Raw genomic sequence first — 115,343 nt, 5'->3', positions numbered from 1 at the left:
CAGACAACGTACTGTACAAGTATTCAAATGCAGGGGTTGTGGGTACTTTTACGTACGATTACAAGTCAAAATACCTTGCCGATTTTAGGTTCAGGTACGATGGTTCATCAAAATTTGCCAACGATAAACAATGGGGGTTCTTCCCCGCAGCATCGTTGGGATGGCGTGTTTCTGAAGAAGGCTTCTGGAAAAATGCTTCAGGGCTCTCATTTGTTAACAACTTAAAATTCAGGGCCTCGTATGGTAAAACCGGTGACGACTCCGCATCAAGCTACCAGTTTATTACCGGGTACACATACCCGGCAAGCGGATCCTCTACAGGGCAGCCAAAAGGATCTGTTTTTGATGGAACATTTATAAACGGTGTACAAAGCAAGGGTATCCCAAATCCTTATATAACATGGTATACTGCAAAAACACTCGATATCGGTTTCGACCTGGAAGCATGGAACGGGTTGTTAGGCGTTACATTTGATTACTATAAAAGAGATAGGTCTGGCCTATTGGCTACACAACTGTTAACCTTGCCCGATGTTGTTGGCGCAGCCTTACCACAACAAAACCTTAACGGCGACCGTACCCAGGGTTTTGATTTTGAAATATCGCACCGCAACCATATTGGCCAGTTTGGCTACAATGTTCGGGGTGTTTTTGGTATGACAAGAACCATGAATACAGTAAGGGTTCAGGCAATGGCAGGCAACTCTTATCTTAATTGGTTAAACAGTAGCAATACAACAAACCGTTACAATAATATCTATTGGGGATATGGCGCCAACGGCCAGTTTGAATCATTTGATGCACTGAAAAACAGCGCGATATATGTTAATAAAGGTACAGTTGTGGGCGATTACCGTTACCAGGACTGGAATGGCGACGGACAGGTAGGTTCTGACGACAGCCATCCGATAGCAACCACCGGTTTACCACTAATTACCTTTGGGCTAAGCCTGGGCGCATCATATAAAAACTTTGATGTTAACTTACAGCTACAGGGTGCTGCACAGGTAAACGCCAGCTACTTAGAGCAATTGAATACACCACTATGGGCCGGCGGCGGCGCCCTGTCTCAGTTCTTGGACAGGTACCACCCTGCAGATCCTAACGCTAACCCTTACGACCCAAACACGGTATGGATCCCTGGTCACTTTGCCTACACCGGTACGGTGCCTTACACCAATACCCTAGCAAATCTTCAGGATGCTTCTTACGTAAGGCTTAAGAGTGCCGAAATTGGTTACACGTTACCAAAAAAATGGGTATCAACCTTGGGGATCAAAGGCTTAAGAGTGTTTGCTAACGGTTACAACTTATTAACAATAACGGGCCTGCAATATATGGATCCTGAACACCCGTCGGCAACTTCAGCTATTGATAGTCAGTACGGTTACATATATCCGCTTGATAAAATATACCAGTTTGGCGTTAATGTCAAATTTTAAAATCTAAAATCATGAAAAGAAAGTTTTATATATTTCTGCTTCTTACCCTTGCCGGGCTTGCACCTGCGTGTAAGAAAAATCTTGATGTGCCGCCAATGAACGTGGTTCAGGATCCTGACGTTTTCACAACCTCAAATGGCATCACATCCTACATGGCGCGTATTTACAGCGAACTGCCTATCGAGGATTTTAAATGGGGGCCTAATACAGGCTTTAAAGCCTATTTCTATGGATCCCCAAGCGCTATTACAGGCGAAGCTATCAGCCGCGATCAGCAAAACAGTACCGAAACCTTTGGTTATTGGGCCGATGCTTACCTGTTGATCAGGGAGTGTAATTACTTTATGGAAACCTTGCCAGATTACGCAAGCAACTTTACACCCGCAGAGGTTAACGGCTGGCTTGGCGAGGCGCGCTTTATAAGAGCTGCTACCTATTTTGCATTAGTAAAACGTTACGGTGGTGTGCCAATTATAGATAAGGTGCTTACCAAACCAGGGGCAAATATTGATGATATCACACAAAGCATTGAAGAGCTTAAAGTGCCCCGCTCTTCTGAAGAAGCTGTGTACGATTTTATAGCTGCTGATTTTGACTTTGCGTATGCCAACCTGCCCGAAAGCAACCAGAAAGGCAGGGCAAACAAATACGCGGCCGCAGCATTTAAATCGCGCGCAATGCTGTTTGCCGGCAGTATAGCAAAATACAACAATATTACATTGGTAGCGGGTTCCGAACGTTTGTGCGGTATACCGGCAAGCAAAGCGGCCGATTACTTCAAAGCCAGTTATGATGCTGCTGTGTTGGTTCAGGGTAGATACAGCCTTTATAAAAACAATTGGATAGCAGGCAATAAGGATGCCCAGTACCAAAACTTCGTAAACTTGTTTTTGGATGCCAACAGCAGTGAAAATATATTTGTGAGGCAGTATAAATATCCCGACGCTGCCCATTGGTACGATGCCAACAACGTGCCTTATCAATTAACCGGTGGTGTTTCGTCAGAAACCTGCCCTACACTTGATTTTGTAGAGATGTTTGAAGGGCTGCCTAAAAACGCCGATGGCACCATTAAAACGGTTGATGCAAGCGGTCAATATATTTTATACGATCGCCCGCTTGACCTTTTTACCAATGCCGAGCCGCGCTTACGAGCAACCGTTATTTTCCCGGGCGATCTGTTCAAAAATCAAAATATCGAGATACGGCGTGGTATTTATACCCAAAATTCTGCAGGCGGTATTGACAAGCTTGTTCCGTTTGGATCAACCTCACCTTACCCATCTGGTAAATTTGTAGGGTCTGCAACAGTAGTTCAAGACGCTTATGTATTACCTGACAAATCAAAAATGAACCCGGCCGGCCTTAGCGGTGTTTTTACAAACTACAGCGGGCAGGCAGGTAACATTTCAGGCTTTTCTATCAGGAAGTATTTAGTGCCTGATAAGCCAACTTCTGAGGTGCAGACAAACCGTTCTGAGCAGGCTTGGATAGAACTGCGTTACGCCGAGGTATTATTGAACCGCGCGGAAGCCGCCTACGAATTATATAGCTTGGGGCAGGGTGGGAATTACCAGCAGGATGCCTTAACTGATATCAATGCTATACGCGAAAGGGCCGGCGCAAGTTTGCTGCCATCTATCACAAACATAGATGATATTAGAATGGAGCGGAGAAAAGAGCTTGCATTTGAAAACAAAACATGGTTTGACCTTAGAAGGTGGCGCATAATTGATAAAGAGCAAAACAATACTATTTACAGGATATTAATGCCGTTTTATGTGGCCGATGCCAATAAATACTTCTTTGACCCCCGCTTTGACGAAAGGAACAGCCGCTACACTTTTGATACCAAATGGTATTACGAGCAAATACCGCCGGCTGTAATTGGCCGGAGTACAAACTTAGTTCAAAATCCAGGCTATTAATTTTTTAACAATATGAAAAGTAAAATATATCACATAGCATTAGGGCTGGCCGTTATCACCGCCTCGTGCAAAAAAATTGATAATTACCCCGCCCCAACAGAAACTTTAAAGGGCACCATTACGGATGTTGCCACCGGTAAAAACGTTCAGAGCGAGGTATCGGGAGATAACGGTAACGGTACGCGCATAAAGTTGCTGGAAACCAGTTGGAGCAGCAATCCAACGCCGCTTTACCTGGCCACCATGCAGGATGGCACCTTTAACAATACCAAGATTTTTGCCGCTACTTATAACATAAGCGCCGAAGGTGCATTTGTACCCCTGGTGCAAACCGACGCTTCCGGGCATACTACGGTTGACCAAAGCCAAAACGTTGAAGTTAAAGGCGGTACTACAACGGTGAACTTTAAAGTAGAGCCATTTTTGAACATCGAATGGGTGGGAGACCCTGTTGTGGCTGCTGATGGCAGTATAACCGCACAGGTGAAAATTACCCGCGGAACAACAAACCCTGCTTTTCAGCAAAATATAACGGATGTTTTCTTGTATGTTAATAACACTAAATATATTGGCAACAATAATTATGATGACAAATACAGCCAGCAAACAGCTTATGCAGGTACAGCGGGTAACGATATTGTTGGTACAACGCTCACGCTTAAAACTAAAGGCGGCGCGCTGCCGGTGAAAAGGGATTATTACGTGCGCGTGGGGGCCAGAACAGATTATGGCCTTAAACGATATAACTACAACGAACCAAAAGTTGTAACAGTTCCGTAATTTGCAAACCGGGAGGCCGCGGCCTCCCGGTTTTTTAACTTTGGATATACCGATATCCTGTTCATCTACTAAAACCTACTTTGATGAGATACATAAGATCATTTGCTTTTTTACTCGCGGCGTTTGTTTTGCCTGGCAGCTTAATGGCCCAGGATGTTTTAAAATATGTGGATCCTAATATTGGGACGGCTCATAGCCGGTGGTTTTTTTATACCCCCGCTGCTGTGCCGGGCGGCATGGCTAAGCTGGCGCCCTCAACAAACGGGCATTACGGTAACGCAACAGGTTGGCAGGCGGTTGGCTATGATACCCGCCAAAACTCCATTGAGGGCTTTGTGCATTTTCATGAGTGGCAGGTTGGGGGTGTAAGCTTCATGCCAATCACCGGCCCATTAAAAATAAAGCCGGGCGCGTTGGATACCGCAGGCAGCGGCTATCGCTCGAACTTTAACCGCAAAAATGAAGTTGCTCAACCAGGCTATTACAAGGTTTTGCTGGATGATTATAACATCACCGCTGAGCTTACTGCCACCAAACGCGTAGGCTTTCACCGATACACCTTCCCGGAGAACAGCCAATCGCATATTATATTGGATATTGGTAACGTACAAGGCGAAAGTGGTGCGGTAACAGATGCCGAAATACACATGGTAGATGATACTCATTTTGAAGGCTTTGTTATTACTTATCCGAAATACCTGAAGATATACGACCCGGAAGGTAAGGTAGCCATGTTTTTTTACGGCGAGATCAGTAAAAAGCCTGGCAGCGTAGGGGCGTTTACAGCAAAGGGGATCAACCAGAATACTACTTCGGCTAAGGGTAAAGGCGCCGGCCTGTTCCTTAATTATAAAACAAGCAGAAACGAAGCTATAGAGTTGAAAGTTGGACTTTCTTACACGTCAGTAAACAATGCAAAAGAAAACCTGGCGGCCGAAGCTAAAGGCCTTTCGTTTAACCAGGCTAAGCTTGCAGCCCAAACCACCTGGCGCCAGCAGCTCGGAAAGCTTTATGTGGAAGGTAACAACGAGGCGGATAAAAAGAAGTTTTACACAGGTCTGTTCCACGCCTTATTGGGCCGGGGCACTGCCAGCGATGTAAACGGGGCATACCCTACACATGGCGGCCATATTGGCCAAATGGATTACTCCCAGGGTAAACCGAAACGCAATTTTATAAATACCGATGCCATTTGGGGCGCTTTCTGGAACCTTACGCAATTATGGTCGTTATCCTACCCCGAAAGCTACAGCGATTTTGTGCATACACAGCTGCAGTTATATCAAGACCGCGGCTGGTTTGGCGATGGCATTGCCAATAGTGAATATGAATCAGGCGTGGGAACGAATTTTGTAGGGTTGGCCATTGCGGCTGCTTATCAGGCCGGCATACGCGATTACGATATAAACTTTGCATATGAGGCAGTAAAAAATAATGAACTGGGTTGGAAGAACCGCGATGTTGGCGCCGGTAAAATGGATACCAAAGCGTTTTTAGAACACGGTTACTCGCCATTTATTGATGAAAACAAAACAGACTCTACAGGGGCCTATTTTTCGGCTTCGCATACGCTCGAGTATAGCTTTAGCGCTTTTGCCGCAGCGCAGATGGCAAAAAAGTTAGGTAAGATGGACGATTATAAAAAGTTTATCGATTACTCAAACGGATGGAAGCACCTTTACAATCCTGCCAATAAGCTGATACAGCCTAAACGCGCCGATGGAACATTTATAGATAAATTTAATCCGCTTGAGCCATGGCGCGGTTTCCAGGAAGGTAACGCGGTACAGTATACTTTTTATGTGCCGCAAAACCCTGCCGCGTTGATAAACGCGCTGGGTAAAGACTACTTTAATAAAAACCTGAACAATATCTTCGAGAAATCTGAAAAAGATGCCTTTGGGGGTGGTAAAACTATAGACGCTTTTGCCGGTATAACCGCAATTTACAATCATGGCAATCAGCCTAACCTTCATACCAGCTGGCTTTTTAATTTTTCGGGCAACCCATGGCTCACCCAAAAATGGACAAGGCGCATCTGCGATGAATTTTATGGTATAGAGCCTATTCACGGTTATGGATATGGCCAGGATGAAGATCAGGGCCAGCTGGGCTCTTGGTACGTAATGAGCGCGCTTGGCTTGTTTGATGTAAAAGGATTTACAGATGCCAAACCGATTGTTGAATTAGGCAGCCCTATGTTCAGCAAGGCTTCGGTTAAATTAGGCAACGGTAAAAAGCTTGTTATTGTGGCTAAAAACAACTCTAAGCAAAATTATTATGTTCAATCTGCCACGTTTAACGGTAAAAAGTTAAACAATTGCTGGCTATATCGCGATGACCTGATGAAGGGTGGCACATTAACCTTTGTTATGGGTAATAAGCCGAACAAGACCTGGGGCACTAAGGTACCGCCGCCATCGGTACAATAAATAAAACGTAAAAAAAGAGGCCGCTTATTGCAAGCGGCCTCTTTTTGTTTATATCAATAGCGGTTACTGGTGGTGATCAGCATCAACCGGGCTTGCGATAAGGGGCTGTGCCTGCTCCGTTCCATAGCGATTGGCCGCTGCAGCATCATATTTATTATTATGGGGTAGCAGTCTGTATCTGAATTTAACCACTCCTTCCTGGCTCAGTGGGAAATTGGTATGCCAATGGTTATTCATCACCCACGAGTATATAGTAGCGCTTGGCTGGAGCTTTGTTATCCATTTGGGTGAGTTTGCGCCGCTGCCGATGATATTGGCGGTGATGCCTCCGTCTTCAAAAACCGGAGCATCTAACGAGCACCATGTTACTCCCCTTTCGCTGTTCGAAATATCAAGCCAGCGCTGAAATGTTATCCAGTTACGGTTTGCCCCCGGTAACTGATCTTTTTCAAGTGCCATGATACCAAATGGTATATCTACCCGCGTTTCAGGGTTGGGGATGTTAAAAGCAAACCCGAAATGCACACCCTCTTTTTGAGTGACAGGCTGCTTATCTATATAATTGGTAATTTCCAGCGAGGGTGAGCCGGCGATGATGGTAACCTCCCGCAACAGGCTATTGCAGCCCTCTGCGGCAGACATTGCCACCAGCGTGGCCACAAGCGGGCCGTTTTCTTTGATACTTATTTTTACATTGCTTGTTCCGCTTGCTTTGGCCGCGTCATCATCGGCATGCAGGTAACGGTAGCTGTTGAGCGAGTGTTCGGTGTCTACAAATTCATAGCCTTCTTTTTTCAAACTGGAAATGTCACCTGTTTGCGTATTAATTACGGCTTGTAACAGGCCATTATCAAGGCTATTACCGTGTACCAGGGCCTTTGCGGGTTTTGGCTCGCCTTTTTTAAGGGTATATCTTTTGCAGCCTAAGGCCGGGACATCCGAACCGTAAAAAACAAGCTCACCTGTTGAAAGGCGCTGACTGATAACCGGTTTTCCATACTCGTCAACAACCCTGCCATATCCCTTGCTTTGTTCGGCCGGTACGTAAACCAATCCGCCCCGCGGCCACACAAGCGTGTTAAATACACCGATAACCTTGCTACCACCTTTTTTTACCGGGGCTAAGGCCGAGTCTATTAAATTGGCGCTCATGTCATGTGCGTTCTGGAAGAAACCGAACTTGGTTTTTAGGATGTTATTTGTAATAGGCTGTTTTGAAGGGTCGATAAAGCACCAGGTGTGTTCGTCGGCCATGATCACGTTTCGCCATGCCTCGTTAAATTGTTGTTGCGGCGCAGGCGCACCCGGATGCAGCATATCCCATAAAGTCTTGGCTTGTATCAAGCGTTCTTTCGATGAGCGGTTCATGGCGGTTTGCTTGGCGGCGCTGCCAAGCCCGTCGGTCCAGTACTCAGTGAAATCACCCTTCATAACAGGCAACTGGTCGCCATATTTCTTTTCAAATGTTTGCATCACCTGCGTGGCGCTTGCTATTACCAGGTGTGGGTAGGCGTAGTCTTCGTTCCAGCTTTTTACTGCATCAGGGAGGTCGGCATCAATAGGGGTGTTGTCGGCCATTGCCCACGACATAGCGAAAATATCGTAGGGGTAGGTGCCCGATGCTTCCAACTCGGGGAGTGCTTTGGCAAGATAAGTATCTACGAAGTTTTTACGCGGATGGTCGGTTTTAATGATCTTCAATAATTTGGAAGTATCGGTCTGGCCAGACATCAGCGGCCAGTAATCGTGACCTTTTGCTTCGGCCCCGGGCCTGTAACTGCCCGGCTGTAAAAACAATATCTTTGATTTCCCGTCAGGGCCAACCCACCAAAACGGTTTAAAGCTAAGGTCGGTTGAATTACCAACCCTGCCCCAGCCATTGTTTAAGGCGAAGCAATACTTTATACCAAACTTCGCGGCAGCCGGCACAACACCCCACGACATGCCAGGCACATCTGTCTGCACCAGGGTCTCTATTTTTTTGCCGGTAAGCTTTTCTATCTTTTTGCCATAGCTAAAGTATTGCAGCAACTCTTCATCTGCTGAAGCGCTGGTGTTCATGTTAACATATCCGGCATCAAGCTGTAGGTAACCTTTTTGTATGCCTTCTATCAGGTCCTGCTTCTCCTTTGCGCCGGCTGTTTTAAGGTAGCGTTCTACCGGCCATAACACCTCGGGGTTCCATTTAAACCGGGCATCTTCAGGATAACTAGCTGTTTGCTTACCAAGCTTTATAGCGTTAACCAGGTTTCGCTTATGGATAACTTCTACATTAGCCTGGGTATTGGTATAGCCGATATCAACATGGCTGTGTGGGTAAATGTAAACCGTCCAGTGCCGTTTTGCAGGTACATCAACTGTTTTGGTGTAATTTTTACCGGCCGCACGTAATGTTATGATGGCTTGGCATGCGTTATCTACGCCCGCGTTATCGGGCAGCAATACCGCCAGGCTATCCAGTCCGTTGCCTGCTTGTATGGTTGTGATTTCTTTTTGCCCAATACAATTTACTGTTATGGTTCCTTTGCCGGCAAACCTGCTTTTGAAGTGCAGCATGATCTCCCTGCCAGGCTTTCCGTCTGGACGATGACGATAAACAGGTTTTACGTCGCAATCAAAGGGAGCTGGCTGCGTTTTAGTGTAATTTGCTTTTGAAGCGGTATGCTTTAGGTGCGATGCCTTGCTTTGACCATATCCGGCATAGCCAATGCACAGTAAGCATAAACTTATATATTTAAACATACTAATTTGGTTAGGGTGGTAAATGTGAGTCTGCTGTTTAATAGCGGGCCGTTTAAAAAGCAAAGCCTGCAATATTATTGCAGGCTTTGTATATTAAAGATATTACTTCGCGTTCAAGAGCCCCCAGTTTTCGTTTGGCTTTGGCCCCATGGTTAGTACCAGCGAACCGCCTTTTAACAACTCGGAAGCCGGGAAGTTAAATGAATTTAATATACGCCCGTTTAACGTTGCCGACTGCACGTACATGTTATTGCGCGATGCCCCTTTAGCTACGATGGTAAACTTTTTGCCACGGCCAAATTTCTGTCCCAGGTCTATCTCTATTTTTTGATAAAGCGGGCTTCCTATTTCGTAAACCGGTTTTGCGCTGGTTCCGCCGTCAGTTTGGAAAAGTCCTATTGAAGCCATGATCAGCCAGGCGCTCATTTGTCCCTGGTCTTCATCGCCTAAATAGGCATTGGCAACACCATAACCATAAAAACGATCGATGATTGAACGGCTCCATTTTTGGGTAGACCATGGTTTACCTGCCCAGTTAAACAAAAATGCGAAATGCATAGACTGCTGGTTGCCCTGCACTACCGGGTAATCCCAGTACTGGTCGTTCATACCGTTATAGCGCCACGGCTCGCTTTCTTTAAAGCCCCACTCCAGGCGATCGATAAATTTCTTTTTGCCGATCTTACTGATCAAGGCCGGAACATCCTGCGGAACGAAAAAGGTAAGCTGCCAGGCATTGCCCTCAACATATTCCTCGTTAGCCCCACTACGGAAAGGGTCGAAATTTTTCACCCATTCGCCATTTGCCAGTTTCATGTGGCAGTAGCCTGCGGTATCAATAGCGTTTTGCCACCAGTAGCCACGGTCGTTAAATTTGTTGTAGATATCAGTTTTGCCTAACGACTTTGCTAACTGCCCGACGGTCCAGTCGTCGAAAGAATACTCCATTGTGTTCGAAAAACGGCCATTGTCAGACGGTACGTATTTATGCTTCATGTATTCAACCAGGTCGCGGTTACCGGCAAAGCCGGTATATACTTTCTGCGCCGGGGTGGTTTGCATTTTTACAGCAGCATCAAGCACCTTATTGGCATCAAAGTTCCGTATCCCCATTTGATAGGCCGATATCATTTGCGGTATCTCGTGTTCGCCAACCATCACCGGGATGTAGTTCATGGCGGCGGGGCCTTTTGCCAGCCAGCCGTAAGCATCGTACATGGCCAATTGCGAGTTAACCCAACGGTTACTCCATTCGGGCGTAACCAGGTTCCACATCTGGTTCAGGTTCCAGAAGGTGTTCCAAAACGCATCACAGCCTAAGGCTACATCATCCTTGTTTTTCAGCTTTTGTATCTTTCCGTCGGTGCCATGCCATTCGCCGTTAACATCGCTCCAGGTGTTGCGGCTGCATATTGATCTGTACATCGAGTTATAAAAGCGCACTTTCTCCAACCTGTTAGTAGTTGTAATTTTAACCCGGTGAAAAATGTCATTCCAGGTGTTAACCTGGTTTTGCCTTACCGCGTCAAAGTTCCATCCAAACCGGTCGGTTACCTCGGTTTTTAAATTTTGCCGCGCATTATCAACGCTTACCAGCGATATGCTTGACCTTACCTGCACTACCGGGGTTTGTTTGGCATCAAACTCCAGGAACAAACCGGCTTCTTTAGCGCCGTTGGCCTCAAATTCGTTACTGTATTTTACTGTTTTGTTTACCCAGCCACCCATATTTTTGATAGGCTTATCAAATTCAACAACAAAGTGCAGCGTATAATCCTGCTCGGCATCGTTGCTCCAAACGCCCGGCGAAACCTGGTGTGCCGATCCTTCTATCCGGTAATCGCTTACCTTTTTCAGTTTTATTTCTTTCAACTGGTAATTGTATTCGGCGGGCACGTGCAGGTCTACCAGTATACGGGCGCTATCCCTGTTTGCCGGGAAGGTGAAGCGTTCAAAGCCACATCGCGTTGTAGCGGTAACTTCAGCCTTAATGCCATAATTTTTTAAGTCAACCTTATAATAACCTATCGGCGCCTCTTCGGTGCGTTTGTCAATAAGCGAACGATAGCCCGAGCTTGGTTTCTGTTCGTCGCCCATAGTGGTCTTTAATTTGCCGTTGCTGGCAAAAATGCCCAGGCCGGCCATGGTCCACTCATGTATATGGCTAAATGTGCCCACGCTTTCGTAAGTAGGCTGATAGCCCGCCTGCCAGCCGGCGTTTTGGTTATCGGGGCTCATTTTTACCATGCTGAAAGGCATCCAGGGGCCGGGCGCTATCATCCAGCGGGAGTGAGCAGTACCCATGCGGGTATCGACGTAATTTGCGAGTGTCTGTATTTTTTGTTTAGAGCGGTTTACCACGCCGATTTGTATGATCTTACCATTTTCTAAAATGCTGTAGCGGCTCTGTCTCGCGGTAGCAACCGCGGGCATTAACGCCTCAAATTCGTAATCGCCTTTTTCTACAACATCGTTAAAAATGGTACGGCCATCTAATTTTACACTAATCCTGGGCGCACCCTTTAAATGTGTAGCGTTTATCAGCAATGGCTGCATCGGTTTGCCGTTTGATATCAATTGATATTGGGCCGGCTTTACAGTGCCGATATACATCTGGCCGGGAGTTTTTACACGCGCCTGCGCGGGACCCTCCAGGCTTACCTTATCGAACATTATCCACGAACCTTCTACAACTGTAATGGTAACGTTGTTGCCGCCCTTTTTAATGATGCCGGGGTTAATAGGTATCTCAATAGTTTTTGGTGTAGCAGCGGCCAGATTGCCCGTAAGCGATGCCGTATCAACCAGTTTTTCATCCAACCTGGGGCTGCGCTGCTTATTCACATCATATCCGGCGGCGGAAAGTTGTATCCTTTCGTCCTGATTGTTTATGCTGATCTTAAGCACAGGTAAAAAGTGCTTGGCATAATCTGCCAGCCGGATCACTAATTTATAATCGCCTTTGGCAGGCACGTTGTCTAAACCAAATAGTATGTTTACCTGGTTTGTACGCCAGCCGGCAGTAGGCCAGGTACCTCCCCATGTATCAACCGGGCCCGGAAGCACGTATGGAAAGTCTTTTTTCTCCTTAGAATAGCCTACTAAATAAAACTTGTCTTCGTAGCCAAAATCCTGCCCTACAAATTTTTTAAAACCGTTTGGCGCAAGCGCAAATTCCGATCCTGAATTATCAGTTTTACCAACATTCCAAATGGCTTTCTGTGTTTGCTGCGCATACGAATACGCTACAAAACCGATGGTAAGCTGGCAAAGCAGTAAAAATCTTTTTTTCATTTTGTGTATTAAAGGTGTAATAATTTGGTGCAAGATACCGATGAAATCAAAAGTAAGCCCCTGTAACCAAGGGCTTACTAATAAAACCAACTTAATCAACCCCTCAAAAGGAGCAATCTCTTTGACAAACATAAAAAAAAATTAATATGTTTGTACATACATACATTATAAAATTTATCTTTTATGATTTACAGCTCTGCCTCCCGCTGCAGCGTTAACCGCTCGCATGTAGGATTTTTGTTTTTTTTGCTGGTGATAGGATTGCATAGTTTGAAAGCTGCGGGTAGCGTGCCAGACATCAGGGAAAGCCCTTCAGAGGCAAATTTGACCGTTTACGTACAGCCTTATTACAAATACAGGAATGACGGCAAGCCGGGGCGTGAGATAATCCTATATTTTAAAGAAAGGATATTAAAGGGTGATGTAAAAGTAGCAGTAAAGTGCGATGACAAAGCCGAAGAATCAAAATTTCAGTTTGAGAATGCTACAAACGGAGTAGCCGTTTTGCTTCCCGAAGGCGTTGGTGTTAAGGTGGCATCATCTGCGCAGGTTAATGTATATTGTAGTGGAAAAGAATATAGTGCCACTGTAGCCATACCTGTAAAAAAACAGTGGACGGTTTATATATATCCGCATAGCCATGTAGATATAGGCTATACTAATCTGCAGGAAACGGTGAGGAAGCTGCATGTACGTAATATCGATGTAGGTATCGATCTGGCAGAAAAAACACAGAATTACCCCGAAGGCGCACGTTTTATATGGAACACTGAGGCCACCTGGGTAGTAGATGAGTACCTTGCGCAGGCTACCCCGCAGCAAAAGGCGAAATTTAATAACGCGGTGACGAAAGGCTGGCTTCAGATAGACGGCGGCCACTCTAACATCAATACCAGCACTTGCTCTGACGAGGAACTGCAAATGATGTTTAGCAATAAACTTAAAATAGAGCAGCAAACAAAAGTACCTATCCATACCATGGTGCAGATGGACCTGCCCGGCGCGGCATGGGGCTTGGTGCAAGCCGCCAAACAAAGCGGCATTGATGGCTTTATCAATTTCCCTAATTATTTCGATCTGCGCAGGGTGTGGGACCACAAACCCTTTTATTGGTTGGGCCCAGATGGTAAAAGCAAGATACTTTTTTTGCAGGGCAGCCCTTATGGCTACGGCTATACCGTTAAAGGCAGTAAGTACGGGCTCAAAATATTGCAATCCTATTCGGATACTATTGACAGGGTGAGTACCAAAAATCCAAGCGCTAATTTTATCGATCCGTTTATTTTCCATGAAACCGACAGGCTGGAACGGGAAGGTTCACCGTATGATATTTATGCCATGACCTGGTCAATGGCTGATAACTGCCTGATAGATGCCGACCTGCCCGAAGCAGTAAAACTATGGAACCAGAAATATGCCTACCCAAAGGTAATTATAGCCGGCAGCAGGGATATTCTGAATGCTTATAAAGAAAAGTATGCTGCCATTATACCCACGTACAGCGGCGATATAACCGAATTCTGGACGGAGGGGCTTGGCTCGGACGCGTTAAGGGTAGGTATGGGCCGCAGGGCAAAAGAAAACCTGGTTCAGGCTGAAACGTTGTGGCCAATGCTGAATGGTAATAAACGCCCGGCCCCTGTAAACCGGTTTAATGATTGCTGGGAACAGTTGTTGCTTTCGGCAGAGCACACCTGGGGTTACCAAAACCCTAAAGCCCCGCTTGCCAAACAGGTAGAGGCAAACAAAGCAGCATACTTTGAGAATGCCGAAAAACAAAGCAATGCACTCATCGCGGATGCCCTTAAAAATGTAAAAAAGATTAACGGCGGGTATATTTCTGTATTTAACACCCTATCATGGGCGCGTGGAGGAGTAGTTATACTGGATGCCAAAATGAGCCGTGCGGGTAATCGCGTGGTGGATAAAAACGGCACAGAAATGCCCGTGCAGCGTTTAAGTACAGGCGAATTGATCTTTTACGCGGATAACTTGCCCGCTTTGGGTTCTAAAGCTTATAAGGTGGTGCCGGGCACCTACAAAGGCAACCGGAGCCTTAAAGCCGGGATAGGTTTTTTAAGCAACAACCAGGTAAAGATAACGCTGGATAAAAAAACGGGCAATATCATAAGTCTGCTTAGGCTCAAGGATCAAAAGGAGTTTGTCAACGCCGCATCGGGTTTTGATTTAAATAGCTATAATTATGTAAAAGGCGTGCGCAACGGTAAGGATACGGTTACCGCGCCCACCCATGCCACTAACGCGAAGATCAGCATTAAGGAAATCGGGCCATTATTAGTTTCGGTAAGTGTACAAGCTGATGCAGAAGGCTGCAAAGGATTGAACCGCGAGATACGGCTCTATAAAAGCCAGCCTTTTGTAGAGATAATTAATACTGTTGATAAAATCTCAACCCGTCAAAAAGAGGGTATACATTTCGGGTTTGGTTTTAACGTGCCCGAGGGGGTTACCCATATGGATATCCCCCTGGGGGTTATGCAGCCCGAGCGGGACCAGCTAAAGGGAACCAACAAAAACTGGCTGGCTTTTCAACGGTGGATAGATGTTTCAAACCAAAACTCAGGAGTAACCTGGACGTCGGTAGAATCGCCAATAGTGGAGTTTGGGTCGATAACCGGGAATATTTTAGACGGTGCAAGACAAGGTGACCTGTGGGAAAAGCATGTCTCGCAACCTCAAACTATCATATCGTGGATGCTGAACAACCATTGGGATACTAATTTCCCACTGGAGCAAGGTGGTATAATAAAAAGCCGGTACGGGATACTGCTGCACGGGGCTTATGACGCGGTTACAGCCAATCATTTTGGGGTGGAGTTTAACAGGCCGCTTATCGCGGTAGAAACCACGGGCAAAACCAAGGTGAATGCTTTGGTTACGATTGATAACCCGGAGATAATGTTGTTATCTTACCAGAAAAATGGTGACAGTAAACATCCCGAGGTGAAGCTACGCTCGGTTTCTGACAAGCCGCAAAAGGTAAACTTGCAGTGGAAGGACGGATCTGAAAAGTTAATCAGTATAGCGCCTTACGGCTCAGTAAGCGTAACTAAATGATAAAATAAAAGAATATATGAGGTATTTCTTAACCACAACAGTTATTGGGGCGGCGTTTATTGCATTATTGCTGCCTTCAATTTCGCTGGCTCAAACCCATTTGATAAAAAATCTGGCCGCGGGCAAAAAGCAAACGCTGGTGGTATATGGCACAAGTTTATCGGCCGCGGAGGGGGGGCAGGCCTGGGTTAAAGCGGTAAGCGACGCTATTAACAATAAATATCAACAGAATTTAACGGTTTATAACGCGGCCAGGAGCGCCATGTGGTCTACCTGGGGTGTGCAGCACCTGGAAGATAGCGTAATAAGCAAAAAGCCCGATGCGGTTTTGATGGAATTCAGCATGAACGATGCCTTCCTGGATTATAAAACCAGCGTGGCATTGGCCCGGCTAAACCTGAATTATATGATAGACCGGATAAAATTATTTAACCCCAAATGCGAAGTAATATTGCAGGTAATGAACATCCCCATAAATGTACATGCGCAGCAGCGGCCACACCTGCTGCAATATTACAATATGTACCGGCAGGTAGCTAAACAAAGGGGGCTGTTGTTAATTGATCATTACAACAACTGGAAGAAAATATTAAACCGGGGGACGGCCGAATATCTTAAATACGTACCCGACGGGATACATCCTGATGAAAACGGGGCCCGGGAAATAGTAGCGCCGCTGGTTTTGAAAAAATTAACAGGGAAATAAGAAAGGCCCTCTATACAGGGGCCTCCTTATTAGCTGCTATACTAAAACTTATTTTATCTCTATTTGCCTGCGCACCGCTTTAGCCTCTTCGCGTTTGGCAATGTCTATCTTTAATATACCATCGCTGTAGCCAGCTTCGATGTTCTCATAATCGGCGGTTTCGGGCAGTGTGAACGAACGCACGAACGAACTATAGCTGTACTCGCGTTTGCTGTAATTCTTTTGCGTATTGTTGTTTTCATTTTGGGTTTCCACCGAAATGTTCAGCACATTGCGGTCAAGGTTTATTTTAAAATCCTCTTTTTTTAAGCCTGGCGCTGCCAGTTCCACATGAAAATGATCTTCCGTTTCGCTGATATTAGCCGCCGGCACGCGGGCTACCATGCGGTCGCTAAAAAATGTGTCGTTGAAGATCGAATCAAAAACATCGTTAAAGCCGGGCATTAACGAACCGTTGCTTCTTTTGTCGGAATTAAATTTAACCAGTGTCATCGGTTGTCCTCCTTAAATAATTTTAATGATTAAACTAATAAATAATTAAACTCATATTAAAGGTATCAACCTCAATGCCAAAGCAAAAAGAAGTAGGAATGACTGAAAAATTTGCACAGAAAGTGAAAATATTACAGCCGATAGCTGTCAATTTTTCAAGGTTGTGTCCAATAACACAAGCCTCATGTCAGTTCTTGTCCATTGATAGATACGCGCCGCTATTTCTGGTGTATTAGCATTATAAATAATACTTATATTCAACCAATCAAAACCACACACATGAAGCTGAGATACCTGTTCTCAATCGCCGTTTTATCAGGCACGTTAAGCGTAAACACCGTAAAAGCGCAAATGGCCCCGGAAAAAATTGATAGCCTGGTGCAGCTGGCACTGAAAACCTTTGATGTGCCGGGGATTGCCGTGGCTGTTGTTAAAGACGGTAAGCTGGTTTATTCAAACGGCTATGGTGTTGCATCGCTGCGCACTAAACAAAAGGTTGATGGCAACACGCTGTTTGGCATTGCATCAAACAGTAAAGCTTTTACAGCCGCAGCAATAGGCATGCTGGCAGACGAGCAAAAGCTTAAGCTTGATGACAAGGTTACCGACTACATCCCCGAATTTAAAATGTACGACCCATATGTTACGGCCGAATTTACCATACGCGATCTGCTTACCCACCGCAGCGGATTGAGGCTTGGAGCAGGAGACCTGATGATCTTCCCCGATTCGGCTGATTTTAAGGTAAAGGATATTATACACAACCTGCGCTACTTAAAACCCGCGAGCAGCTTTCGCAGTAAGTTTGATTACGATAACCAGATGTATATTGTAGCCGGAGAGATTATTGCCCGTGTAAGCGGTATGAGCTGGGAAGATTTCATTGAAACCCGCATCATGAAGCCGCTGCAAATGTCGGGGAGCTTCGCCTCGTACAGCCGGATCAAAAACACAAGAAATTATATTGACGCGCACGCCCCGGTAAATGGTAAAGTGGTGGTGATACCACGTAGCACCAGCGAGCCTACCAATGCCGCAGGTGGTATTTACAGTAGCGTAAACGACCTGAGCAAGTGGATTATTATGCAAATGAATGATGGTAAATATGGCGATAACCTAAGTAAGCGCTTATTTAGCAGCCGTATGCACCACGAAATGTGGACGGTGCAAACCGCGCTGCCCGTTAGCGTACCCGGGCCTTACAACACACATTTTAGCGGCTATGGTTTAGGCTGGTTTTTAAACGATGCTAAGGGCTATTTAAAAGCAAGCCATACCGGCGGGTTAGATGGTATGGTCACCCAGGTTACCCTGTTCCCCGAAATTAAACTGGGGGTTATTGTACTAACCAACCAGCAGTCGGGCGCGGCTTTTACCTCGGTAACTAACGAGATTGTTGACAGCTACATTGGCGATACCGGTAAGGACTGGGTAAAACTTTACAGCGATGTAGAAAAAATGAATGCCGGCGGCGCTACTGCAGTTGTTGATGCTGTTTGGAAACAGGTGGACGAGCAAAAGAAAGTCTGGGCAGATGGCAGCATATATGCAGGCACTTATCACGATAACTGGCTGGGCGATGCTACCATCAGCCAAAAGGACGGACAACTTTGGTTTGCCGCTAAACGCTCTCCGCTGCTGTTAGGGCAAATGTTTTACTATAAAGGCAATACTTACGTAGTAAAGTGGAACAAGCGCAGTATGGATGCCGATGCCTTTGTAATGTTTACCACCGACGAAAATGGTAAACCGCTGGGCTTTAAAATGAAACCTATTTCGCCTGCTACCGATTTCAGCTACGATTTTCAGGACCTGGATTTTGTAAGGGCAAAATAATGTCCTGATAAAAATAACAAGTGTGGTGCATAAAGGTTATAGGCTTGTTATTTACATTTTTACACCTTTTATCAGCATAACAGATTCTATGGACTGTTCTTTAAGGTGAAGGAACTTTTTCCGTTCCTCATCTTTCATAAAGTTATCAAGATCCTGCTCGCCTTTAAATTCTACCAGGTGAATTTCGTAAGGCGCATCTATATTGCTTTCTATCACAGCCTGCTCATCCGGCCGCACGCGCAGCATTAAAGTGCCGTTATATTTTTCAATTAGGGGGATGGCGATATCTTCAAACTGGTGAAAAACATTTTCTTGACCTGGTTTGACGTAAATAAGCTGGGTGATGTATAGCATAATATAAAGCTAATAAATTTTGCTCTATTGAACAGGTAGGTGTCCATTATATAATTCAATTTCATATATTTATCAATATAAACTATTTGATAATCAACCTTTAAACCATGAAACAAATACTTGCACTTGCCATATTAGCCTTTGCATTAATAAGCTGTAAGCAAACAAATACTACAGGGCAAACTAAAGCCGACACCGTTTCGACCCTCAATTACCCGTTTAAGCCCAAATATTCTATAAAATGGGAGAAGGGCGACGAAAAGAACGCGCAGATAGTACTTAACTGTTTAAAAAAGTATGTAGATGGCGACATTAAGGGGGCCGTGGCAAGCTTTGCAGATACCGTTACCTTTTTGGCAGATAATTTTGCGTTTACGGGTAAAAAGGACAGTCTGGCAAACATTATCGGCCAAATGCGCGGTGATTTGGTTTCGGTATCAAAGGAGTTTGAATCGTGGATGACAACCTATTACCCGGATAAAAAAGACACCTGGGTTACCCTGTGGTACATGGAAAAATGGACTGATAAAAAAGGCAAAACCGATTCGCTTTATTACACGGATGACGTTTTACTTAAAAACGGTAAAATAGTACTGTACGACGAGAAGATACGACACAACCCGGCGAAATAAAGCATGCGTACGATAGCCTATACCGCTGTTGTAAGCCAACAGCAGTTATAGTAAATGCAAGGCATAAGACGGTTTTTTTAAGATGAAGTTCGATACCTATACTCCGTGCGATGCATTAAAACCGTTTGTGAAGTCGTTTGTCATTTCAGAAAATGCTGCTGCAGATACTTATAAAGTTCTGCCCGATAGCGGCCTGGTGATTGGTTTTCAATACCGGGGAAAGCTGTCGTACCTTGAGTACGGCTCTGAAACACCCCTTGCAAGCGCCGGCATTACAGGGTTGAGGGATAGTTACCGGGTATTTAACAATTCGGCAAACATCGGTACGGTACTGGTCTTTTTTGCCGAAGGGGGCGCAGCGCCTTTTTTCAATATACCTATGCACGAGCTTTTTGGTGCAAGCCTTTCATTGGATCATTTTATGCTTGCTTCGGAGTTGATGGTCCTTGAGGAACAGCTTTGTGAGGCAAAAGCAGATGTAGGACGCATAAGGCTGGTTGAGCGTTTCCTGCTGCAACGGATGAAGCCGGTAAACCCGGACCCTTTAGTAGCAGCTGCCGTTACATTGATCAATCGGCATAAGGGTAATATCAGGATAGGGGAATTGTTAACAATATTAAACACCAGTCAGAGCCCACTTGAGAAAAGATTTAGGCGGGTAGTAGGCACCTCACCTAAAAAGTTTGCAAACATTGTGCGGCTAAAGCATACGCTGCAAGAGCACTACCAGGGGCAGCCCTTAACCGATCTGGGGTATCACTCAGGTTTTTACGATCAGGCGCACTTTATTAAAGCATTCAAAAATTTCACCGGCGAGTCTCCGGAAAATTTCTTCTCCGGCCGTTAATAAACGATTTTTTACAATTACAGCCATGGGTATAATGGCAATTTTGTATTACATCAATTTTAAAAGCCATGTCAAGTATCAGATCATTTGCAGCGCCGCATAAAGGGCTGCGTCACATTATCTCTAAATTTGCCATCCGTTTAGGGCATACAGATTTCGGCTCCCCGGCACAATTAGCAGCCTTAAAGCAATTAGGGCTGGAAATGTTTACCCTGCTGGACGACCATGTGCATACCGAAAATGAACACACGCTTAAACAACTGGAAGAAAGGGTTCCGGGCGCTTCCGGCCATGATGTGGCCGATCATGAAAAATTAGAAACTGTACAACATTCGCTCGCGCAAAAGCTCTCCAGGTTCACCGGTCAGGAAACAAGTGAAGAGATCCATCAATTTTACCTTGCCTTCTCTTTATTTCAAAGCCAGTATCTTGAACACATTTATGAAGAGGAAACCGTCACTGAAGTTTTGCTGCAGCAAAATTTCAGTGATGAAGAACTGACAGGGCAGCGCAATCAGATCATGCAAAGGCTTGCGTTCCCTACGTTACTGCTTTGGCTGAAATATATCGTGCCTGCGCAGCGTGAAGAAGAAAGCCTGGGCATGCTTTCGGGTTTTAAAGCGAACGCCCCTCAGGATGCCTTCGGGCAGGTGCTGGCCGCACTAAAAACCGAACTGGAAGATGAACGCTATGATAGCCTAATGTCAAAATTAGCCTGAACGTCATCATATCTCATCTAGATCGTTACAAAAAAAGAAACGGGTACAACACATTAAAATTTCACATTCTTTTGGGGGATGCGGCCCGGTATTGCATCTTATTATAATGGCGGGCGATAGCGCCCGGTACCTATGTAAACTTAACGGATTGGCTATGTATGGTTATATCCGAATACATCTTATATAATGATCAAAAGAATACTATTGGGGCTGCTTTTTACCTGCGCTATAGGTGCGGCCCGGGCACAGGATTGGGCAAATATCGGCAGATACCAGGATGCTAACAGCAAAGTACCCCCACCTGTAGCCGGCGAAAACCGTGTAGTTTACATGGGCGATTCGATAACCGATTTCTGGATAACCAACGATTCATTGTTTTTTGCAGGCAAACCCTATTATGACCGCGGCATAAGCGGCCAAACAACCGGGCAAATGCTGGTCCGTTTTCGCGAGGACGTGATCAACTTAAAACCGCGTGTAGTAGTAATATTGGCAGGCATAAATGATATTGCCGAAAACAATGGGCCGTCAAAACTCGAAGATGTGTTCGGGAACATCGTATCAATGGCGCAGCTTGCACAAGCCAACCATATTAAAGTTGTGCTGTCGTCGGTGCTGCCTGCTTTAAGTTTCCCCTGGCGGCCCGCCATACAACCCGGGGCAAAAGTTAAAGCGCTTAACCAAATGCTTAAAGCCTATTCCGCTAAGAACGGCATTGTTTACCTTGATTACTTCAGCGCTATGGCCGATGCTAAAGGCGGGCTGCCTGCCCGCCTGTCAAAGGATGGGGTGCACCCCAATTTACAAGGCTACAAAATAATGGAGCCGCTTGCCGAAAAAGCGATAAAGGCAGCACTGTCAAAAAAATAAAGCATTATCTAATATTATTATCATATCCGTAAAATGTTGCGGGTACCATACACTCCCATGAAAAGCATTACCAGTACCATCTCGTATTTAGTGTTAATTATTACCCTTGCTGCCGGCGTGCCCGCCATTGCCCAGCAAACGCACTATACCAAATATGTAAACACCTTTATTGGAACAGCGCCGCTTAACGACCCTAAAGTGCTTGGTTATAAACTGCCCGAGGGATGGCGCTCATGGGCCGGGCTGGTGTTTCCGGGCAGTTCGCTGCCCAACGCAATGGTACAGTTAAGCCCCATGACGGCATATGGCTCGGGTGCGGGGTATCAGTATGAAGATTCGGTGATACTGGGATTTACCCATACTAACAAAGGGCACTGGAATCTTTGCAACATTCCTGTATTACCGGTTTCAAATCCCGGCGAGAAGTTTGGCTCGAGGTTTTCACACAAAAGGGAAAGTTCTGCGCCGGGCTTTTATCAGGTATACCTTGATGATTACCAGGTGAACGTAAGCTTAACATCTACCTTGCGTGCGGGGTACCATAGGTACGAGTATAAAAATAACGCCAACAGGCAGATACTTTTTGATCTGGCAAAAGCCAATAACCGGATATCCAACTGGAGTATTGAGCAGGTGGGCACATCAGCGTTACAAGGTTACCAGCAAGGGGGCGAGAAAATTTACTTTTATGCGAGCCTTAACACCAATATAGAGAAACTGGATAAAAAGGAGGAGGGCAAACACACCGGTTATGCTTTGGTAACCCTGGCAAATGGCAGCAGGCCTGTAGAACTTAAAATAGGTTTGTCGTTTGTGAGCATAGCAAATGCGAAACAAAACCTTGAGGCAGAGATAGGTAGTAAATCATTTGAGACCGTTCGTAACGAGGCTACGCAAAAATGGGAAAAGCTGTTATCGGCTATACAGGTGAAGGGTGGCACGCCTAAACAAACACAGATGTTTTACTCATGCCTGTACCGCTCGTTTTTATGGCCTGCGCTGCGCAGCGATGTTAACGGAGAATTTACCGATGCGAAAAGAAATGTAGCCAACACCGGTATTACCTACTACACCGAGCCATCGTTGTGGGACACTTACCGCAATAAAGATGTGCTTTTAGGTTTAATAACGCCGCAGGTTACCCTTAACGTTATTAAATCAATGAAAGATGTGGGCGATAAAACCGGGTTTATCCCAACTTTTTTTCACGGCGACCACGCGGCATCCTCTATCGCAGGTGCATACCTGCGGGGTATTGATAACTTCGACATAAAAGGCACTTACCAACTGCTGTTACGAAATGCTAACATAGAGGGCGGCACACGGCCGTTCATCACCGAATATATTAAAAAAGGCTATATATCCACCCCTGACATTGCCCACCCCGATGTGGAAACCAAAGCTAAAGCGGGCGTTTCCAAAACCCTGGAGTATTCGTACGACGACTATTCGGTAGCACAGATCGCAAAAAAACTCGGCGATACCGCCAATTACAGGATACTGATGGCCAGGTCAAAGAATTACAAAAACGTTTTTGACCCATCTACCCGGTTTATGAGGGGGCGACTTGAGAATGGAGAATGGGTAAAAAATTTCAACCCGCAGTTTCCGTATTACGAATACATGTACCGGGAAGCAAATGCCTGGCAGGTGTCGTTTTTTGCGCCGCACGACATGCCTGGACTGATAGAACTGTATGGCGGGCCAAAAGGGTTCGAATCAAAATTAGATTCATTGTTCACCCTGCCCTGGAACCCCAATTACATCGCGCGAAATGTTGAAACTATGATTGGTCAGTATTGCCAGGGTAACCAGCCCGACCACGAGGCGCCGTTCTCTTATATCTTCATCAATAAGCCCGAAAAAACCCAGAAAATTCTTGATTTTATTATGGAAAATTTATACGGAATTGGTGAAGAAGGTCTGGAGCTTAGCGGCATGGACGACGCCGGCGAAATGTCGTCATGGTATGTTTTTAGCTCGCTTGGCTTATACCCCTTCTCGGCCACCGACCCTAAATATATTGTTACCGTACCGCTTTTTGATGAGGTAAAATGGCGCACAAGCAATGGTAAAACAATCACCATAACCAAGCCTGGAAAAGGAAGGCACATCATATCGGTAAAAGTGAACGGAAAAGAGAACAAGGGCTATTTTGTATCGCACGACCTTTTCAAAACCGGGGGAACGGTAACTATCGGTACTAAATAAGTGCTAAGAGGTACCAGCTTTAAGATATAGGTTTGTATGATGTTAATAGTCAAACAAAATATCTATTTTTAGCTTATACCTCAAATCCTTATAATGGCAAAATATATTGGTAAATTGTTTTTGGCATTTACCGTACTGGCAGCAGTTTTTTCAAGTGAATCTGTGACGGCTCAGACGGCACGTCCTGATACCGTTTACAGCGGCATTTATATCACCAGCATTCACGATATAAATTTTAAGGATAAAGAATACAGCATTAATCTGTGGCTGTGGCTTAAATATAAGAACAAAAAGTTCGATTTTTTGCACAACCTGGAAGTACCGCAAGCCAAATCAGTTACAACCTCTTACTCAACCGTAGATTCGAGCGACAACAGGATATATTTACTGATGAAGCTGCAATGTGTAATGAAGGATTCCTGGGCTATAAATAACTTTCCGTTCGACAGGCAGAAGCTGCGTTTCTCGATCGAAAATTCGCAATTTGATTCGAAGTCGCTGGTGTTTGCAGCCGATACACTGGGCAAGCATTTCGACCCTCGCTTCACCCTGCGCGGCTGGCACATTGATAGTTTGAATGTATCAACAGGTATCAAAGTTTACGAAACCGGTTTTGGCGACGAGAGCCTGGCCAAGCCCCATACCGAATACAGCAACTTTAAAGTTAGGGTGCAGCTGGACAGAAATGCTATGGGTTTGTTCTGGAAAATGTTCCTGGGGATGTATGTCGCATTCCTGATAGCTTATATGTGCTTTTACATCCACACGGATAGTATCGACTCACGCTTTGGTTTAAGCGTTGGCGCCCTTTTTGCCGTTATTGGTAACAAGTATATAGTCGATTCGTCGCTTCCCGAATCCACTACATTTACGCTGGTTGATACCCTTCATGGCGTTACCCTGATATTCATTTTGGCGGTGATTATCGGCACTTCACTTTCTCTGAAAATGGTAAAGCGCGAACAAATTGAAAAAGCCAAAAAGTTCGATTTCATATTTGCGCAGGTTGTGTTGGTGGCTTATATCATTTTAAACGCCTGGTTTATTTTCGAGGCTACGAGATACTAGCTGTATAACTGTTAAGCCTTTTTTCTTTTACGCTTAAAATCACCGTCCTTGTTTTTGCTGATAGCGGCAAGTATAAACGCGCTGCTGCTAAATGCCAATGCCTCTAAGGCGCTTACAATCTCGTTGCCATGTAAACCTCGCGGATCCGCAAGTGCCCGTGGAATGTGGAGTAGCAAAAACCATATGAATATCATTAAACCCAGTAAATTTGCTGCCAGGCGAAGTTTTATGTTCAGCATTATTCCTAAGCCCGCCGCGATGAGCGCTGCGCCTGTAAAATAAGTCCAGAAAACAGGGAAGACAGCCCATTGGGGTACAAGCCCCGGCACAAAGTCTATGTAAACAAAATGCTCTATGCCAAACACAAACATGGTTATAGCCAAAAAGAAGCGGCCGGCGGGTATGATGGCCTCAAACCCTGTTACATAGGCTCCGGATTTTGGCGCCGATGCAGCAACTATAAGCGCGCAGCCGCTCAAAGCGAATATTTTAAGTGCATTAGCCCAGCTTCCTAAAAAAGCAGGTGTGGTCCTGAACTGATTGGGTATATGAAATATAATCAGTAGTGTCAGGAATATCAGCCCTAAATAAACAGCGGCCGGCCGTGCTTTGTTATCAACAATTATCAGCCCACCCAAGGTAGCCAGTATAATGCTCCCTACCCAAACTGCCACGTGCGATGTTACAAGATCCTTGGGCCAGGGGACTATAACGGGCATATAAACTGAAAATACTACCTGCTGTATAGCAATAGCTATTATGGCGACAGCGAAAAATATCCGCCATATTTTGTTTGAATCTTTCATGGATTAAGGTTACATAGGGTTTACCTGTACAAGTTACAAACATCGTGTTAACTGCAAAGGGTAATTTGCTTTTTTGAGCATGTGCTTGTAACGTTTATCGCCTTGCAGACTCAAATTCTTACAGATGTGTATCAAATTACAGATGTCTAACAAAGCAATTTTTCATATACATTTGAATGCTATAATCCAATACAATGTCTAAACCTGAAGCTCAGCCGGCGCTTGTTCATCCCAAACAAAAGATAAATTATATCGATCATCTTAAAGTGATGCTTACCGTGCTGGTAATAATGCACCATTCCTTTATAGCATACGGAGCGCCGGGTGGCTGGTATTATACTCAAAAAACCACGCTTACAGCTGCCCTTATCCCCATGACGGCATTTGTAGCTGTTAACCAGGCTTTTTTTATGGGCTTTTTCTTTTTCCTGTCGGCATTGTTTGTACCATCTTCTTATGATAAAAAGGGCCCCGTTAAATTCATTACCGACCGCCTCATGAGGTTGGGCCTGCCTTTAGTTTTTTATTCGTTTATTCTTTCGCCGATACTTAGCTATATTCCATATAATTGGGTCGGGGAGCATCATATAACATACCTGCAATACTTAGGCGGCTTTAATAGCTGGATAGATTTCGGTGTTCTTTGGTTTGTTGCCGCGCTGCTTTTGTTCACTTTTATATATGTTTTATACCGTATAGTAATTAAGCAGACAAGCAAGACAGTTGCCATGCCAACCGTTACAACCATTTTAGTGTTTGCCTTAATTATCGGTGTTATCAGCTACGTTGTCCGCATCGTATTTCCGGTAGGATGGGTGTTAAAACCGGTAGGTTTTCAGTTAGGGCATTTTCCTCAGTATGTTAGTTTATTCATATTGGGGTTGATAGCTTCGAAAAGTAAATGGCTTAACCATGCCGAGTACAAAACTGGTAAACGTATGCGTACAATTGCCTTGTGCGTGGTGCTTATCGGCTTTCCTTTATTTTTTATTGTACGCAATTTGCTCAATTTTCCGGTAGCCTGGTTTACCGGCGGCATCCACTGGCAATCGTTATGGTATGCCGTATGGGAACAATTGGTGGGCTTTGCTATTATTAGTTCGCTGCTTGGCATTGGCAAATACAGGTGGAATAAGTCATCGGCTTTTCTGAGCAAATTATCGCGCAGCACATTCGCTGTTTATATTTTTCACCCGCTTATCATCATCTCCTTATCGGTTATGGCACGGAACTGGGGCATAGATCCCGCTATAAAACTATTGGTTGTTGCACCAACAGCGGTAGTACTTAGCTTTTTATTAGGATTGGCAATAGTGCGTATTCCTGGTGTGAATAAGGTAGTTTGATATTACCCAGGCACTTTTAATTTTATTTCATCAGCAGGCTTGTTTCAAATTCTCTATTTTTGCACCAGCATGAAAACAAAGCAGCCCACAATACTTGTAGTAAATGATGATGGTATAACCGCGCCGGGTATAAAAGCCCTTATGCACACCATGAAAGAGCTTGGCAGGGTGGTGGTAGTAGCGCCAGATAGCCCGCAATCGGGCATGGGCCATGCCATAACCATAGGCAAACCCCTGCGTTTAGATAAGGTTGATATTTACGAAGGTATTGAAATGTACAGCTGCAGCGGCACACCGGTGGATTGTGTGAAACTTGCTGTAAACACGGTATTAAAAGGTGTAAAGCCCGATCTGTGTGTATCTGGTATCAATCACGGTTTAAATAATTCTATAAACGTGTTATACTCGGGCACAATGTCGGCAGCAGTTGAAGGGGCTATTGAACGCATCCCTTCTATCGGATTTTCGCTGGACGATTATACTAACCAGGCTAATTTCGACCATTGCCAAAAGTTCGTAAAGGAACTTGCCACACAGGTTTTAAACAATGGCTTGCCTGTAGGGACAGTGCTAAATGTAAATTTCCCGGCCGGGCATAACATTAAGGGTGTAAAAATTTGTCGTCAGGCTAATGCCAAATGGGCTGAAGAGTTTGATGAACGCGTTGACCCGCATAAGCGGCCTTATTATTGGCTAACAGGTATTTTTACAAATGACGATAACGGCGAGGATACCGATGTTTGGGCGCTTGAGCACAATTATGCATCGGTTGTGCCGGTTCAGTTTGATATGACGGCCCACCACGCTATCCCTGTTTTAAACTCCTGGAATTTTAATGTTTAAAAAAAACAACCTTTTTTTGGGGATACTTTACGGCTTTGCGGCCCCTGTTTTGGCCTGGGTGATATTTGCGGTGGTATTAAATAACGGAAGCTTTTTTTTAGATAAGCCTGCCGCTCCGTACCTGATAGCCCTGGCTTTAAATTTAGTGATGTTAAGATTCTCGGCAAGGGCGCATCTTGATAAAACATCAAACGGGATAATGATCACTACATTTGTATGCACATTACTGATATTTGTGTTTAAAATGCATATCTAAAGATAAGTGTGCGGATTTACGATGTGCTGACGGGATTTTTGGTGCCGGGAGGCTTTAATCAATAAATGGTTAACTCAATAACTTTAGCATGAAGTACTACCTGGTAGCAGGCGAAGCATCGGGCGACCTGCACGGGGCCAACCTGATGAAGGCTTTGAAAGAGCTTGACGGGCAGGCCGAGTTTCGTTTTTTTGGCGGCGACCTGATGCAGGCCCAGGGTGGTACGCTGGTTAAACACTACGCCGATATGGCGTTTATGGGTTTCGTAGAAGTTATACTAAACCTGAACACGATTCTTAAAAACCTGAAGAAATGTAAACGGGATATTGCCTCCTTCCACCCCGACGTTTTGATATTGATAGATTTCCCGGGATTTAACTTAAAAATAGCCGAATTTGCTAAAGCTAATGGCTTGTTGGTTTGCTATTATATCTCGCCGAAGGTTTGGGCCTGGAACCAGAAACGGGTACTTAAAATAAAAAAGATAGTAGATCACCTGTTTTGTATCCTGCCTTTCGAGGTTGATTTTTACAAAAGCTGGGGCATGGATATAGATTATGTAGGAAACCCCTTGCTTGATGCTGTAGATGCATTTAAAGCGGATGCTAATTTCCTGACGAATAATAACCTGACCGGAAAAAAAGTCATTGCCTTATTACCCGGTAGCCGTAAGCAGGAAATAAGCAGGTTATTGCCGGAGATGCTGGGTGTTACCGATGACTTTCCAGACCACCAGTTTGTTATAGCGGGGGCGCCATCGTTTGATTTAGAGTATTACAAACAATATCTGAATGATAAGGATATCCCGGTAATATTTAATGCTACTTATGATGTCTTGGCCATTGCCCGGGCGGCGGTTGTAGCGTCGGGTACGGCCACTTTAGAAACTGCTCTTTTTAACGTACCACAGGTGGTTGTTTATAAAGGCAACGCGCTTACCATTGCCATAGGGCGTTTGCTTATCAAAATAAAATTTATATCGCTTGTAAACTTGATAATGAATACCGCGGTGGTTAAGGAACTGATACAACAGGACTGTACAAAGGAGGAAATAACCCGGGAGTTGGATAAGTTACTGAATGATCAAAATTATCGCAAAAAAATACTTGACGGGTATAATACACTTCATGAAAAAATGGGTTCGCCGGGGGCTTCGGAAAAAGCGGCAAAATTGATCGTAAAATATGCCTCAAAACAACAAAGCCCGGCTTAATAAGCAGGGCCTTGTTTGTCTCAAAAAGATGTTTTAAATAGAGCAGATATATGATTGATCAGGCAGCCGATAATTGTTGGTTCACAACGGCCTGTTTGTTGCTTGATGAAAATTGGTTCCTCTCCCTGAAAGATCTTAGGTCTTCCATTAATAAAGTCTTTAAGTCGTTATCAAAACGGGTAAGTAATTTACTTGCAGCAGGTTTTTTATAAGCTTTCATAGGTTAAGATAGTTAGTGTTGTGAGTTTTGGGATATGTTTAAACTACGCGGCTGTCAGGCGGCCCGGGTTTTTTGATTTTATTGCTTTTAGGTCGCTCATCAAAATGTTCATTAATTCTTTATCAAAGCGGTTAACTAATTTGCTGGTAGCAGGTTTTTGGTAAGTTTTCATAATTCAATATTTTAAGTTTTTTAGTTTATTGTTTAGTTTCTTTATCGTCTTCTTCCTGGTTTTCGCTAAGGTTATCATGTCTGCGTTTCGCTTCTTTGTATTGCCTCGCAATTTGTTCCTTATCCCTTTCGTCGGATGTTTTTTCAGGAGCTTGTGGGTTTTCCCACTCTTTCTCTTCGCCCGTGTTTTCAGTTTTCTTATCGATTACCATTTTAACTCCGTTTGATAAGTAGTATTCCAATTCGATGCCAAACTTTCAATTCGCGGATAAAAAAAGGACATTTAAGGAGGAATATTTCTTAAAAGAAAGCAAAAACGCCTTTAGAATGCATTATTGGGCTATTTTTTATTTTGGGGTGTACGTAATTGTGGATGAAAAAAAACTACATGTGTCGTATAGAATGGTCAGCACCGGGTTATAATCGTAACAAAGTGTACGGTTGTGAACAGTGAAGTGTTTGTTTTGCACCGGTCAGAAAACAAAAAAGCGGCTTATGGCCGCTTTAATATTGTTTAATGGTATTTATGCACTATGGCTGTGTTTGCATACCGCCGAACTTGGTACCGTAGTCTTTAAGCTGTGCGCTTATTTTTGCGCTTAAGGCATCCTGCTTAAAGTCTTTGGTAACGGTGGCCATACTGTTTAATAAAGACAGGGCCATCTGTACGTCGCGCGTATTTAATCCCGCGTCACCTTTTTGAAATAAGGTGTAATTGAATTTCAGCTGATCTATAACATAATCATCCACCTGGTTCACAAATTTAACAGCTAAGGCAGTGTCGCCTATTCTGAACAGGCTTTCAGACATCCAGTACTTCCTGACCGCCAATTCTGTCGAAATGATCGTTGAAGGCATTACGTCTTCATATTTCTTAAGTGTGTTTTTTGCAAGATCACGGTGCCCTTCTTTCAAAAGATTATCAGCAAGAGTTGCGTATAAACGTGTGATCAGCGGGTAAAACAAGTTTAACGATTCATGATCAAGGTATTTAGCAGTTTTAAAATTGCCGTATTTATACTTATTTATCATGTTATTATACATAATAAGCGTATTGCTGTATTCCTGCGGCTGTACAGTGCTATCCGGCTTATATGGCATAAGGCGGGAGGCAAAGCCTTCGCTGTAAAGGTATTTGTCGAGGCCGAGCATATTATCGCTCGGCACGGTGGTGGCAAAATATACCGGCCGTTTCCAGTTGTTAGTGGCCAGTATATCCATCATGGCCAGGTTATCTTTGGTTACATATTTACCCGGATAGGTCCAGTCCATTTCGGATACGATGCGGTCTTTTTGGTCGGCCGGTACCGAGCCCGCCTTAACGACCTCATCTGCATTTACCGTCATTTTAAAGTTTTTGGTGGGCAGATAGTTCGCATTCTCGCCATTTTGATACTGCACCATGTTATCTTTATTGTCCGACGTTATAAAATCAAACACCTCCTTTAACTCAATAGGGCCGGCCACCTTTGCGTCATTGTAATATATTACATCGCGTACGCCGGCTTTGAATTTATCGTTAGGCATACTGATAGGTAATGGCGCCGATTCGTTCATTTTTTGTTTCATCTGGCGTATGTACCAATCAGTACCCAGCAAGCTTAAATTTACGATACGCACATCCGGCCTTACCCCTTCCACTTCCTGTATATACCAAAGCGGGTAGGTGTCGTTATCAGCATAAGTAAACAAAATGGCATTTGGCGCGCAAGAGTTTAAATAATCATAAGCGATATCATGCGGCGTAAGTTTAGTGGAGCGGTCGTGGTCGTCCCATTCCTGGCTTGCCATTAAAACCGGCGCTGCCAGCAAGCAAACCACCGATGCTATGATAGCGCTGGTTTTGGCATTTATTTTCTTGCTCAAAAACTCGGCAATGAGCAATACACCCAGGCCTATCCATATGGCAAAGGCATAAAACGATCCGGCATAGGCGTAATCACGTTCGCGCGGCTGTAAAGGGTCCTGGTTAAGGTAAAGCACAATGGCTAATCCCGTAAAAAAGAATAATACGGTTACCACACCTGCATCGCGCTGATTGCGTTTAAAGTGATAAACTACCCCCAACAGGCCAATTATAAGCGGCAGGAAGAAAAGCCTGTTGTACGATTTGCTTTGTGTAACAGTGCTTGGGAGTTCCTTACCAAAGTTAAAACCGCTTAACCAGCTGCCGTCTATCCCTTGCGCCGTTTGGCCGTCCATTTCATTAGCACGGCCGGCAAAATTCCATAAAAAGTAACGGGTGTACATTTGTGTTACCTGCCAGGTGCTGAAGAAGCCAATATTAGTTGCCATTGTAGGCTGTTCTTCAGGGCCCAGGTTGCTCCACATCCTATAAAACTCGGCGTGCCCCGGTTTTTGGCTGAACATGCGTGGGAATAAGGTGTTGCGATCGTAAATGGTGTTTAATTTTTTACCCGCAATCTCATATTTCTTTTCGCCACGGCGATAAATATTAGCGCCCTCAGTTTGGTCGATAGCTTTCGAATCAAAGTATTCGCCATATAATAAAGGAGTATCGCCGTATTGGTCGCGGTTAAGATAACTATTCAATGCGAAGGCATCCTGGGGGTCGCTGTTGTTTAGGTTTGTACCCGCCTTTGCACGGATAACTATCATTACAAATGAGCTGTAACCAAAAAGGATAAATACCGTGCAAATTAAAATACGGTTTAACGCCACGCGTTTTTCGCGTACTTTTAAAACATATTCAAGCAAGGCAAGTATGGCAATTCCGGCTATCAGCCCAACAATGCCGGCGCTGAAGCCCAGCAGCAATACAAAACAGCTAACTGCCGCCCACATGTAACTGGCCCGGGCATTAATGGTATAAATAATCCCTAAAGCCAGCGCGGCCATAACAAGCAAGTAGAATATAATGGCACCGGTATTAAAGCCCATCCCCAGGGTGTTCACAAAAAACAGATCAGAGAAGGCTGCACCTTTAACTGTAAATTGTATTACGCCCCATAGGATCAGGGCAACAGTGATTATACCCAAAATAAACGACCATATAGTGCCCGGCGTAGTAACCTGTTTTGCCCTGCGGAAATATATAACCAACGCAATTGCCGGTATCACCAGCAGGTTTAGCAAGTGGATACCGATAGATAAACCCATTACATAAGCAATAAATATGATCCATTTATCGGCACGGGGCTCGTCGGCATGGGCTTCCCATTTCAGTATAGCCCAAAAAACTACGGCGGTGCAAAGTGATGATTGCGCATAAACTTCACTCTCTACAGCCGAGAACCAAAAGGTATCTGACCAGGTATAGGCCAGCGCGCCAACCAAACCGGCGCCCATTATCTGGATAATGTTTGTTTGGGTTATTTGTTCGCCGGCTTTAACAATCAGCTTTTTAGCCAGGGCGGTTATGGTCCAAAACAAAAATATAATTGTTGCGCCGCTTGATAAAGCCGAAGCCATATTGGTAAAATAGGCCACCTTCATGTTGTTACCGAACGATAGGAGCGAAAATACCTTGCCTATCATAGTAAACAGCGGTGCACCCGGCTGGTGCGCTACCTGCAGGCGGTATATACAGGCAATAAATTCACCGCAATCCCAAAAACTGGTAGAGGGCTCCAGCGTTAAAATGTATGTTATAGAAGCAATTATACCGACTGCCCAGCCAAAAATATTGTTTATCTTATTGTAGTTCATGCTGTAATTACGAGCTAAGTAAGGTTTAAGCTGACGAAATTAACAAAAACATTAAGATGTTTATGTTAAAACCAAAACCTTAACACTTTTTAACGGATGTTGTGATCTGAAAATAAATGCGGTTACTTTTTTAAATTTTACTTTTGACTATTGAAAAATCGTCCTATATTTGCATTCCTTTTTGGGAAGGCTTACAAACCAAAGGAGATTGCCTGATAGTATAATGGTAGTACGACGGTTTTTGGTACCGTTTGTCTAGGTTCGAATCCTGGTCGGGCAACATTGAAATTTCGGATTTCGGATTTTTAGTTTCGGATTTATATCCTGATGAAAATCGAAATCCGATTGTTGTTTAACACGGGGTTGATATTTAAGAAGGGTGGCGAGGGAGTAAATCTGATATCGTACATCTCAAATCTAAAATCAAAAGATGCCTTTACAGTTTAATACGGTTAAGCTATTTGCAGGTTCGGGTTCGCAGGAACTGTCAAAACACATTGCTGAATCATACGGCCAGGAACTTGGCGATGTGGTTTTATCGCGTTTCAGCGATGGCGAGTTTCAGCCGCATTTTAACGAGTCTATCCGCGGTTGCGATGTGTTTTTGATACAGAGCACGCACCAGCCAACCGATAACCTGATGGAGCTGTTAATGATGATAGATGCCGCCCGGCGTGCGTCTGCCCATTACATTATAGCGGTTATCCCTTATTTTGGATTGGCACGCCAGGACAGGAAAGATAAGCCCCGTGTTGCAATAGGTTCAAAACTGGTAGCTAATTTACTGGTAGCCGCAGGTATAAACCGTATCATGACGATGGACCTGCACGCTGCTCAGATACAGGCGTTTTTTGATGTGCCGGTAGATCACCTGGATGCATCTATCATATTTGTGCCCTATATAAAAAGCCTTGGTTTGGGTAACCTTACCATTGCATCGCCTGATATGGGCGGTTCGTACAGGGCGCGTAGCTTTGCCAAGTTCTTTAATGCCGAGGTAGTAATTTGCGATAAACGCCGCAAACGTGCAAATGAAATTGAAAGCATGACCATTATTGGCGATGTTACAGACCAGGACATTGTACTGATAGATGACATTTGTGATACGGCAGGTACGCTTGCAAAAGCTGCCGGTTTGATTATGGAGCGTGGGGCAAAAAGCGTTCGCGCGGTTTGTACACACCCGGTATTATCAGGTAAGGCTTACGAAACTATCGAGAATTCGGCGTTAACTGAACTGATAGTAACCGATACCATACCGTTAAAACACTCGAGCCCTAAAATAAAGGTGCTTACCACTGCCGATCTGTTTGCAAAGGCAATAAGCAACGTTAACGAGCATGGCTCAATAAGCCAGTTGTTCAGGGTAGATTAATAAAAGAGACTTAAAATATCCATACCGTGTTGGTATGGCTTTGAATAATAAATAAATAATGAAATCAATTGCTATTAGCGGTTCTCCAAGAGAGAACGTAGGGAAAAGAGACGCTAAAGAACTGCGTTACCAGGGCTTAGTGCCAGCAGTACTTTACGGTGGGTCAACCCAAACCCACTTTGCAGTGTCCGCAGCTGATTTGAGAGCCGTAGTTTATACTCCGGTTGTTCATTTCATCGACATTGACGTAGCCGGCGTAAAATCAAGGGCTATAATTAAAGATATGCAGTTCCACCCGTTAACGGAACAACTTATCCACATCGACTTTTTATTGCTCGATGAAAACAAACCGGTAACTATTGAGATCCCTGTTAAATTAACAGGAACTTCGCCGGGTGTTAAAGTAGGCGGTAAGTTAGTTCAAAAATTAAGGAAACTACGCGTAAAGGCTTTGCCTAAAGACCATTTAGATAACATCGAAGTGAGCATCGAAGCGCTTGAGGTTGGTAAATCAGTAAAAGTTAACGAGATCAAGATCCCTAACCTTACTATCACCAATGCGCAGGAAGATACTATCGTATCTGTTACTACTTCGCGTGCATTACGCCAGGCTGAACAAGAGGCAGGCAAAAAATAATTTAGTCGGTCACTGCACCAGCTTAAAATTTAAAGCGACGGAAAAACCGTCGCTTTTTTTATGCACCTGGTTTTTTAGCAGTTAAACCCTTATAAAAATTTAAAAAAAGTTTGCTAAATCGATTTACAATCGTAATATTTGTGATAATTAAACTTAAATCAAAGGCTTATCATGAGAAAATTACTCCTACTGCTAACGGCAATTATGCTTGTTGTGTCTTGTTCTAAAGATTATAAACGATTTCCAAGTCCCGGAAGAATGATCAAACAATTTTCGCTTGCAGAAGGGCAGATGGGCCCTGCGGTGTTTAATAATACTACACATACTATAGTGGTTACAGTGCAGAAAGGTGCTAACATGGCTGCACTAAAGGCTAATATGGTAATATCTGAAGGGGCAACCGTGTCGCCTGCATCCGGTGCGAGTTTTGATGCTACATCGTTGAAACAGGTATTTGTAGTCACGGCCGAATCGGGCGAGACGTACGACTGGAATGTGGAGTTTAAAGTTTTTGATATAAACGATATACAATACGGCGTATTTGCTATTGCCGGCAACAACGGCAAAATGCTACAGGTGGCAGGCAATTATACCTTTAATGAGAAATATAAGGATAACCAAAAAGTAGAAGCCGTTACAAGTGCTTCGGCGATGCCGCTTTGGCAAAAATGGCACCTCATATATAATAGCACAGCCGGAGGCGTAAGGTATTACCAGATCCGCAATCTGTTCACCGGGAAGTTTTTGAATGCCCCCGCTGGTGCACAGGCAGGTACAGTAGCTGAGCAATATCGGGAATCGGCCGCAGCAGCAGAATTGTGGGTAATTAAGCAATCATCAACCATAGGCGCATTTAATATTGTTAATAAGACTACGGGCCTGGTGCTTAATGTATCAGCCGCAGATAATAATGTAACCCTGCAGCAGGCTGATGATAATAGTAGCAGCCAGCGCTTCACCCTTACACCGCTTGCAGAGGAGGCTTACAGGGACGACTCGGCAATAGGGTTTTTTGAGAGAAATGACCCAAGCCAGGGTTCGGTAGCGTTTGACCAGGGTACCAGTGTACCGCTGAGCGATGGCCGCGTTCTATGGATAACACAAGATGCCTGGGATGGTTCCAGGTTACGCGATAATCATAAATTTTCATGTTCGGACTTTTTTAATTACAACAACTCGGTAATGATTCAACCAACAGCGACCGACTGGAACCCCGACCATACCACTAACATGACAATACCAAACAGCGCGCATGGAAGGCCGCGGCAGGTGTTTAATAACCAGCCTGGCACAGATTGGTCGTGGCCGGGCTTAGGTGTTCAAATAAACGGTAGCGTTTGGGTACAGTGCGGCGAGGGTAAAGGCCTCAGCAGCACTAACCAGTCGCTGTATAAGTTAACACCAAATGCAGGCAACGAATGGACGGCTGAGCGTTTTACACCCCAGGGTATGTCGGGCCAGGTAGATATCAGTTATTCTACGGGTATGGTAAAGGGTAACGATGGTTATGTGTATTCTTTCGGCTCCCAAGGCTTCAACTTCGGTTATGGCAATAATATTTTTGTAGCCCGGTTCGCACAAAGTGATCCGTTGAAATGGACGTTTTGGGACGGTGCTTCTTGGGTAAACATGCCTACCGCCAGCGATGCGGCAAAAATTGCTGTAGGGCCGGGTAATAACTCAATCTCTTATCTTAACGGTAAATACATTATGATGTCAATGGACCAGGGCTTCAACTGCGAGGATAAGCGTGATATATATATATCCACATCAAGCAGCCCAACAGGTCCGTTTACCACTCCAAAGTATATATATACAGTTAGCGAATATTTAGCCGGTAAGTACGCACGTTATTATACGCCGTCAATTCACCCCGAATCGGTTAACGGCCATAACGAACTGTTACTTACCTTTTGCCTTAATTTTTCGGGCTGCGGCGTTTCAGATTGTCAGGAAGGTTATCTCGACCCTTATTACTATCGTGTAAAAAACATCCGCGTGCCGTATTCGGTAGTGGGGTTATAAAGCAAAGCGACGTGTTTTTTAGCAAAGCCGCCTATACTTTAGGCGGCTTTGCTATTTAGAATAACCTAACCCTTGCGCTCATCTGACGAGTGCTTTGGAAGTTTTAGCATTCTTTCCGCGGTGATAAAAGAAGGCGGTTCGAAGAAGCAAAGGCCTGTTGACTTAAATAATGGGTAAACCGATGAGTTACTTATTGCCGTTTTTGTTTTACTTTGCTATTTCTTAATTTATGGCAATCAGGCCTTATTTTAGTAAGTTTTTAAAGAAAGCCCCGGTGGCTAAACCGGGTTTAGCGGGTATGAAATATCTTATCGTTGGTTTAGGGAATATCGGGCCGGAGTATGCCGATACGAGGCATAACATTGGTTTTATGGTGTTGGATGAAATGGCAAAGCAGGAGGGAGCGAAGTTTTACACCATGCGCCTTGCTTCCTACGCCGAAGTAAACCATAAGGGCCGCAGCCTGCACCTTATTAAGCCAACCACTTACATGAACCTTAGCGGTAAAGCGCTTAATCACTGGATGAAGGAACTGAAGATCCCGGTGCAGAATGTATTGGTAGTTGTGGACGATATAGCATTGCCATTAGGCACCCTGCGATTAAAACCTAAAGGCAGCGCCGCGGGGCATAACGGCTTAAAGAACATCGAAGCAATATTGGGTAACAATGAATACGCCAGGCTTAGGTTTGGTGTGGGCGATAATTTCCCAAAAGGGCGGCAGGTAGATTATGTATTAAGCGGCTTTGATGATGATGAAAAGCCCGAATTACCTGCCTTGATTGAGCGCTCGATAGAGATGATAAAAAGCTTTACTACCATTGGTACGGAGTTAACCATGACCAAATTCAATAAGTAGCGTTTTTGTTACAAATTACCCGTATTTATAACGGCGTAGGTTGCAACGAAGGCTTATCTTCGCGCGTCTTTTAGGCTAAACTATTGAATGAAAATATTTCTGCTGGCAGTGCTTGGTTTCTGCACTACCCTTACATTTGCACAATCACCAGTACAAAACATTACTATAAAGGGTCTGGTTATCGATTCGGCTATTAATAAACCCCTTAGTTTTGTAACCGTTGCCTTAACAGATGCCGCCAGCAACGCCCCTGTAAAAAGTATGCTCACCAAAGATGACGGTACTTTTGAACTTGGGGGTGTCCCTCAAAAGCGTTATAAACTTGCATTGGTCTACATGGGCTATGGTACCAAAGTGATCGATATACCGGGTGATAAAAAGATGGTCGACGTGGGTAGTGTGCTGCTTGCAGCTACGCATAATCAATTAAAAGAAGTATCGGTTGTTGCGGCCAGGCCGTTGATGAAACAGGAGGTTGACCGCCTGAGTTACGACGTGCAGGCAGACCCGGAAGCAAAAGCCGTCACCGCGCTTGATATGATCCGAAAAGTGCCGCTGCTGTCTGTTGATGGCAACGATAATATCAAACTGCGCGGAAGCGGCAATTACAAGATATTATTGAACGGTAAAGAGTCGGCACTGATGGCGCGTAACCCGTCAGATATATTAAAAGCCATGCCGGGTACCAACATTGTAAAGATAGAGGTAATAACCACACCACCTGCCAAGTACGACGCCGAGGGATTGGCAGGTATTATCAATATCATTACTCAAAAAAAGGGAGATGAAGGGTACAATGGCTCGGTAAACCTTAATTATAACAGTATATGGGGGCCGCGGGCTAATATAAACCTTACAGCAAAAAAAGGCAAGTTTGGAGTTAATGCCTACGCAGGTACGGGGCACAGGCCGAAGCGCCCTACAGATTTTTATAATCAAACAGATTTCCTGCTGCAGCCATCATCAGTGGTGCAAACGGGTAATCGTTTTGGTACCGGAAACAATAACTATGTAAGTACCGAGCTAAGTTTTGAGGCCGATAGTTTAAATCTGTTGACCGGTACTTTCAATTACTACCGCGGCACTAACTTAAACTTATCTACACAATTTACTACCGAAACTAATGCGGGTGTTGCCAACAGTTACACTACTACCAACAATGGTGATGGTGCATACCACGGTGCCGATTTTGGGCTTAACTACCAGTTAGGTTTTAAAGGCAATAAAGACCGGTTGCTTACCGCCTCTTATAAATACAGCGATTTTGGTAATAACGCCCTTAATCTTGTATCTCCGGGAAACAGTGCCGATTTTCGTCAGTTAAATAATTCCGGTGCAAAAGAGCATACCACGCAATTGGATTATGTGCACCCGCTTAAAAAACTGAACATAGAAGCCGGGGGTAAAATGATAAACCGTAATAACTACAGTACCTTTCATACCGACCTGAAGGACGCGACGGGTAATTACATGGATAACAGCGGACAGGCAAACGATTTTGACTACCATCAAAATGTATATAGCGCCTATAACTCTTATACACTTAAATTTACCAAATGGACATTCAAAGCGGGCGCGAGGTATGAGCGTACCGAGATCAACGCCAACTTTACATCAACCAGTACCAACCTCAATCAATCCTATACCAATGTTGTGCCATCGTTCTCGATGCAACGCTCGTTAAACAATAGCAGCCTTACGTTTGGTTTTACTCAACGTATACAGCGCCCCGGTATATGGCAACTTAACCCGTTTGTTGATAGTACCAATACCAAATACATTAGCAGGGGTAACCCTGCATTGCGCCCGGCCGTTAATAATAATTTCGAGCTTAGTTACGGCAACTTCGCAAAAGGATCGCTTAATATCAGCTTAAGCTATGCTTTTGCCAATAATACTATTCAAAATTTATCAAGCGTAAATGGCACCGTTACCACCAGCACTTATGCTAACGTAGGTAAAAACAAAAACCTGGGGTTAGATGTAAATTGGAACTACCCCATAACAACCAAATTTAATGTAAACGTAAATGCCGAGATAATGCGCGTGTGGTTAAAAGGCACGTTCAATAACGAGTTTTTTACTAACAGCGGTTACCAGGGGCATGTATTTACCAATAGCAGTTACAAATTTAGTGATGGTTACCGGGTAGGGGTTAATGTTGGGTTTGATAGCCGCTATGTGCTATTGCAGGGCATTGATAATTACTACCTTGGTTATGGTTTCAACGCATCTAAAGAGCTGTTTAATAAAAAAGCCACATTGTCATTATACGCCAACGGACCGTTTAGCAAGTTTATAAAGCTTGATTTTTATACGCATACCGATTCGTTTAACAACTTTTCCTATAACTACCAAAACTTCAGGTCTATCGGCATAGGCTTCAACTATAAGTTTGGCAGCTTAAGCGCAGCTATCAAAAAAAACCAGCGCGGAATTAATAATGATGATTCACTTGGCGGTGCTAAAAATTGATATTTTAGCCCCATGAAAGTTTACGGCATCACCAACTGCAACACGGTAAAAAAAGCGCTCGACTGGTTAAAAGCAAATAACGTAGCATACGAGTTTCATGATTTTAAGAAGCTGGGCGTAAGCGCCGAAAAACTGAACGAGTGGGATGAGAAAGCGGGTTACGAAAAGTTCTTGAACAAGCAGGGCCTAACCTGGAAACAGCTTGACCCGGCGGTTAAAGAAAGTATCAAAACAAACAAGGACGCCTTGCAATTATTGCAGCAAAAAACCAGTATGATCAAACGCCCCGTTATAGAAAATGGCGATTTATTGTTTTTTGGCTTTGATGAAGCCGTTTATAATAAGGCGTTTAAGTAATTTATCACAGACTGTTAATCCGTAACTTACTTATTACACTTTGTAATTTGATGACACACTCAAATGTATAATGTGTATTATTGTCTTTGTTTTTACCAAATCATTATAAAATTATGAAACTGAAACTAATTGCCGGTTGTACGCTGGCTATTATGGCCGTTAGCAGCGTTGTTGTACAGGCGCAGCAACAGGAGCAGCCGGCTGCCGGCAACTATAATTACCATGATCCGTTTGCACCTTTTTTTTACACGAAAAATGGGTCGGAGTTTCGCGCGGCGGATGGGCAGCCGGGGCCAAGGTATTGGCAAAACCGGGCCGATTACCAACTGAACGCACGGCTTAATGATCAAACCAACGAAGTTACCGGTTCTGAAGTTTTAACGTATACCAACAACAGCCCTCAAAAACTTGACTTTTTATGGATGCAGTTAGATCAGAACCTTTTTGCCGAAGGCTCACGTGGTTCGGCAATTATACCGCCAAGCGGTAGCCGTAACGGTGGCCGTGGCGATTTGAGCAAAGGCGGATATAAAATTAAGTCGGTTAAGGTTGGCGATACCCCTGTTAAGTATTTAATCGAAGATACCCGGATGCAGATATTTTTGCCTGCCGGTGTAAATGCTAATGGCGGCCAGGTAAAACTTAACATCGAGTACTCATTTATTGTGCCCGATTACGGATCTGACCGTACCGGTATCCAGGAAACAAAAAATGGTAAAATTTACACTGTAGCACAATGGTATCCCCGCATGTATGTGTACGATGATATAATGGGATGGAATGCTGTGCCTTACACTGGCCCGGGAGAGTTTTACCTGGAGTACGGCGATTTTGATCTGAATATTACTGCACCGGCCAATCATATAGTGGTTGCATCGGGCGAGTTGCAAAATCCGCAGGACGTTTACACGCCCGAGCAGTTAAAACGCTGGGCGCAGGCAGAAAAAAGCGAGCAGACCGTAATGATACGCTCAGCAAACGAAGTAACCAGCCCTGCATCGCGCCCGGCGGGCAAAAAAGAGCTTACCTGGCACTTCAAAATAAAGAATGCGCGCGACGCTTCATGGGGTTCATCGGCAGCGTTTATTGTTGATGCTGCTAAAATGGACCTGCCAAGCGGCAAAAAATCTATCGCTATATCGGCTTATCCGGTTGAAAGCGATGGCAACGATGCCTGGGGCCGATCAACCGAGTATGTAAAAAAATCTATTGAGTATAATTCGCAAAAATGGTTCGAATATCCTTATCCTGCCGCTACCGCAGTTGCCGGCAGGGTTGGTGGCATGGAATACCCTGGTATTGTGTTCTGTGGTTTCAAAGCAAAAAAATCACAGCTTTGGGGTGTTAACGATCACGAGTTTGGCCATACCTGGTTCCCGATGATCGTAGGCTCGAACGAACGTTTATACGGCTGGATGGATGAAGGCTTTAATACCTTTATAAATACTTTAAGCACCGCTGACTTTAATAAAGGCGAGTACGCAAGCAAAAAACAGGATATGCACAAAGCGGGGGCATTTGTAACAAGCGCACAGATGGAACCGATAATGAGTTATCCGGAAAACCTGAAAGAAGCCAACACCGGTTGGATGCTATACTTTAAACCCGGCATGGGCTTAACTATGCTGCGCGAAACTATCCTGGGCCCTGAGCGCTTCGATTATGCTTTCCGTACTTACATTGCACGCTGGGCATTTAAACACCCTACGCCTGATGATTTCTTCAGGACAATGGAAAACGCGAGCGGCGAGAATCTGAGCTGGTTTTGGAGAGGCTGGTTTGTAAACAACTGGCGATTGGATGTTGCTGTGCGCGATGTTAAATATGTAGGCGGCGATGCAAATAAGGGCGCATTGATCACCATCGAAAACCTTGATAAGCTGGTGATGCCGGTTATCCTGGATATTAAAACAGTAAGCGGTAAGGTTACCCGTCTTAAACTGCCTGTTGAAATATGGGAACGTAACAATAGCTTTGTTGTAAAATACCCATCTACAGAAGAAATACAATCAGTTACTTACGACCCAGACAAAGTATTACCCGATTATAACCCGGATAATAATGTTTGGCAAAAGTAATTTTCATAAAAACCCGGTTTAGGCCGGGTTTTTTATTGATTTTAGGCTGTTAATTTGAAACTTTTAAAGGAATAAACAGGTTTAATAATATAGCTAATATATGCGCCATGAAACAGGTATTTTGGGTTGCCGTTATATTGATATCAACCACCGCGTTTGCAAATGCACAGGGTGTTTTTAAAGGAACTGTTTATGAGCAGGGCACCAACATCCGCTTATCAGATGTTTTTATACGTGATATAAATAACCGCCAGGTAAGCATTACCGATAACAAAGGCAATTTTGCCATACGTGCTGCGGCAGGGCAAACCCTTATATTTAATTCGCCGGGGTATACTTCAGATACCCTGTACCTGATAGACCTTACCCCCAAAAAGATAATGCTTACCACGCAAACTATCTCGTTAAGGCAGGTAAACATTACTGCCAAACGCACGCCATTTAATCCCCGGGCCGAATACCCCGAGGTGTATGAAAAAAGTAAGGTGTATGTATTTTCGCCATCAACATGGTTTAGCAGCGAAGGTAAAAAGGCGCGGCGGTTAAAACGGTACTTTCAGCGTGAGGCCGAACAGCGCGGTATCGACGCTGCGTTTAGCCCCGCTTACGTTAGCAGTTTGGTGCCGTTGAGAGGTACCGACCTTGAAAACTTCATGACGATGTTTAGGCCTACCTATGCCTTTATACGCAGTAATAATGCCGAATCGATGGTGGCTTATGTAAATGACAGCTATAAAAAGTTTATGGCCCTGCCGCCTGACAAGCGGGCCCCACAGCCCCTTAAACCCTAAAAATGCCCAGGTTTAAATCGGCGGAAAAAATTATAAAATATTGTATTTCAGTTTTAAAAGTATTTCCATACCTTTGACGTCCCTGAAAGGAGGTATTTGGAATTATGATCATCATTAACGTAAAAGACGGCGAATCATTAGATAAGGCATTAAAACGCTTTAAAAAGAAATTTGAAAAAACGGGTGTTTTAAGAGAACTGCGCAGTCGCCAGGCTTTCGAGAAAAAATCAATTACCCGCAGGCATGAAATCAAACATGCTATCTATAAGCAGAATATGAACTTGGAAACTACTGTTTAATTCTCGTAGACGAATTTTACAGATTTTCTTGTCACTATAAAAAAACTATTTGTACATTCAATTTATTGGGTGTTCAAATAGTTTTTATGTTTTCAGAAAGGTTTATTCAATACATCAGGTTCGAGAAGCGATACTCACCCCATACGGTAGCGGCCTACCAGTCAGATCTTGATCAATTTCTGTTATTTTTAAATCCGCCTGATGGTACACCCCCCGTTTTACACCCCTCAGAGATAACTCATCACGATATCCGTAACTGGATGGCGCAGCAGATGGACGACGGCTTAACTGCCCGCTCAGTTAACCGCAAAATTGCCACCCTGCGCAAATACTTTAAATTTTTGATGCAGGAAGGCGTGATAGCGGGCAATCCAACTTCACGAATAAACGCCCCCAGGATACCCAGAAATTTACCTGCAGTAGTTGACGGCGACAAGTTAACACAGATGCTTGATGGCCGGCTCAACATCCGGGACGAGTACATATTTACGGATAACTTTGCCGGCTTGCGCGATAAACTCGTTATCGAGATGCTTTTCGGCACCGGCATGCGCCTTGCCGAAATTACCGGTGTAAAACACCCCGATATCGATTTATACGAGAACACCATCAAAGTTTTGGGTAAACGCAACAAACAGAGGATTATACCACTTAACAGCGAGTTGGTAAGTCTTATAAAGCGGTATGTAGAGGCAAAGAAAAGTGAAAATTTTAATAACAATTCCGTAACATTAATCGTTACAAATAAAGGCGCGGATGCATATCCGAAACTTATATATTTAATAGTGCATAAATATTTGTCTTACATATCAACCCAGGATAAAAAAAGCCCTCACGTGTTAAGGCACACGTTTGCAACAAGCCTGTTAAATAAAGGCGCCGATCTGAATGCTATAAAAGAATTGCTTGGCCACGCAAACCTTAGTGCCACACAAATTTATACGCACAATTCTGTTGAACGACTTAAATCTATTTATAAACAAGCCCATCCAAAGGCATAAAAAGGAGGAAAAATGAAAATTACCGTGCAATCTATTCATTTCAATGCAGATCAGAAGTTGTTGGATTTTATTCAAAAAAAGGTAGATAAGCTGGAAACTTTTTTTGATCACATTATAAGCGGCGAAGTGTATTTAAAACTGGAGAACGTAGAGGATGAGGCCAATAAGATATCCGAGATAAAGCTTATGCTGCCTGGTAATCAAATTTTTGCAAAAGAAAAGTGTAAAACGTTTGAAGAGGCAACGGACCTGGTGGTAGAAAGCCTTCGTAAACAGATAGAAAAACATAAAACAAAAAAAGCCATAGCTGCCGATGCTGCTAAAAAAGCAGCCCTGGTAACGGAAGAGGATGATTTTTAAGCATATAACAGGGTAAATTTTGTGCCCGGATCGGCAGGTTTAAAGCCTGCCGATTTTTTTTGGAAAAAAATTTTGTACAGCTTTAAATTTTTGTAGATTTGCAATCCCTTTCAGAGAGGGTTTAATCATCTCTGATTTATTAAAAGGGGTGGTTCTTTAAAAAGAAAAAAATAGCGCAATATTAATTTGCAGCCAAAATCCTGAAGGCCTTAAAAGGTAACAAGGTAATGGTAAACAATTTAAGCCTCCTTAGCTCAGCTGGTAGAGCGACTGACTTGTAATCAGTAGGTCATTGGTTCGATCCCGATAGGAGGCTCTGTTTATTTCGGAAATGTGATGCTTAGCTTCCAATTGAGCATCACCGATCCGAAATCAACAATGGGGGGATACCAGAGCGGTCAAATGGGACGGACTGTAAATCCGTTGCTTCGGCTACGAAGGTTCGAATCCTTCTCCCCCCACTTTAAATTCTAAAAGCTAAATTCTAAATTCTAAAAATTGTTTTAGGGTTTAGAGTTTAGTGTTTTAGGTTTTAAAAAAGCGGAAGTAGCTCAGTTGGTAGAGCGATAGCCTTCCAAGCTATAGGTCGCGAGTTCGAACCTCGTCTTCCGCTCGGATGGTTCACTGGTTGTTTGGTTCATTAGTTCATTTGTGCCAGGCGGCAAATACCAATGAACTATTAAACACGTGAACAAATGAACTAAAATATTAGCCGACGTAGCTCAGGGGTAGAGCACTTCCTTGGTAAGGAAGAGGTCATGGGTTCAAATCCCATTGTTGGCTCAGATACTTTAAATAGTACATTACGTTTAAATAAATTAACCTACAAACAAAATAAATCATGGCAAAAGAAAAGTTTGACCGCAGTAAGCCGCACTTAAACATCGGTACAATCGGTCACGTTGACCACGGTAAAACAACCCTTACCGCAGCTATCACTAAAGTATTAGCTGACGCTGGTTTAACAGAAGCACGTTCATTTGATTCAATTGACTCTGCTCCTGAAGAAAAAGAGCGTGGTATTACAATCAATACCGCTCACGTTGAATATTCAACAGCAAACCGTCACTATGCACACGTTGACTGTCCGGGCCACGCTGACTATGTAAAAAACATGGTTACAGGTGCTGCACAGATGGATGGTGCTATCATTGTGGTTGCTGCTACTGATGGTCCGATGCCTCAAACCCGCGAGCACATCCTGCTTGCACGTCAGGTAGGTGTACCTTCATTGGTTGTGTTCATGAACAAAGTGGACATGGTTGATGATCCGGAATTATTAGAATTAGTTGAAATGGAGATCCGCGAATTATTATCATTCTACGATTTCCCTGGCGATGATATCCCTGTTATCCAAGGTTCTGCATTAGGCGGTCTAAACGGCGATGCTAAATGGGTAGGTAAAATTATGGAGTTGATGGATGCTGTAGATAGCTACATTCCAATCCCTCCACGTTTAACTGATCTTCCTTTCTTGATGCCTGTTGAAGACGTATTCTCGATCACTGGTCGTGGTACTGTTGCAACCGGTCGTATCGAGCGTGGTGTTATCAACTCAGGCGAGCCTGTTGACATCTTAGGTATGGGTGCCGAGAACTTAAAATCAACCGTAACAGGTGTTGAGATGTTCCGCAAGATCCTTGACCGCGGCGAAGCTGGTGATAACGTAGGTTTATTGTTACGTGGTATTGAAAAAACTGATATCCGCAGGGGTATGGTTATTTGCAAACCAGGTTCAGTTAACCCGCACACTGACTTTAAAGCAGAAGTTTACGTATTATCAAAAGCAGAAGGTGGCCGTCACACTCCATTCTTCAACAAATACCGTCCGCAATTCTATTTCCGTACAACTGACGTAACCGGTGAAATTTCATTGGCCGAAGGTGTAGAAATGGTTATGCCTGGTGATAACGTTACCATCACTGTAAAGCTGATCAACGCTATCGCTATGGAAAAAGGTCTGCGTTTCGCTATCCGTGAAGGTGGCAGAACTGTAGGTGCTGGTCAGGTAACTGAAATATTAGCATAAATACTTACCCTTAAACAGGGTAGCAAACGGTTAATTTTGTGTAAAGTACCGGGGCTTTGGTCTCGGTACTTTATTCACAATAAGCAAACACAATACAAATCTTCAGCTTTTTGAAGATAGTATACACGGGAATAGTTCAATGGTAGAATAGAGGTCTCCAAAACCTTTGATCAGGGTTCGAATCCTTGTTCCCGTGCATAAGCAATAATAAAATGGCAGGCGTAGCTGAATACATTAAAGAATCGTACATAGAGTTGACCGAGAAAGTAACCTGGCCAACATGGAGAGAATTGCAAAACAGCGCGGTTTTAGTACTGATAGCTTCGATCATTATTGCGCTGATCATATTTGGTATGGACCAGATCATCGGCTACTTGCTTAATCAGTTTTATACTTCACTAGCCTAATTATAAATAGATGAGTGATCAATTAAAATGGTACGTGGTTAGGGCCATAAGTGGTAAAGAAAAAAAGGTAAAGCAATATATAGACGCTGAGATAAGCAGATTAGGTATAACGCATTTAGTGCCTCAGGTACTTATCCCTACCGAAAAATACTACCAGATGCGCGATGGAAAAAAAATTGCCAAAGAGCGCAATTATTTTCCGGGTTATGTACTGATGGAAGCCGCCCTTGATGGTGAACTGGAACACATTATAAAAAACGTAAACAGTGTGATTGGTTTCTTGGGCGATAAGCAAGGGAACGCTATCCCTTTACGCCAGGCCGAAGTTAACCGTATTTTAGGTAAGGTTGATGAAATGAGCACGCAGGGCGAAACCATGAACGTGCCGTATTACGTTGGCGAGAACGTTAAAGTAATGGACGGGCCATTCAACGGGTTTAGCGGTGTGATTGAAGAGGTGAACGAAGAGAAAAAGAAATTAAAAGTAATGGTAAAGATATTTGGGCGCCGTACGCCGCTTGAATTGAATTACATGCAGGTAGAGAAAGAATAGATTTGAGATATGAGATTTTAGATGTGAGAAACATCTAAAGGTCATGTTGAAAAAGCTAAACAATATATATAACAAAATAAAGGTTTGAATAAGCGAACATGAGTCTCATATCTCGTATCTAGCATCTCAAATCTAAAGATCTTAAATGTTACTTAGCTTCCACTTACTAACATTGAGTTATAATTAAAACAAATCAAAATGGCAAAAGAAGTCGGTGCGATGGTAAAGCTACAAGTGAAGGGCGGCGCTGCAAACCCATCTCCACCAATTGGCCCTGCATTGGGTGCAAAAGGGGTGAACATTATGGAGTTTTGCAAGCAGTTCAACGCACGTACCCAGGATAAACCTGGTAAAGTGCTACCTGTAGTAATTACTGTTTATGTCGACAAGTCTTTCGATTTTATCATTAAAACCCCTCCGGTGGCTATACAGCTTTTAGAAGCAACAGGCTTAAAGAGTGGTTCGGCAGAGCCCAACCGTAAAAAAGTTGCCAGTGTAAACTGGGAGCAGGTTGAGACCATAGCCAAAGATAAAATGACTGATTTGAATGCATTTACAGTAGAATCAGCCATGAGAATGGTGGCAGGTACTGCCCGCAGTATGGGGATAACCGTATCAGGTACGGCACCCTGGAATTAATTAATTTATACAAATCAGTTTAAGACAGTGGCTAGATTAACAAAAAATCAAAAAGCGGCACTCTCCAAAATTGAGGCTAACAAATCGTATACCCTACAAGATGCATCAGCATTGGTAAAGGAATTAACCAATACCAAGTTTGATTCGTCAGTTGATATTGATGTACGTTTAGGTGTTGACCCTCGCAAAGCCAATCAAATGGTGCGTGGTATAGCAACACTACCTCATGGAACCGGTAAAACTGTACGTGTATTAGTGCTTTGTACTCCTGATAAGGAACAAGAAGCTAAGGATGCAGGTGCAGATTACGTAGGTTTGGATGATTATATTGCCAAGATTGAAGGCGGATGGACTGATGTTGATATTATCATCACTATGCCAAGTGTTATGGCTAAGGTAGGACGTTTGGGCAGAATTTTAGGCCCGCGTAACCTAATGCCTAACCCTAAATCAGGAACAGTAACACCAGAAGTTGGTAAAGCTGTTGCTGACGTAAAAGGTGGTAAGATCGATTTCAAGGTTGATAAAACCGGTATCATCCACACTTCAATAGGAAAAGCATCTTTCACTGCTGATAAAATTTACGAGAACGCATTAGAAGTATTGCAAACCATCTCTAAATTAAAACCATCGGCAGCAAAAGGCACATATTTTAAGAGCATACATATCTCTTCAACCATGTCGCCGGGAATTACAATTGAAACTAAATCAGTAGCGGGGATCTAATCATGAATAAAGAAGAAAAACACGACCTTGTTCTGGCCCTTACTGATCAGATTAAAGAGTACGGTAACTTTTATATTACCGATACTGCTGATCTAACGGTTGCAAAAGTAAATTCGATCCGTCGTCAATGCTTTGAAAATGAGATCACCATGCAGGTTGCAAAAAACAGCTTAATTAAAAAAGCTATGGAAGCAGCAGGCGGTGATTTTGCTCCGATGTTTGACGTATTAAAAGGTTCATCATCTATTCTTTTCTCAAAGTCAGCAACTGCCCCGGCAAAGCTGATCAAGAAACTGAGAAAAACAGGCGACAAACCGCTTTTAAAAGCAGCGTACATTGATTCGGCGATCTTCATTGGCGACAATCAGTTAGATACTTTGATAAAACTAAAATCAAAAGAACAACTGATAGGCGAGATAGTTGGCTTATTGCAATCACCAGCCAAGAACGTTATTTCTGCATTACAATCAGGCGGAAATATACTAGCAGGTGTTGTAAAAACATTACAAGAAAGAGGTTAATCCAAACACCTATAAGTTTGGACATTAAAAACAAAAAGTATTAAAAGTAAAATTTAAATAAAATGGCAGATTTAAAAGCCTTTGCTGAACAGTTAGTTAACTTAACAGTAAAAGAAGTAAACGAATTAGCTCAAATCCTGAAAGATGAGTATGGCATTGAGCCAGCTGCTGCAGCTGTTGCTGTTGCAGGTCCTGCTGCCGGTGGCGGCGACGACGCTCCTGCAGCTGCAGCTGAGCAAACAGCATTTGACGTAATCCTGAAAGAAGCAGGTGGTTCAAAATTAGCTGTAGTTAAATTAGTGAAAGATTTAACCGGTCTGGGCTTGAAAGAAGCTAAAGATTTAGTTGACGGTGCACCTAAAGAGGTTAAAACCGGCGTAACTAAAGAAGAAGCTCAGTCTTTGAAAACTCAATTAGAGGAAGCCGGAGCGGTAGTTGAGGTTAAATAATTTAACCACACGCACAATAGCATCAGACTCCGACCATTTTTGGTCGGGGTCTATTGCTGTTTATATACTTTAGATTTGAGACGTAAGATATGAGATATGAGATTCTTGCGTCAAAACATAAAAGATTTCAACGTCTGTCTCAAATCTCACGTCCGATATCTCATATCTAAACACAGGTTTAATAAACTAAAATTATAATACCTTGGCAAACAATAATAACCAAAGAGTAAACTTTGCAACCAGCAGAAAGGTACTTGATTACCCGGATTTCCTGGATGTACAGTTACAATCTTTCCAGGAATTTTTTCAATTGGAAACCACCTCAGACAACCGCTATAAAGAAGGGTTGTTTAAAGTATTTGCCGAAAATTTTCCTATTTCAGATTCGAGGAACATCTTCGTTTTAGAGTTTCTTGATTATTTTATTGATCCGCCACGTTACGATATACGCGAGTGTATCGAGCGCGGGTTAACTTACAGTGTGCCATTAAAAGCAAAGCTTCGTTTATCATGTAATGATGCCGAACACGAAGACTTTGAAACGATTGTACAGGACGTGTACCTGGGAACCATCCCTTACATGACACCTAAAGGTACCTTTGTGATCAATGGCGCCGAGCGTGTAATTGTATCGCAGTTGCACCGTTCGCCAGGCGTATTCTTTGGCCAAAGCCGCCACACTAACGGTACAAAATTATACTCGGCCCGTGTTATACCTTTTAAAGGTTCGTGGATTGAGTTCGCTACAGACGTTAACAACGTGATGTATGCTTATATAGACCGTAAAAAGAAATTCCCGGTTACCACACTCCTTCGTGCGATTGGATACGATTCTGATAAAGATATATTAGAATTGTTTGAACTTGCAGACGAGGTAAAAGTAAGCAAAAGCGGTTTAAAGAAATTTATAGGCCGTAAACTTGCTGCAAGGGTGCTTAAAAAATGGGTTGAGGACTTTGTGGACGAAGATACCGGTGAAGTGGTATCTATTGACCGTAACGAGATCATCCTTGAGCGCGAAACCGTATTGGAAGACGACCATATCGATATGATCATTGATGCCGGTGTAAAAACCATCATCCTTAACAAGGAAGATGCGGCCACCAGCGGTGATTATACTATTATATATAATACTTTACAAAAAGATACTTCGAACTCGGAGAAAGAAGCGGTTGAGCACATTTACCGCCAGCTGCGTAACGCCGAACCACCTGATGAGGAAACAGCACGTGGTATCATCGATCGTTTATTCTTCTCTGATAAAAGATATGACCTGGGCGATGTGGGCCGTTACCGCATCAACCGTAAATTAAAGCTGAATACTTCTGACGAAACAAAAGTATTAACCAAGCAGGATATCATCGCGATTGTGAAATACCTGATCAAGCTCATCAACTCAAAAGCCGAGGTGGATGATATCGATCACTTGTCAAACCGTCGTGTTCGTACCGTTGGCGAGCAGCTTTATGCACAGTTTGGTGTTGGTTTAGCGCGTATGGCACGTACCATCCGCGAGCGTATGAACATTCGTGACAACGAGGTGTTCACACCAACTGATCTGATCAACGCGCGTACACTTTCGTCGGTTATCAATTCGTTCTTCGGTACCAACCAGCTATCGCAGTTCATGGACCAAACCAACCCACTGGCAGAGATAACGCACAAGCGTCGTCTGTCAGCCTTAGGGCCCGGCGGTTTATCACGCGAGCGTGCAGGTTTCGAGGTTCGTGACGTTCACTACACCCACTACGGTAGGTTGTGTACCATCGAAACCCCGGAAGGGCCGAACATTGGTTTGATATCATCGCTTTGCGTACATGCCAAGATCAACAATTTAGGCTTCATCGAAACACCATACAAACGCGTTGTTGAAGGTAAGGTACAGGTTGATGAGCCGGTTATCTATTTATCTGCTGAAGATGAAGACGGTAAAACCATTGGCCAGGCTAACGCTTACTACGATGATAAAGGGGTATTTGCCAACCCACGTGTAAAAGCACGTTTCGAAGGCGACTTCCCGATCATTGAGCCTGAAAGACTTGACCTGATGGATATTGCTCCAAACCAGATCACGTCAATAGCTGCATCATTAATTCCGTTCCTGGAGCATGATGATGCTAACCGTGCCCTGATGGGATCTAACATGCAGCGCCAGGCCGTACCATTGTTACGCCCCGAGGCGCCAATTGTAGGTACAGGTTTGGAAGGCCGCGTAGCAAAAGATTCTCGTACCCTTATCAACGCCGAAGGCGATGGTGTGGTTGAGTATGTTGATGCTAACGAGATCAAGATCAAATATGACCGCAACGAACTTGATCGTTTGGTTTCATTTGAAGGCGATACCAAGAGTTATATATTAACCAAATTTAAAAAGACCAACCAAAGCACCACCATCAACTTAAAGCCTATTGTTAAAAAAGGCCAGCGTGTTGAAAAAGGACAGGTGCTTTGCGAAGGCTACGCAACCCAGAATGGCGAGCTTGCTTTAGGTCGTAACCTTAAAGTGGCATTCATGCCTTGGCAGGGTTACAACTTTGAGGATGCGATCGTTATATCTGAGCGTGTAGTATCGCAGGATATATTCACATCGCTTCACGTTGAAGAATTTGAATTGGAAGTGCGTGATACAAAACGCGGCGAAGAAGAATTGACGCCGGATATCCCTAACGTATCAGAAGAAGCCACCAAAGACCTTGACGAAGACGGTATCATCCGTGTAGGCGCAGAGGTTAAAGAAGGCGACATCCTGATAGGTAAGATCACGCCAAAAGGCGAATCAGACCCTTCACCGGAAGAAAAACTGTTACGTGCCATATTTGGTGATAAAGCAGGCGACGTTAAGGACGCATCGTTAAAAACTCCGCCTTCTATCGCGGGTGTTGTTATTGATACAAAACTATTCAGCCGTGCTAAGAAAACCACTAAGGCAGAAGAAAAAGCACAAATTGAAAAACTTGACGCTAAACACGATAAAGCTGTAAAAGATCTTAAAAATACTTTGATCGAAAAGTTATTCGAGATAGTTAACGGCAAAACATCGCAAGGTGTTTACAATGTTTACAAAGAGCTGTTTGTTGCCAAAGGCGTTAAGTTCACCCAGAAGATTCTGACCGAGCTTAACTACGAAAACATCAACCCAACAAAATGGACCACTGATGAAGATAAGAACGAACAGATAAAAACGTTGCTTCACAACTATAACATTAAGGTAAACGAAGAGCTGGGCGCTTACCGCCGCGATAAGTTTGCCATTAGTGTTGGTGACGAGCTTCCATCGGGCATAGTTCAGATGGCTAAAGTTTATATCGCTAAAAAGCGTAAGCTTAAAGTGGGTGATAAAATGGCGGGCCGCCACGGTAACAAAGGTATTGTTGCGCGTATTGTACGCGACGAGGATATGCCTTTCTTAGAAGATGGTACCCCGGTTGATATTGTGTTGAACCCACTGGGTGTACCTTCACGTATGAACCTTGGCCAGATCTACGAAACCGTTTTAGGCTGGGCAGGTAAAGAGCTTGGTGTTAAATTCGCTACCCCTATTTTTGATGGTGCAAGCCATGAAGAGGTTGAGGAGTGGATTGCGAAGGCAAACTTACCGGCATCGGGCCGTACCTATTTATACAATGGCTTAACAGGCGACCGTTTTGACCAGCAAACAACTGTAGGTATCATCTACATGTTAAAACTGGGCCACATGGTTGACGATAAGATGCACGCGCGTTCTATCGGGCCATACTCATTAATTACACAACAGCCATTGGGTGGTAAAGCACAGTTTGGTGGTCAGCGTTTTGGTGAGATGGAGGTTTGGGCGTTAGAAGCATTTGGTGCTGCAAACATCCTGCAGGAAATATTGACCGTTAAATCGGATGATGTTATTGGCCGTGCCAAAACCTACGAAGCTATTGTTAAAGGTGAAAACCTGCCAACCCCATCTGTTCCTGAATCATTCAACGTATTGGTTCATGAGCTAAGAGGTTTAGGTTTGGATATCACTTTAGAATAAGTTGTAATGTTAAAGGTTGAAATGTTGTAAGGTTAACCGCCCGGAACATTTCAACCTTAAAACCTTTCAACATTTCAACAACTCAAAAAATCAAAGTAGACTATGTCTTACAAAAAGGATAACAAAATCAAGAGTAATTTCACCACAATTACCATCAGTTTAGCTTCTCCCGAATCTATACTTGAGCGTTCAAGCGGTGAGGTTTTAAAACCTGAGACCATTAACTACCGTACCTACAAGCCTGAACGTGATGGTTTGTTTTGCGAGCGTATTTTTGGCCCGGTTAAAGATTACGAATGCCATTGCGGTAAATACAAACGTATCCGTTACAAGGGTATAGTTTGCGACCGTTGCGGTGTTGAAGTAACTGAAAAGAAGGTACGCCGCGAGCGTATGGGCCACATCAACCTGGTGGTGCCTGTTGCGCATATCTGGTATTTCCGCTCGTTGCCAAATAAAATTGGTTACCTGCTGGGCTTACCTACCAAAAGGCTCGACCTGATCATTTATTATGAAAGATATGTAGTTATTCAGCCAGGTATTAAAGAAGCTGACGGGATCTCGAAAATGGATTTCCTGACAGAAGAAGAATACCTGGATATATTGGATACTTTACCAAAAGAAAACCAATACCTGGATGATAAAGATCCGCAAAAATTTGTGGCAAAAATGGGTGCCGAGGCGCTTGAAGAGTTATTGAAACGCATCGACCTTGATGAGCTTTCATACAACCTTCGCCACCAGGCAGCTAACGAAACCTCTCAGCAACGTAAAAACGAGGCGTTAAAACGCCTGCAGGTTGTTGAAGCTTTCCGTGGTGCGGCTACAAGGATCGAAAATAACCCATCGTGGATGATCGTTAAGATCGTTCCGGTTATACCTCCTGAATTGCGCCCGCTGGTACCGTTGGAAGGTGGCCGTTTCGCTACTTCCGATCTGAACGACTTATACCGCCGTGTAATTATCCGTAACAACCGTTTAAAACGTTTGATCGAGATAAAAGCGCCTGAGGTTATTTTACGTAACGAAAAACGTATGCTTCAGGAAGCTGTAGATTCGTTATTTGATAACTCACGTAAAGTTAACGCGGTAAAAACCGAAGGTAACCGTGCCTTAAAATCGCTTTCGGATATCCTGAAAGGTAAACAAGGCCGTTTCCGCCAAAACTTATTGGGTAAACGTGTGGATTACTCGGCACGTTCGGTAATTGTTGTAGGGCCAAACCTTAAATTACACGAGTGCGGTTTACCAAAAGATATGGCAGCCGAGCTGTTTAAACCATTTATCATCCGCAAAATGATTGAGCGTGGTGTGGTTAAAACGGTAAAATCTGCTAAAAAAATAGTTGACCGTAAAGACCCATTAGTTTGGGACATTTTGGAAAACGTATTAAAAGGCCACCCTGTATTATTAAACCGTGCGCCTACGCTGCACAGGTTGGGTATCCAGGCATTTCAGCCAAAACTGGTTGAAGGTAAGGCTATACAATTGCACCCGTTAACCTGTACCGCCTTTAACGCGGATTTTGACGGTGACCAGATGGCTGTGCACGTACCACTAGGTAACGCAGCAATTTTGGAAGCCCAGGTATTAATGCTTGCATCGCATAACATCCTTAACCCGGCAAACGGCACGCCTATTACTGTACCTTCGCAGGACATGGTGCTTGGTTTATATTACATAACCAAAGGCCGTAAAACTGATGAAACACGTGTGGTAAAAGGGCAGGGCTTAACTTTCTATTCGGCCGAAGAGGTGATCATCGCTTATAACGAAAGGAAAATTGACCTGCATGCCTTTATCAAGGTTAAAGGAAAGATCAGAGAACGCGATGGTAACATCGTTTCTAAAATAATTGAGACCACCGTAGGGCGTGTGTTGTTTAACCAGCACGTGCCTGAAGAACTTGGTTACATTAACGAGCTTTTAACAAAAAAATCGTTACGCGATATTATCGGCGAGGTTGTTAAAACCACCGGTATGGCGCGTGCGGCCCAGTTCCTTGATGATATTAAGGAGTTAGGCTTTAAGATGGCGTTCCAGGGTGGTTTATCATTTAACCTGATGGATATCAACATCCCTGAAGAAAAGGTTACTTTGATAGCACAGGCTTCAAAAGAAGTTGAGGATGTGATGAACAACTATAACATGGGTTTCATCACCAACAACGAGCGTTATAATCAGATCATCGATATCTGGACACGTATCAACAACCGCTTAACAGCCAATGTGATGAACATCCTGAGCAACGATAACCAGGGCTTTAACTCTGTTTACATGATGCTTGACTCGGGTGCGCGTGGTTCTAAAGAGCAGATCCGTCAGCTGGCAGGTATGCGTGGTTTGATGGCTAAACCTCAAAAATCAGGCTCGGGCGGCGAGATCATCGAAAACCCTATCCTTTCAAACTTTAAAGAAGGATTGTCGGTATTAGAGTACTTCATCTCAACCCACGGTGCACGTAAAGGTTTGGCGGATACAGCGTTGAAAACTGCGGATGCCGGTTACCTAACCCGTCGTTTACATGACGTTGCACAGGATATGATCGTAGGTGAGGTTGATTGCGGTACTTTACGTGGTATATACACAACTGCGCTAAAAGATAACGAGGATATTGTAGAGCCGTTATATGACCGTATTTTAGGCCGTACAGCGCTACATGATGTTCATGATCCTATTACCAGCGAGCTGATTGTTGCCGCAGGTGAAGATATTACTGAAGAAATTGCCAAAAAAGTAGAGAACTCTCCGCTTGAAGGTGTCGAAATACGTTCGGTATTAACTTGCGAAAGCAAACGTGGCGTATGTGCCTTATGTTATGGCCGTAACCTTGCAAGCGGTAAACGTGTGCAAATGGGCGAGGCTGTTGGGGTAATTGCTGCACAGTCAATCGGTGAGCCGGGTACCCAGTTAACACTGCGTACATTCCACGTGGGTGGTACCGCGTCAAACATCGCGGCCGAGTCGCAGATAAATGCAAGGTTTGATGGTATCATCGAATTTGAGAACGTACGTACCGTTGAGTACAATACCGAAGAAGGTATGGTTGATGTGGTATTAGGCCGTTCGGGCGAGTTCCGTATCATCGAGCCGGGTACAAATAAGGTTATTGTTACCAACAACATCCCGTATGGTTCATACCTGTATGTAAAAGATGGAAGCAAAATAACCAAAGGCGACCGTATCTGTTCATGGGATCCGTACAATGCGGTTATTATCTCTGAATTTGCTGGTACCACAACGTTCGAATCGGTGTTAGAAGGAATTACCTTCCGCGAAGAAAGCGACGAGCAAACCGGCCACCGCGAAAAGGTTATTATTGATACCAGGGATAAAACTAAAAACCCTGTTATACAAATAACCGATAATAAAGGCAACATTATAAAAGGATACAACATACCGGTAGGTGCCCACATTTCTGTTGAAGAAGGTGAAAAACTGCAAACCGGACAGGTTATCGCCAAAATCCCTCGTTCAACCGGTAAAACGCGAGATATTACAGGTGGTTTACCACGTGTAACAGAGTTATTTGAAGCACGTAACCCATCTAACCCGGCTGTAGTAACCGAAATTGATGGCGTGGTAACTTTAGGTGGTGTTAAACGTGGTAACCGCGAAATAACCATCGAAAGTAAAGATGGCCAGGTTAAAAAGTACCTGGTGCCATTATCAAAACACATCCTTGTACAGGACAACGACTTTGTTAAAGCAGGTATGCCATTGTCTGATGGTTCTATCTCGCCGGCAGATATCCTTGCAATTAAAGGCCCTGCTGCCGTACAGGAATATCTTGTTAACGGTATACAGGAAGTTTACCGTTTACAGGGTGTGAAGATTAATGATAAGCACTTTGAGGTGATTGTTCACCAAATGATGCAGAAGGTTGCCATTGAAGATGCCGGTGATACCCGTTTCCTTGAAAGGGAAGCAGTAGATAGCTGGGACTTCATGACAGAGAACGATGAGATATTCGACAAGAAAGTGGTTGTTGATCCGGGTGATTCAGCAACTTTAAAAGCCGGTCAGATCATCTCTCTGAGAAAACTAAGGGACGAAAACTCCATTTTAAAACGTAAAGATTTAAAACTGGTTGAAGTAAGGGATGCCATCGCAGCCACTTCGAGCCCTATGTTGCAAGGGATTACCAGGGCATCATTAGGTACAAAATCGTTCATTTCAGCCGCATCGTTCCAGGAAACTACCAAGGTACTGAACGAAGCAGCCATAGCAGGTAAAAAAGACCTGATGCTTGGCCTGAAAGAAAACGTTATTGTTGGTCACTTAATACCGTCAGGAACCGGTTTACGCGAATACGAAAATATCCGCGTAGGTTCTCAGGAAGAGTTTGACCGCCTGATGGCTTCAAAAACTGAGGAAGTGGAAGCTTAATCAGATTTTTTTAAATACTTTTGCAAAGCCTTCTGTGAAAACGGAAGGCTTTGCTATTTTTATACTATCATGGAAGAACAAAACGAAAACCAGATCAACATTGAGCTTTCTGAAGAGGTGGCCGAAGGGGTTTACGCCAACCTGGCTATCATAACACACTCCAGCTCGGAGTTTGTGCTCGATTTTATTCGCGTTATGCCGGGTGTTCCTAAGGCAAAAGTTAAATCGCGTGTTGTGCTTACACCCGAGCACGCTAAGCGCCTGTTAACGGCCTTGGAAGATAATTTAGAGAAATTTGAAGCTGTTAACGGCCGTATAAAAATTCAGAACGAGCCAACCGGCTTCCCCATGAATTTTGGCGGTACAATGGGGCAGGCGTAATAGTTTATTAGTTCACTTGTTCATTAGTTTGTTAGTGCAAAGCTTACTGAATTTGCCGCAGCCCGCCAATGAACTGATGAACCAATGAACAAATGAACCAACTTAATGAATAAAAACGCTAAAATATACATTGCCGGTCACCGGGGCATGGTGGGTTCGGCCATTATGCGTAAGCTGCAAGCCGAAGGTTTTACAAATTTTGTCGCCCGTACATCGGCCGAGCTTGACCTGCGCAACCAGCAGGCTGTGGCTGATTTTTTTAAGCAGGAAAAACCAGAATACGTTTTTTTAGCCGCCGCCAAAGTAGGGGGTATAGTAGCTAACAATACCTACCGTGCCGAGTTTTTGTATGATAACCTGCAGATACAAAACAACATAATCAATTCATCATATTTAAATGATGTGAAAAAATTGATGTTCCTGGGCTCCAGCTGTATCTACCCAAAACTGGCGCCACAACCCTTAAAGGAAGACGCGTTGCTGACAGGGTTGCTGGAACCTACTAACGAGCCCTACGCGATAGCTAAGATAGCCGGCATAAAAATGTGCGATGCTTACCGCGCGCAATATGGTTGCAATTATATATCTGTTATGCCTACAAACCTTTACGGGTATAACGATAACTATCACCCGCAAAACTCGCATGTGCTGCCCGCGCTGATCCGCCGTTTTCATGAGGCTAAAGTAAGTGCTACACCCGAAGTTGTTATCTGGGGGAGCGGGTCGCCCTTGCGCGAATTTTTGTTTGCCGATGACCTTGCCGAAGCCTGCTACTACCTGATGCAAAACTTTAACGATGCCGGTTTTATAAATATAGGCAGCGGTAAAGAGATCTCTATAAAAGATCTTGCCTTGCTTGTTAAAGATATAATTGGCTATAACGGCGAAATACGATTTGACGCCACTAAACCTGACGGCACACCACGCAAGTTAATGGATGTTTCTAAACTGACCGCATTAGGCTGGGCATACAAAACCGAATTGGAAGAAGGTATTCGGCTTGCTTATCAGGATTTCCTGGTGAAACATGTAGAGCGGTAAACAGTTATTATAAATACAGTTTGTAACCTATTGGATGATGAACAAAATAATTGTTTTTGGTGCTTCCGGTCAGTTAGGGCAATGCTTAAAAACCATTGCCGATGAGCAAAAGCTTGACAATTACATTTTCCCCGGTGAAACGGAGGGTAATATACTTGACACCGGAGCCATCAGTAAATTATTTGATATGTATAAACCGGCTTATTGCATCAATTGCGCTGCTTACACGGCGGTTGATAAAGCTGAGAGCGACGCTGATACCGCTTTCGCCGTAAATAAAACAGGAGTAGAGAATTTAGCCCGGTTATGCAATGCTTTTGACGTAACCCTGCTGCATATATCAACCGATTTTGTTTTCGGCGGCGGGGGACAAGCACCGCTTACCGAACAAAGCCCCACCAACCCTATAAGTGTATACGGGCAAAGCAAACTGGAGGGCGAGCAGGCTATACCCGGGGCGTTACAAAAATATTTCATTATCCGTACCGGCTGGCTTTACTCCGAATTCGGGAACAATTTTGTAAAAACCATTTTACGAATAGGCAGGGAAAAAGGCGAAATAAAGGTAATAAACGACCAAACCGGCACACCAACATACGCTATCGATCTTGCAAGGGTGCTCAACACCATCATCGTATCAAAAAGCGATAAATACGGCCTGTATCATTATAGCAATGCAGGCCAGGCTACCTGGTTTGATTTTGCGGTAGCCATACATAAGCTGGCAAATACGCAGGTAAATGTGCTGCCTATACCCACCACAGAATACCCAACGCCGGCCAAAAGGCCCGCATATGCTGTTATGGATAAATCAAAAATAAAGCGGACATTTAATATTAATATCCCCGAATGGCAGGATAGCCTTGCCATTTGTATTGACAGGTTAAATAGCGATCAAAATAACTAACTATCAATGAAAGGTATCATATTAGCAGGCGGATCAGGCACAAGGCTTTATCCCATAACAAAAGCCATAAGCAAGCAGTTGATGCCTATTTATGATAAGCCGATGATATACTATCCGTTATCGGTATTGATGCTGGCGGGGATAAACGAGATATTGATCATTACCACTGCTGAGGATAACCCGGGGTTTGTGCGCTTGTTAGGTACCGGCCAGGAAATTGGCTGCCGCTTTGAATATGCTATACAGGAGAAGCCGAACGGCCTTGCACAAGCATTTGTTATCGGCGCCGATTTTATTGGCAACGATAAGGTAGCACTTGTTTTAGGCGACAACATATTTTACGGTTCGGGGTTTAGCAAGCTGATACAAAGTTTTAATGACGTAAACGGCGCGGCCATATTTGCCTATCCGGTGGCCGACCCGGAACGTTATGGCGTTGTAGAATTTGATAAGGATTTGAAAGCGGTTTCGATAGAAGAGAAGCCTGCGCAGCCAAAGTCAAAGTTTGCCGTTCCGGGATTGTATTTTTACGATAACACCGTTGTAGAGATAGCTAAAAACATAGCACCATCTGCACGCGGCGAATACGAGATAACTGATGTTAACCGCGTTTACCTGGAGCAGGGCAACCTGCACGTGGGCGTAATGGACAGGGGCACAGCCTGGCTTGATACAGGCACTTTCGATTCATTGAGTGATGCAACCGAATTTGTTAGGGTGATAGAAAAGCGCCAGGCAAAAAAAATAGGCTGCATCGAAGAAGTGGCTTATCTGATGGGCTATATTGACGCCGGCCAATTGCAGGCTTTGGCTGATAAGTACGTTAAAAGCGGTTACGGGGCGTATATTCAGTCAGTATTGGACAACCGGTAGGCAATTTGCAGTTTTAGTTAGCGGTTTGCGTATATATTCACTAAGCATCTTTCCGGGAAGGCCTACGTTAAGCGTTCACGCTGGTGTTTTCACCTTTTTTATTTAATATGCTGATAATCAAGTGTTCACGACTGTTCACGCGTGGTCGTGCGCCGAACGTGAACACTATATATAGTTGAATATTAGCGATTTAGTGATTTTGCCATCACAATCATATTTTCCGCAAGCTTTTCATCGCGGGCGTCCATCCAGATGATCTCTTTATCCTTACGAAACCACGTAAGCTGCCTTTTGGCAAAGCGGCGGGTGTTTTGTTTTATCCGGTCGATGGCTGTATCAAGGTCTGTCTTCCCGTCAAAATAATCGAACAGTTCAGAATATCCCACCGTGTTTAATGCGTTGTATTGGCGAAATGGAGTTAACGCCGCCACTTCTTCTACCAAACCATCCTGCACCATGATGTCAACACGTTTATTGATCCTGTCGTAAAGTTCCTCGCGCGGCATGTTCAGACCAAACTTGATGGTATTAAACGGGCGGCCGTTAATAGTTTGTTTTTGATAAGATGATATGGGGTTGCCGGTAGCCTCATACACCTCTAATGCCCTTATAACACGCTGGGGGTTATTTATGTCAGCCGAAGCGTAATATGTGGGGTCGGCATTTTTCAATCGTTCCTGTAATGGAAATAGGCCGTTTGCGGCCAGTTCGGCATTTAGCCGCTCGCGTATAATAGCGTCTGCTGTCGGCAGCTCATCAAACCCTTCGGTAACTGCTTTAATGTAAAGGCCCGATCCGCCAACAAGTATCACCACGTCGTGTTGTTCAAAAAGTTTTTCGAGTAATCGGATACACTCGCGCTCAAAATCACCTACTGAAAAAGGCTGTGTTACGCTATGCGAATTAATGAAATAATGCGGGGCGGCAGCTAATTCTTCATCAGTGGGTTTTGCCGTACCTACAGACATTTCGCGAAAAAATTGTCTCGAATCGGCCGATACGATAACCGTATGGTAATGCTGTGCCAACTGTATAGCAGCAGCAGTTTTCCCGCTCGCCGTAGGCCCGGCAATTACAATAAGGGTTTTGTTTGTGAAGTCCATAGTCGAGGGTCGATAGTCCATAGATAACAAGTTAATAGGTTACCACAATAGCTATTGGCTATTGACTATCGGCTATGGTCTATGAACTGAAAATTAATAATCGTCGCGGCCCGGTTTGTCATCTTCTTCAAAGCCTTCATCATCGCCAAAGCCAAACTCATCTTCTTCTTCCACCTCGTCAGCTTTGGTTTCTTCCTCGTCATCCACTCCCGAGTCAGTTACTTCAGAAAAGTCGTCTGCATCATCATGATTGTAGGCCATCTCGTTCAAAAAGTCGAAATCTTCATCAGGGGTTTCGGCAGTTGCGGCAGCTGCCGGATTAAATACATTGCCGAATTGCTTTGGAGCCTCCCCGATTGAGCGTACAACAGCCGGATAGGTTACACCCGGCGCTTCGTCAAGTATAATTTTCATCAATTCCACATGAAAATCAAATGGCCTGTCGAAATTAAAGGTATAGTAGAATTTTTGATGCGGATCGTCGATAAAACTGCTCAGCTTTATTTTATCCATTAAAGGTATTTTGCGGTCTATCCTTTTTTGGTTTGGCATATAAGTGATCTCTTCGCCCTTCATCCATTGGTCGTTACTGATGTAGAACGAGGATGGATACTCATAGTTATAACCGGTAGACTGGTGTATAGCTTTATGAAGATCTTCGAATGTCTGGTTAGATTTTACATCGATATCCCGGGTAACGTCATCATAATCTTCAAAAGTAACCCTGAACCTGTATAGTGCCATTGTATAAGTAGTTTTTTGTCAAAAATAGTAATGTTTATATTAATTTGTGTTTGCAACAACTTTCAAGCCAATTTCTGCGCCTTTTTCAATTGTAAAATTTATCGCTGCCTCCCGTTCGTTGGGTATTTCGCCTTCCAGTATCGCCTCGCGTATTTTATTTTTTATAATACCTACCTCGCGGCCTTCGCCAATACCAAATAATTGCATAATATCCAGGCCGGTTACCGGCGGCTGCCAGTTACGTATGCTGTCGCGCTCTTCAACGTCTTTTAATTTTTGCTGAACTAATTCAAAATTATTGCGGTATTTTTTGATCTTATATTCGTTTTTTGTGGTTACGTCTGCTTTACATAATAACATCAGCGCCTCGATATCGTCGCCGGCCTCGAATAGCAGCCTGCGCACAGCCGAATCCGTAACTATAGACTGAGACAGCACTATAGGGCGTAAGTGAAGCTGCACCAGCTTTTGCACCAGCTTCATTTTTTCGTTAAGCGGCAGCTTGAGCTGTGCAAATATCTTAGGTACCATACGGGCGCCCTTATCCTCGTGGCCATGAAATGTCCATCCGTGGCCGGGTTCAAAACGTTTGGTAGGGGGTTTGGCAATATCATGCAAAATGGCCGCCCAGCGCAGCCATAGGTCGTCGGTGGTTTCGCAGATATTATCAAGCACGTGCAGGGTATGATAAAAATTGTCTTTGTGCCCTTTGCCATTTATGACTTCAACGCCGTACAAAGCAGCCATCTGCGGAAAAATAAGGTCGAGCAGGCCGGTATCGAACAGATAATTAAACCCTACTGACGGTTTTGGCGACAGGATGATCTTATTCAACTCGTCGGTGATGCGCTCCTGCGATACTATTTTGATGCGGTGAAGATTGCTTTTTATTGCCGCAATAGCTTCGTCATCAATCCTGAAATTAAGCTGCGAAGCGAATCTAATGGCGCGCATCATACGCAGCGGGTCGTCAGAAAAAGTTTCAACCGGGTTTAGCGGTGTGCGGATCAACCTGGCTTTTAGATCGGCAATACCATCAAACGGGTCTATCAGTTCGCCGAATTGCGAGGGATGAAGTGCGATGGCGAGTGCATTTAAAGTGAAATCGCGGCGTTTTTGGTCGTCTTCGAGCGTGCCATTTTCAACAATTGGTTTGCGCGAATCTGAACGGTAACTTTCTTTACGCGCACCTACAAATTCCACTTCTACATCCTGGTAACGCAGCATAGCGGTCCCAAAGTTCTTAAATACCGATACCTTAACGTTCAGCCTGGCGGCAACAGCTTCGGCAAAGGCAATGCCGTTGCCCAGTATTACAATATCAATATCTTTTGAGGGGCGGTTCAGAAAGATATCGCGCACGTAACCGCCTATTGCGTAAGCCTGTACATCTTGTTCGGCAGCAAGTTTTGAAATAACAGAAAATACCGGATGTTGCAGGTGTTTTTTCATATAAAGGCCGCAAACAGGATTGTATTGCAGCGCAAATTTAGCGATTATAAAAATTAACGGCGTATAAATTCGAAACCGCCATTTGGAGCAAGCCGCATAATGGTCGACGGTTTTTTAATCTCAGTGCTATACTGATCAATGTCAACTACATAATCAACCCCGTCAATAATTTCCTGCTCTATTTTACCAAAGTAACCTGGCGAGGGATGGCCGCTTATATTGGCTGAGGTGGATACCAGGGGCTTACGTAAACGCTGTATGAGTTGCTGGCAAAAAGGGTGGTTGGTTACCCTTATACCAACGCTGCCATCTTCGGCAATTAAAGCCGGGGATATGTTTTTAGCTCCCGGCATAACAAGTGTAAGCGGATTTTCGGCGTATTCTATCAGGTCGTATGCTATATCAGGCACCTCGCTTATATAGCTTTGCAGTTTATTATCAACGTCCAGCAAAATGATCATGCTTTTGCTTTCTTCGCGCTGTTTAAGGGCATAGATCTTTTTTACAGCATCAGTATTTGTTGCATCGCAGCCAATACCCCATATGGTATCGGTAGGGTAAAGGATTATACCGCCATCCTGTACAATTTTCAGCGCCTTGTTTACTTCGTCTTTAAGCATCATTCAAGTGCAAACTTAATGCATTTATTATTTTTATTTCATCTAACATTTCCATGCACTTTGGTAAACCGTATAATTTGCAGGTGTTACGCACACAGGGTTCGCATATCAGTTCGCCGTAACGTATAACGGTTAGCCGTTGTTTGTTATAAGGTGCAGTGTTGTTTTCGTTACCCGCTCCAAACAAAACTACGGTGGGTGCGCCTACCGCATTGGCCAGGTGCGCCGGGCCCGAATCGGTGGTTAATACTGCCCTGCTGTCCGCCATCTGTTTAACTAATCCTGCAAGATCGGTTTTGCCGGCCAGGTTTTGCAGCCTATGCGGGTGGGCTGCACCAATAAGCAGTTCATCTACAAATGCAGTCTCTTTTGGCGCGCCTATCAATACAAAAGTTATGTTCGTAAAAACTTCGGTTAGTCTGTTTATAATTGCGCGGCCTTTATATAAAGGCATCCGGCGGGATGATGCCTCTGAATTGAAGTTGACCATTACGATGTTTTTGGCAGTTGATGATTCGCCGGTACTTAATTTAACTTGCCTGTCGCCGGCGGGCCTGCCTGTATAATTTTCCAGCAGGGATAGGTATTCATCAACCCGGTGCAGGTTAGCAGGCTTTTTAAAAGAACTGGTCAGCATAAAAAAGCCGCCCTCCGCATTAAAACCAACACGTTGCCGCGCGCCGCTTGCCCAAGCCATCACAAACGACGATAGTGACTGAGGCAGATTAAAAAAGATATCATATTGCGCAGGCCGAAGCGTTCTACCAAAGCGGTACACGCCGTTTAGTCCGCTATATTCCTGTTTTGAAAAGAGATGGATATTGCTGATGCCGGGGATTAAAGAAGCGACCCCGCCCAGTTCCTTTTTGATAATAACGTCGATAAAAGCACCAGGGTAAAATTGCCTTACCGCATTGATGAAAGCGGTACTCATAACCACATCGCCAAGCCAGTTAGGTAACCTTATCAATATTTTCATATTGACAGATGTAAGATGTGAGACTTTAGATATGAGATCAGAGAAGCGCTTTTACGGATTATGCAAAATTTCATCTCAAATCTCAAATCTAACATCTCAAATCTGAATTATACAGCCACGTTATTATCCCTTAAAGCATCGTTCAACGATGTTTTTTTGTCGGTAGATTCTTTGCGCTTGCCAATGATAAGCGCACAAGGTACCTGGTACTCGCCTGCCGCGAACTTTTTGGCGTATGAGCCTGGTATCACTACCGAGCGGGCAGGGACGCGGCCCTTATATTCCACGGGCTCGGTGCCGGTTACATCAATAATTTTGGTAGATGCGGTTAAAACCACATTTGCGCCCAAAACGGCTTCACTTTCTACATGCACGCCTTCAACCACAATAGCACGAGACCCCAGGAAGCAGTTATCCTCGATAATAACAGGAGAGGCCTGAACAGGCTCTAACACGCCGCCAATACCAACGCCGCCGCTTAAGTGTACATGCTTGCCAATTTGCGCGCACGAGCCGACGGTTGCCCAGGTATCAACCATAGTGCCTTCGTCAACATAGGCGCCAATGTTGACATACGAGGGCATCATGATAACCCCTTTAGCAAGGTAAGCGCCATATCGGGCAATACCATGCGGCACAACACGTACGCCAAGCTCTTTATAATTGGTTTTAAGCTTCATTTTATCATTAAAAACAAACGGGCCTGTTTTTATCTCTTCCATGGCGCGGGTAGGGAAATATAATATAACAGCCTTTTTTATCCATTCGTTTGTATGCCAGCGACTGCCTATCAGTTCGGCAACACGCATTTCGCCTTGGTCTAAGCGCTCAATAACGGTGTTTATGGCGTTAATGTAGTCGTTTTCACTTAAAAGGGTGCGGTTATCCCAGGCATCCTCAATCATTTTTTTAAGGTCGATCATTACAGATATAAATTTTGTCAAATTAAAGCAATTTTAAGCAGATTTGTTTTATAGTAATGATTAGTTTATTGGCTGGATGGTCCATAGTGCTGCGTTAATAAGTATATATATAAAATACCATTTAACCCATGAAACCAATAAACACGTAACCTAATGAAAAAGTGTAATGGCTGAGAAGGAAAAATTAAGGATCGATAAGTATTTATGGTCTATCCGCGCGTTTAAAACCCGTACACTGGCATCTGATGCCTGCAAGGCGGGACGTGTTAAACTGGATGGTAATAATATTAAGCCATCGCACGAGGTAAAAATAGGCGAGGTATATACCATATCAAAAGGGCCAGAGAAGCGGGTATTAAAGGTAACCGGCCTATTGGAAAGCCGCACTGACGCCAAAACCGCCGTGATGTATTATGAAGACATAACCCCTGAAGAGGAGACGATGAAATTTAAATCTATGTTTCATGCCCCTGTTTTAACGCGCGACCGGGGGGCCGGCCGCCCCACCAAACGCGACCGCAGAGAAATTGACGACCTTAAAGATGATTTTTTTAAATAAGTAAAAACAATTATCTTGTAAAAGCGTTAAAACGTGGCATTGTTATGGTATTTGCATATTTTTAACGTAAAGGGGGTTTGCTTACGGTTTATGCAATAAATGCGTAATACATATGCATTATTTTAATATCAAAAAAGTCGTTAATAGCAAAACTGTTAATATACATTAGTTTATTAAATAAAATAGTCTATTTTTGCGCCCACTATTTATCGAATAACATATGAAAAAAAATATCTACCGTAATATTTTTTTATTTTCAATAGCTGCAATAGCGTTCTCTTCGTGTATAGGGCAAAAGGAAATTGTTTATTTTCAAAAAGATCTAAATCAATCTGATACTATCAATGTTGCAGATACATATGTTCCTAAAATACAGCCGGGAGATATTTTATCGATACCTGTTAACTCTTTAAATCCTGCGGCAAGTAGTTTCTTTAACCCCTACGCTCCTGCAACTTCAGCCACAGATATTACTACACCCAGTGCACAAAACGGTGCGGCGCCACTTTCTCAAACAGCTTCTAACGGATATTTAGTTGATGCAAATGGCGAGATAGAGATGCCATTAATAAGCACAATTAAAGTGGGCGGACTGACAACAGCGCAAGCCCGGGATATAATCAGGGAAAAACTTAAACAATACCTAAAGGAACCTACCGTAAATGTTAGGTTTTTAAATTATAAAATATCAGTAATGGGCGAGGTAGCACATCCTTCGGTTTATGTTATTCCGAACGAGAAGGTGACATTGCCCGAGGCACTAACCATGGCGGGCGACCTTACCATTTATGGCAAGCGTGATAATATACTTATTGTTAGGGATAACGGCGGAAAAAAAGAATTTGGCAGGGTTAATCTCACCACAAGAGAAGTATTTACATCTCCATATTATTATTTACACTCAGGCGATTTAATTTATGTAGAACAGGGTAAAGGTAAAGCTGCGCAGAGCGATCAGGCTTATCGAATCGTACCTATAATTCTCAGTGCTTTAACAGTTATTGGTCTGCTTATTTACAGGTTTAAATAACTACACCAATTACAACCCGATTTTAACTTATGAATGCAAATACGGATACTAATTTTGATAATGATAATATAGGTGAGCTTAACCTTAGAGAAATTATTTTCAAGTACCTTCATTACTCTAAATTAATTCTATTTTCCCTGGTGTTTTTCCTGGTGCTTGGATACGTATACATCAAGTTTCAGACCCCTCAATATCAAATAGAAACAGATTTATTAATAAAGGATAAAAGTTCTAACGGGCCACAAGATGATATTTTAAAAGGGTTGGATCTGTTTTCGTCAGACAAGATAATTGATAATGAGGTACAGATACTCAAATCAGCTACCTTAATGGAGAAAGTAGTTAGGGCTTTGAAATTAGATGTATCTTATTTTGAAAGCGAAGGGGTAAGGAAAAGTTCATTATATTCAAATAGCCTTCCTTTTCAGGCTCAGCTGATAAATCCTAACGAGCTATCTTATAAAGACGGGTATCCGGTTGTGCTAAATGAAAACGGTTTCGAGACTGGTGGAAAAACGTATCCTTATAACAAGCCAGTTCAGTGCGAGTTCGGTCAGATTATCATTACTTCAAAAGGAATAAGCCCCGAATTTTTACACAAAAAGATATATATAGTATTCCAAAAAATTGATGCGGTTGTTCAACGCTATCGCAATCAGTTGTCAATAAATCCGGTAAGTAAAGAAGGTACGGTATTAATTATAACGCTGCAGGACGCTGTACCAAAAAGGGGGAAAGACATTCTTAACCGCCTGATTTTTGAGTATAACAATGCGGCAATTCAGGATAAAAATAAGGTTACCTCGAGTACTTTAAATTTTATTACAGATCGTTTAAGAAATCTCTCTCAGGAACTGGGAACGGCAGAAAAAAATGTTGAGAATTACAAATCTCAAAACCGGATTACAGATATAAGCGCGCAATCGCAGGTGTTTATACAAAGCACGCAGCAAAACGATGCAGAACTTAGTAAAGTTAATATACAGTTAAGTGTTCTGAATAATCTACAGAATTATATAAACAGCTCAAAAGATCTTTCGGGTGTATTGCCATCAATGCTGGGTATTGAAGACCCTACTTTACTTGGTTTAGTTTCACAGTTGAGCGAATCGCAATTAAAGAAACAGAGCCTGTTGCAAACCATTCCTGAAACTAACCCTATTGTTACCTCGCTAAACGATCAAATACGATCTATCAAAGCTGGTATCGACCAGTCTGTGAAAAACCTTAAGGCGGGCCTGCTTATTACAAAACAACAGCTTCAGGAAAAAAACTCAAAATTCGAATCGGTTATTACACAGGTGCCGGGTAAAGAAAGAGGCTTGATTGATGTAATGCGTCAACAGGAAATAAAAAACAATTTATTTACTTTTCTGCTTCAGAAACGTGAGGAGCAAGAAATGGCCCTGGCCTCTACCATGGCTGATAGCCGCACCATCGATGAAGCGCGCAGCAGTCAGGCCCCGGTAAAGCCGGTGAAACCTTTAATCATGCTCATATTTTTCTTTTTGGGTTTGATTGTACCCGCGGGTTACATTTACCTTAAAGAGGTATTGAACAACAAGGTTAGCAAAAAGGCGGATATCGAAAAGATGACCAGAGTACCCGTTGTGGCCGAAATTGGCCACAGCGAGCAATCAACCCCGCTTATAGTTGTTGATAAGCCCCGTTCAATGGTGGCTGAGCAAATACGTGCGCTTCGTACAAACTTACAATTCATAAGTTCGGGCGTAGATCACAAAGTGCTGTTATTTACTTCAAGCATCAGTGGCGAGGGTAAGTCGTTTATTTCGTTAAACCTTGGTGCCAGTTTGGCAATGTCGGGTAAACGGGTTGTTATTCTTGAACTCGATCTTCGTAAGCCAAAGCTAAACGCCGTATTGGAAATTGATAATTCTAAAGGCCTTTCAAATTACCTGATCAGCACTTTTTCATATAAAGAAATTATTTCGAATATCCCGGGCCAGGAAAACTATTACATTATCACCAGCGGGCCCATCCCGCCAAACCCTGCCGAGCTGTTAACAAATGGCCGCATTCAAACACTTATTGAAGAGCTGAAGGCCGATTTTGATTATGTAATAATTGATGCGCCGCCTGTAGGCTTGGTAACAGATGCGCAAATTTTAGGCGAATATGCAAACGCCACCATGTTTATCATCCGTCATAACTATACGTTTAAGAGCCAGATCGGAATGATAGATCAGTTAAGCAAAACCGGCAAACTGCCACAGATAAATATCATTTTTAACTCCATAGATTATACCTCATCTGGTTATGGCTACGGTTACGGGTATGGCTACAGCTACGGCGGCGGTTATTACCAGGAGGACAAGCCTTCAAAAAAAAGTAAACTTAAGAACTTCTTTAGGTAACAATACAACTATAATTTTGGGCGGTAACAAGATAATTAATTCTCAAATTCTCATACAACATAACAATCACATCAACTATGTCATCTAATACACCTCAAATGGCTGCAACACTTAAAAATCTTGAGGAGGCTAAAATTGCCATCATTGGGTTAGGCTATGTGGGTTTGCCATTAGCAGCAGAATTCGCAAGGAAATATCCTGTAATAGGGTTTGATATTAACACCAAAAGGATTAATGAGTTAATGGCCGGCCATGATCGTACCCTTGAGATAGACGATGATAAACTAAAATCGGTTATCAACACCGATGGTAATATGTCAGCGGGTACTACAGGTTTATTTTGCACAAATGACCTTGCATATCTGCAAGACTGTAATGTTTACATTGTTACGGTGCCAACACCAACTGATAAACATAACCACCCCGACCTTACCCCACTATATAAGGCCAGCGAAACAGTTGGTAAAGTGCTTAAACCAAATGATGTGGTTATTTATGAATCAACTGTTTACCCTGGCGTAACAGAAGATGAATGCGTACCTGTTTTAGAAAGAGTATCGGGCCTTGTATTTAATACCGACTTTTTTGCAGGTTACTCGCCAGAGAGAATAAACCCTGGCGATAAAGAGCACACAGTAACCAAAATTTTGAAGGTAACGTCAGGTTCAACCCCTGAAGTTGCAGACTACGTTGATGACCTGTACCGCAGCATTATTGTAGCGGGAACACATAAGGCATCGTGCATTAAAGTTGCCGAAGCATCTAAAGTTATTGAGAATTCACAACGGGATATAAACATTGCGTTTGTTAACGAGCTTTCGAAAATATTTAGCCGTTTAGGTATAGATACCAACGATGTATTGGAAGCCGCCGGAACCAAGTGGAACTTCCTGAAATTTAAACCCGGTTTGGTAGGTGGGCATTGCATTGGGGTTGATCCTTACTATCTGGCACAAAAAGCGCAGGAGTTAGGCTATCACCCTGAGATTATTCTGGCTGGCCGCAGGCTTAATGATAGCATGGGCGCTTACGTGGCTGAAGAGGTTGTTAAACGTATGGTGAAGAAAGAGGTGCCTGTTATACAATCTAAATGTCTTGTTTTAGGATTTACTTTTAAAGAAAATTGCCCGGATGTACGAAACACCCGCGTTATAGATATAATTAAAGAATTAAAATCATACCATGTTGTACCGGTTGTTTACGACCCGTGGGCGAGCCCCGCAGAGGTTATGCACGAATATGGTTTGGAAATCGTGAATGAATTGCCTGAGGGCAAGTTTGAGGCGATAATTTTAGCCGTTGCACATGATGAGTTTGCCAAACTCGAGATAAACTCGCTGAAAGCAAACCCGGGCGTTGTTTTTGATGTGAAGTGCATTTTGCCGCAGGAATTGATTGACGGCCGCCTTTAATTGTCGGTTTAGCGATACTGATTAAGATACCCATCCATATGTACACACAGCCATATCATCAAGATAATTTAAGCGAATCATCATTTTTAATAACGGGAGGGGCTGGTTTTATCGGCTCCAACCTGGTAGAATACCTTTTAAAATACGGCGCAAAGAAAGTACGTGTATTAGATAACTTTTCTACTGGTTTAAGAGAAAACCTGGAGCCTTTCCTGTCAAATCCGGCTTTCGAGCTAATGGAAGGCGATATCAGGGAGTTTGCTGATTGCCAGAAAGCGTTAGCTGGTATACAATATGTCTCACATCAGGCGGCGTTAGGTTCGGTTCCCCGTTCAATAAACGACCCGATAACCACCAATAACGTAAACATCACCGGTTTTTTGAATATGCTTACAGCCGCGCGTGATGCCGGAGTTAAGCGGATGGTGTACGCCGCAAGTTCAAGCACGTATGGCGATCACCCGGGTTTGCCTAAAGTAGAAGACCAGATTGGTAACCCGTTATCGCCTTACGCGGTAACAAAATATGTTAACGAGTTATACGCTGCCGTATATTCAAAGGTTTATGATTTTCATGCCGTAGGATTGAGGTACTTTAACGTTTTTGGGCCGAGGCAAAATCCTAAAGGCGCATACGCGGCTGTTATACCATTGTTTATAGACGCTGCTTTAAAAGGCGAAGGGCCGGTAATTAACGGCGATGGCGAAACCAGCCGCGACTTTACGTTTGTAGAAAATGCGGTGCAAGCCAATATAAAAGCATTAACACAACCCGGCATTGAAAAGCACGAAGTGATAAATATAGCTTTTGGGCAAAAGATAACCCTAAATGAGTTATGGGCCGAAATAAGCAAGATTGCAGATCTGGATATTGAACCGACTTATAAACCCGAGCGTAAGGGTGATGTAAAGCATAGCCTGGCTAACATTAGCAAGGCGGGCCATTTAATAGGATACAAGCCTTTGTTTTCCGTTTTTGAGGGATTGAACATAGCTTATAACTGGTATAAAAGCAACAAACAGTAACTATTAGCAAGGCTGGTACTAACATTGATAAAACCATGAAATATATTAAAGTAAGAAAATCCACCCTGCGTGGAAAAGTTACTGTTAGCGGTGCAAAGAACAGTGCACTTAAATTGTTAAGTGCAAGTATATTGTCTGCTAAAGACATCTTCTTGCCTAATTTCCCCGTGGGGCTGCTTGATGTTGATGTCCACCTGGAAATGCTTAAGCACTTAGGGAAAGAAATAGTTATATCCGGCAGTAATGTTACTATAAAGGAGCTTAAAGCTGTTGACGAATTAAAATGGGAAGAGCGATCTATCCGTAACACCTTGTTAATGCTGGGTTGCTTGCTTACGCGCCACGGAAAAGGTCGTGTACCTTTGCCGGGCGGCTGTAAATTAGGAGAAAGAAAATACGATATTCACGTAATGATATTTGAAAGCCTTGGCGCACGTGTATGGGAAGAGGAAAACTACCTGTGCGTAGCGTCTGAAGGCCGTTTAAAAGGTACTGATATCAATTTGCCTATGCGCTCTACAGGCGCGACCGAGAACGCGATACTTTGCGGCACTTTGGCAGAAGGCACCACTACTATCTGGAATCCCCATATCAGACCGGAAATAATTGATCTTATTGATATGCTTTCAAAAATGGGGGCGGATATCACCGTACACGGGCAGCAAAAAATTGTGGTAAATGGTGTGGCCGAGTTAAAAGGCTGCGAACACCAGGTGATTCCGGATAATATGGAAGCGCTTACCTGGTTGGTTGCTTCTGTAGTTACCAACGGCGATTTGGAAATAATGAATTTTCCGTTTGAGCACCTGGAAGTTCCCCTGATATTCTTGCGCGAAAGCGGTGCGAAATTTTTTACCGGTCAAAATTCGTTGATTGTAAGGGGCGGGACCCCTTATCCTATAGAGATCAGCACAGGCCCATATCCCGGCATAAACTCGGATATGCAGCCTTTATTCGCGGTATTTGGTGCCATGTCTCAGGGAGTGTCAAAAATTATAGATCTAAGGTTCCCCGGCCGTTACGGTTATGCCGAAGAACTGCATAAAATGGGAATGAGCTATGAAGAGAACGGCGACATATTATTAATTAACGGAGGTAACAAATTAACGGGTGCCGAAGTACGGGCTGTTGACTTAAGGGCAGGTATTGCATTGTTAATTGCCGGCTTAACGGCGGAGGGCGACACCCAAATTAGCGATGCGTGGCAAATAACCCGTGGTTATGAAAACATTATTGAAAAGGTAACCAACCTGGGAGGAATTATAGAAGAAGTAAATTAACTGATTATAATGGTAACGCTTAAAGCTACAATAGCACATATAAAAAGTGATATTTATAATCATGGCGGCGTAACCTTCAAAAAGAAAGTAAACGTTTACCTGTTTAACGCGTCGTTCAGATTGCTCCTTAATTATCGCATAGGGCGATATTTACGCCAAAGACGCAACTTTATCAGCAACTTTATCTTACAGCGGTACGAGTATCGCCAGGTAACAAAAAGAAACTGTTACATCTCTTTCCGCGCCTCAATAGGTTCTAATTTTAGGTTTGCGCATCCAATAGGTGTTATCATAGGCGAGAATGTAGTGATAGGCGATAATGTGCGTATCTGGCAAAATGTAACATTAGGCAGCCACGGTAAAAAAGAACAGGCTTTGATATACCCGCAAATAGGCAACAATGTTAAGATTTTTGCGGGCGCCAAGTTATTTGGGGGCATTACAATAGGCGACGGCGCCGCAATAGGAGCTAATGCGGTTGTAAATACGGATGTACCGGCCAACAAAACAGCAGTGGGTATACCTGCTAAAGTATTAGGTTCATGAAAGCTTCTTTTTTAAAAGAATTATATAGCGTTTTTGTAAGCAGGGTGGCAGTTATAGCTGCCGGTATAGGCGGCGCGGTAGTTACCGCGCGATATCTCGGCCCCGAAGGTAATGGTGTAATTGCCGCTTTAATGGTTTACCCTTCGCTTTTCATGACGGTTGGTTCATTAGGTATAAGGCAGGCTGCCGCTTACTTTGTTGGTCAGCAAAAATACGAGCTACAAGATATATATGGCGCGGTGCTGGCAATATGGTTGGTAACCAGCGTTTTTTGCGTAGCAAGCTCCTACTTGCTTATCAAGTTTTTTACTAAAGGTATTTATTCAGAAACACTTATCCTCCTGGCCGTTATCGCTATCCCTTTTTCACTTTACAGCACTTATAGCTCGGGTATATTTTTGGGTAAGCAGGATATAAAAGAGTTCAATAAAATTAACTGGATACCGGCCGTACTCAATTTTGCATTTACTTTTATATTGGTTGCCATTGTTCCGTTAGGTGTTGCCGGATCTATGTTGGGTACGTTCATAGGGGCCGCAATTCTGCCATTTTTTATCGCCAATAAAATAAGGAAGGTAGCCGTAATAAAACCCGTATTTAACGGAGTAATAATTAAGGGCATGTTAAGCCTTGGCATTGTGTACGCTATCTCGCTGCTGGTGACGGCCTTAAACTACAAGGTTGATATTATCCTGCTTAATAAATACTCAACCATCTCCGAACTTGGGATTTATTCAAAGAGCGTGAATATAGTTCAGTATTTATGGGAAGTGCCGACCCTGGTAAGTACTATCGTTTTTTCGAGGAGCGTTGGTGCTAAAGATCCCCAGGAAATATCGCGTAAAGTATGCCGTCTCCTAAGATTTTCGAGTGTAATTATAATTTTTGCCTCCATATTAATGTTCCTGTTATCACCACTAATTATAAAGGTGCTGTTTGGGGCCAAATTTGCTGGCAGCGTCAGCGTTTTAAACATACTGTTACCGGGTGTGCTACTGTTAACCGTTTTTAAAGTGCTTAATATGGATATTGCGGGTAAGGGAAAGCCCTGGCTCTCTATGAAGGCCATGGTGCCTGCAGTGATCATAAATATTATACTCAATATTTTATGGGTGCCGGGCCATGGCGCCAACGGATCTGCTGCAGCTTCATTAGTTAGTTACACCTTCGCATCATTGATGTTTTTATATGTTTACTCAAAAGAGGTTAAAATGCCTATAAAAGATATCCTTAAATTTACAAGTGAAGACAAAGAGTTTGCACGCTCTTATATATTGAAATTTACCGGCAAAACTGTTAAGCATGATAGTTAAAGAAAACTTTGATCTTACACCATATAATTCTTATAGAATAGCGGCAACTTGTGCAAAAGCCTATTTTCCGGAAACGGATGAAGATCTGTACAGCTTGTTTTCGGAAACCAACATCGAAAAAAAGATTGTTATTGGCGGTGGGTATAACATCATATTATCAAAACCCCACTATCAGGAATCTTTTGTTATATTCTCTGATAATTTATCTAAAGCAGTTGTTAACGATGTTACACTTACCCTGCAGGCAGGTATAAGCATGCTGGCGATAAGTCAACTGGCTTATGAGCATGGTCTTTCGGGTATGGAGGTTTTTTATGACATTCCGGGGTCGTTAGGTGGTGCTATTGTTATGAATGCTGGTTCGGGAACAGACGAGATCAAGAACGTGCTTGTAAAAGTGAAATACTTTGACCCAATTAGCCTCACTTTTCATGAAATGTACAACAGCGAGATTGGCTTTAGTTACCGCGACAGCTTCTTTCAAAGAAATCCACACCTGCTGATAACTGAGGCCACGCTCGAATTATTTAGAAAAGATAAGGAATCCATTAAACAAAAAATGGAACAAACCAAAGCGACGAGGCATTCAAAGCAACCCAAAGAATACCCCAATGCCGGCAGCGTTTTTAAACGCCCCAAGGGTAAGTTTGTTGGGCCGATGATAGAGGAACTGGGCTTAAAGGGTTACAGTGTTGGGGGTGCCCAGGTTTCTGAAAAGCATGCCGGCTTTATTGTTAATTACAATAAGGCAACAGGCGCTGATATATTAAATTTAATTAAGGACATTCAGGATAAGGTTTACGCTGCCTATGATGTAATGCTGGAAGTTGAACAACGGATAATTTAACATCGCATAAAAATATTAAGATGAAGATTTGCTATGTTATTACCTGTATGAGGATGAACACCGGGTTGGGGGGGCATTATCATAGCCTTAAGGCAACCGCTCAGGCTATAAGTGAAGACGCAGACGTGTTGATTGTAATTATTGGTGACAACCCATGCCCAACTATTGAAAAATCGGGTATCCCATATGAGCGGGTGTCTTCAACCTTTAATATCATTGCTGGTATAAAGGGCCTTGTTAAAATATTAAAGAAATATAAGCCCGCTGTTATCCATAGCTTCGACGCAAAAGCCGATTTTTTTGCCCGGTCGGCAAGTAGTTGGCTTAAGATTCCTAAAATAAACACAAAATGCGGCGGCGCTTCACCGAATAAATTTTACCCATATCAAAAAAACCTTATTATCTACAGTAACGAGGACCTTAATTATTTTTCAAAAAACGAAAAGTTTAAAAACAGCAACATTTTTTTAATTCCAAACAGGGTTTATAAAATAAAAGACGATAACGATCGTATAGAAAAGCTGAGGCCTTTAGTAACAAGTAAAACCACCTTATTGCGCATATCAAGAATAGGCAGTTACTATAAAAAAAGCTTATTGCAAGCAATTAACCTTATTGGTTGGTTAGTTAAACAAAATGTTGATATACAGCTTATTATTTTAGGCAAGGTAGAAGACGACAACATTTTAAATGAACTGAAGGAACATGCGGCGGGTTTACCGGTTAAGTTTGTAACCGAGCCCGAATTTACATCAGATGCCAGCCAATTGCTTAATATTGCAGATGGTATAATTGGAACTGGCAGAGGTGTGATGGAAGCGGCATCAAAAGGGAAAATGTTGTTTACTCCCTTGAAGGATTCAGATTACCCGGTGCTTATTACAGAGAATAATTTTGATGACCTTGTATATTATAATTTTTCTGAAAGGAACAGGATAGAGGGATATGATCAGAATGAGAATTTGCTGGCGATAAAGAATATCTTACAAAGCGACGACCTGCGTAAAAGTAACATCGAGTTTGTAAACAAAACCTATACAGACAAATTTAGTATCGAAACAAAAAAGGATACTTATTTAAAAATATACCAATCTGCTGAATTCTATAAAGACCCGGTTATGGATTATCTTAGGCATATGGCTATATTATTCAGATTCTTTTTAAAATAAAAGCATGATAAAGCTTAAGAAATATAAACTACTGGATTTTATGATTATGATGCTCATAGTCCTGTATTTAACAGAGCTTTTTCGGTTCGCCCTTTTTCTGCACATCTCCCTTGATATTTTTGCAGTACTGGCTGTAGCTTTGTTATCAGTGTATGCCATACTGCATTATCATATACTCGCGAGGCTTATTAAAACCAAGAAGGTTTTTCTTTATGCGCTGCTGATATTCGTATTCATGCTGATAACTATACCGATATATTTTTCACTCGGCTTTTTATCGCTTGCCAAGGTTGTAAGGCCATTAGGCAACTCGCTGCTATATCTTTTACTATTTTTTGCGGCGTATATCATAGGGCTCAAATACGATTTTAAGCACCTTAACAGGTTTATTATATATCCTTCTGTTATCATCATTATAGCCGGGTTAGTTTATAACTATATTAACCCCAATCTTTTTTACAAACTGCGGCTGCTTTTGAACGATGCCGATGGCGACGCCGATTCCGATTCGCTTTCAAAAATAGAAAGGGCAGCCGGTTTTTATTTAAAGTCTACTTACGCCGCGTTCAGTATGGTGCCGGTGTTTTTTTTCCTTTTTGTGTCGAAGCAAAATAAAAAGATACTCACCGTACTTTTAATCACCGTTATCATAGTTGGTTTAGTTTTCCTTACCGGCTCGCGTTCGGTGTTGCTTTTTTTAGTTCCGGCTTCGTTTTTCATATCAAAGCTGGTATATAAAACCTTATCCAAAAAATATCGTCTTGCTAAAAATGCATCCGCCGAACTGGTTGTAATAGGTATGCCATTAATCATGATAACAGCTTTCGCGTCGTTATTTTATATTTCCATATACCTTTCTGACCAAGGTTATAAGGTTTTAGGCAACAGGGTGGTTAGTTTAACCTCGGCAGATGATTTATCGTCTGATAATAGCGTCAACGAAAGGCTTGAAGCGCAAAAATTGTATCTCGGGAAAATAGTGGAAAGCCCTTTATTTGGATACGGGCCGTTGTATACCACCGATCTTAAAAAGAGCGGCCAGTTTACCTCAAATAGTCACAATTCCTATATAGAATATACATTTAGATACGGCATTGTATATATATTGATCTTTTTGGCTTTCAACAGGTTATTATGGAAAAGTTTTGAAAGAAAGCTTTTAAGTAATTATTACAATTTTGATTATCTCGGTTTTTTTGTTGTTTACCTGTTAGTGTGCAGCTTGTTTAATAACACGATGATGGAGAATAAAACTATTGTAATAATGCTGGGCATCGGCATTGCGATGGGTAAACGTATTGCTAACGGATTACCACCTGAGGAGGTAAGAGCAATTATAAATGTAAAATAAATTATATGCATCCACGTCTAAAAAACTTAGTTGCCAAATACTTATACTACACTAAAGGTGGTGTAAGCAGAGCACGTTATTTAGGGGCCAAAGTGGGCAGTAATTGCCGCATATCAAACATTAATTTAGGGACCGAGCCATTTTTAATAAGTATTGGCAACAATGTTACTATAACAGAGGGCGTTATACTTTTAACCCACGATGGCAGCACTTGGCTTATCAGGGATAATAAAGGGCGCCGGTATAAGTATGCCCGGGTAACTATTGGTAATAACGTATTTATTGGTGTTGGGGCAATTATAATGCCGGGGGTAAATATTCAGGATAACGTTGTAATTGGCGCCGGGGCCGTGGTTACTAAATCGGTACCTGCAAATGTTATTGTTGCCGGTAATCCGGCTAAAATTATCGGAGATTTTAATAAGTACAAAGAGACCGCTCTGAATAGTTTTCTCTCTGATGCTGATTTAGACCGCGGAGTAGAGTTTAAAACCCGTATAGAAGCGCTTGAGGATTATTTTGAAATGAAAGAATATTTGGCTCGTAGCTAAGCTGGTTTAATAAGCAATTAGCTATAACACTTAAACATATTGGTATGAAAATGATATATAAGGGAGTCTTGGTGTTTTTAAGCCTATTTTTATGGATATGTTTAATGCCGGCGTCAGCTCTTGATCTGGCAAAAGATGGGAGATCATCTTATAGTATTTATATACCCGCAAACGCCAGCCCTACAGTAAATAATGCTGCAAATGAGTTCGCAAAATATTTTTTTAAAATAAGCGGCGCTAATTTACCTGTAACCACAAAATTTTCGGGCAATAACCAAATTGTAGTAGGTGATAATGTAATTACCGGTAAATATTTCCCGCAGTTTAATGCGGCAAGTTTACAGGGCGACGGCACTTACTTAAAATCATCCAAGAGCCTGCTGTTTATTAATGGCGGTAACGAGAGAGGGGTTTTAAATGCGGTATATAGTTTTTTTGAAACCTATTTAAATTGCCGTTATTATGCACATGATCTTATTGTAATACCAAAACAAGCCAATGTGAGTATTGGAGTTGTAAACCTCTCGGAGGTGCCCGTTATTTCATACAGGTCATGCAATTATGGCGAAGCGTTACAGGCTGATTACATTGCCTGGAACAAAATAAGCAATTTGCCAAATGAGCATAGGCAGAAAAGATATAAATGGGGATTGTGGGCGCATACCTTTACCATACTTGTGCCACCAAAAAAATATTTCAAGGTTCATCCTGAATATTACGGCCTTATCAATAACAAGCGCAACAAAAATCAGCTTTGTTTATCAAGAGACGGGGTTGTTGATGTTATTGTTGATACCTTACGGGTGATGATGGCAAAAAATCCGGATGCAAAGTACTGGAGCGTAAGCGCTATGGATGGCAACCCCGATAATTGCAATTGCGAATTATGCACAAGTTATCGCGCGCAAAATCATAATCAGAGCGATTTGCTCGTAAATTTTATAAATAAGATAGCGGCGAAATTTCCAAACAAGGTAATATCAACACTGGCTTACCAAAAAACCAGGACACCACCAATATCGGTTATCCCTGCAAAAAATGTTAATATACATTTCTGTGCTTCAAATGACGATAAACTGAAACCCATTACCAGCAACCCCGAGCTAATGGGTGATCTGAACGGTTGGCTTAAATTTACCAACAACATTATCTTTCGCGATTATATGATATATTATAAGTGCGATTGCCCGTTTCCAAACTTCCCGGTATTGAAGCCAAATTTGCAAGCTATCGCGGCAAAAAATATTGATATGGTTTACCTTGAGGCCGATGCAAAAATGGGGCTTGAGTTGGAGGAGTTAAGATCGTACCTGCTGGCAAAACTTATGTGGAACCCGTCGGCAGATGCTGAAGCAATTACCGACGAGTTTTTAAAGGCCTATTATCATAACGGTGCCCCTTTTGTAAAACAGTATTTAAATACATTGGCCACTTACGCTAAAACTGGTAACAGGCCCCTGCAAAACAGCGCGCGTATTTTAACCTATTCGCGGGTTGATGATCAGGCTGCATATCTTAACCCGTTAAAAACAGGGATATATTCGGATATTTTAAGAAAGGGCATTGCTGCGGCAAGCGGCGATACCGCGGCACAGGCAAGAATTAACAGAGTACTAAACACAATTAATAACGTTACAATAAAACCCCCTTCAAGGCCAAGTAGAAAGGCTTTATTAGACGACTAACAATTACAGTCGTTAAAACACTCAGCAATAGTACTTGCTAATATAAGTATGCTATTGGTTTTTTTGAAAAATGAGAATAGTACACATTATACCCTCTATAGAAGGAGGCGGGGCCGAAAACCAGCTTAGGTTATTAGCGAACACCATGGCAGGTCAAGGTGGTGATGTTTGGGTAATTTACCTGCACGCTAACCCCAATGCACACCATTTATTGAATTCGAATGTAAATTCAATTTGCCTTAATGTAACCAATAATTATTCGCCCGGAATATTCTGGGCTTTATACAACCATTTAAAAAGGCTGTCGCCAGATATTGTGCAGACCTGGATAACGCAGGTTGATATTATCGTAGGGTTGTTATCAACGGTGCTTAAATTTAAATGGATAATACGCGAGCCAAGTGATAAGCTTAGCAGGAAACAAAACACCAAATTAAAGTTAAGAAAAAAGATCGCTGTATGGCGGGGGGCAGTAATTGTGGGAAACTCTGAAAGAGGCCTGCGATATTGGGAAGAAACCGGGCTTCAGTTACAATTGATCCGAAACGGATACGAAATTGATTTTTTTAAAGGGGATGAAAGTGCTGAAAGAAAGTACCATAAGCATGAAATAGTTTGCGTGGGGCGCCTGGAAGTTTCGAAGAACCTTACCCAGTTGATGGACGTATTTGAAAGCTTACCTCCGGACATTAAAGAAGGCCTTCATTTAACCATAATTGGCAAGGGTCCGTTAGCTGAAGCTTTGCAGCAAAAAGCGGTACTTTGCAATTATAAAATAAGCTTCACCGGTTTCATTAACGATAAGTACGAATTGCTTAAATATTACAAAAAGAGCAATGTTTACTGCAGTTTTAGTACTAACGAGGGAATGCCTAACACGCTTATAGAGGCAGGTCTGTCAGGGTTATTGATAATTGCATCTGATATACCTGCACATATTGAATTACTGCCGCCGGATTACCCTTTTTTGCTGCCACTTGCTGATAATACACAAATGGCGCAAGCAATAACAAAAGCCCTATCGCTTAGTGATGCCGAGCGCTTTAATTACGTTAAAGAAATACAGGACTGTTTTGCAGCATACGCTATAACCGAGGTATCCGCAAAGTACACAACACTTTACAATTCGGTAGTTTATGGTAATAAATAAATAACTTAATGAACATATTACTAAACCTTATTCCCGTAACATTTGGAGGCGGCTTACAAGTGGCAGCCAACTTTATCGATACCGTGATAGATCATAACGGGTACGGCCATAACTGGTGGATAATGGTAGCCAAGGGCGACGAACTATCTAACATTTTACGCAGGCGTAATTATAAAAATACTATAGAGGTTGATAATTCGCCCTTAAAGCGAATGTGGTTCGAAAAATTTAAGATCGGCGACATCATCCGAAAAAATAAAATAGACATAATGTACAGCTATGGTCCAGGCATACCGCAAGATACCATCCCAACAGTTGTACGCAGTGCATACTCTAACCTCTACTATCCCGAAATTGATTTTTGGGGCAACTGGCCGCTTAAAAAACGCATTATTGCTAAAGTAAAAGATAGGTATAGGTTGGCCACCACACTAAAGGCAGATGCGCTGATCTTTGAAAATAAAGGAATGCGGTCAAGAGCTATAAAGAACTTCGGGTACAACAGTAACAACACCTTTTTTATAAAACCCTCGGTAAGTCAGTTCAACAGCGGAGAGATCGATAAAAAAAATATCCCCGAAAAGTTCCAAGGTATCCCGGCAGACAATTTTAACATTGTGATGTTAACCGCCTGGCATAAAAATAAAAATATTGACCTTGTACCGTACATCCTGAAAGAATTGAAGGATGAAGGAGTTACAGATGTAAACTACCTGATAAGCGTTGATGCCGATCATCCGTACTCTCATACGTTAATGGCAAAAGCAAGGGAGTTTGGAGTTGAAACGAACATTTACCTTTTGGGCCGTGTAAAGGTTGATGAGGTAAAATATCTTTACGCGGTTTCCTCCGCCTCCATGCTGTTAAGCAAACTGGAGTGTTTTAGCTCAAACATCATTGAGGCCTGGACATATAAAAAACCGTTGTTGTTAGCTGATGAAGAATGGGCGCGAAGCATTTGCGAAGACGCCGTGATATATGTTGACCGGGACGATGCACAGCAAATAGCGGATAAGATCAGGCAGCTAAAAACAGATAAGGAAACTTATAAAACCATTGTTGACAACGGCCTTACCCAGATAAAAACCTATAACACGCCGGAGCAAAAAGTTATAAAACAAATTAAGTTTTTAGAATTTGTATATCGTAACTTTGCCCGGCATGGTAAAAAGTGGTACCGGGATCAAAGTATTTCAAATAATTTGAGCGATAATTAATGAAAAACTTCTTAGTGTGTACGTTTGAATTTTTTGCATCGTGGATATTCATTTTACCTCGTCATAAAATTTTCAACATTTTTAAAAGCAACTTTTTAAGGCTGTGCGGTTCTAAAATAGGCAATTCTATAACCTATTATCCGGGCATAAAAATAAGCCCGGGTTCAAAACTTATTTTAGGCGATCATGTTGACCTTGCCTGGGGTGTATTAATAACAACTGGGGGCGGTGTTCAAATTGGTGCGCGCACATTAGTAGGCTATAACACACAAATTTTTTCGTCTAACCACACTGTACCAAAAAACAGGGGGCAAATATTTTCTGCAGGGCATACCAAAAAACAGGTAACTATAGCCAATGATGTTTGGATAGGCGCAGGTTGCATAATACTGCCCGGTGTAAATATTGGTGAAGGTGCTGTTGTTGCAGCCGGCAGTGTTGTTACTAAAGATGTATCCCCGTTTGTTTATGTAGGCGGCGTACCCGCAAAAATTATAAAAGAAAGAGACTAAATGAAACAAATAACACAAGATCTAAAAGATGGCAATACAGTTTTAGAAGAAGTACCCGCACCGGTTGTTAAAGGCGGGCAGGTGCTCATCAAAACTTCAAGAACGTTGGTGTCATTAGGTACCGAGCGCATGCTGGTTGAATTTGGTAAAGCTAATCTGTTACAAAAAGCCATGCAACAGCCTGAACGTGTAAAAATGGTTTACGATAAGGTTAAAACTGATGGCTTAAAACCAACCATAGATGCTGTGTTTAATAAACTTGGCCAGCCACTGCCATTAGGTTATTGTAACGTAGGCAAAGTGGTAGCAGTTGGCCGCGGTGTTACCGAATTTAAGCCGGGTGACCGGGTAGCATCAAACGGCCCACATGCCGAGTATGTATCTGTACCGCAAAACTTAGTTGCCCACGTGCCCGATAATGTAAGCGATGAAGAAGCTGCGTTTACCGTGATAGGAGCTATTGGGCTGCAAGGCATAAGGCTTATAAACCCTACCTTTGGCGAAACCGTGGTAGTGGTGGGGTTGGGCTTAATAGGTTTATTAACCGCACAGCTCCTTGTAGCTAACGGCTGCAAGGTAATAGGCTTTGATTTTGACCGCCAGAAAGTAAGTTTAGCTGCCGAAGCAGGCATTATGGCTTACAACCCGGCGGAAGGTATTGATCAGGTTAAACTGGTTGAAAACATTACCAATAGCGTAGGTGCAGATGCGGTTATCATCACCGCTTCAAATAAAAGTAATGATATAATAGCCCAGGCGGCCCACATGTCGCGCAAGCGCGGCCGCATCGTACTGGTTGGCGTAATTGGTTTAGATATTAATCGTGCCGATTTTTACGAGAAGGAATTGTCGTTCCAGGTATCTTGTTCATACGGGCCGGGCCGTTACGATGATAATTATGAACAAAAAGGCAATGATTATCCGCTGCCGTTTGTAAGGTGGACTGAAAAGCGAAACTTTGAGGCGGTATTGCAGGCATTATGCACCGGCGCCTTGAAAGTTAAACCGCTGATAACCGAGCGCGTTTCTATTGAAGATTACCAGCAAATTTATGGCAACATATCGGCCGCTGGCTCTATAGCCTCTATTTTAGAATATGCGGATAATGATGGCCCTTTAAACAGGGTTGTACAGTTAAATAATAATACGTTTAGCGGGCAAACCGGGGTAATAGCGGTAATTGGTGCGGGTAATTTTACAAGCGCCATGATACTGCCGTCATTAAGGAAAGCCAGCGCCTCGATAAAATATATTGCCAGCTCAGGCGGATTGACGGGCACAACGCTTGCAAAAAAATACAATATAGCCAATTCCACAACTGATTATAAAACCGTGCTTGATGATAAGGACGTAGACCTGGTTTTAATTACGACAAGGCATAATCTGCATGCACAAATGGTTGTTGAAGCATTGGAAGCAGGTAAGCACGTATTTGTAGAAAAACCCCTTGCATTAAATACCGATGAGTTAAAAAATATTTTACAGGCGTACACCGCAAACCCCAAAACCATAACCGTTGGTTTTAACAGGCGTTTTGCACCGCTGGCTGTAAAAATGAAACAACTGCTGGGGTCGGCTAACACGCCGGTAAATATCATCGCTACCATGAACGCGGGTTTTATTCCTCAAAACTCATGGGTGCATGACATGCAGGTAGGCGGCGGCCGTATTATTGGAGAGGCATGCCACTTTATAGACCTGTGTACCTATTTAACCGGCTCAATGGTTAAAGAAGTGTGTATGAATGCTATGGGGGTAAACGCTGATGAACAAACAGATAATGCATCTATCATTTTAAGATATGAGAATGGCAGTAATGCGGTTATTAACTATTTTGCTAACGGCAGCAAAGCGTATGCAAAAGAGCGTTTAGAAGTTTACTCCCAGGAACGTACCCTGGTTATGGATAATTGGCGCAAGTTACACGGTTACGGCTTTAAAGGTTTCTCATCCTTATCATCCGGACAGGATAAGGGCCACGCAAAACAATTCGAATTATTAGTAAATGGTGTAAAACATGGCGGCGAAGCAATTATTCCTATAAACGAAATAATTAACACTACGCTTGCCAGCTTTGCCGCTATTGAGAGTTTAAAAACAAACAGTTGGGTAACTTTAAACGCCGACCTATAATTATATCACATTTATGCTTATATCTATCATTGCAGGTGCCCGCCCTAATTTCATGAAAATAGCGCCAATTATCAGTGCTATTGAAGATGCCGTATCAAACGGAAAAAATATCAAATACCGATTGATACACACCGGGCAGCATTATGACAAAAAAATGTCCGGTGATTTTTTTGAACAGTTAGGTATACCTGAACCTGATGCTAATCTTTCAGCCGGAGGCGGAACGCAGGCGGAGCAAACTGCAGCAATTATGGTCGGTTTCGAAAAAGAGCTAATTGCAAACCCGGCAGATATAGTATTAGTTGTAGGTGATGTAACTTCAACAATGGCTTGTGCTATTGTTGCCAAAAAATTACACACTAAAGTTGCCCATGTTGAAGCGGGGATACGCAGTGGCGACTGGACAATGCCCGAGGAGATTAATCGCATGGTTACAGATGCCATTACCGATTATTTTTTTACCACATCGGCTACTGCCAATGATAATTTAAGAAAAGCAGGAATATCAGACGAGCGTATATTTTTTGTGGGCAACACCATGATAGATACCTTGTTAAAGCAGATGCCGAACTTTAAACAGCCAGAGGTTTGGGCCGAACTTAACTTACAGCCTAAACAGTATATTGTAATGACGCTTCACCGCCCGGCCAATGTAGACGAAGAGGAAGGTCTGCAACAACTAATGACCGCCATAGTAGAATCATCGCAGGGGTTGCCGCTTGTGTTCCCGGTTCATCCACGTACAGCAAAAATGCTTGATAACGCGGGGATAAGCGCGCCAAATTTGCATATGATAGAACCGCTGGGCTACCTGGAGTTTAATTATTTGGTGCAACATTCTAAAGCGGTAGTTACCGACTCGGGAGGGATTACGGAAGAAACAACAATTATGGGCGTTCCGTGTATGACATTGCGCGACAATACGGAAAGACCTGAAACTATTAATATAGGTACAAACGAGTTGCTTGGCACAAACCCCAAAGCCATTGGGCCGGCCTTTGAAAAACTTTTTAAAGGTGAATGGAAAAAGGGAAGAATACCAGAGTTGTGGGATGGTAAAACTGCAGGGCGAATTGTAGATAACTTGTTAACATTAGAAAAATAAATACGGCTGTGATCAATAAGGTTTTATTACTTGCCCGCACCGTTAAACATTTAAAATTCAAACAGGTTGCATATCAATTATACTATCGGTTAAAAAAGACCCACAACCTGTACTGGTTCAAAAATAAAATCAAGGCCGCGCCGGTTTACAAGCCGCTAAATTTTAACATAAACTATCAGTTAGCAGACATCGTTCAACCAGCTAACACTTTCAACTTCTTAAATCTGCAACATTCCTTTAACAAGGCTATTGATTGGAACTACCAGGGCTACGGAAAGCTGTGGAACTATAACCTTCAATATTTCAACTACCTGCACCAGCCTGATATCACAGATGAGCAAAAGCAAGAATTATTGGTTGATATTGGCAGATGGCTTGAAACCGGAAAACTTCGGCTTGAACCATACCCGGTGGCATTAAGGGTAATGAATACTATCCGTTTTATAAGTGTAGGGGATATAAAAAACCCAACTATAATACAAGATATTTATGCCCAGTTAGCTTACTTAAATGATAATCTTGAGTATCATTTGCTTGGTAATCACCTGCTGGAAGATGCATTTGCTTTATTTATGGGCGGCCACTTTTTTAATATGGGCGTCTGGAGCAAAACAGCAAAGGCAATACTTTACAAGGAACTCACCGAACAGGTGTTAGATGATGGTGCTCACTTTGAACTGAGCCCGATGTATCATCAGATTATTTTTTTCAGGGTATTAGAACTTTTTGATTGGTATAAAAATATTAATGATGATGATGCCTTTTTAAGCTTTATTAAGCAAAAGGCCGCTGATATGCTGGGATGGCTGCAATTGATAAGCTTTAAGAACGGAGACATACCCCATTTTAATGACAGTGCACCCGGCATCACGTTTACAACACCTCAGCTGCAGTCTTTTGCGAAGCAGGAGAAAATTGAACCAAACCATCAACTGATCTTAAAAGGGTCGGGGTATAGAAAGTTTCATTCGCAAAAATACGAATGTGCAATAGATGTGGGTGCTATCGGGCCGTCTTATCAGCCCGGCCACGGCCATGCTGATGCGCTGTCATTTGTGTTATATATTAATAACGAGCCGTTAATTGTTGATACAGGCACCTCAACTTACCAAATCGGGAGCCGGCGAAGCCTGGAGCGTGCCACAAGGGCTCATAACACCGTTGAAATTGGGGGAAAAGACCAATCGGAGGTATGGGGTGGGTTTAGGGTAGGCAACCGTGCAAAAGTAGTTATCGATAACGAGTCGGCAAATGTTTTAACAGCCAGTCATAATGGCTACCAGAAAAGCTTTGGCACTAATCATCAAAGAAAGTTTAATTTTGCCCCGGATATTATCAGCATTACCGACGTTCAATCTGCAGAAGGTATCTGGGCTAAAGCATATTTTCACTTTCACAGCAATTGTAAAGTAGCAATAACAGCTGCTAATGAGGCCAAAGTTGAGGGGTATGCAAGCCTGATTTTTAAGGGCGCAACCAACTTAATATTGGAGCCATACCAACTTGCTAACGGGTACAACAGCTATCTGCCGGCTTTTTGTCTGTCGGCAACTTTTGAGAATGAGTTGCAAACTGATATTATATTAAACGACCAATGAAAAGAATATTATATCTAAGCTTTTATTTCGAACCTGATTTATGTGCCGGGTCGTTTCGTAATTCGCCGCTTGCAAAAGAACTGGCAAGGCAAGCTAAAGGCAAAGCCATTATTGATGTAATTACCACCGTACCCAACCGGTATAGTACCTTTAATACGCAGGCGCCGGCTTTTGAAGAGCATGAGAATATTACTGTTAACCGCATATTGATACCCAAGCACAATAGCGGCTTTACCGACCAGATCAATTCTTTCAAAACGTACTTTTTTGAAACGTATAAGATAATTAAAGGCAAAAAGTATGATATGGTTTTCGCCTCCTCTTCACGTTTGTTTACTGCATATCTGGGATATAGTATCGCCCGCAAGCAACGCATTCCGTTGTATCTTGATATCCGCGATATTTTCATCGATACCATGCAGGACGTTTTAAAGAGCAAATTGCTGAAAACTGCGGTATTGCCCGTACTAAAACAAATAGAAAAAAAGGTATTTAACTATGCAACACACATAAACCTCATATCCGGCGGGTTTGAATCATATTTCGAAAAGTATAATAAAGCCTCGTATTCTTCATTCTCAAATGGCATAGATCCGGAGTTTTTACATCTAAAACCCAGTAACTCTGTCCCTAATAAAGAGCAATACATTATAACCTATGCCGGTAATATGGGCGAGGGGCAGGGCCTTCATAAAATAATACCCCAGGCAGCGAAATTGCTGGGCGATAAATATAAATTTTTGGTGATTGGCGATGGGGGCGTAAAGCAAAAATTGGTTAATGCTATAACAGAAGCGGGATTGAAGAATATAGAATTGAGAGACCCGGTATCGCGGAAAGAGTTACTTGATATCTACGATCAATCAGATTTTCTTTTCCTTCACCTTAATGATTATAAGGCATTTGAAAAGGTGCTCCCTTCGAAAATATTTGAATTGGCGGCTTATGACAAGCCAATAGTGGCCGGGGTGGCCGGCTTTGCAAACCGGTTTATAGCCGATAACGTGCCGAATCGCATTTTATTTTTGCCCGGCGATGCCGAAGAAATGGTTAAACAGCTAAATGCTTACGAATATAAAAACTACTTCCGGGTCGATTTTTTGAAAAACTTTACCCGCGAAAACATTAATGCCAATATGGCGAAATCAATATTATCATATTTAAAATGAGTAGTATTTTAATGTCAGGGGTGTCGGGCTTTGTTGGTCAAAACCTCAGCCTTCATCTAAAGGAAAAGGGCCATGACATCATTTCTTTAATAAGACATGCTCATGCCGGCAATTCAGTTGGAGATATCTCATGGGACAACCTGGCCGCTTTAAAAACTATGCATCTTAATGCTTATGTTCATTTAGCCGGCAAGGCACATGATCTTAAGAATACATCTGACCCAGAAGAATACTTCACAGTAAATACAGGCTTAACAAGTAAGCTGTTTGATTCGTTTTTGCAGGGCACAGCAAGTACTTTTATTTTTTTTAGCAGTGTTAAGGCTGCAACAGATAGTGTTGAGGGCGTACTTACCGAAGATATAACACCACAGCCTAAAACTCCATACGGCGAATCTAAATGCCGAGCGGAGGCTTATATTTTGAGCCGGCAGCTGCCAACCGGTAAGCGCGTGTTTATATTACGACCGTGTATGATACACGGGCCGGGAAACAAGGGTAACCTGAATTTGCTGTACCAGGTGGTAAAAAAGGGCATACCGTACCCACTTGCGGCATTCGATAATAAAAGGTCCTTTTTGTCAATAGCCAACCTCAATTTTGTAGTAGAAAGTATATTGGCCAACCCCGCCTTACCGGGGGGGATCTACAACCTTGCAGACGACGAGCCGCTATCTACTAACCAACTAATTAAGCTTTTAGCTACCGTAAGTGGCCGCAAAGCACGCCTTTGGAAGATAGCACCCGGAGTAATCAAGACAATAGCTTCTATCGCAGATATATTACATTTGCCCCTTAACAACGAGCGGCTTAAAAAACTTACTGAAAACTTTGTGGTGTCCAATCAAAAGGTAAAACAGGCCTTAAATATAAGTTTGATGCCCGTTTCTGCCCGCGAAGGCCTTACTCAAACAATTAAAAGCTTTAGTACTGAATAAACCGTTATGCTTTACATCATTCTGTTTCCATTGTTTTTTGGCGCTATGCTGCTGTATTTCCGCATCGCAGATCACTATAATATAATTGACCATCCAAATGAACGCAGCTCGCATTCAATTATCACTATACGTGGCGGCGGTATTATATTTTTAATAGCAGCGCTGGTTTTAATGGGGTGGCATTTTAACGAATTTTATATACCCATGTTAGGTACATTGGTTATTGGAGTGATCAGCTTCCTGGATGATATGCATACGCTGTCCAGCCGTATCAGAATAATCATTCAATTAATAGCGGTGAGTTTAATGTTTTGGTACCTGAACTTATACCATTTAAACCCCGTGGCCGTTATTGCCGCTTATATTATTGTTATTGGTATTATAAATGCCTACAACTTTATGGATGGCATCAATGGTATTACTGGGTTGTATAGCCTGGTAGTGTTATCCGGCTTGCAGTATATCAACATCAGGGCGGTGCATTTTATTGATGCGGATATGATATGGCTGCCCATAATTGCCTGTTTAGTGTTTTTATTTTTCAACTTCCGGAAGCGGGCAAAGTGTTTTGCGGGCGACGTGGGTAGTGTTACAATAGCTTTTTGGATTACCCTGCTTTTATTTAAAATAATGTTATTTACCGGTAATTGGACTTATATATTATTCTTATCCATTTACGGTGTTGACACGGTATTAACTATAATATACAGGTTAATACTTAAACAGAATATTTTTAAAGCACACCGGCTACACCTGTATCAATTACTTGCCAACGAGTGTAAGTTACCCCATTTGCTGGTTTCAACAGTATATGCGTTTGTACAGTTAATAGTTATTTTAATAGTTATACAAAACAGCACCTATTCATCTATTTTATTATCTTTATTAATAATATTACCTTTGATACTAATATATATCATAACACGGTTGGGTTTAACAAAAGGTAATATTTAAACCATATAAAACAAAACTTACGTTAATTGGTTATAGAGTTCCCCGCAGTTGCATATCTTGGCTTTCTCTTAAGTTAATTATTTAATAACCTTGAGAATTTTAGTAAAATGATAAAAGATGTTACCTTTACTTTTGATATCTGCAATGACACTTATAATATAAACTCATGAAAAAGTATTTACTGTTCAGTAAGGTTGTGCCCAGATGGATAATAATGATATTAGACTTTGTTATTATTACATGGTCCTTTGCATCATCATATCTTATCGTAAACCGCTTTGAGTTCGCAAATATATTAAGAGGATATTTTTTTATATATACAGGTATTTACTGTATAGTAGCCGCTTTGGTAATGTATTTAATGCGTGTGCATACCGGCCTTATCAGGTATTCAAATACAAGGGACGTGCTGCGGATATTTGGTTCGGTATTTATTAGCAGTATAGTTTACATTACAGTAATTACATTTTGGGTTAAGCCCTTTTTTGGCATTAACACCGCAACAATCGATCTGGTTTTGCTGGTAAATTTTTCGGTGTCTAGCACGTTGCTGATTTTATTACGCAGCGCTGTAAAAAGTGCCTTTAATTATCTTAACAATTACTCAAGTTCCAAAAAAACCGTTGTTGTTATTTATGGCTCTGATACCAGCGCGGTTTTAGTTAAACAAGCCTTAGAAGCAAGTGCCAAAACAAACTTTGTTATTGCAGGGTTTGTTGACACAGACTCGAGCAAGATCAATAAAGAAATACAACAGGTTAGGGTTTATGATATCAACAAACTTGCCAAGCTGAAAGAGAAGCGTGCCATTGATAAAATGATCATCATGAACCACCATCTTGATGAGCAATCAAAAAAAACCGCGCTGGAGGCCTGCCTTGCTTTAGGCATACAGGTGCTTACCGTGCCACCGTCAGACCAATGGATTTACGGTAAACTTAATATGCAGCAAATAAAGGACCTTAAGATTGAGGATTTATTGCAGCGCAAAACTATCCAGATAGATACCACACGCATATCTGAAGACTTGCAGGGAAAACGTGTGTTAATTACCGGGGCCGCAGGGTCTATCGGATCAGAAATTGTACAACAGGTATTACAGTATAGCCCGGCAATGGTTATCCTTTGTGATCAGGCAGAATCGCCGTTACACGATATCCGCCTGGAGGTAGAAGAAAAGTTTGCTAAAGTACCGGTGAAAATATTTATTGGTGATATCAGGAACTACTACCGTATGGAAAAGCTGTTCGCTGATTATCATCCCGAAGTAGTTTATCACGCCGCCGCGTACAAACATGTGCCGATGATGGAAGAAAATCCGTCTGAGGCAGTAAGAGCCAATGTGCTGGGTACAAAAAACATTGCCGACCTTTCGCTTGCTTATGGGGTGCGAAAATTTGTGATGGTATCTACCGACAAGGCGGTTAACCCTTCAAACATAATGGGCACTACCAAACGGATTGCCGAAATTTATATCCAATCCCTTAAAGATAGCCCGGCTAATAAAGGTACCTGCTTTATTACTACACGTTTTGGTAATGTATTAGGCTCAAACGGCTCGGTAATACCGCGTTTTAGGGCACAAATACAAAAAGGCGGGCCTATTACTGTAACCCATCCTGAAATAACCCGTTATTTCATGACCATCCCCGAAGCTGTGCACCTGGTGTTAGAGGCCGGTACTATGGGCAGCGGCGGCGAAATATTTATTTTTGATATGGGCGAACCGGTCAAAATTGTGGACCTGGCCCTTAAAATGATAAAACTTGCAGGTTTACAGCCCGATAGGGATATAAAAATTGTTTACTCAGGCTTGCGACCAGGCGAAAAATTATACGAAGAACTGCTTAATCATGGCGAAAATACCAAGCCCACCCATCACGAGAAGATAAAGATATCAGAGGTGATAAATTATCCTTATCAACAGGTTGCGGAGGACATCAAAGAGCTTCTTTTGTTGAATAAGCAAAATGATGAAATGGCGATGGTAAACAAAATGAAGGAGATTGTGCCGGAGTTTATAAGCAAAAACTCAAAATTCGAACACCTGGACAATAAGCGGGAATTAAGCATGAAAACCGAGTCCAGCAAATTACGTGTATTGCAAGACTAATTAGCAGCCAGTTTCTTCAGGATATTCATACACGCCCCGGTAACGGCTATTCAGCTTATCAAATTTTATTGAGTATAATTGCAATACAAAAAACGCCCCCGGGTTTTGCAGTTAATGAAAAGTATTGCCCAAAAAGTATTTGATATCGAGATAGCATCGTTGCAGTATGTAGCGTCGATGCTAGATGAGCAGTTTACTAACGCAGTTGATGCCATTCTTAGGTCGACCGGTAAGCTTGTAGTTTGCGGGATGGGTAAATCAGGCCACATAGGCAAAAAGATATCGGCTACGTTTACAAGTACCGGCACCCCAAGTTTTTTTATGCACCCTGCCGAAGCCTTTCATGGCGATTTGGGCATGATCAGCGGCGATGATGTGGTCATTCTGGTATCCTATTCAGGCGAAACTGAAGAGGTGCTTAAGATTGTGCCTTACCTCCGCTACAATAAAAATGTATTTATAGCTATAACGGGTAACCCTAATTCTACCCTCGCTAAAAACGCTACTTATCATTTAAATATTTGCGTTACACAAGAAGCTTGTCCCCTTGAACTCGCACCCACGTCGTCAACCACGGCTACACTGGTTATGGGCGATGCGCTGGCGGTAGCCCTGATGACAGCCAGGGATTTTTCGCCTGCTGATTTTGCACGTTTTCACCCTGGTGGAAGGCTTGGCCGTAAGTTACTGGTTAGGGTAAAAGATGTTATGCTTACCGATAAGCTACCGTTTATTGATAGTAAGGCAACTTTTACACAACTTGTATTGCAAATGAGCGAGGGCAAGCTCGGAATGGTTATAGTTGGCACACGCGATAAAGTAGCCGGCGTAATCACCGATGGCGACCTTCGTCGCGGATTGGTAAAGTACGGCGATATTCATCAATTGCCGATCACCGAACTAATGAACCCCGACCCAAAGACCATTAATGAGCATGAATTGGTTTATGACGCCGAAACGCTGATGATGGAACGCAAAATAACGACACTGCTGGTGCACGATGACGAAAATATGTTAACAGGTGTTTATCAAATTTTTAACCGGGGTTAACTATGAAGGCTATTATTGTGATACCCGCTCGTTTAAGATCTACCCGGTTACCACGCAAAGTACTGCTGGATCTGGGCGGTAAACCCGTTATACAACGTGTTTACGAAGCCTGCCTTAAGGCTACGCTGTATCACCAGATCTGGATTGCAGCCGACAGCGACGAAGTGTTTAATGTTTGCAGGTCTTTTACTTCGAATGTAATAATGACCCGCGAAGACCATCCGAGTGGCACTGACCGCATCGCAGAGGTTATCGAAAAAATAGCTTGCGATGTGGTAGTAAACGTACAGGGCGACGAACCCTTTGTTGATGCCGGTATAATAGATAGATTGATAACCGAGCTACAGCAAAGCGATGCCCCGATGGCAAGCGTATATGCCCCCGTACAAAACATTGACGAGTTGAACAACCCTAACCTGGTTAAGGTAATAACCGACATAAATCATGATGCCATATATTTCTCCAGATATCCAATACCATTTTCCAGGGATGGAGAGATAAGCGACACATCGGTTTATAAAAAACACATGGGGATATATGCTTATAAAGCGTCTTTTTTAAAAGCGTTTGTTACCATGCCGATATCTTTTTTGGAAAACACCGAGAAACTAGAGCAGCTTAGGGCAATAGAGAACGGCTACAAAATTAAAATGATTGAAGTAAAGGGCATCGAGAAAGGGATAGACACCCCCGAAGACCTGGAACTTGCACTTAAAAAGATAAAAGAAAATGGCATTATATAAAGATATTACCGAAAAACCGTTTTTTATTGTTGGCCCATGTGTAATGGAAAACCAGGACTTGTTGTACACAGTAGCCGAAAAGGTTGCAGATATAGGCAGCAAATACCCTGTAACCGTTATTTTCAAGTCGTCGTTTGATAAGGCTAACCGTACCAGCGTACATGCTTATCGCGGGCCGGGCCTTGCAAGGGGGATGGAGATGCTGAACAATGTTAAAGATAAATTTAACCTGCCGGTTACTACAGATATACATGAGCCTTTCCAGGCGGCAGCATGTGCCGAGGTGGTAGACATATTACAGATACCTGCATTCCTGTGCCGGCAAACAGATCTGCTGGTGGCAGCTGCAGAAACAGGCAAAATAGTAAATATCAAAAAAGCACAGTTTCTATCCGGTCAGGATATGTTTTATCCTGCGCAAAAGGTGAAAGAATCAGGGAATGATCAGATCATTCTTACTGAAAGGGGCAATTCGTTTGGCTACAACAACCTCGTTGTTGATTTTAGGAATGTGGCTGATATGGCCGAGTTTGGCTATCCGGTTTGTATGGATTGCACCCACTCGGTACAACGTCCCGGCGGCGCAGGGGGTAAAACCGGCGGCGATCGCAAGTTTGTACCTAATATGTCGCTGGCGGCTAAAGCATTTGGAGCAAGTGGATATTTTATAGAAACCCATCCCGACCCGAATCATGCGTTAAGCGATGGGCCCAATATGCTTTATCTAAAAGATCTGGAAGAACTGATAATATCGTTGATAAACTAATGCTTTTAAGCGTTGACATTTAAGCTGTTAAGTTTAATGCTAAGCTTTCATCTTTTTACCGTGCTGCGGCTTGTAATTCACTACGGTCTGCATTTTTTTGCGCCAGGCTTACTGGCACTGATATTTTTCAGGAAAATATGGCAAAAGGCATGGCTGATAATGGTTGCTACCATGTTGGTAGATGCCGACCACTTGCTGGCCAAACCCATCTTTGACCCTACAAGGTGCAGTATAGGTTTTCATCCGCTGCATTCATATTACGCTATCGCTATATATGTTATACTGCTGTTTGTACCAAAAACCAGGATAATAGCCATAGGTTTGCTTTTTCATATGCTTGCAGACTATCAGGATTGCCTGTGGATAGGGTAGCCTCGCCCTGATCAATAATCCGGCTTGTTCTCCAGGCCTTTCCATTGATCAAATATGGCCAGCGCTTCGGTATGCATCATTTGTACACAAGGCAATTTACGCTCATCCATCGGTTTTTCCAGTTCATTGTAAATAAAGTGATCGTCAAAACCAATATCCGCGGCGTCCTTTTTGGTGTTGGCATAGTATATTTTGCTTATACGAGCCCAATAAATAGCGCCCAGGCACATAGGGCAGGGCTCGCAGCTCGTATATATCTCGCATCCTTCAAGGTCAAAGGTGCCCAGCTCCTGGCAGGCCAAACGTATAACAGATACTTCGGCGTGTGCTGTCGGGTCATTTTGCTGTATAACCCTGTTGGCACTTCGGGCTACCACCATCCCATCCTTTACTATCACTGCGCCAAAGGGGCCGCCCTGCGCTTGCCTTACATTATATTCAGACAGGTCTATGGCCATCTGCATGAATTTTTCGTTTCCGGTTTCTTCCATCACCTTAAATTAAAAAACCCCGGCTAAAAGCCGGGGTTTTAAATTACATTATTTTTTTGATGTGCGCATCAGCACATTTATCTATTATTTTTTGTCTTTAGCGTAAGCTTCATTCAATCTTTTGATAACATCAGCAGTTACATCAAGGCTTGGGTCACCATAAAGCATAGTAGTGTTGCCTTTTTGGTAGGTTAATATCATTTTGTAACCTTTTTCTTTAGCATAAGCTTTGGTAAACTCCACCAGTTTGTCGTAAAGTTTGGTTTGCTCGCTCAACTGGTCGTTTTGTACCTGGGCACCGGCATTTTGCTGGTATTGCTGAAACTCCTGCCCCTTTTTCTGTAAGCGTTGCTCAGTAGCCTGGCGCTGGTCGGCCGGCATGGTAGCAGCAGCCTTTTGGTACTCAACGTATTCGCGCTGAATGGCCTGCTGGCGCGATGCCACATCGCTTTGGGCTGCTTTACCTTTATCATTAAGGCGTTTATCCATATCCTTAATGTATTCGTATTTGGCAACTAACGAATCCTGGTTTATATAAACAATTTCGGGAGCAGCGCTATTGGTTGTGCCTGCAGTAGTAGCCGCGGCAGGTTTAGTATCAGTTTTATTTTGGTTACAAGCAGATACACCTGCAGCAATTAATATTGCCAATACTGATTTTGTAACAATTGAAGCCTTGATTTTCATTGTATTTATCTTAAAAAAATTTTGACAAATATAATCTTTCAGTACAAGTTTCCTAATCATTAATTAAGATGTTTATTACTGTCATATTTATCAACAATCAAACTTATGTTAAACAATGTTTAGCTTTATGTGAAGCAAAAATCGTATTTTTGTGTATAAACTCCACCTGGAGAAGAGGTTATTTTTTTAATCAAATATGAGCGAAGAAAATCAGGATAAATCAAATTACTCAGCGGATAATATACAGGTTTTAGAAGGCCTGGAAGCTGTACGTAAAAGGCCTTCGATGTACATCGGTGATACAGGCGTAAAAGGCCTTCATCACCTGGTTTACGAGGTAGTTGATAACTCGATAGACGAGGCACTTGCCGGCTACTGTGATACTATTAATGTTACTATACATAAGGGTAATGCCATAACGGTTGTAGATAATGGCCGCGGTATACCCACAGGTATCAATACAAAAGAACAAAAATCGGCCCTTGAGATAGTAATGACCGTGCTGCATGCAGGCGGTAAATTTGATAAAGATACTTATAAGGTATCAGGAGGTTTGCATGGTGTGGGTGTAAGTTGCGTTAACGCGCTGTCCGTTCATGTTAAAACCGTTGTGCATCGCGAGGGTAAAATATTTACACAAGAGTACGAGCGTGGTAAACCGTTATTCCCTGTAAAAGAAATAGGGGTATCTGACAAAACAGGTACAACCCAAACTTTTCAGCCTGATCCGGAAATCTTTACAACAACAACCGAGTACAAGTTTGATACGTTGGCTACCCGCTTGCGCGAACTGGCCTTCTTGAACAAAGGCATACGTTTAACGTTAACTGACGAACGTGAAGAAAATGCCGACGGGAAATTTCCAACCGAAGAGTTCTTTTCTGAAGGCGGTTTAAAAGAGTTTGTTAAATACCTTGATGGCACCCGTGTCTCTATTATTCCTGAACCTATTTACGTAGAGGGCATAAAACAAGGGATACCTGTAGAACTTGCACTGCAATACAACGATACTTATTCAGAAAATGTGCATTCGTATGTAAATAACATTAATACTATTGAAGGTGGTACTCACGTTGCCGGTTTCAGAATGGGGCTTACCCGTACGCTTAAGGCTTATGCTGATAAAGAGGGCCTGCTTAAAAATGTTAAGGTTGATGTTACAGGCGATGACTTTCGTGAAGGGTTAACAGCTGTCATTTCCGTTAAAGTTCAGGAACCACAGTTTGAAGGGCAAACCAAAACCAAGCTGGGGAACAGCGAGGTGAGTGGCGCGGTTAACGTTGCCGTAGGCGAAATTTTAGGCAATTACCTTGAGGAGAACCCGAGGGAAGCTAAGATGATAGTGCAAAAGGTTATACTTGCCGCTACAGCCCGTGCAGCAGCCCGTAAGGCGCGCGAAATGGTGCAACGCAAGAGTGTAATGAGCGGATCGGGCCTGCCTGGTAAGCTCTCTGATTGTGCCAACAGCGACCCAACCCTGTGCGAATTGTACCTTGTAGAGGGTGATTCGGCGGGTGGTACTGCCAAACAAGGCCGTAACCGCGAATACCAGGCTATACTTCCGTTAAGGGGTAAGATACTGAACGTGGAGAAGGCCATGGAGCATAAGATATACGAGAATGAAGAAATAAAGAACATGTTTACCGGTCTGGGTGTAAGTATTGGTACACCCGAGGATGCAAAGGCACTGAACCTGACCAAGCTTCGTTATCATAAAATTGTGATTATGACCGATGCGGATGTGGATGGGTCGCACATTACCACATTGATCCTTACTTTCTTCTTCCGATATATGAAGGAGCTGGTTGAGTACGGTTACGTGTACATTGCCTCGCCGCCACTATATCAGGTTAAAAAGGGTAAAGAGTCGGAATATTGCTGGAGCGACGAGCAGCGCGATAAGGCTATACAGCGACTTAAAGGCCAAGGTAAAGAAGATAGCGTACATGTACAGCGTTACAAAGGTTTGGGCGAGATGAATGCCGAGCAACTATGGGAAACCACCATGAACCCGGCAAACCGTACCCTTAAACAGGTAAGCATTGAAAATGCTGCTGAGTGCGACCATACATTCTCTATGCTGATGGGTGACGAAGTTGCCCCACGCCGAGAATTTATTGAGAAAAATGCACGTTACGCACGTATAGATACCTAAGGGATGTACGTTAAATAGTACAAAAGCCCCGCTTTAAGCGGGGCTTTTTTTGCTTCTTTAATTGAACCTTTTATATTTATATACATAATTTTCTTATATATATAAGTTTTTTTATATTTGGATCATGAAGTCCAACCCATTGCTAAAAGGAAGCTTACAAACCATCATTTTAAAACTGCTGGAAGATAACGATCAGATGTACGGATACGAAATAACTCAAAAGGTTAAAGAGGTATCGGAAGGAGGCCTTATGCTTACCGAGGGCGCGCTCTATCCTGCCCTGCATAAATTGGAGGCCGATGGTTATGTGGAAACGTTTACACAGGTGGTTGATAACCGGGTGCGTAAATATTACAGCCTTACCGAACAAGGCGGCAAGGAGGTGACCAGCAAGTTGGCCGAAGCACAGGCTTTCATAGATCAGCTGCAAACATTATTGAATCTTAACCCCGCTACCAAATGAAGCCGACCGAACAACAGCTAAAAGTATTGCAGGATTATTTGTATAAAACACTTAATTATCGTGAAACGTACGAAGAGATATATGATCACATCCTGTCGGCCCTAGAGCATCAACCTCGTAGCATATCTTTTGAAGACGCTATCAATAACATCATCAGAAGCGATTTCGGAAGTCCGGCCAATTTATTGAAACTGGAACAAGCTGGCAAGAAAGTGTTGGTTAAGGATGCCCTCCGTAGGTTTGGAAATTATTTTACCGACTGCTTTAAATTCCCGGGGGTGCTTTATGCATTGGTGGGTGCGCTGCTGGCATATTATATTTTCTCGCACGTGGAGCTTAGCCCTAACGCAATATGGGGCTTATTTGCACTGGTGATCTTTACACCAGGTATTATCTGCCTGTTGCGTTTATACGATACAGGTTATATTTTAGATACTACCCGCAGATCGGCAAAAGATAAATTATTTGAGAACCTGGCGGGTCTGCCTATCCGTATATGCCTTATACCCATTATTGTAACCAATCTTGCACAATTTAAAATATGGGAAAGCAGCAATTATTATGTGCTCACTATATTTTTTGTATTGGGTGTGTTTTACAATATAGCTTTATACAAATTATACAAGCGCGAATTTGAAAAAGCTGCCGTTAAATAATTGAACGGTATTACTTTAACAGTAGCCGTTTCTTACCAAAATCAATAACTGCGTTATATCTCATCAGCACATCGCTACCTAAAACACCCAAAACTTCCGGGTGCCCCAGTTCGCGATAGGCTATGTTTATTGTGGACAGATCCAGAACCGCCACTTCAAGCTCGGGTATCAACAGGTCGCCTATCCATATATTTTCGATAAGGGCTGTAGCCGATTCCATGGTGTTGGTGCCCAACCCGGTTGACAGCCTTTCGCTGGCTATAATGGGTGCCGCCTGGTTGGCCTGTCTCAATAGCTGGTGATCAAACGCGGTACGTGATGCGCCGGTATCAAGCACCACTTTAAATGGCGTATTAAATAGGGTAATATCAAGCACCGGGTGAAAGCCGTCGCCATGCAGATCAATTATATTTAAAGGAACTAGTACAGTATTTTTAGCCATTAGTTATTCGCTTTGGTTTTCCGCATAAGTACGCTTATTGTAATAGACGAGCTTAGGCCGATAATATTACATTCATTAAAACGGATAACCAATAGCAATGTTAAAGATCGCGTTTTTAAAACTTGGGCTTATAGATCGTGTACCTCCTGCAGGTGTATAAGGCCTTACAAGTGGGAAACCAAGATCAGTGCGCAGCACCAATATGGTAGCGTCAAACCTTAAACCAAAGCCCGCATCAACAGCCATCTGCTTTATAAAGTCGGGTCCAAAGGTACCACCCGGCTGGTGAGGCTTGGCGTTCCAGATGTTACCGGCGTCGGCGAATAAAGCGCCGTAAACAATACTGAATAACTTTTGGCGGAACTCGACGTTCGCTTCCAACTTTATATCCCCGCTTTGGTCGGCAATAAAGCTGTTGCCGCTTAGCGGGGTAGGGTCAACCGTGCCCGGGCCTATAGACCGTGGCCTAAACCCTCTTAAGCTGTTAGGCCCGCCAATAAAAAACTGCTGGTTATAGGGCAATATGGTTGAGTTGCCGTAAGGCAAACCAACACCAACCAATAATCTTGAAGCAATTTTACTACCGGCGGTAAGCTTATGGAAAAACCTGATCTCTGCCTCGGCCTTCACGTACTGATTAAACACGCTTCCGAACAATTTTTTTACTTTGCCTCCTAAGGTATCGGCACCGGTTAAAAGCCCATACAAATTATTTGATAAGCTTAATTTACCGCGGTAATAAAGGCTATTTGTGCGGTAATCTTCGGTAGTGTTGTCGTAAGTATAAGCATAGCTTGGCCCCATGGTAAACTGCGGATCTATCACGTGTTTAAGCGAAGGGTTGCGGTTTTGCGGATTGCTGATGCTATCTGTATACAGTTGCGTTACATTACGTGGCTTAACATAAGCTACCTCCAGTAAGTTCAACTCGTGCGTTTTATGTATATCTGACTTAAACTGGTACCCAAATGAACCGGTAAAAGAGTTAAGCGAATACAATTTTTGCCTTACTACAGAGGTGTAACCCACTGTTAGTATGGTACGGGGTATATACGCATTAGCTGATTTGATATTGAATGGAATTAACCTAGGCCACGAAAGGCTGGTTTGCACACCGTATTGATAAACATTAAAGCCGCTGTTTTGGCCGCCCACCTGTACATCAGTACTCCCAAAAAGGGTTACTGTTAATAATTCACCACCTTTAAATGCGTTACGGTTTTTCCAGCTCAGGTTCAACTGTGTGCCGGTATAATTAGCCGACGTGGTACGCCCTATAATTTCGGCCTGTAGCGATTTGCGTTTGTACGGGGTAAGAAAGTAGTAAACATCCAGCTTTGGGGAGTCGGGTGTTACATCCTCGAACCTGTTTTTTACATAACGGTAAGGCCCAAGGTTAATAAACCGGTTTAACGAGTTGTTATGAACAGTGCGGCTATAAACATCGTTAGGGTGCAGCAACACCGTATTGGCAAATAAGTAAGGGCGAACCGTATTGCGCGGGTCAATAATATTGTACCAGCGATATGGTTTGGCCTGATCAAGTTTTAGCGACGTATCACGTAAAGAGTAATTAGGATAAACGTAAATGTTACGGATGGTATATATTTCACGGGCCTGCTCGGGGGTAGTCTCTTTTATCTTAACAACAAGGTCCACCTTATGGGTATCAACCGTACTATCAACCCGTACTATAAGCTGCTCTGGCGCAAAATAAAAAAAGCCTTCCTCTTTTAACCGGGTATCAATACGTAACCGCTCGGCTTTAATAACATCCAGGTTGTATTTATCGCCGCTTTTTAACAGCGTTTCGGCTTGTGTACCTTTAATAGCCGTATCCAAATTATTGTCGGTGGCGCTGGGGAAAGTTACATTGCGTATGGTATATGACGGGCCCGGCAATGCCGTAAATACCGCCTTGGCAGTTTTCTTTTTACCTATGGTATCGCCGCTTACGCTGGCCTGAAAATAGCTTTCGTTTTGCAGGCGGTTGGTCATGATCTCGCTGTTCTTTGCAATATCCAACTGGCTTACATATACCGGCGGCTCGCCATATTTACTCAGAAATTTTTGTATAAAGCCATGGCGGTTTTTGGTTTTATAATACAACCAAAGTTTTATGCGCATACCCAGGAGAGATGAATTTGGTTTTGGGCGTATAAGCGCCTTCATTTCGGCGCTGAGGTTTTTCGAGTCGCTTTTGGAGATCGCCTTGTCTTCAACCTTTACAGTGCCGCCCGTGTATAACTTTTCACCTTCGGGCACATATTTGGTGGTACTGCAAGCATTTAAAATAACAGCCAGCGATAATAAATATATTATACGTTTTATCATAAGGTTGTGGTCTGGGTCTTAGTTCTTTCCTCTTTATCTTTTTGCTGCGATGCCTTCTCCTGCTCTTCCTTCAGCTTTTGTTCTTGTTTATACCTGCGGCGCATCTCTCTTTCTTCTTTTGTCCGCTTACGGAATATTTCACGAAAACGGTTATAATCTACGGTAAGCGAGAAACCTATGCCTGTTTCAACGATCTGACCTTGTATTACTACAAATTCATCTTTACGGTAAGCACGTAAGGTATAGCGCCCATCTTTGCTCAGTTTATAATTCACTGATACATTGCCCGCGATATTTGATGTTTTTTGTCCCTGCTGCGCACCCTCCAGGTTGAAATTATTGCCCACCGAAACAGTTAGCCGGTCGTTAAGAAAGCGTTTTGACAAGCCTACGTTCAGGTCGGTTCGGTTGGTTGCCGTACCGGATGAATAGTCTTCGCCGGAAGTTAAACCAAAGTTAAGGTCTACGCCTGATATTAGATCGCCAGCAAGACTGTTTAGCTGATCTGATAATAAACTGCTTACGCTGTTACGTATCGCACCTTCAACACCAGCGCTGCCGCCCTGGCTTTGTAATGGGTTATCTCCAATAAAGTGGCCCAGCACCAATACGCCCAGCACTTGTTTATTCAGTTCGTTAGGGTCTTGCCGTATTTGTGCAAGCCGGGTATCAACTGTGTTGGTTACTTCGCCTGATACGTTATAGTTACTGTCGGGCAGCGTAATGTCAAAGCTGATATCGGGTTTCATTAGCTGGTTACGTAAATTAAGGTTTACGTTAAACGGAAGCTTTTGCTTATACTGTGTAGTGTTTTGTTCTGATAGCTGATTGGCCACCAGGTCAATGGGCGGGACATTGGCTATGTAAATTGCCGTCAGGTCTATGTTGGCGCTGGTGGGGTCACCCGTCCATGTAATAGTGCTGCCTTGTTTAAAGTTGAATTTGCGCGATACAGTGGCGTACGATAAATTGTACGAACCACTGTTAACAATATAAGTGCCGGTTAAACTGGTTTTGCCGCTTGGGTCGATGCCCCCGCTGAGGTGTGCCTCGCCTTTCAGATGTACCACATCGCCGTTACGCTCATCAACCACAATGGTGAAGGCTGCATTTTTATCGATATTTACAGTTGCGTTTACGTCGAGCCCGGTTATTTCCGATTGCTTTAACGAATCGAGCTGGCGAGCCATAAATATTGAATCGGCTTGCGGGGCGCTGGCGTCAAAAAACTCCACCACACCTTTACGGTCTTCAACGGCAGGATCGCTTGATGGTAAAACTATTGCCAGGTCGGTTTTATCGTTAACAGTTAACGTAGCGTCAACTACGGGCTTTGCCATGTCGCCACGTATCTTAATGTTGCTATCCATAAAAAGCTTACCGTAAAAAAGCTTATTATCGGCGCGGGTAGAGTTGATCACCCTGAAATTATTTGAACGGATATCCAGCCCGAATTTAAAGTCGGTATAAGTTGTTGTATAGATTGAACCCGATACGGTTGCTTTGCTTCCGGTAGAGTCAACCAGGGTAAAATCATTAAAGCGGATACCCTCATCATTAAACGTAATGCTTTCCTGCGGCATGGTGAAGTAGGAGTTGAGCATACTTACATTAAAGGCTACCCTGTTAAAACGAATGTCGCCGCGTACGGCGGGTGCATCGGTTGTTCCGGTTATTTTAAGCTGGCCGGTTATGTTGCCGCTGGAATTTTTTATCGCACCGAAACTAAGACCCTCTATGCTTTTCATGCCGAGGTTAACAATATTCAGGTTAAGGTCAAACCGGCTTTGAGGTGCAGTATAATAAAAGCCGTTTAGATCTACCTGGTTCCCTTTGCCTGTAATACTCATTTGGGCAGCGTAGGTGTTTTGAGTTTGATTATTCACCTTAAGCGCTATGTTACCAACAGTATCGCCTTTAAAGTTAAAATCGCTTATGTTAAGGGCCGATGTAAACACAGGCGATTTTTGGAAATTGCTTACTACAGCGTTGCCGTTGATAACGCCGCCCACTAATAACGAGTCCTGTTGTGCCAGTTTGGTCAGGGTTTCTATACGGAAGTTCCGGAAATCAACCGTTATGGGCGAGTTGTATTCGCCAGAGTTACTGTTGGCGCTCAACACCTGGTTAGTGTTAGTGATACTGAAGTTTCGGGCCAGTATGCCTTTAGCGCCATAAAACAAAGCGTTATCGGGGTTAACTGCCCATGGGGTATAATCAAGCAGCAAACCGTTTTCCAAAAAGCTGAACTGATATTGGTTGGGCAGCGCACTAAAGGTACCCGCAAGGCGATAACGCTCTTTTTTTGCATTATCCCTTACTTGCAGGTTAACTCCCAGTTTATTGTTTTGTGCAGCGCCGGTTATACTGGTATAAAGCAGGTCGAGCGATGAACCCACTTTTACCTCATCTACAGTTAGGCCATAATTAAGGGCGTTGTTGCCGGTGTTAATAGCAAGTTTAAGATTGTTTACTGTATTTGTGCCATAAATAACGCGTGGTGCCGAGCCGTTTACTATCAGTTGGCCGGTGGTGCTGTTAAAGCTGCCGTTAAATAATACCGGCGACAGTTGTTTAAGATCGGGCACAAACTGGGTAACCAGCGGAGTTTTAACAAGTCGTGCGTCAAAAGTAAACTGCTGCGGCGAGTACTGCACTTTTGCGCGGGGCGTTTTGCTGCCCAGGCTGGTGTTGTAATATTTATCTATCACATCCTGTACAGCGGGCATAATTTGAGTTAGCTTATACTTACCTGCCATGTGCGCGTAAAACATCGGGGTTTCCAGCTTTAATGTGCTGCTATCGGCATTAGCGGTAGATACCAGGCTTATGGTATCCATTTGAATGCGCTGACCGTTGTTATTCATCACCAGATCTGTAGCCAGTATATTCGCGTTCAGGTAATCCGGGTCAGCGGTAGGCACATCAGCGACGATCTTACCGTGAAAACGCATTGGGTTTGTAGTGAAGTTGAGTTTCTGCAGATTGATGCTATCTACTAAAAGCGTAGCATTAACAGACGGGTGTTTTTTATTCATATTGGCCTTAGCATCAAGGGTTATATTGATGTTAGGGTCTTTCATCCGTGCCTTAGCTACATAGCTGCCATTGCGGGCGGTGCCATTCATCACCAAATTACGATAAGTGTAGCCTTTTACATTTGCACTTACTACATCGCCGTTAAATTTAAGGCTGGCTGTTTTTGGGTCGAGCCCGGCACCGCTGACGGTAGCCTTAGCTGTAACAAAGCCCACCATTTGCGGCTGTTTGGTTAAGGCGCCAACATTAAGATTATTGGCCTTTATATCGGCTGAGTAGGTTTCGCTGCCTTGACGTTTACCGCTCTTCATTGCAGCCACCAGGTCAACCGCGCCATAGCTGCTGCGCAGGGCCATTTTGGTATTAAAGTTTTTCATGCTGCCCTTAAATGTACCCTTCAGGTCCATATTTTCGGGGATGCTTACATTCGGCGGTACAGTACCCTTTGGCACCAGGCGGGCAATATCATTGCGGGTGGTCCGAAAATCATTAATATTAAGGTCAAAGTATGCCTTCTCTACGTTAGGCAGGCCCTGCATGGTAGCAGATGCTTTTACATAGGTGTTACCAAAGCCGCTTATCTCAATGTTAGGGATGCGCAGGTTGTTTACCTGGCCGCTAACACGTCCGTTTATTTTGATGATCGAGTTTGGTGAGGATTTAAACGGTTCCATAGATGCCATAGTTGGCATTAATAACAATACATCACGCAGTCCAAGCTTGCTACCGTCAAGGTTGGCGTTGATGCTTAATCTGCCCAAATCTTTTGTTAACGATTCGATAGAAGGGTATCCCACCTGCAGCTCTTTCTGTATAACCGATGTAGGGGTTTCTACCAGCAGGTCTTTTAGGTAAGCGCTTTTGGGCCCGTAAAAGAATGCTGTGTGAAACTTATTGATCTTTAAACCGCTTTTTTCGGCAAAGGTGAACGAGTTAACTTTGCCTGATAGACTATCTGGTGTATAAGATAGGTCTGTTATGTCGGTATTAAGGTTTTTAACGTCCATGTGTGCGAAATCCAAACCGCGGGGAAGTGGTTTTTGCGCGTCGTTATCAAACTTAATATTATCATTAGCCAGCGTAATGTGGCCTAAACTGGCTGTCCACCCTTTGGCCTGTGTTGTTGAAGTTAGCGTATCAATTTTTTTGATGGTTTTATCAACGGCTTTAGCCACGGTTTGTGGTTTAGCAAAAGTAAGCCCGGCGTTGGTGTTGTCCAGCTTGATAGATTTTATGCCTACATGCTGGTTTTTCATATCTATCTTGTCCATCTCTACCAAAAAGGTACCCAAGTCAACCTTGGCGGCCATTTCGCTGCTCTTATAATCAACCTTTACTTTATCAACGTTTATTTCTCCAAGGGTCAGGTCTAAATTCAGCGGCTTGGTGGCGGTGTCAATTGTTGCCGCTTGCTTAATTGAAGAGCCCGCCGGTGTTTGTATAACTTTGGCGTTAACGCCGCTCAGGTTAATTTTAGGAATTGTAAACTTCATTTTATCCATATCAAAATCCTTGATACGAGTATCAAAGTGCCCCAGCAAAAATTTAACATCGTTACCGGTAGTTACATCCTTATATTTTATATTGATCCTATCAAGGATGATCTTATCCACCGAAAACTTCATGGTAGAGGTGGTATCCTCAGGCTTAACCTCTTTTTTTTGTTCGCCCGCAAAGGCCTTTAAAATATAATCGAAGTTAAAAAGGCTATCGGGGCCGCGGCTAATGTTGGCAGTGATGCCTTCCAGGTTTATCTCGTTTACCTCAACTTTGTTTTTAAGCAATTTTAACAGGGTGATATCAACCTTTAATTTGTCACCGGCAATAAGGGTGTCTTTCTTCTGGTCCTCAAAGTAAACATCCTCTAAGACCAGTAATTTAGGCAGGCCCAAACTAATGTGTCCTATCTCAACTTTAGTATGAATTTTATTTTGAAGAAAAGTGACCGCTTTATCCTTCGCAAAATTTTGCACAGCGGGTACTTGTATTAAAATAACTACAAGCAATATCAAAAATATTACACTTGCAATTATCCAAAGAATAGTTTTAAGAGCTATACGTCCAAATCGTTCCAAATTAGTAAAGGTTAGGGTTTCTGTTCAGATTGTGTTTCATACTTAAAAAATGCTGGCAGCTGTATTTTCAACACCTGTTTATAGCTAATTGTTTGCAACAACGGCAGGATGGGCTCATGAAAAAGATTAACGGCTGAGACGTTACACGATCATAAAGAAAAAAGTATGCCATTGTTGCCTGTGAATTAAAAATATAGGCTTGGAATACAGCGTTTGTGGAAATCTATTAAGGATACTTCTTTACCGCTCTTTTGTTTTTTGATAGATTTGTATTCCACAGATATTTGTTGTTATGCCCGATTTTTCGCACTTACACGTACATACCCAATTCTCGTTACTTGACGGTGCCGCCGATATATCAAAGTTATACAAAAAAGCTGCTGCCGATGGCATGAAGGCCCTGGCTATTACCGATCATGGTAACATGTTTGGCGCATTCAAATTTGTGGCCGAAGCGGGTAAACACAATGTTAAACCCATTGTTGGCTGCGAATTTTATGTGGTTGAAGACCGACACATAAAACAGTTTACCAAAGAAAAAAAGGATAAGCGTTACCACCAGTTAATGCTGGCCAAAAACGCCGAAGGCTATAAAAATCTGATAAAGTTATGCTCGTTAGGGTATATGGAAGGCCTTTACAGCAAGTGGCCGCGTATTGATAAAGAACTGATATTAAAGTATCATAAAGGTATTATAGCTACCACCTGCTGCCTGGGGGCGTCGGTGCCGCAGGCCATTTTACGTGATGGTGAAGCGGCTGCCGAAATTGAATTTAAATGGTGGCTTGACCTTTTTGGCGAGGATTTTTATATTGAAATGCAGCGCCATGATATCCCCGAACAAAACACGGTGAACGCCGTGCTGATGAAATTTGCCAAAAAGTATAATGTAAAGGTTATCTGCTCAAACGATTCGCATTATGTAGATCAGCAGGATAGTAACGCGCACGACATTTTGCTGTGTGTTAACACCGGCGACTTGCAAAGCACCCCAATAGCTACCGACGAAGAAGGCGGCAAAGGTTATCGTTTCGGCTTCACTAATGACCAGTTTTACTTTAAAACGCAGGATGAGATGGGCAAGTTGTTCCATGATATTCCCGAGTCGTTAGATAATACGCAGGAAATTGTAGATAAGGTTGACGTGCTAAAGTTAAAGCGCGATATCCTGTTACCAAACTACGTTATCCCGCCCGAGTTTAAGATCCACAGTGATATGACGCCCGATGCGGACACCCTTAACCAGTGGGAATACCTGAAGCACCTTACCTTTATGGGTGCCAAAGAGCGTTATAAGGATATAAGCCCCGAGGCCGAAGAGCGCATCAATTTTGAGCTGTTCACCATCCGTACCATGGGGTTTGCCGGATACTTCCTTATTGTAGCCGACTTTATAAAGGCTGGGCGCGATATGGGCGTATTTATCGGTCCGGGCCGTGGCTCGGCGGCGGGTTCGGTAGTGGCTTATTGCACGGGTATTACCAACATCGATCCGTTGAAGTACAACCTGCTGTTCGAGCGTTTTCTTAACCCCGACCGCAAGAGCATGCCCGATATCGATACGGACTTTGACGATGCCGGCCGCCAAAAGGTGATAGATTACGTGGTTGATAAATACGGCAAAAATCAGGTAGCGCAGATCATTACCTACGGCTCAATGGCGGCGCGTACCAGTATACAGGATGTGGGGCGCGTGCTGGATATGCCGCTGTCTGATGTGAACGCGCTTAAAAAGCTGGTGCCGGAAACTTTAGGTATCAACTTAAAAACGGCTATCGAGCAGGTGCCCGAGCTACAAACCATTTACAAATCAACTGACCTTAAAGGCATAGTGCTGCGTGAGGCTGAAAAGCTGGAAGGATCGGTACGTAATACAGGCGTACACGCTGCAGGTATTATTATTGCCCCTTATGACCTTACAGAGATTGTGCCGGTGGCAACGGCAAAGGACTCCGATTTGCTGGTTACCCAGTACGACGGACGTGTGATAGAGGATGCCGGCGTAATTAAAATGGACTTTTTGGGCCTGAAAACGCTCACTATTATAAAGGATGCGTTAAGGTTGATCAAACAAAACCATAATGTCGATATCGATATAGACTATATCCCGCTGGATGATGAGGAAACTTACGCCCTTTATCAGCGCGGCGATACTAACGGTACCTTTCAGTTTGAAAGCGACGGTATGCAGATGTACCTGCGCGACCTGAAACCTGATAAGTTTGAGGATTTAATAGCCATGAACGCCCTGTACCGACCGGGCCCGATAGAATATATACCCAACTTTATTAAGCGTAAGCACGGGCTGGAACCTATTGTGTTTGACCTTGCAGATATGGAAGAATACCTGGGCGAAACCTATGGTATTACCGTATACCAGGAGCAGGTGATGCTTTTGTCGCAAAAGCTGGCTGGCTTTAGTAAGGGCGATGCCGACGTTTTGCGTAAAGCGATGGGTAAAAAGCAAATTGAGGTGCTTAACAAAATGGAAGCCCAGTTTATGGAAGGGGCTATGGCTAAAGGCCATCCCAAAGATAAGCTGACCAAAATATGGACCGACTGGAAGGCGTTTGCGCAGTACGCGTTCAATAAGTCGCACTCTACCTGTTATGCCTTTGTGGCCTACCAAACGGCTTACCTTAAAGCGCATTACCCTGCCGAATACATGGCCGCCGTATTGAACAATCAAAACAACATGGAGAAGATCACCTTCTTTATGGAAGAATGCCGCCGCATGGGCGTACAGGTTCTGGGGCCGGATATCAATGAAAGCGATATGGCCTTCACCGCTAATAAAAAAGGGGTGATACGTTTCGGGCTTACAGGTGTAAAAGGGGTAGGCGAAAAAGCTGTTGAAAGTATTATTGAAGAGCGCCGTGAACGCGGGCCTTACAAATCTATTTACGATTTTGCCCAGCGATCAAACACCCGCTCGGTTAATCGCAAAGCTTACGAGAATTTGGTTTATGGCGGTGCTTTTGATGAATTTGGACTTAACCGCGCGCAATTCTTCGCCAAAACAGAGAACGGTATTTTAAGCGGGGTTGAGCGGCTGATAAAATATGGTAACGATTACCAGAACAC

The 115,343-nt window shown here is 43.1% G+C and carries 92 protein-coding genes and 6 tRNA genes (2 of these 98 only partly in view); 78 read left to right on the top strand and 20 right to left on the bottom strand.

Features of this window, described 5'->3' with window-relative positions; genetic code table 11:
• From GWR56_RS01770 to GWR56_RS01755, 4 genes are all read left to right on the top strand, one after another.
• Positions 1-1,442: the end of a TonB-dependent receptor gene (locus GWR56_RS01770; protein WP_202925363.1), read on the top strand. Its footprint begins 1,873 nt before the window's first position; only the last 1,442 of its 3,315 coding nucleotides appear in the window; its start codon lies beyond the left edge, outside the window; the stop codon is at positions 1,440-1,442.
• Between the two features lie 11 nt (positions 1,443-1,453).
• Positions 1,454-3,370, top strand: coding sequence for a RagB/SusD family nutrient uptake outer membrane protein (locus GWR56_RS01765; RefSeq protein ID WP_162429471.1), 1,917 nt, complete (start codon positions 1,454-1,456; stop codon positions 3,368-3,370).
• A gap of 12 nt (positions 3,371-3,382) precedes the next feature.
• Positions 3,383-4,150, top strand: a complete 768-nt coding sequence (locus GWR56_RS01760) for a DUF3823 domain-containing protein (RefSeq protein ID WP_162429470.1) — start codon at positions 3,383-3,385, stop codon at positions 4,148-4,150.
• Between the two features lie 83 nt (positions 4,151-4,233).
• Positions 4,234-6,582 (top strand): GH92 family glycosyl hydrolase, encoded by a 2,349-nt coding sequence (locus tag GWR56_RS01755; protein ID WP_162429469.1) that lies wholly within the window; start codon positions 4,234-4,236, stop codon positions 6,580-6,582.
• A gap of 63 nt (positions 6,583-6,645) precedes the next feature.
• Here GWR56_RS01755 and GWR56_RS01750 read toward each other — a convergent pair whose 3' ends face one another.
• On the bottom strand, positions 6,646-9,324 hold the full coding sequence (locus GWR56_RS01750) for a glycoside hydrolase family 38 C-terminal domain-containing protein (RefSeq protein ID WP_162429468.1): 2,679 nt from the start codon (positions 9,322-9,324) through the stop codon (positions 6,646-6,648).
• 102 nt (positions 9,325-9,426) lie between these two features.
• A complete protein-coding gene (locus tag GWR56_RS01745) occupies positions 9,427-12,618 on the bottom strand; it encodes a GH92 family glycosyl hydrolase (protein WP_162429467.1) in 3,192 nt (1,063 codons plus the stop codon).
• 183 nt (positions 12,619-12,801) lie between these two features.
• Between GWR56_RS01745 and GWR56_RS01740 the strand changes: the two genes are divergently transcribed.
• On the top strand, positions 12,802-15,696 hold the full coding sequence (locus GWR56_RS01740) for a glycoside hydrolase family 38 C-terminal domain-containing protein (protein ID WP_162429466.1): 2,895 nt from the start codon (positions 12,802-12,804) through the stop codon (positions 15,694-15,696).
• Between the two features lie 16 nt (positions 15,697-15,712).
• Positions 15,713-16,402 carry an SGNH/GDSL hydrolase family protein gene (locus tag GWR56_RS01735; protein WP_162429465.1) on the top strand — a complete coding sequence of 230 codons (690 nt, stop codon included), beginning with the start codon at positions 15,713-15,715 and terminating at the stop codon, positions 16,400-16,402.
• A 48-nt stretch (positions 16,403-16,450) separates the two neighbouring features.
• Here the strand turns inward: GWR56_RS01735 and GWR56_RS01730 are convergent, their stop codons facing one another.
• Positions 16,451-16,894: an Hsp20/alpha crystallin family protein gene (locus GWR56_RS01730; protein WP_162429464.1), complete on the bottom strand. Its 444-nt coding sequence runs from the start codon at positions 16,892-16,894 to the stop codon at positions 16,451-16,453.
• Positions 16,895-17,173: 279 nt separating this feature from the next.
• Between GWR56_RS01730 and GWR56_RS01725 the strand changes: the two genes are divergently transcribed.
• A complete protein-coding gene (locus GWR56_RS01725; RefSeq protein ID WP_162429463.1) occupies positions 17,174-18,730 on the top strand; it encodes a serine hydrolase in 1,557 nt (518 codons plus the stop codon).
• Positions 18,731-18,781: 51 nt separating this feature from the next.
• On the opposite strand, the gene GWR56_RS01720 is transcribed toward GWR56_RS01725, so the two are convergent.
• Positions 18,782-19,084, bottom strand: a complete 303-nt coding sequence (locus GWR56_RS01720) for a DUF1330 domain-containing protein (protein ID WP_162429462.1) — start codon at positions 19,082-19,084, stop codon at positions 18,782-18,784.
• 107 nt (positions 19,085-19,191) lie between these two features.
• On the opposite strand from GWR56_RS01720, the gene GWR56_RS01715 reads away from it, so the two are divergent.
• The 6 genes from GWR56_RS01715 (at position 19,192) to GWR56_RS01690 (ending at position 25,431) form a co-directional block, all read left to right on the top strand.
• On the top strand, positions 19,192-19,716 hold the full coding sequence (locus GWR56_RS01715; protein ID WP_162429461.1) for a hypothetical protein: 525 nt from the start codon (positions 19,192-19,194) through the stop codon (positions 19,714-19,716).
• Between the two features lie 82 nt (positions 19,717-19,798).
• Positions 19,799-20,563 carry a helix-turn-helix domain-containing protein gene (locus GWR56_RS01710; protein ID WP_162429460.1) on the top strand — a complete coding sequence of 255 codons (765 nt, stop codon included), beginning with the start codon at positions 19,799-19,801 and terminating at the stop codon, positions 20,561-20,563.
• A 68-nt stretch (positions 20,564-20,631) separates the two neighbouring features.
• Positions 20,632-21,282 carry a hypothetical protein gene (locus GWR56_RS01705; protein WP_162429459.1) on the top strand — a complete coding sequence of 217 codons (651 nt, stop codon included), beginning with the start codon at positions 20,632-20,634 and terminating at the stop codon, positions 21,280-21,282.
• 186 nt (positions 21,283-21,468) lie between these two features.
• Positions 21,469-22,152, top strand: a complete 684-nt coding sequence (locus GWR56_RS01700) for an SGNH/GDSL hydrolase family protein (RefSeq protein ID WP_162429458.1) — start codon at positions 21,469-21,471, stop codon at positions 22,150-22,152.
• A 57-nt stretch (positions 22,153-22,209) separates the two neighbouring features.
• The gene (locus tag GWR56_RS01695) at positions 22,210-24,363 is read left to right on the top strand and encodes a GH92 family glycosyl hydrolase (RefSeq protein ID WP_162429457.1); all 2,154 of its coding nucleotides are present in this window, start codon (positions 22,210-22,212) and stop codon (positions 24,361-24,363) included.
• Positions 24,364-24,456: 93 nt separating this feature from the next.
• On the top strand, positions 24,457-25,431 hold the full coding sequence (locus tag GWR56_RS01690) for a hypothetical protein (RefSeq protein WP_162429456.1): 975 nt from the start codon (positions 24,457-24,459) through the stop codon (positions 25,429-25,431).
• An 11-nt stretch (positions 25,432-25,442) separates the two neighbouring features.
• Here the strand turns inward: GWR56_RS01690 and GWR56_RS01685 are convergent, their stop codons facing one another.
• Positions 25,443-26,237 (bottom strand): hypothetical protein, encoded by a 795-nt coding sequence (locus GWR56_RS01685; RefSeq protein ID WP_162429455.1) that lies wholly within the window; start codon positions 26,235-26,237, stop codon positions 25,443-25,445.
• A 194-nt stretch (positions 26,238-26,431) separates the two neighbouring features.
• Between GWR56_RS01685 and GWR56_RS01680 the strand changes: the two genes are divergently transcribed.
• The 4 genes from GWR56_RS01680 (at position 26,432) to lpxB (ending at position 29,895) form a co-directional block, all read left to right on the top strand.
• On the top strand, positions 26,432-27,583 hold the full coding sequence (locus GWR56_RS01680) for an acyltransferase (RefSeq protein WP_162429454.1): 1,152 nt from the start codon (positions 26,432-26,434) through the stop codon (positions 27,581-27,583).
• 69 nt (positions 27,584-27,652) lie between these two features.
• On the top strand, positions 27,653-28,426 hold the full coding sequence (gene surE, locus GWR56_RS01675) for a 5'/3'-nucleotidase SurE (protein ID WP_162429453.1): 774 nt from the start codon (positions 27,653-27,655) through the stop codon (positions 28,424-28,426).
• Positions 28,419-28,682 (top strand): hypothetical protein, encoded by a 264-nt coding sequence (locus GWR56_RS01670; RefSeq protein ID WP_162429452.1) that lies wholly within the window; start codon positions 28,419-28,421, stop codon positions 28,680-28,682. Before surE ends, GWR56_RS01670 begins: the two co-directional genes overlap by 8 nt.
• An 88-nt stretch (positions 28,683-28,770) precedes the next feature.
• On the top strand, positions 28,771-29,895 hold the full coding sequence (lpxB, locus tag GWR56_RS01665; protein ID WP_162429451.1) for a lipid-A-disaccharide synthase: 1,125 nt from the start codon (positions 28,771-28,773) through the stop codon (positions 29,893-29,895).
• Between the two features lie 58 nt (positions 29,896-29,953).
• On the opposite strand, the gene GWR56_RS01660 is transcribed toward lpxB, so the two are convergent.
• From GWR56_RS01660 to GWR56_RS01650, 4 genes are all read right to left on the bottom strand, one after another.
• Complete coding sequence (locus GWR56_RS01660; RefSeq protein WP_162429450.1) at positions 29,954-30,115, bottom strand: hypothetical protein; 162 nt, start codon at positions 30,113-30,115, stop codon at positions 29,954-29,956.
• Positions 30,116-30,158: 43 nt separating this feature from the next.
• Positions 30,159-30,287 (bottom strand): hypothetical protein, encoded by a 129-nt coding sequence (locus GWR56_RS20675; RefSeq protein ID WP_255456703.1) that lies wholly within the window; start codon positions 30,285-30,287, stop codon positions 30,159-30,161.
• A gap of 25 nt (positions 30,288-30,312) precedes the next feature.
• Positions 30,313-30,498, bottom strand: coding sequence for a hypothetical protein (locus tag GWR56_RS01655; protein WP_162429449.1), 186 nt, complete (start codon positions 30,496-30,498; stop codon positions 30,313-30,315).
• A 319-nt stretch (positions 30,499-30,817) separates the two neighbouring features.
• Positions 30,818-33,955 (bottom strand): protein O-mannosyl-transferase family, encoded by a 3,138-nt coding sequence (locus tag GWR56_RS01650; RefSeq protein WP_162429448.1) that lies wholly within the window; start codon positions 33,953-33,955, stop codon positions 30,818-30,820.
• A 209-nt stretch (positions 33,956-34,164) separates the two neighbouring features.
• On the opposite strand from GWR56_RS01650, the gene GWR56_RS01645 reads away from it, so the two are divergent.
• The 30 genes from GWR56_RS01645 (at position 34,165) to rfbA (ending at position 63,133) form a co-directional block, all read left to right on the top strand.
• Positions 34,165-34,235: transfer RNA gene (locus GWR56_RS01645), tRNA-Gln, on the top strand.
• Between the two features lie 150 nt (positions 34,236-34,385).
• The gene (locus tag GWR56_RS01640) at positions 34,386-35,330 is read left to right on the top strand and encodes a ribose-phosphate pyrophosphokinase (protein WP_162429447.1); all 945 of its coding nucleotides are present in this window, start codon (positions 34,386-34,388) and stop codon (positions 35,328-35,330) included.
• A 58-nt stretch (positions 35,331-35,388) separates the two neighbouring features.
• On the top strand, positions 35,389-35,967 hold the full coding sequence (locus tag GWR56_RS01635; protein ID WP_162429446.1) for a 50S ribosomal protein L25/general stress protein Ctc: 579 nt from the start codon (positions 35,389-35,391) through the stop codon (positions 35,965-35,967).
• Positions 35,968-36,225: 258 nt separating this feature from the next.
• Positions 36,226-37,992: an RICIN domain-containing protein gene (locus tag GWR56_RS01630; protein ID WP_238395284.1), complete on the top strand. Its 1,767-nt coding sequence runs from the start codon at positions 36,226-36,228 to the stop codon at positions 37,990-37,992.
• 298 nt (positions 37,993-38,290) lie between these two features.
• Positions 38,291-38,851 (top strand): aminoacyl-tRNA hydrolase, encoded by a 561-nt coding sequence (pth, locus tag GWR56_RS01625; protein ID WP_162433073.1) that lies wholly within the window; start codon positions 38,291-38,293, stop codon positions 38,849-38,851.
• A gap of 87 nt (positions 38,852-38,938) precedes the next feature.
• Positions 38,939-41,326, top strand: a complete 2,388-nt coding sequence (locus GWR56_RS01620; protein ID WP_162429444.1) for a TonB-dependent receptor domain-containing protein — start codon at positions 38,939-38,941, stop codon at positions 41,324-41,326.
• Between the two features lie 12 nt (positions 41,327-41,338).
• Positions 41,339-41,683, top strand: a complete 345-nt coding sequence (locus GWR56_RS01615) for a Spx/MgsR family RNA polymerase-binding regulatory protein (RefSeq protein WP_162429443.1) — start codon at positions 41,339-41,341, stop codon at positions 41,681-41,683.
• Between the two features lie 113 nt (positions 41,684-41,796).
• Positions 41,797-43,761 (top strand): M1 family metallopeptidase, encoded by a 1,965-nt coding sequence (locus tag GWR56_RS01610; RefSeq protein ID WP_162429442.1) that lies wholly within the window; start codon positions 41,797-41,799, stop codon positions 43,759-43,761.
• 107 nt (positions 43,762-43,868) lie between these two features.
• On the top strand, positions 43,869-44,552 hold the full coding sequence (locus GWR56_RS01605; protein WP_162429441.1) for a carboxypeptidase-like regulatory domain-containing protein: 684 nt from the start codon (positions 43,869-43,871) through the stop codon (positions 44,550-44,552).
• Between the two features lie 104 nt (positions 44,553-44,656).
• Complete coding sequence (gene rpsU, locus GWR56_RS01600) at positions 44,657-44,851, top strand: 30S ribosomal protein S21 (protein ID WP_067059690.1); 195 nt, start codon at positions 44,657-44,659, stop codon at positions 44,849-44,851.
• Positions 44,852-44,937: 86 nt separating this feature from the next.
• The gene (locus tag GWR56_RS01595) at positions 44,938-45,852 is read left to right on the top strand and encodes a tyrosine-type recombinase/integrase (RefSeq protein ID WP_162429440.1); all 915 of its coding nucleotides are present in this window, start codon (positions 44,938-44,940) and stop codon (positions 45,850-45,852) included.
• 12 nt (positions 45,853-45,864) lie between these two features.
• The gene (gene hpf / locus GWR56_RS01590; protein WP_162429439.1) at positions 45,865-46,212 is read left to right on the top strand and encodes a ribosome hibernation-promoting factor, HPF/YfiA family; all 348 of its coding nucleotides are present in this window, start codon (positions 45,865-45,867) and stop codon (positions 46,210-46,212) included.
• Between the two features lie 243 nt (positions 46,213-46,455).
• Positions 46,456-46,528, top strand: a tRNA-Thr gene (locus GWR56_RS01585).
• A gap of 64 nt (positions 46,529-46,592) precedes the next feature.
• Positions 46,593-46,673: transfer RNA gene (locus GWR56_RS01580), tRNA-Tyr, on the top strand.
• Between the two features lie 79 nt (positions 46,674-46,752).
• Positions 46,753-46,825 (top strand) — tRNA-Gly (locus GWR56_RS01575).
• Positions 46,826-46,923: 98 nt separating this feature from the next.
• Positions 46,924-46,995, top strand: a tRNA-Thr gene (locus tag GWR56_RS01570).
• 58 nt (positions 46,996-47,053) lie between these two features.
• Positions 47,054-48,241 carry an elongation factor Tu gene (gene tuf, locus GWR56_RS01565; protein WP_162429438.1) on the top strand — a complete coding sequence of 396 codons (1,188 nt, stop codon included), beginning with the start codon at positions 47,054-47,056 and terminating at the stop codon, positions 48,239-48,241.
• Between the two features lie 125 nt (positions 48,242-48,366).
• Positions 48,367-48,437: transfer RNA gene (locus GWR56_RS01560), tRNA-Trp, on the top strand.
• A 16-nt stretch (positions 48,438-48,453) separates the two neighbouring features.
• Positions 48,454-48,648 carry a preprotein translocase subunit SecE gene (gene secE / locus GWR56_RS01555; protein ID WP_162429437.1) on the top strand — a complete coding sequence of 65 codons (195 nt, stop codon included), beginning with the start codon at positions 48,454-48,456 and terminating at the stop codon, positions 48,646-48,648.
• A 10-nt stretch (positions 48,649-48,658) separates the two neighbouring features.
• Complete coding sequence (gene nusG / locus GWR56_RS01550) at positions 48,659-49,201, top strand: transcription termination/antitermination protein NusG (RefSeq protein ID WP_162429436.1); 543 nt, start codon at positions 48,659-48,661, stop codon at positions 49,199-49,201.
• 198 nt (positions 49,202-49,399) lie between these two features.
• Positions 49,400-49,840, top strand: coding sequence for a 50S ribosomal protein L11 (rplK, locus tag GWR56_RS01545; protein WP_162429435.1), 441 nt, complete (start codon positions 49,400-49,402; stop codon positions 49,838-49,840).
• A 27-nt stretch (positions 49,841-49,867) separates the two neighbouring features.
• Positions 49,868-50,566 carry a 50S ribosomal protein L1 gene (gene rplA, locus GWR56_RS01540; RefSeq protein WP_162429434.1) on the top strand — a complete coding sequence of 233 codons (699 nt, stop codon included), beginning with the start codon at positions 49,868-49,870 and terminating at the stop codon, positions 50,564-50,566.
• A 2-nt stretch (positions 50,567-50,568) separates the two neighbouring features.
• The gene (gene rplJ / locus GWR56_RS01535; RefSeq protein ID WP_162429433.1) at positions 50,569-51,087 is read left to right on the top strand and encodes a 50S ribosomal protein L10; all 519 of its coding nucleotides are present in this window, start codon (positions 50,569-50,571) and stop codon (positions 51,085-51,087) included.
• 62 nt (positions 51,088-51,149) lie between these two features.
• Positions 51,150-51,536, top strand: coding sequence for a 50S ribosomal protein L7/L12 (rplL, locus tag GWR56_RS01530; RefSeq protein ID WP_162429432.1), 387 nt, complete (start codon positions 51,150-51,152; stop codon positions 51,534-51,536).
• A 202-nt stretch (positions 51,537-51,738) separates the two neighbouring features.
• Positions 51,739-55,542, top strand: coding sequence for a DNA-directed RNA polymerase subunit beta (gene rpoB, locus GWR56_RS01525; RefSeq protein WP_162429431.1), 3,804 nt, complete (start codon positions 51,739-51,741; stop codon positions 55,540-55,542).
• A 102-nt stretch (positions 55,543-55,644) separates the two neighbouring features.
• On the top strand, positions 55,645-59,931 hold the full coding sequence (rpoC, locus tag GWR56_RS01520) for a DNA-directed RNA polymerase subunit beta' (protein WP_162429430.1): 4,287 nt from the start codon (positions 55,645-55,647) through the stop codon (positions 59,929-59,931).
• A gap of 69 nt (positions 59,932-60,000) precedes the next feature.
• Complete coding sequence (locus tag GWR56_RS01515; protein WP_202925362.1) at positions 60,001-60,312, top strand: DUF3467 domain-containing protein; 312 nt, start codon at positions 60,001-60,003, stop codon at positions 60,310-60,312.
• 105 nt (positions 60,313-60,417) lie between these two features.
• The gene (locus GWR56_RS01510) at positions 60,418-61,353 is read left to right on the top strand and encodes a GDP-L-fucose synthase (RefSeq protein WP_162429429.1); all 936 of its coding nucleotides are present in this window, start codon (positions 60,418-60,420) and stop codon (positions 61,351-61,353) included.
• A gap of 34 nt (positions 61,354-61,387) precedes the next feature.
• A complete protein-coding gene (rfbD, locus tag GWR56_RS01505) occupies positions 61,388-62,260 on the top strand; it encodes a dTDP-4-dehydrorhamnose reductase (RefSeq protein ID WP_370463808.1) in 873 nt (290 codons plus the stop codon).
• A gap of 6 nt (positions 62,261-62,266) precedes the next feature.
• On the top strand, positions 62,267-63,133 hold the full coding sequence (gene rfbA / locus GWR56_RS01500) for a glucose-1-phosphate thymidylyltransferase RfbA (RefSeq protein ID WP_162429428.1): 867 nt from the start codon (positions 62,267-62,269) through the stop codon (positions 63,131-63,133).
• A 182-nt stretch (positions 63,134-63,315) separates the two neighbouring features.
• Here the strand turns inward: rfbA and miaA are convergent, their stop codons facing one another.
• From miaA to GWR56_RS01470, 6 genes are all read right to left on the bottom strand, one after another.
• Positions 63,316-64,257: a tRNA (adenosine(37)-N6)-dimethylallyltransferase MiaA gene (miaA, locus tag GWR56_RS01495; protein ID WP_238395283.1), complete on the bottom strand. Its 942-nt coding sequence runs from the start codon at positions 64,255-64,257 to the stop codon at positions 63,316-63,318.
• 72 nt (positions 64,258-64,329) lie between these two features.
• Positions 64,330-64,980, bottom strand: coding sequence for a plasmid pRiA4b ORF-3 family protein (locus tag GWR56_RS01490; RefSeq protein WP_162429427.1), 651 nt, complete (start codon positions 64,978-64,980; stop codon positions 64,330-64,332).
• Between the two features lie 39 nt (positions 64,981-65,019).
• Positions 65,020-66,432 (bottom strand): CCA tRNA nucleotidyltransferase, encoded by a 1,413-nt coding sequence (locus tag GWR56_RS01485; protein WP_162429426.1) that lies wholly within the window; start codon positions 66,430-66,432, stop codon positions 65,020-65,022.
• 53 nt (positions 66,433-66,485) lie between these two features.
• Positions 66,486-67,052 (bottom strand): L-threonylcarbamoyladenylate synthase, encoded by a 567-nt coding sequence (locus tag GWR56_RS01480; protein WP_162433069.1) that lies wholly within the window; start codon positions 67,050-67,052, stop codon positions 66,486-66,488.
• Positions 67,045-68,031, bottom strand: coding sequence for a glycosyltransferase family 9 protein (locus GWR56_RS01475; protein ID WP_162429425.1), 987 nt, complete (start codon positions 68,029-68,031; stop codon positions 67,045-67,047). The genes GWR56_RS01480 and GWR56_RS01475 overlap by 8 nt, the downstream gene beginning before the upstream one ends.
• 107 nt (positions 68,032-68,138) lie before the next feature.
• Entirely contained in the window at positions 68,139-68,954 is an 816-nt protein-coding gene (locus GWR56_RS01470) for a 2,3,4,5-tetrahydropyridine-2,6-dicarboxylate N-succinyltransferase (RefSeq protein WP_202925361.1), read from the bottom strand.
• A 166-nt stretch (positions 68,955-69,120) separates the two neighbouring features.
• On the opposite strand from GWR56_RS01470, the gene GWR56_RS01465 reads away from it, so the two are divergent.
• From GWR56_RS01465 to GWR56_RS01335, 27 genes are all read left to right on the top strand, one after another.
• On the top strand, positions 69,121-69,513 hold the full coding sequence (locus GWR56_RS01465; protein ID WP_162429424.1) for an RNA-binding S4 domain-containing protein: 393 nt from the start codon (positions 69,121-69,123) through the stop codon (positions 69,511-69,513).
• Positions 69,514-69,733: 220 nt separating this feature from the next.
• On the top strand, positions 69,734-70,543 hold the full coding sequence (locus GWR56_RS01460; protein WP_162429423.1) for a polysaccharide biosynthesis/export family protein: 810 nt from the start codon (positions 69,734-69,736) through the stop codon (positions 70,541-70,543).
• Between the two features lie 29 nt (positions 70,544-70,572).
• Positions 70,573-72,918 (top strand): tyrosine-protein kinase family protein, encoded by a 2,346-nt coding sequence (locus GWR56_RS01455; protein ID WP_162429422.1) that lies wholly within the window; start codon positions 70,573-70,575, stop codon positions 72,916-72,918.
• 77 nt (positions 72,919-72,995) lie between these two features.
• On the top strand, positions 72,996-74,330 hold the full coding sequence (locus tag GWR56_RS01450) for a nucleotide sugar dehydrogenase (protein WP_238395282.1): 1,335 nt from the start codon (positions 72,996-72,998) through the stop codon (positions 74,328-74,330).
• A 38-nt stretch (positions 74,331-74,368) separates the two neighbouring features.
• Positions 74,369-75,355 carry an SDR family oxidoreductase gene (locus tag GWR56_RS01445; RefSeq protein ID WP_162429421.1) on the top strand — a complete coding sequence of 329 codons (987 nt, stop codon included), beginning with the start codon at positions 74,369-74,371 and terminating at the stop codon, positions 75,353-75,355.
• Positions 75,356-75,390: 35 nt separating this feature from the next.
• The gene (locus GWR56_RS01440) at positions 75,391-76,635 is read left to right on the top strand and encodes a UDP-N-acetylglucosamine 1-carboxyvinyltransferase (protein WP_162429420.1); all 1,245 of its coding nucleotides are present in this window, start codon (positions 75,391-75,393) and stop codon (positions 76,633-76,635) included.
• A 9-nt stretch (positions 76,636-76,644) separates the two neighbouring features.
• Positions 76,645-77,181: a serine O-acetyltransferase gene (locus GWR56_RS20750; protein WP_162429419.1), complete on the top strand. Its 537-nt coding sequence runs from the start codon at positions 76,645-76,647 to the stop codon at positions 77,179-77,181.
• Positions 77,178-78,494 carry an oligosaccharide flippase family protein gene (locus tag GWR56_RS01430; RefSeq protein WP_162429418.1) on the top strand — a complete coding sequence of 439 codons (1,317 nt, stop codon included), beginning with the start codon at positions 77,178-77,180 and terminating at the stop codon, positions 78,492-78,494. The genes GWR56_RS20750 and GWR56_RS01430 overlap by 4 nt, the downstream gene beginning before the upstream one ends.
• Complete coding sequence (gene murB, locus GWR56_RS01425) at positions 78,484-79,341, top strand: UDP-N-acetylmuramate dehydrogenase (protein WP_162429417.1); 858 nt, start codon at positions 78,484-78,486, stop codon at positions 79,339-79,341. Before GWR56_RS01430 ends, murB begins: the two co-directional genes overlap by 11 nt.
• Before the next feature lie 47 nt (positions 79,342-79,388).
• Positions 79,389-80,510 carry a glycosyltransferase family 4 protein gene (locus GWR56_RS01420; RefSeq protein WP_162429416.1) on the top strand — a complete coding sequence of 374 codons (1,122 nt, stop codon included), beginning with the start codon at positions 79,389-79,391 and terminating at the stop codon, positions 80,508-80,510.
• Between the two features lie 4 nt (positions 80,511-80,514).
• Positions 80,515-81,861, top strand: a complete 1,347-nt coding sequence (locus GWR56_RS01415; RefSeq protein ID WP_162429415.1) for an O-antigen ligase — start codon at positions 80,515-80,517, stop codon at positions 81,859-81,861.
• A gap of 5 nt (positions 81,862-81,866) precedes the next feature.
• Positions 81,867-82,412 carry an acyltransferase gene (locus GWR56_RS20745; RefSeq protein WP_162429414.1) on the top strand — a complete coding sequence of 182 codons (546 nt, stop codon included), beginning with the start codon at positions 81,867-81,869 and terminating at the stop codon, positions 82,410-82,412.
• A gap of 44 nt (positions 82,413-82,456) precedes the next feature.
• Positions 82,457-84,097, top strand: coding sequence for a DUF4838 domain-containing protein (locus GWR56_RS01405; protein WP_162429413.1), 1,641 nt, complete (start codon positions 82,457-82,459; stop codon positions 84,095-84,097).
• 70 nt (positions 84,098-84,167) lie between these two features.
• Positions 84,168-85,247 carry a glycosyltransferase gene (locus GWR56_RS01400; protein WP_162429412.1) on the top strand — a complete coding sequence of 360 codons (1,080 nt, stop codon included), beginning with the start codon at positions 84,168-84,170 and terminating at the stop codon, positions 85,245-85,247.
• A gap of 8 nt (positions 85,248-85,255) precedes the next feature.
• Positions 85,256-86,464 (top strand): glycosyltransferase family 4 protein, encoded by a 1,209-nt coding sequence (locus GWR56_RS01395; RefSeq protein WP_162429411.1) that lies wholly within the window; start codon positions 85,256-85,258, stop codon positions 86,462-86,464.
• A complete protein-coding gene (locus tag GWR56_RS20740) occupies positions 86,464-86,976 on the top strand; it encodes a DapH/DapD/GlmU-related protein (RefSeq protein WP_162429410.1) in 513 nt (170 codons plus the stop codon). The genes GWR56_RS01395 and GWR56_RS20740 overlap by 1 nt, the downstream gene beginning before the upstream one ends.
• On the top strand, positions 86,977-89,109 hold the full coding sequence (locus GWR56_RS01385) for a bi-domain-containing oxidoreductase (RefSeq protein ID WP_162429409.1): 2,133 nt from the start codon (positions 86,977-86,979) through the stop codon (positions 89,107-89,109). It begins immediately after the preceding gene.
• Positions 89,110-89,122: 13 nt separating this feature from the next.
• Positions 89,123-90,214 (top strand): non-hydrolyzing UDP-N-acetylglucosamine 2-epimerase, encoded by a 1,092-nt coding sequence (wecB, locus tag GWR56_RS01380; protein WP_162429408.1) that lies wholly within the window; start codon positions 89,123-89,125, stop codon positions 90,212-90,214.
• An 8-nt stretch (positions 90,215-90,222) separates the two neighbouring features.
• Positions 90,223-91,812, top strand: a complete 1,590-nt coding sequence (locus GWR56_RS01375; protein ID WP_162429407.1) for an alginate lyase family protein — start codon at positions 90,223-90,225, stop codon at positions 91,810-91,812.
• On the top strand, positions 91,809-92,981 hold the full coding sequence (locus GWR56_RS01370; RefSeq protein ID WP_162429406.1) for a glycosyltransferase family 4 protein: 1,173 nt from the start codon (positions 91,809-91,811) through the stop codon (positions 92,979-92,981). The genes GWR56_RS01375 and GWR56_RS01370 overlap by 4 nt, the downstream gene beginning before the upstream one ends.
• Entirely contained in the window at positions 92,978-93,919 is a 942-nt protein-coding gene (locus tag GWR56_RS01365) for an NAD-dependent epimerase/dehydratase family protein (RefSeq protein ID WP_162429405.1), read from the top strand. Before GWR56_RS01370 ends, GWR56_RS01365 begins: the two co-directional genes overlap by 4 nt.
• 6 nt (positions 93,920-93,925) lie before the next feature.
• Positions 93,926-94,873 (top strand): UDP-GlcNAc--UDP-phosphate GlcNAc-1-phosphate transferase, encoded by a 948-nt coding sequence (locus GWR56_RS01360; protein ID WP_162429404.1) that lies wholly within the window; start codon positions 93,926-93,928, stop codon positions 94,871-94,873.
• 166 nt (positions 94,874-95,039) lie between these two features.
• Positions 95,040-96,986, top strand: a complete 1,947-nt coding sequence (locus GWR56_RS01355; protein ID WP_162429403.1) for a nucleoside-diphosphate sugar epimerase/dehydratase — start codon at positions 95,040-95,042, stop codon at positions 96,984-96,986.
• A 114-nt stretch (positions 96,987-97,100) separates the two neighbouring features.
• Entirely contained in the window at positions 97,101-98,036 is a 936-nt protein-coding gene (locus GWR56_RS01350) for an SIS domain-containing protein (RefSeq protein ID WP_162429402.1), read from the top strand.
• A 2-nt stretch (positions 98,037-98,038) separates the two neighbouring features.
• Positions 98,039-98,779, top strand: a complete 741-nt coding sequence (kdsB, locus tag GWR56_RS01345) for a 3-deoxy-manno-octulosonate cytidylyltransferase (RefSeq protein WP_162429401.1) — start codon at positions 98,039-98,041, stop codon at positions 98,777-98,779.
• Positions 98,766-99,545: a 3-deoxy-8-phosphooctulonate synthase gene (gene kdsA, locus GWR56_RS01340; protein WP_162429400.1), complete on the top strand. Its 780-nt coding sequence runs from the start codon at positions 98,766-98,768 to the stop codon at positions 99,543-99,545. Before kdsB ends, kdsA begins: the two co-directional genes overlap by 14 nt.
• A gap of 36 nt (positions 99,546-99,581) precedes the next feature.
• Entirely contained in the window at positions 99,582-99,917 is a 336-nt protein-coding gene (locus tag GWR56_RS01335; protein WP_162429399.1) for a DUF6122 family protein, read from the top strand.
• Between the two features lie 11 nt (positions 99,918-99,928).
• On the opposite strand, the gene GWR56_RS01330 is transcribed toward GWR56_RS01335, so the two are convergent.
• Positions 99,929-100,408: a nucleoside deaminase gene (locus GWR56_RS01330; protein ID WP_162429398.1), complete on the bottom strand. Its 480-nt coding sequence runs from the start codon at positions 100,406-100,408 to the stop codon at positions 99,929-99,931.
• Between the two features lie 84 nt (positions 100,409-100,492).
• Entirely contained in the window at positions 100,493-101,095 is a 603-nt protein-coding gene (locus tag GWR56_RS01325) for an OmpH family outer membrane protein (protein WP_162429397.1), read from the bottom strand.
• A 196-nt stretch (positions 101,096-101,291) separates the two neighbouring features.
• On the opposite strand from GWR56_RS01325, the gene gyrB reads away from it, so the two are divergent.
• From gyrB to GWR56_RS01310, 3 genes are all read left to right on the top strand, one after another.
• The gene (gyrB, locus tag GWR56_RS01320; RefSeq protein WP_162429396.1) at positions 101,292-103,250 is read left to right on the top strand and encodes a DNA topoisomerase (ATP-hydrolyzing) subunit B; all 1,959 of its coding nucleotides are present in this window, start codon (positions 101,292-101,294) and stop codon (positions 103,248-103,250) included.
• Between the two features lie 124 nt (positions 103,251-103,374).
• Positions 103,375-103,713, top strand: a complete 339-nt coding sequence (locus tag GWR56_RS01315) for a PadR family transcriptional regulator (RefSeq protein ID WP_162429395.1) — start codon at positions 103,375-103,377, stop codon at positions 103,711-103,713.
• Positions 103,710-104,369, top strand: a complete 660-nt coding sequence (locus GWR56_RS01310; RefSeq protein WP_162429394.1) for a hypothetical protein — start codon at positions 103,710-103,712, stop codon at positions 104,367-104,369. The genes GWR56_RS01315 and GWR56_RS01310 overlap by 4 nt, the downstream gene beginning before the upstream one ends.
• Before the next feature lie 10 nt (positions 104,370-104,379).
• Here the strand turns inward: GWR56_RS01310 and GWR56_RS01305 are convergent, their stop codons facing one another.
• From GWR56_RS01305 to GWR56_RS01295, 3 genes are all read right to left on the bottom strand, one after another.
• A complete protein-coding gene (locus GWR56_RS01305) occupies positions 104,380-104,811 on the bottom strand; it encodes an aspartyl protease family protein (RefSeq protein ID WP_162429393.1) in 432 nt (143 codons plus the stop codon).
• Between the two features lie 75 nt (positions 104,812-104,886).
• Positions 104,887-107,145, bottom strand: a complete 2,259-nt coding sequence (locus tag GWR56_RS01300; protein ID WP_162429392.1) for a BamA/TamA family outer membrane protein — start codon at positions 107,143-107,145, stop codon at positions 104,887-104,889.
• On the bottom strand, positions 107,142-112,259 hold the full coding sequence (locus tag GWR56_RS01295) for a translocation/assembly module TamB domain-containing protein (RefSeq protein ID WP_162429391.1): 5,118 nt from the start codon (positions 112,257-112,259) through the stop codon (positions 107,142-107,144). The genes GWR56_RS01300 and GWR56_RS01295 overlap by 4 nt, the downstream gene beginning before the upstream one ends.
• Before the next feature lie 292 nt (positions 112,260-112,551).
• On the opposite strand from GWR56_RS01295, the gene dnaE reads away from it, so the two are divergent.
• Positions 112,552-115,343, top strand: the 5' portion of a protein-coding gene (gene dnaE, locus GWR56_RS01290; RefSeq protein WP_162429390.1) for a DNA polymerase III subunit alpha. Its footprint extends 799 nt past the window's final position; the window shows 2,792 of its 3,591 coding nt (coding positions 1-2,792); the start codon lies at positions 112,552-112,554; its stop codon lies off the right edge, out of view.

The sequence above is a fragment of the Mucilaginibacter sp. 14171R-50 genome (assembly GCF_010093045.1).
Classification (GTDB): domain Bacteria; phylum Bacteroidota; class Bacteroidia; order Sphingobacteriales; family Sphingobacteriaceae; genus Mucilaginibacter.
The sequence above is the reverse complement of the archived record's forward strand: the minus strand, read 5'-3'. Positions and strand labels throughout refer to the sequence as shown.

Bases quoted from the DNA above. Each gene is read 5' to 3' on its own strand.
- GWR56_RS01765 (WP_162429471.1), top strand. From the start codon at position 1,454: ATGAAAAGAAAGTTTTATATATTTCTGCTTCTTACCCTTGCCGGGCTT.
- GWR56_RS01760 (WP_162429470.1), top strand. From the start codon at position 3,383: ATGAAAAGTAAAATATATCACATAGCATTAGGGCTGGCCGTTATCACC.
- GWR56_RS01755 (WP_162429469.1), top strand. From the start codon at position 4,234: ATGAGATACATAAGATCATTTGCTTTTTTACTCGCGGCGTTTGTTTTG.
- GWR56_RS01750 (WP_162429468.1), bottom strand. From the start codon at position 9,324: ATGTTTAAATATATAAGTTTATGCTTACTGTGCATTGGCTATGCCGGA.
- GWR56_RS01745 (WP_162429467.1), bottom strand. From the start codon at position 12,618: ATGAAAAAAAGATTTTTACTGCTTTGCCAGCTTACCATCGGTTTTGTA.
- GWR56_RS01740 (WP_162429466.1), top strand. From the start codon at position 12,802: ATGATTTACAGCTCTGCCTCCCGCTGCAGCGTTAACCGCTCGCATGTA.
- GWR56_RS01735 (WP_162429465.1), top strand. From the start codon at position 15,713: ATGAGGTATTTCTTAACCACAACAGTTATTGGGGCGGCGTTTATTGCA.
- GWR56_RS01730 (WP_162429464.1), bottom strand. From the start codon at position 16,894: ATGACACTGGTTAAATTTAATTCCGACAAAAGAAGCAACGGTTCGTTA.
- GWR56_RS01725 (WP_162429463.1), top strand. From the start codon at position 17,174: ATGAAGCTGAGATACCTGTTCTCAATCGCCGTTTTATCAGGCACGTTA.
- GWR56_RS01720 (WP_162429462.1), bottom strand. From the start codon at position 19,084: ATGCTATACATCACCCAGCTTATTTACGTCAAACCAGGTCAAGAAAAT.
- GWR56_RS01715 (WP_162429461.1), top strand. From the start codon at position 19,192: ATGAAACAAATACTTGCACTTGCCATATTAGCCTTTGCATTAATAAGC.
- GWR56_RS01710 (WP_162429460.1), top strand. From the start codon at position 19,799: ATGAAGTTCGATACCTATACTCCGTGCGATGCATTAAAACCGTTTGTG.
- GWR56_RS01705 (WP_162429459.1), top strand. From the start codon at position 20,632: ATGTCAAGTATCAGATCATTTGCAGCGCCGCATAAAGGGCTGCGTCAC.
- GWR56_RS01700 (WP_162429458.1), top strand. From the start codon at position 21,469: ATGATCAAAAGAATACTATTGGGGCTGCTTTTTACCTGCGCTATAGGT.
- GWR56_RS01695 (WP_162429457.1), top strand. From the start codon at position 22,210: ATGAAAAGCATTACCAGTACCATCTCGTATTTAGTGTTAATTATTACC.
- GWR56_RS01690 (WP_162429456.1), top strand. From the start codon at position 24,457: ATGGCAAAATATATTGGTAAATTGTTTTTGGCATTTACCGTACTGGCA.
- GWR56_RS01685 (WP_162429455.1), bottom strand. From the start codon at position 26,237: ATGAAAGATTCAAACAAAATATGGCGGATATTTTTCGCTGTCGCCATA.
- GWR56_RS01680 (WP_162429454.1), top strand. From the start codon at position 26,432: ATGTCTAAACCTGAAGCTCAGCCGGCGCTTGTTCATCCCAAACAAAAG.
- surE (WP_162429453.1), top strand. From the start codon at position 27,653: ATGAAAACAAAGCAGCCCACAATACTTGTAGTAAATGATGATGGTATA.
- GWR56_RS01670 (WP_162429452.1), top strand. From the start codon at position 28,419: ATGTTTAAAAAAAACAACCTTTTTTTGGGGATACTTTACGGCTTTGCG.
- lpxB (WP_162429451.1), top strand. From the start codon at position 28,771: ATGAAGTACTACCTGGTAGCAGGCGAAGCATCGGGCGACCTGCACGGG.
- GWR56_RS01660 (WP_162429450.1), bottom strand. From the start codon at position 30,115: ATGAAAGCTTATAAAAAACCTGCTGCAAGTAAATTACTTACCCGTTTT.
- GWR56_RS20675 (WP_255456703.1), bottom strand. From the start codon at position 30,287: ATGAAAACTTACCAAAAACCTGCTACCAGCAAATTAGTTAACCGCTTT.
- GWR56_RS01655 (WP_162429449.1), bottom strand. From the start codon at position 30,498: ATGGTAATCGATAAGAAAACTGAAAACACGGGCGAAGAGAAAGAGTGG.
- GWR56_RS01650 (WP_162429448.1), bottom strand. From the start codon at position 33,955: ATGAACTACAATAAGATAAACAATATTTTTGGCTGGGCAGTCGGTATA.
- GWR56_RS01640 (WP_162429447.1), top strand. From the start codon at position 34,386: ATGCCTTTACAGTTTAATACGGTTAAGCTATTTGCAGGTTCGGGTTCG.
- GWR56_RS01635 (WP_162429446.1), top strand. From the start codon at position 35,389: ATGAAATCAATTGCTATTAGCGGTTCTCCAAGAGAGAACGTAGGGAAA.
- GWR56_RS01630 (WP_238395284.1), top strand. From the start codon at position 36,226: ATGATCAAACAATTTTCGCTTGCAGAAGGGCAGATGGGCCCTGCGGTG.
- pth (WP_162433073.1), top strand. From the start codon at position 38,291: ATGAAATATCTTATCGTTGGTTTAGGGAATATCGGGCCGGAGTATGCC.
- GWR56_RS01620 (WP_162429444.1), top strand. From the start codon at position 38,939: ATGAAAATATTTCTGCTGGCAGTGCTTGGTTTCTGCACTACCCTTACA.
- GWR56_RS01615 (WP_162429443.1), top strand. From the start codon at position 41,339: ATGAAAGTTTACGGCATCACCAACTGCAACACGGTAAAAAAAGCGCTC.
- GWR56_RS01610 (WP_162429442.1), top strand. From the start codon at position 41,797: ATGAAACTGAAACTAATTGCCGGTTGTACGCTGGCTATTATGGCCGTT.
- GWR56_RS01605 (WP_162429441.1), top strand. From the start codon at position 43,869: ATGAAACAGGTATTTTGGGTTGCCGTTATATTGATATCAACCACCGCG.
- rpsU (WP_067059690.1), top strand. From the start codon at position 44,657: ATGATCATCATTAACGTAAAAGACGGCGAATCATTAGATAAGGCATTA.
- GWR56_RS01595 (WP_162429440.1), top strand. From the start codon at position 44,938: ATGTTTTCAGAAAGGTTTATTCAATACATCAGGTTCGAGAAGCGATAC.
- hpf (WP_162429439.1), top strand. From the start codon at position 45,865: ATGAAAATTACCGTGCAATCTATTCATTTCAATGCAGATCAGAAGTTG.
- tuf (WP_162429438.1), top strand. From the start codon at position 47,054: ATGGCAAAAGAAAAGTTTGACCGCAGTAAGCCGCACTTAAACATCGGT.
- secE (WP_162429437.1), top strand. From the start codon at position 48,454: ATGGCAGGCGTAGCTGAATACATTAAAGAATCGTACATAGAGTTGACC.
- nusG (WP_162429436.1), top strand. From the start codon at position 48,659: ATGAGTGATCAATTAAAATGGTACGTGGTTAGGGCCATAAGTGGTAAA.
- rplK (WP_162429435.1), top strand. From the start codon at position 49,400: ATGGCAAAAGAAGTCGGTGCGATGGTAAAGCTACAAGTGAAGGGCGGC.
- rplJ (WP_162429433.1), top strand. From the start codon at position 50,569: ATGAATAAAGAAGAAAAACACGACCTTGTTCTGGCCCTTACTGATCAG.
- rplL (WP_162429432.1), top strand. From the start codon at position 51,150: ATGGCAGATTTAAAAGCCTTTGCTGAACAGTTAGTTAACTTAACAGTA.
- rpoC (WP_162429430.1), top strand. From the start codon at position 55,645: ATGTCTTACAAAAAGGATAACAAAATCAAGAGTAATTTCACCACAATT.
- GWR56_RS01515 (WP_202925362.1), top strand. From the start codon at position 60,001: ATGGAAGAACAAAACGAAAACCAGATCAACATTGAGCTTTCTGAAGAG.
- GWR56_RS01510 (WP_162429429.1), top strand. From the start codon at position 60,418: ATGAATAAAAACGCTAAAATATACATTGCCGGTCACCGGGGCATGGTG.
- rfbD (WP_370463808.1), top strand. From the start codon at position 61,388: ATGATGAACAAAATAATTGTTTTTGGTGCTTCCGGTCAGTTAGGGCAA.
- rfbA (WP_162429428.1), top strand. From the start codon at position 62,267: ATGAAAGGTATCATATTAGCAGGCGGATCAGGCACAAGGCTTTATCCC.
- miaA (WP_238395283.1), bottom strand. From the start codon at position 64,257: ATGGACTATCGACCCTCGACTATGGACTTCACAAACAAAACCCTTATT.
- GWR56_RS01490 (WP_162429427.1), bottom strand. From the start codon at position 64,980: ATGGCACTATACAGGTTCAGGGTTACTTTTGAAGATTATGATGACGTT.
- GWR56_RS01485 (WP_162429426.1), bottom strand. From the start codon at position 66,432: ATGAAAAAACACCTGCAACATCCGGTATTTTCTGTTATTTCAAAACTT.
- GWR56_RS01480 (WP_162433069.1), bottom strand. From the start codon at position 67,052: ATGCTTAAAGACGAAGTAAACAAGGCGCTGAAAATTGTACAGGATGGC.
- GWR56_RS01475 (WP_162429425.1), bottom strand. From the start codon at position 68,031: ATGAAAATATTGATAAGGTTACCTAACTGGCTTGGCGATGTGGTTATG.
- GWR56_RS01470 (WP_202925361.1), bottom strand. From the start codon at position 68,954: ATGATCGACCTTAAAAAAATGATTGAGGATGCCTGGGATAACCGCACC.
- GWR56_RS01465 (WP_162429424.1), top strand. From the start codon at position 69,121: ATGGCTGAGAAGGAAAAATTAAGGATCGATAAGTATTTATGGTCTATC.
- GWR56_RS01460 (WP_162429423.1), top strand. From the start codon at position 69,734: ATGAAAAAAAATATCTACCGTAATATTTTTTTATTTTCAATAGCTGCA.
- GWR56_RS01455 (WP_162429422.1), top strand. From the start codon at position 70,573: ATGAATGCAAATACGGATACTAATTTTGATAATGATAATATAGGTGAG.
- GWR56_RS01450 (WP_238395282.1), top strand. From the start codon at position 72,996: ATGTCATCTAATACACCTCAAATGGCTGCAACACTTAAAAATCTTGAG.
- GWR56_RS01445 (WP_162429421.1), top strand. From the start codon at position 74,369: ATGTACACACAGCCATATCATCAAGATAATTTAAGCGAATCATCATTT.
- GWR56_RS01440 (WP_162429420.1), top strand. From the start codon at position 75,391: ATGAAATATATTAAAGTAAGAAAATCCACCCTGCGTGGAAAAGTTACT.
- GWR56_RS20750 (WP_162429419.1), top strand. From the start codon at position 76,645: ATGGTAACGCTTAAAGCTACAATAGCACATATAAAAAGTGATATTTAT.
- GWR56_RS01430 (WP_162429418.1), top strand. From the start codon at position 77,178: ATGAAAGCTTCTTTTTTAAAAGAATTATATAGCGTTTTTGTAAGCAGG.
- murB (WP_162429417.1), top strand. From the start codon at position 78,484: ATGATAGTTAAAGAAAACTTTGATCTTACACCATATAATTCTTATAGA.
- GWR56_RS01420 (WP_162429416.1), top strand. From the start codon at position 79,389: ATGAGGATGAACACCGGGTTGGGGGGGCATTATCATAGCCTTAAGGCA.
- GWR56_RS01415 (WP_162429415.1), top strand. From the start codon at position 80,515: ATGATAAAGCTTAAGAAATATAAACTACTGGATTTTATGATTATGATG.
- GWR56_RS20745 (WP_162429414.1), top strand. From the start codon at position 81,867: ATGCATCCACGTCTAAAAAACTTAGTTGCCAAATACTTATACTACACT.
- GWR56_RS01405 (WP_162429413.1), top strand. From the start codon at position 82,457: ATGAAAATGATATATAAGGGAGTCTTGGTGTTTTTAAGCCTATTTTTA.
- GWR56_RS01400 (WP_162429412.1), top strand. From the start codon at position 84,168: ATGAGAATAGTACACATTATACCCTCTATAGAAGGAGGCGGGGCCGAA.
- GWR56_RS01395 (WP_162429411.1), top strand. From the start codon at position 85,256: ATGAACATATTACTAAACCTTATTCCCGTAACATTTGGAGGCGGCTTA.
- GWR56_RS20740 (WP_162429410.1), top strand. From the start codon at position 86,464: ATGAAAAACTTCTTAGTGTGTACGTTTGAATTTTTTGCATCGTGGATA.
- GWR56_RS01385 (WP_162429409.1), top strand. From the start codon at position 86,977: ATGAAACAAATAACACAAGATCTAAAAGATGGCAATACAGTTTTAGAA.
- wecB (WP_162429408.1), top strand. From the start codon at position 89,123: ATGCTTATATCTATCATTGCAGGTGCCCGCCCTAATTTCATGAAAATA.
- GWR56_RS01370 (WP_162429406.1), top strand. From the start codon at position 91,809: ATGAAAAGAATATTATATCTAAGCTTTTATTTCGAACCTGATTTATGT.
- GWR56_RS01365 (WP_162429405.1), top strand. From the start codon at position 92,978: ATGAGTAGTATTTTAATGTCAGGGGTGTCGGGCTTTGTTGGTCAAAAC.
- GWR56_RS01360 (WP_162429404.1), top strand. From the start codon at position 93,926: ATGCTTTACATCATTCTGTTTCCATTGTTTTTTGGCGCTATGCTGCTG.
- GWR56_RS01355 (WP_162429403.1), top strand. From the start codon at position 95,040: ATGAAAAAGTATTTACTGTTCAGTAAGGTTGTGCCCAGATGGATAATA.
- GWR56_RS01350 (WP_162429402.1), top strand. From the start codon at position 97,101: ATGAAAAGTATTGCCCAAAAAGTATTTGATATCGAGATAGCATCGTTG.
- kdsB (WP_162429401.1), top strand. From the start codon at position 98,039: ATGAAGGCTATTATTGTGATACCCGCTCGTTTAAGATCTACCCGGTTA.
- kdsA (WP_162429400.1), top strand. From the start codon at position 98,766: ATGGCATTATATAAAGATATTACCGAAAAACCGTTTTTTATTGTTGGC.
- GWR56_RS01335 (WP_162429399.1), top strand. From the start codon at position 99,582: ATGCTAAGCTTTCATCTTTTTACCGTGCTGCGGCTTGTAATTCACTAC.
- GWR56_RS01330 (WP_162429398.1), bottom strand. From the start codon at position 100,408: ATGGAAGAAACCGGAAACGAAAAATTCATGCAGATGGCCATAGACCTG.
- GWR56_RS01325 (WP_162429397.1), bottom strand. From the start codon at position 101,095: ATGAAAATCAAGGCTTCAATTGTTACAAAATCAGTATTGGCAATATTA.
- gyrB (WP_162429396.1), top strand. From the start codon at position 101,292: ATGAGCGAAGAAAATCAGGATAAATCAAATTACTCAGCGGATAATATA.
- GWR56_RS01315 (WP_162429395.1), top strand. From the start codon at position 103,375: ATGAAGTCCAACCCATTGCTAAAAGGAAGCTTACAAACCATCATTTTA.
- GWR56_RS01310 (WP_162429394.1), top strand. From the start codon at position 103,710: ATGAAGCCGACCGAACAACAGCTAAAAGTATTGCAGGATTATTTGTAT.
- GWR56_RS01305 (WP_162429393.1), bottom strand. From the start codon at position 104,811: ATGGCTAAAAATACTGTACTAGTTCCTTTAAATATAATTGATCTGCAT.
- GWR56_RS01300 (WP_162429392.1), bottom strand. From the start codon at position 107,145: ATGATAAAACGTATAATATATTTATTATCGCTGGCTGTTATTTTAAAT.